General features: G+C 63.1%; 111 protein-coding genes, 1 tRNA gene and 1 pseudogene (2 of these 113 cut by a window edge). 27 read left to right on the top strand and 86 right to left on the bottom strand.

Annotation, left to right across the window (positions count from 1 at the left end):
• The 8 genes from ACSQ3E_RS12025 to ACSQ3E_RS11990 form a co-directional block, all read right to left on the bottom strand.
• A protein-coding gene (locus tag ACSQ3E_RS12025) for a MaoC family dehydratase (protein WP_436122868.1) crosses the window boundary here: on the bottom strand, positions 1–398 show its 5' portion. It extends 61 nt beyond the left edge of the window; 398 of the gene's 459 nt are visible here — the first part of the coding sequence; the start codon lies at positions 396–398; its stop codon lies off the left edge, out of view.
• Between the two features lie 2 nt (positions 399–400).
• Positions 401–1,201, bottom strand: a complete 801-nt coding sequence (locus tag ACSQ3E_RS12020) for an SDR family oxidoreductase (protein ID WP_436122867.1) — start codon at positions 1,199–1,201, stop codon at positions 401–403.
• A 20-nt stretch (positions 1,202–1,221) separates the two neighbouring features.
• Entirely contained in the window at positions 1,222–1,980 is a 759-nt protein-coding gene (locus ACSQ3E_RS12015; RefSeq protein ID WP_436122866.1) for an enoyl-CoA hydratase family protein, read from the bottom strand.
• A 12-nt stretch (positions 1,981–1,992) separates the two neighbouring features.
• Positions 1,993–3,060: an NAD(P)H-dependent flavin oxidoreductase gene (locus tag ACSQ3E_RS12010; protein WP_436122865.1), complete on the bottom strand. Its 1,068-nt coding sequence runs from the start codon at positions 3,058–3,060 to the stop codon at positions 1,993–1,995.
• Between the two features lie 126 nt (positions 3,061–3,186).
• Positions 3,187–3,951: an SDR family NAD(P)-dependent oxidoreductase gene (locus ACSQ3E_RS12005; protein ID WP_310318860.1), complete on the bottom strand. Its 765-nt coding sequence runs from the start codon at positions 3,949–3,951 to the stop codon at positions 3,187–3,189.
• 44 nt (positions 3,952–3,995) lie between these two features.
• Positions 3,996–4,529, bottom strand: coding sequence for a nuclear transport factor 2 family protein (locus tag ACSQ3E_RS12000; RefSeq protein ID WP_436122864.1), 534 nt, complete (start codon positions 4,527–4,529; stop codon positions 3,996–3,998).
• A gap of 38 nt (positions 4,530–4,567) precedes the next feature.
• The gene (locus ACSQ3E_RS11995; RefSeq protein ID WP_310318855.1) at positions 4,568–5,743 is read right to left on the bottom strand and encodes an acyl-CoA dehydrogenase family protein; all 1,176 of its coding nucleotides are present in this window, start codon (positions 5,741–5,743) and stop codon (positions 4,568–4,570) included.
• Complete coding sequence (locus ACSQ3E_RS11990) at positions 5,740–6,873, bottom strand: acyl-CoA dehydrogenase family protein (protein WP_436122863.1); 1,134 nt, start codon at positions 6,871–6,873, stop codon at positions 5,740–5,742. Before ACSQ3E_RS11990 ends, ACSQ3E_RS11995 begins: the two co-directional genes overlap by 4 nt.
• Positions 6,874–7,063: 190 nt before the next feature.
• On the opposite strand from ACSQ3E_RS11990, the gene ACSQ3E_RS11985 reads away from it, so the two are divergent.
• Complete coding sequence (locus ACSQ3E_RS11985; protein ID WP_436122862.1) at positions 7,064–7,831, top strand: SDR family NAD(P)-dependent oxidoreductase; 768 nt, start codon at positions 7,064–7,066, stop codon at positions 7,829–7,831.
• A gap of 43 nt (positions 7,832–7,874) precedes the next feature.
• Here the strand turns inward: ACSQ3E_RS11985 and ACSQ3E_RS11980 are convergent, their stop codons facing one another.
• Both ACSQ3E_RS11980 and ACSQ3E_RS11975 read right to left on the bottom strand, forming a co-directional pair.
• A complete protein-coding gene (locus tag ACSQ3E_RS11980; RefSeq protein ID WP_436122861.1) occupies positions 7,875–8,735 on the bottom strand; it encodes an SDR family NAD(P)-dependent oxidoreductase in 861 nt (286 codons plus the stop codon).
• A gap of 38 nt (positions 8,736–8,773) precedes the next feature.
• A complete protein-coding gene (locus ACSQ3E_RS11975) occupies positions 8,774–9,187 on the bottom strand; it encodes a nuclear transport factor 2 family protein (RefSeq protein ID WP_436122860.1) in 414 nt (137 codons plus the stop codon).
• Between the two features lie 126 nt (positions 9,188–9,313).
• On the opposite strand from ACSQ3E_RS11975, the gene ACSQ3E_RS11970 reads away from it, so the two are divergent.
• The 4 genes from ACSQ3E_RS11970 to ACSQ3E_RS11955 all read left to right on the top strand — a co-directional run bounded on the left by ACSQ3E_RS11970 (position 9,314) and on the right by ACSQ3E_RS11955 (position 12,589).
• The gene (locus ACSQ3E_RS11970; protein WP_436122859.1) at positions 9,314–9,802 is read left to right on the top strand and encodes a nuclear transport factor 2 family protein; all 489 of its coding nucleotides are present in this window, start codon (positions 9,314–9,316) and stop codon (positions 9,800–9,802) included.
• Positions 9,803–9,913: 111 nt separating this feature from the next.
• A complete protein-coding gene (locus ACSQ3E_RS11965; RefSeq protein ID WP_436122858.1) occupies positions 9,914–10,792 on the top strand; it encodes an SDR family NAD(P)-dependent oxidoreductase in 879 nt (292 codons plus the stop codon).
• A complete protein-coding gene (locus ACSQ3E_RS11960) occupies positions 10,789–11,679 on the top strand; it encodes an SDR family NAD(P)-dependent oxidoreductase (protein WP_436122857.1) in 891 nt (296 codons plus the stop codon). The genes ACSQ3E_RS11965 and ACSQ3E_RS11960 overlap by 4 nt, the downstream gene beginning before the upstream one ends.
• A gap of 172 nt (positions 11,680–11,851) precedes the next feature.
• Positions 11,852–12,589 (top strand): TetR/AcrR family transcriptional regulator, encoded by a 738-nt coding sequence (locus tag ACSQ3E_RS11955; RefSeq protein WP_310318831.1) that lies wholly within the window; start codon positions 11,852–11,854, stop codon positions 12,587–12,589.
• Between the two features lie 55 nt (positions 12,590–12,644).
• On the opposite strand, the gene ACSQ3E_RS11950 is transcribed toward ACSQ3E_RS11955, so the two are convergent.
• From ACSQ3E_RS11950 to ACSQ3E_RS11910, 9 genes are all read right to left on the bottom strand, one after another.
• Positions 12,645–13,250: a VOC family protein gene (locus ACSQ3E_RS11950; protein WP_436122856.1), complete on the bottom strand. Its 606-nt coding sequence runs from the start codon at positions 13,248–13,250 to the stop codon at positions 12,645–12,647.
• Between the two features lie 70 nt (positions 13,251–13,320).
• Positions 13,321–14,526: an acetyl-CoA C-acyltransferase gene (locus tag ACSQ3E_RS11945; RefSeq protein ID WP_436122855.1), complete on the bottom strand. Its 1,206-nt coding sequence runs from the start codon at positions 14,524–14,526 to the stop codon at positions 13,321–13,323.
• Positions 14,527–14,757: 231 nt separating this feature from the next.
• Entirely contained in the window at positions 14,758–15,528 is a 771-nt protein-coding gene (locus ACSQ3E_RS11940; protein WP_436122854.1) for an SDR family NAD(P)-dependent oxidoreductase, read from the bottom strand.
• 12 nt (positions 15,529–15,540) lie between these two features.
• Positions 15,541–16,611: a phosphotransferase family protein gene (locus ACSQ3E_RS11935; RefSeq protein WP_436122853.1), complete on the bottom strand. Its 1,071-nt coding sequence runs from the start codon at positions 16,609–16,611 to the stop codon at positions 15,541–15,543.
• 15 nt (positions 16,612–16,626) lie between these two features.
• On the bottom strand, positions 16,627–17,829 hold the full coding sequence (locus ACSQ3E_RS11930; protein WP_436122852.1) for an acyl-CoA dehydrogenase family protein: 1,203 nt from the start codon (positions 17,827–17,829) through the stop codon (positions 16,627–16,629).
• Between the two features lie 64 nt (positions 17,830–17,893).
• The gene (locus ACSQ3E_RS11925; RefSeq protein ID WP_436122851.1) at positions 17,894–18,694 is read right to left on the bottom strand and encodes a CoA-transferase subunit beta; all 801 of its coding nucleotides are present in this window, start codon (positions 18,692–18,694) and stop codon (positions 17,894–17,896) included.
• 11 nt (positions 18,695–18,705) lie between these two features.
• On the bottom strand, positions 18,706–19,584 hold the full coding sequence (locus ACSQ3E_RS11920) for a CoA transferase subunit A (RefSeq protein WP_436122850.1): 879 nt from the start codon (positions 19,582–19,584) through the stop codon (positions 18,706–18,708).
• Positions 19,585–19,632: 48 nt separating this feature from the next.
• On the bottom strand, positions 19,633–21,726 hold the full coding sequence (locus tag ACSQ3E_RS11915) for a 3-hydroxyacyl-CoA dehydrogenase NAD-binding domain-containing protein (protein WP_436122849.1): 2,094 nt from the start codon (positions 21,724–21,726) through the stop codon (positions 19,633–19,635).
• Positions 21,723–22,733, bottom strand: a complete 1,011-nt coding sequence (locus ACSQ3E_RS11910; RefSeq protein ID WP_436122848.1) for an NADPH:quinone oxidoreductase family protein — start codon at positions 22,731–22,733, stop codon at positions 21,723–21,725. Before ACSQ3E_RS11910 ends, ACSQ3E_RS11915 begins: the two co-directional genes overlap by 4 nt.
• Positions 22,734–22,959: 226 nt before the next feature.
• Between ACSQ3E_RS11910 and ACSQ3E_RS11905 the strand changes: the two genes are divergently transcribed.
• Together ACSQ3E_RS11905 and ACSQ3E_RS11900 are read left to right on the top strand one after the other, a co-directional pair.
• Complete coding sequence (locus ACSQ3E_RS11905) at positions 22,960–23,715, top strand: SDR family NAD(P)-dependent oxidoreductase (protein ID WP_436122847.1); 756 nt, start codon at positions 22,960–22,962, stop codon at positions 23,713–23,715.
• Positions 23,716–23,819: 104 nt separating this feature from the next.
• Positions 23,820–25,358, top strand: coding sequence for a class I adenylate-forming enzyme family protein (locus ACSQ3E_RS11900; protein WP_436122846.1), 1,539 nt, complete (start codon positions 23,820–23,822; stop codon positions 25,356–25,358).
• Between the two features lie 88 nt (positions 25,359–25,446).
• On the opposite strand, the gene ACSQ3E_RS11895 is transcribed toward ACSQ3E_RS11900, so the two are convergent.
• From ACSQ3E_RS11895 to ACSQ3E_RS11860, 8 genes and pseudogenes are all read right to left on the bottom strand, one after another.
• A complete protein-coding gene (locus ACSQ3E_RS11895) occupies positions 25,447–26,232 on the bottom strand; it encodes an SDR family NAD(P)-dependent oxidoreductase (protein WP_436122845.1) in 786 nt (261 codons plus the stop codon).
• A complete protein-coding gene (locus tag ACSQ3E_RS11890) occupies positions 26,229–26,984 on the bottom strand; it encodes an SDR family NAD(P)-dependent oxidoreductase (protein WP_436122844.1) in 756 nt (251 codons plus the stop codon). The genes ACSQ3E_RS11895 and ACSQ3E_RS11890 overlap by 4 nt, the downstream gene beginning before the upstream one ends.
• Positions 26,981–27,877, bottom strand: coding sequence for a branched-chain amino acid ABC transporter permease (locus ACSQ3E_RS11885; RefSeq protein WP_436122977.1), 897 nt, complete (start codon positions 27,875–27,877; stop codon positions 26,981–26,983). The genes ACSQ3E_RS11890 and ACSQ3E_RS11885 overlap by 4 nt, the downstream gene beginning before the upstream one ends.
• Before the next feature lie 132 nt (positions 27,878–28,009).
• A pseudogene (locus ACSQ3E_RS11880) lies at positions 28,010–28,918 on the bottom strand (branched-chain amino acid ABC transporter permease); the annotation flags it as partial.
• Positions 28,919–28,923: 5 nt separating this feature from the next.
• The gene (locus tag ACSQ3E_RS11875; protein ID WP_436122843.1) at positions 28,924–29,637 is read right to left on the bottom strand and encodes an ABC transporter ATP-binding protein; all 714 of its coding nucleotides are present in this window, start codon (positions 29,635–29,637) and stop codon (positions 28,924–28,926) included.
• On the bottom strand, positions 29,630–30,397 hold the full coding sequence (locus tag ACSQ3E_RS11870) for an ABC transporter ATP-binding protein (protein WP_310318788.1): 768 nt from the start codon (positions 30,395–30,397) through the stop codon (positions 29,630–29,632). Before ACSQ3E_RS11870 ends, ACSQ3E_RS11875 begins: the two co-directional genes overlap by 8 nt.
• A gap of 45 nt (positions 30,398–30,442) precedes the next feature.
• Entirely contained in the window at positions 30,443–30,772 is a 330-nt protein-coding gene (locus ACSQ3E_RS11865) for a DUF1330 domain-containing protein (RefSeq protein ID WP_436122842.1), read from the bottom strand.
• A 14-nt stretch (positions 30,773–30,786) separates the two neighbouring features.
• Positions 30,787–31,983 carry an ABC transporter substrate-binding protein gene (locus ACSQ3E_RS11860; RefSeq protein ID WP_310318782.1) on the bottom strand — a complete coding sequence of 399 codons (1,197 nt, stop codon included), beginning with the start codon at positions 31,981–31,983 and terminating at the stop codon, positions 30,787–30,789.
• 242 nt (positions 31,984–32,225) lie between these two features.
• Here ACSQ3E_RS11860 and ACSQ3E_RS11855 point away from each other — a divergent pair, with 242 nt between their 5' ends.
• Complete coding sequence (locus ACSQ3E_RS11855; protein ID WP_436122841.1) at positions 32,226–33,830, top strand: GMC family oxidoreductase; 1,605 nt, start codon at positions 32,226–32,228, stop codon at positions 33,828–33,830.
• A gap of 3 nt (positions 33,831–33,833) precedes the next feature.
• Here the strand turns inward: ACSQ3E_RS11855 and ACSQ3E_RS11850 are convergent, their stop codons facing one another.
• From ACSQ3E_RS11850 to ACSQ3E_RS11840, 3 genes are all read right to left on the bottom strand, one after another.
• A complete protein-coding gene (locus tag ACSQ3E_RS11850) occupies positions 33,834–34,289 on the bottom strand; it encodes a nuclear transport factor 2 family protein (protein ID WP_436122840.1) in 456 nt (151 codons plus the stop codon).
• 1 nt (position 34,290) lies between these two features.
• Positions 34,291–35,232 (bottom strand): alpha/beta hydrolase, encoded by a 942-nt coding sequence (locus tag ACSQ3E_RS11845; protein ID WP_436122839.1) that lies wholly within the window; start codon positions 35,230–35,232, stop codon positions 34,291–34,293.
• 140 nt (positions 35,233–35,372) lie between these two features.
• A complete protein-coding gene (locus tag ACSQ3E_RS11840) occupies positions 35,373–36,581 on the bottom strand; it encodes an ABC transporter substrate-binding protein (protein ID WP_436122838.1) in 1,209 nt (402 codons plus the stop codon).
• Positions 36,582–36,803: 222 nt separating this feature from the next.
• Between ACSQ3E_RS11840 and ACSQ3E_RS11835 the strand changes: the two genes are divergently transcribed.
• Positions 36,804–37,952: an LLM class flavin-dependent oxidoreductase gene (locus ACSQ3E_RS11835; protein ID WP_436122837.1), complete on the top strand. Its 1,149-nt coding sequence runs from the start codon at positions 36,804–36,806 to the stop codon at positions 37,950–37,952.
• A gap of 106 nt (positions 37,953–38,058) precedes the next feature.
• On the opposite strand, the gene ACSQ3E_RS11830 is transcribed toward ACSQ3E_RS11835, so the two are convergent.
• From ACSQ3E_RS11830 to ACSQ3E_RS11820, 3 genes are all read right to left on the bottom strand, one after another.
• A complete protein-coding gene (locus ACSQ3E_RS11830; protein ID WP_310318762.1) occupies positions 38,059–38,556 on the bottom strand; it encodes a flavin reductase family protein in 498 nt (165 codons plus the stop codon).
• Between the two features lie 105 nt (positions 38,557–38,661).
• Entirely contained in the window at positions 38,662–39,795 is a 1,134-nt protein-coding gene (locus ACSQ3E_RS11825; RefSeq protein ID WP_436122836.1) for a helix-turn-helix transcriptional regulator, read from the bottom strand.
• Between the two features lie 2 nt (positions 39,796–39,797).
• On the bottom strand, positions 39,798–40,595 hold the full coding sequence (locus ACSQ3E_RS11820) for an SDR family oxidoreductase (protein WP_436122835.1): 798 nt from the start codon (positions 40,593–40,595) through the stop codon (positions 39,798–39,800).
• Positions 40,596–40,794: 199 nt separating this feature from the next.
• On the opposite strand from ACSQ3E_RS11820, the gene ACSQ3E_RS11815 reads away from it, so the two are divergent.
• Positions 40,795–42,381 (top strand): FadD3 family acyl-CoA ligase, encoded by a 1,587-nt coding sequence (locus ACSQ3E_RS11815; RefSeq protein WP_436122834.1) that lies wholly within the window; start codon positions 40,795–40,797, stop codon positions 42,379–42,381.
• 204 nt (positions 42,382–42,585) lie between these two features.
• On the opposite strand, the gene ACSQ3E_RS11810 is transcribed toward ACSQ3E_RS11815, so the two are convergent.
• The 19 genes from ACSQ3E_RS11810 to pcsA form a co-directional block, all read right to left on the bottom strand.
• Positions 42,586–43,491, bottom strand: coding sequence for an SDR family oxidoreductase (locus ACSQ3E_RS11810; RefSeq protein WP_436122833.1), 906 nt, complete (start codon positions 43,489–43,491; stop codon positions 42,586–42,588).
• Positions 43,492–43,502: 11 nt separating this feature from the next.
• Positions 43,503–44,105: a gamma carbonic anhydrase family protein gene (locus tag ACSQ3E_RS11805; protein WP_436122832.1), complete on the bottom strand. Its 603-nt coding sequence runs from the start codon at positions 44,103–44,105 to the stop codon at positions 43,503–43,505.
• A 2-nt stretch (positions 44,106–44,107) separates the two neighbouring features.
• Positions 44,108–45,259, bottom strand: a complete 1,152-nt coding sequence (locus ACSQ3E_RS11800) for an acetyl-CoA C-acetyltransferase (protein WP_436122831.1) — start codon at positions 45,257–45,259, stop codon at positions 44,108–44,110.
• A complete protein-coding gene (locus ACSQ3E_RS11795; protein WP_436122830.1) occupies positions 45,252–46,316 on the bottom strand; it encodes an acyl-CoA dehydrogenase family protein in 1,065 nt (354 codons plus the stop codon). The genes ACSQ3E_RS11800 and ACSQ3E_RS11795 overlap by 8 nt, the downstream gene beginning before the upstream one ends.
• A 14-nt stretch (positions 46,317–46,330) precedes the next feature.
• The gene (locus tag ACSQ3E_RS11790) at positions 46,331–47,494 is read right to left on the bottom strand and encodes an acyl-CoA dehydrogenase family protein (protein WP_436122829.1); all 1,164 of its coding nucleotides are present in this window, start codon (positions 47,492–47,494) and stop codon (positions 46,331–46,333) included.
• A 34-nt stretch (positions 47,495–47,528) separates the two neighbouring features.
• On the bottom strand, positions 47,529–48,425 hold the full coding sequence (locus ACSQ3E_RS11785) for an enoyl-CoA hydratase (protein WP_436122828.1): 897 nt from the start codon (positions 48,423–48,425) through the stop codon (positions 47,529–47,531).
• Positions 48,426–48,555: 130 nt separating this feature from the next.
• On the bottom strand, positions 48,556–49,500 hold the full coding sequence (locus ACSQ3E_RS11780; RefSeq protein ID WP_436122827.1) for an aldo/keto reductase: 945 nt from the start codon (positions 49,498–49,500) through the stop codon (positions 48,556–48,558).
• A gap of 55 nt (positions 49,501–49,555) precedes the next feature.
• A complete protein-coding gene (locus ACSQ3E_RS11775; RefSeq protein ID WP_436122826.1) occupies positions 49,556–51,211 on the bottom strand; it encodes a GMC family oxidoreductase in 1,656 nt (551 codons plus the stop codon).
• Positions 51,166–51,708 carry a thioesterase family protein gene (locus tag ACSQ3E_RS11770; protein ID WP_436122825.1) on the bottom strand — a complete coding sequence of 181 codons (543 nt, stop codon included), beginning with the start codon at positions 51,706–51,708 and terminating at the stop codon, positions 51,166–51,168. The genes ACSQ3E_RS11775 and ACSQ3E_RS11770 overlap by 46 nt, the downstream gene beginning before the upstream one ends.
• Before the next feature lie 6 nt (positions 51,709–51,714).
• The gene (locus ACSQ3E_RS11765) at positions 51,715–52,419 is read right to left on the bottom strand and encodes an ABC transporter ATP-binding protein (RefSeq protein ID WP_436122824.1); all 705 of its coding nucleotides are present in this window, start codon (positions 52,417–52,419) and stop codon (positions 51,715–51,717) included.
• Positions 52,412–54,175: a branched-chain amino acid ABC transporter ATP-binding protein/permease gene (locus ACSQ3E_RS11760; protein ID WP_436122823.1), complete on the bottom strand. Its 1,764-nt coding sequence runs from the start codon at positions 54,173–54,175 to the stop codon at positions 52,412–52,414. Before ACSQ3E_RS11760 ends, ACSQ3E_RS11765 begins: the two co-directional genes overlap by 8 nt.
• 41 nt (positions 54,176–54,216) lie before the next feature.
• Complete coding sequence (locus tag ACSQ3E_RS11755; protein WP_310318721.1) at positions 54,217–55,095, bottom strand: branched-chain amino acid ABC transporter permease; 879 nt, start codon at positions 55,093–55,095, stop codon at positions 54,217–54,219.
• 252 nt (positions 55,096–55,347) lie between these two features.
• The gene (locus ACSQ3E_RS11750; RefSeq protein WP_310318718.1) at positions 55,348–56,184 is read right to left on the bottom strand and encodes a sugar phosphate isomerase/epimerase family protein; all 837 of its coding nucleotides are present in this window, start codon (positions 56,182–56,184) and stop codon (positions 55,348–55,350) included.
• 171 nt (positions 56,185–56,355) lie between these two features.
• Positions 56,356–57,426, bottom strand: a complete 1,071-nt coding sequence (locus tag ACSQ3E_RS11745) for a BMP family ABC transporter substrate-binding protein (RefSeq protein ID WP_436122822.1) — start codon at positions 57,424–57,426, stop codon at positions 56,356–56,358.
• 109 nt (positions 57,427–57,535) lie between these two features.
• The gene (locus tag ACSQ3E_RS11740; protein WP_436122821.1) at positions 57,536–58,450 is read right to left on the bottom strand and encodes an ABC transporter permease; all 915 of its coding nucleotides are present in this window, start codon (positions 58,448–58,450) and stop codon (positions 57,536–57,538) included.
• Complete coding sequence (locus ACSQ3E_RS11735; protein ID WP_310319145.1) at positions 58,443–59,543, bottom strand: ABC transporter permease; 1,101 nt, start codon at positions 59,541–59,543, stop codon at positions 58,443–58,445. The genes ACSQ3E_RS11740 and ACSQ3E_RS11735 overlap by 8 nt, the downstream gene beginning before the upstream one ends.
• Positions 59,543–61,120 (bottom strand): ABC transporter ATP-binding protein, encoded by a 1,578-nt coding sequence (locus ACSQ3E_RS11730; RefSeq protein WP_436122820.1) that lies wholly within the window; start codon positions 61,118–61,120, stop codon positions 59,543–59,545. Before ACSQ3E_RS11730 ends, ACSQ3E_RS11735 begins: the two co-directional genes overlap by 1 nt.
• Before the next feature lie 101 nt (positions 61,121–61,221).
• Complete coding sequence (locus ACSQ3E_RS11725; RefSeq protein WP_436122819.1) at positions 61,222–62,199, bottom strand: quinone oxidoreductase family protein; 978 nt, start codon at positions 62,197–62,199, stop codon at positions 61,222–61,224.
• 4 nt (positions 62,200–62,203) lie between these two features.
• On the bottom strand, positions 62,204–62,944 hold the full coding sequence (pcsA, locus tag ACSQ3E_RS11720) for a phosphatidylcholine synthase (protein ID WP_436122818.1): 741 nt from the start codon (positions 62,942–62,944) through the stop codon (positions 62,204–62,206).
• 34 nt (positions 62,945–62,978) lie between these two features.
• Here pcsA and ACSQ3E_RS11715 point away from each other — a divergent pair, with 34 nt between their 5' ends.
• Complete coding sequence (locus ACSQ3E_RS11715) at positions 62,979–63,263, top strand: hypothetical protein (protein ID WP_436122817.1); 285 nt, start codon at positions 62,979–62,981, stop codon at positions 63,261–63,263.
• A 73-nt stretch (positions 63,264–63,336) separates the two neighbouring features.
• Positions 63,337–64,566: a UbiH/UbiF family hydroxylase gene (locus tag ACSQ3E_RS11710; RefSeq protein WP_436122816.1), complete on the top strand. Its 1,230-nt coding sequence runs from the start codon at positions 63,337–63,339 to the stop codon at positions 64,564–64,566.
• A gap of 3 nt (positions 64,567–64,569) precedes the next feature.
• Here the strand turns inward: ACSQ3E_RS11710 and ACSQ3E_RS11705 are convergent, their stop codons facing one another.
• Positions 64,570–65,532, bottom strand: a complete 963-nt coding sequence (locus ACSQ3E_RS11705) for an AEC family transporter (RefSeq protein ID WP_436122815.1) — start codon at positions 65,530–65,532, stop codon at positions 64,570–64,572.
• A 266-nt stretch (positions 65,533–65,798) separates the two neighbouring features.
• Between ACSQ3E_RS11705 and hspQ the strand changes: the two genes are divergently transcribed.
• Positions 65,799–66,122: a heat shock protein HspQ gene (hspQ, locus tag ACSQ3E_RS11700; RefSeq protein WP_184767712.1), complete on the top strand. Its 324-nt coding sequence runs from the start codon at positions 65,799–65,801 to the stop codon at positions 66,120–66,122.
• Positions 66,123–66,197: 75 nt separating this feature from the next.
• Here the strand turns inward: hspQ and ACSQ3E_RS11695 are convergent, their stop codons facing one another.
• Complete coding sequence (locus ACSQ3E_RS11695; RefSeq protein ID WP_067966575.1) at positions 66,198–66,824, bottom strand: invasion associated locus B family protein; 627 nt, start codon at positions 66,822–66,824, stop codon at positions 66,198–66,200.
• A gap of 234 nt (positions 66,825–67,058) precedes the next feature.
• On the opposite strand from ACSQ3E_RS11695, the gene ACSQ3E_RS11690 reads away from it, so the two are divergent.
• The 3 genes from ACSQ3E_RS11690 (at position 67,059) to ACSQ3E_RS11680 (ending at position 70,636) form a co-directional block, all read left to right on the top strand.
• Entirely contained in the window at positions 67,059–68,879 is a 1,821-nt protein-coding gene (locus tag ACSQ3E_RS11690) for an extracellular solute-binding protein (protein ID WP_436122814.1), read from the top strand.
• A gap of 29 nt (positions 68,880–68,908) precedes the next feature.
• Positions 68,909–69,586, top strand: a complete 678-nt coding sequence (locus ACSQ3E_RS11685) for a DsbA family oxidoreductase (protein ID WP_436122813.1) — start codon at positions 68,909–68,911, stop codon at positions 69,584–69,586.
• Between the two features lie 582 nt (positions 69,587–70,168).
• Positions 70,169–70,636 (top strand): GNAT family N-acetyltransferase, encoded by a 468-nt coding sequence (locus ACSQ3E_RS11680; RefSeq protein ID WP_436122812.1) that lies wholly within the window; start codon positions 70,169–70,171, stop codon positions 70,634–70,636.
• 115 nt (positions 70,637–70,751) lie between these two features.
• On the opposite strand, the gene mfd is transcribed toward ACSQ3E_RS11680, so the two are convergent.
• Positions 70,752–74,252, bottom strand: a complete 3,501-nt coding sequence (gene mfd, locus ACSQ3E_RS11675; RefSeq protein ID WP_436122811.1) for a transcription-repair coupling factor — start codon at positions 74,250–74,252, stop codon at positions 70,752–70,754.
• An 8-nt stretch (positions 74,253–74,260) separates the two neighbouring features.
• The gene (locus ACSQ3E_RS11670) at positions 74,261–74,548 is read right to left on the bottom strand and encodes a succinate dehydrogenase assembly factor 2 (RefSeq protein WP_310318685.1); all 288 of its coding nucleotides are present in this window, start codon (positions 74,546–74,548) and stop codon (positions 74,261–74,263) included.
• 92 nt (positions 74,549–74,640) lie between these two features.
• Between ACSQ3E_RS11670 and recG the strand changes: the two genes are divergently transcribed.
• On the top strand, positions 74,641–76,749 hold the full coding sequence (gene recG / locus ACSQ3E_RS11665) for an ATP-dependent DNA helicase RecG (protein ID WP_436122810.1): 2,109 nt from the start codon (positions 74,641–74,643) through the stop codon (positions 76,747–76,749).
• Here recG and ACSQ3E_RS11660 read toward each other — a convergent pair.
• From ACSQ3E_RS11660 to ACSQ3E_RS11640, 5 genes are all read right to left on the bottom strand, one after another.
• Positions 76,701–77,453 carry a DUF502 domain-containing protein gene (locus tag ACSQ3E_RS11660; protein ID WP_310319135.1) on the bottom strand — a complete coding sequence of 251 codons (753 nt, stop codon included), beginning with the start codon at positions 77,451–77,453 and terminating at the stop codon, positions 76,701–76,703. The two genes, recG and ACSQ3E_RS11660, sit on opposite strands and share 49 nt — an antisense overlap.
• An 84-nt stretch (positions 77,454–77,537) precedes the next feature.
• On the bottom strand, positions 77,538–79,361 hold the full coding sequence (glmS, locus tag ACSQ3E_RS11655; RefSeq protein ID WP_436122809.1) for a glutamine--fructose-6-phosphate transaminase (isomerizing): 1,824 nt from the start codon (positions 79,359–79,361) through the stop codon (positions 77,538–77,540).
• Between the two features lie 146 nt (positions 79,362–79,507).
• Complete coding sequence (gene glmU, locus ACSQ3E_RS11650) at positions 79,508–80,875, bottom strand: bifunctional UDP-N-acetylglucosamine diphosphorylase/glucosamine-1-phosphate N-acetyltransferase GlmU (RefSeq protein ID WP_436122808.1); 1,368 nt, start codon at positions 80,873–80,875, stop codon at positions 79,508–79,510.
• 99 nt (positions 80,876–80,974) lie between these two features.
• Positions 80,975–81,721, bottom strand: coding sequence for a cytochrome c biogenesis CcdA family protein (locus ACSQ3E_RS11645; RefSeq protein ID WP_310318673.1), 747 nt, complete (start codon positions 81,719–81,721; stop codon positions 80,975–80,977).
• A gap of 211 nt (positions 81,722–81,932) precedes the next feature.
• Positions 81,933–82,271, bottom strand: coding sequence for a hypothetical protein (locus tag ACSQ3E_RS11640; protein WP_436122807.1), 339 nt, complete (start codon positions 82,269–82,271; stop codon positions 81,933–81,935).
• 262 nt (positions 82,272–82,533) lie between these two features.
• Between ACSQ3E_RS11640 and ACSQ3E_RS11635 the strand changes: the two genes are divergently transcribed.
• Positions 82,534–82,609 (top strand) — tRNA-Lys (locus ACSQ3E_RS11635).
• A 213-nt stretch (positions 82,610–82,822) separates the two neighbouring features.
• On the opposite strand, the gene ACSQ3E_RS11630 is transcribed toward ACSQ3E_RS11635, so the two are convergent.
• Together ACSQ3E_RS11630 and ACSQ3E_RS11625 are read right to left on the bottom strand one after the other, a co-directional pair.
• Positions 82,823–83,038, bottom strand: coding sequence for a hypothetical protein (locus tag ACSQ3E_RS11630; RefSeq protein WP_182574195.1), 216 nt, complete (start codon positions 83,036–83,038; stop codon positions 82,823–82,825).
• Positions 83,038–84,357, bottom strand: a complete 1,320-nt coding sequence (locus ACSQ3E_RS11625) for a S24 family peptidase (RefSeq protein WP_436122806.1) — start codon at positions 84,355–84,357, stop codon at positions 83,038–83,040. Before ACSQ3E_RS11625 ends, ACSQ3E_RS11630 begins: the two co-directional genes overlap by 1 nt.
• Before the next feature lie 516 nt (positions 84,358–84,873).
• On the opposite strand from ACSQ3E_RS11625, the gene ACSQ3E_RS11620 reads away from it, so the two are divergent.
• From ACSQ3E_RS11620 to ACSQ3E_RS11595, 6 genes are all read left to right on the top strand, one after another.
• Entirely contained in the window at positions 84,874–85,917 is a 1,044-nt protein-coding gene (locus ACSQ3E_RS11620) for a YeiH family protein (protein WP_246340698.1), read from the top strand.
• Between the two features lie 41 nt (positions 85,918–85,958).
• Entirely contained in the window at positions 85,959–86,732 is a 774-nt protein-coding gene (locus ACSQ3E_RS11615) for a 5-oxoprolinase subunit PxpA (RefSeq protein ID WP_436122805.1), read from the top strand.
• A 17-nt stretch (positions 86,733–86,749) separates the two neighbouring features.
• Positions 86,750–87,709 carry an ABC transporter substrate-binding protein gene (locus ACSQ3E_RS11610; RefSeq protein WP_182574198.1) on the top strand — a complete coding sequence of 320 codons (960 nt, stop codon included), beginning with the start codon at positions 86,750–86,752 and terminating at the stop codon, positions 87,707–87,709.
• Positions 87,710–87,848: 139 nt separating this feature from the next.
• On the top strand, positions 87,849–88,607 hold the full coding sequence (locus ACSQ3E_RS11605) for an ABC transporter ATP-binding protein (protein WP_182574199.1): 759 nt from the start codon (positions 87,849–87,851) through the stop codon (positions 88,605–88,607).
• 1 nt (position 88,608) lies between these two features.
• The gene (locus tag ACSQ3E_RS11600; protein WP_182574200.1) at positions 88,609–89,364 is read left to right on the top strand and encodes an ABC transporter permease; all 756 of its coding nucleotides are present in this window, start codon (positions 88,609–88,611) and stop codon (positions 89,362–89,364) included.
• Positions 89,364–90,122, top strand: a complete 759-nt coding sequence (locus ACSQ3E_RS11595; RefSeq protein WP_182574201.1) for an ABC transporter permease — start codon at positions 89,364–89,366, stop codon at positions 90,120–90,122. Before ACSQ3E_RS11600 ends, ACSQ3E_RS11595 begins: the two co-directional genes overlap by 1 nt.
• 98 nt (positions 90,123–90,220) lie before the next feature.
• On the opposite strand, the gene ACSQ3E_RS11590 is transcribed toward ACSQ3E_RS11595, so the two are convergent.
• A complete protein-coding gene (locus tag ACSQ3E_RS11590) occupies positions 90,221–91,195 on the bottom strand; it encodes a GlxA family transcriptional regulator (RefSeq protein WP_182574245.1) in 975 nt (324 codons plus the stop codon).
• 127 nt (positions 91,196–91,322) lie between these two features.
• Here ACSQ3E_RS11590 and ACSQ3E_RS11585 point away from each other — a divergent pair, with 127 nt between their 5' ends.
• Entirely contained in the window at positions 91,323–92,141 is an 819-nt protein-coding gene (locus ACSQ3E_RS11585; RefSeq protein ID WP_436122804.1) for a dienelactone hydrolase family protein, read from the top strand.
• 313 nt (positions 92,142–92,454) lie between these two features.
• On the opposite strand, the gene ACSQ3E_RS11580 is transcribed toward ACSQ3E_RS11585, so the two are convergent.
• Genes ACSQ3E_RS11580 through ACSQ3E_RS11555 form a run of 6 tightly spaced genes read right to left on the bottom strand, consistent with a single transcriptional unit; the run spans position 92,455 to position 94,554 of the window.
• Entirely contained in the window at positions 92,455–92,754 is a 300-nt protein-coding gene (locus tag ACSQ3E_RS11580; protein ID WP_182574203.1) for a hypothetical protein, read from the bottom strand.
• Positions 92,751–92,966 carry a hypothetical protein gene (locus tag ACSQ3E_RS11575; RefSeq protein WP_182574204.1) on the bottom strand — a complete coding sequence of 72 codons (216 nt, stop codon included), beginning with the start codon at positions 92,964–92,966 and terminating at the stop codon, positions 92,751–92,753. The genes ACSQ3E_RS11580 and ACSQ3E_RS11575 overlap by 4 nt, the downstream gene beginning before the upstream one ends.
• Entirely contained in the window at positions 92,963–93,202 is a 240-nt protein-coding gene (locus ACSQ3E_RS11570) for a hypothetical protein (RefSeq protein WP_436122803.1), read from the bottom strand. The genes ACSQ3E_RS11575 and ACSQ3E_RS11570 overlap by 4 nt, the downstream gene beginning before the upstream one ends.
• 1 nt (position 93,203) lies before the next feature.
• On the bottom strand, positions 93,204–93,377 hold the full coding sequence (locus ACSQ3E_RS11565) for a hypothetical protein (RefSeq protein WP_436122802.1): 174 nt from the start codon (positions 93,375–93,377) through the stop codon (positions 93,204–93,206).
• A 2-nt stretch (positions 93,378–93,379) separates the two neighbouring features.
• Positions 93,380–94,048 (bottom strand): glycoside hydrolase family 108 protein, encoded by a 669-nt coding sequence (locus tag ACSQ3E_RS11560; protein ID WP_436122801.1) that lies wholly within the window; start codon positions 94,046–94,048, stop codon positions 93,380–93,382.
• Complete coding sequence (locus tag ACSQ3E_RS11555) at positions 94,048–94,554, bottom strand: DUF7338 family protein (protein WP_182574209.1); 507 nt, start codon at positions 94,552–94,554, stop codon at positions 94,048–94,050. Before ACSQ3E_RS11555 ends, ACSQ3E_RS11560 begins: the two co-directional genes overlap by 1 nt.
• A 124-nt stretch (positions 94,555–94,678) precedes the next feature.
• Here ACSQ3E_RS11555 and ACSQ3E_RS11550 point away from each other — a divergent pair, with 124 nt between their 5' ends.
• Entirely contained in the window at positions 94,679–95,353 is a 675-nt protein-coding gene (locus ACSQ3E_RS11550) for an FkbM family methyltransferase (protein WP_182574210.1), read from the top strand.
• Here the strand turns inward: ACSQ3E_RS11550 and ACSQ3E_RS11545 are convergent.
• From ACSQ3E_RS11545 to ACSQ3E_RS11535, 3 genes are read right to left on the bottom strand one after another with little or no spacing between them, the layout of a single operon-like run.
• Positions 95,350–95,652, bottom strand: coding sequence for a hypothetical protein (locus tag ACSQ3E_RS11545; protein ID WP_182574211.1), 303 nt, complete (start codon positions 95,650–95,652; stop codon positions 95,350–95,352). The genes ACSQ3E_RS11550 and ACSQ3E_RS11545 overlap by 4 nt on opposite strands.
• Positions 95,649–95,903: a hypothetical protein gene (locus ACSQ3E_RS11540; protein ID WP_182574212.1), complete on the bottom strand. Its 255-nt coding sequence runs from the start codon at positions 95,901–95,903 to the stop codon at positions 95,649–95,651. The genes ACSQ3E_RS11545 and ACSQ3E_RS11540 overlap by 4 nt, the downstream gene beginning before the upstream one ends.
• A gap of 3 nt (positions 95,904–95,906) precedes the next feature.
• Entirely contained in the window at positions 95,907–96,971 is a 1,065-nt protein-coding gene (locus tag ACSQ3E_RS11535; protein ID WP_436122800.1) for a hypothetical protein, read from the bottom strand.
• A gap of 78 nt (positions 96,972–97,049) precedes the next feature.
• On the opposite strand from ACSQ3E_RS11535, the gene ACSQ3E_RS11530 reads away from it, so the two are divergent.
• Positions 97,050–97,295 (top strand): hypothetical protein, encoded by a 246-nt coding sequence (locus ACSQ3E_RS11530; RefSeq protein WP_182574214.1) that lies wholly within the window; start codon positions 97,050–97,052, stop codon positions 97,293–97,295.
• Here the strand turns inward: ACSQ3E_RS11530 and ACSQ3E_RS11525 are convergent.
• The 13 genes from ACSQ3E_RS11525 to ACSQ3E_RS11465 all read right to left on the bottom strand — a co-directional run.
• Positions 97,233–99,278: a hypothetical protein gene (locus ACSQ3E_RS11525; protein WP_436122799.1), complete on the bottom strand. Its 2,046-nt coding sequence runs from the start codon at positions 99,276–99,278 to the stop codon at positions 97,233–97,235. The two genes, ACSQ3E_RS11530 and ACSQ3E_RS11525, sit on opposite strands and share 63 nt — an antisense overlap.
• Positions 99,278–101,632, bottom strand: coding sequence for a hypothetical protein (locus ACSQ3E_RS11520; protein ID WP_436122798.1), 2,355 nt, complete (start codon positions 101,630–101,632; stop codon positions 99,278–99,280). Before ACSQ3E_RS11520 ends, ACSQ3E_RS11525 begins: the two co-directional genes overlap by 1 nt.
• 3 nt (positions 101,633–101,635) lie before the next feature.
• A complete protein-coding gene (locus tag ACSQ3E_RS11515; protein ID WP_436122797.1) occupies positions 101,636–102,640 on the bottom strand; it encodes a tail fiber domain-containing protein in 1,005 nt (334 codons plus the stop codon).
• A complete protein-coding gene (locus tag ACSQ3E_RS11510; RefSeq protein WP_182574218.1) occupies positions 102,627–103,076 on the bottom strand; it encodes a GNAT family N-acetyltransferase in 450 nt (149 codons plus the stop codon). The genes ACSQ3E_RS11515 and ACSQ3E_RS11510 overlap by 14 nt, the downstream gene beginning before the upstream one ends.
• A gap of 2 nt (positions 103,077–103,078) precedes the next feature.
• Complete coding sequence (locus ACSQ3E_RS11505) at positions 103,079–104,665, bottom strand: hypothetical protein (RefSeq protein ID WP_436122796.1); 1,587 nt, start codon at positions 104,663–104,665, stop codon at positions 103,079–103,081.
• Positions 104,662–105,363: a hypothetical protein gene (locus ACSQ3E_RS11500; protein ID WP_182574220.1), complete on the bottom strand. Its 702-nt coding sequence runs from the start codon at positions 105,361–105,363 to the stop codon at positions 104,662–104,664. The genes ACSQ3E_RS11505 and ACSQ3E_RS11500 overlap by 4 nt, the downstream gene beginning before the upstream one ends.
• A 6-nt stretch (positions 105,364–105,369) precedes the next feature.
• Positions 105,370–106,149, bottom strand: a complete 780-nt coding sequence (locus tag ACSQ3E_RS11495; protein WP_436122795.1) for a hypothetical protein — start codon at positions 106,147–106,149, stop codon at positions 105,370–105,372.
• A gap of 81 nt (positions 106,150–106,230) precedes the next feature.
• Positions 106,231–106,743 carry a hypothetical protein gene (locus tag ACSQ3E_RS11490; RefSeq protein ID WP_436122794.1) on the bottom strand — a complete coding sequence of 171 codons (513 nt, stop codon included), beginning with the start codon at positions 106,741–106,743 and terminating at the stop codon, positions 106,231–106,233.
• Positions 106,744–106,753: 10 nt separating this feature from the next.
• Positions 106,754–107,770 (bottom strand): phage major capsid protein, encoded by a 1,017-nt coding sequence (locus ACSQ3E_RS11485; protein WP_436122793.1) that lies wholly within the window; start codon positions 107,768–107,770, stop codon positions 106,754–106,756.
• Between the two features lie 22 nt (positions 107,771–107,792).
• Entirely contained in the window at positions 107,793–108,902 is a 1,110-nt protein-coding gene (locus ACSQ3E_RS11480; protein ID WP_436122792.1) for a hypothetical protein, read from the bottom strand.
• Positions 108,903–108,935: 33 nt separating this feature from the next.
• Positions 108,936–109,262: a hypothetical protein gene (locus ACSQ3E_RS11475; RefSeq protein WP_436122791.1), complete on the bottom strand. Its 327-nt coding sequence runs from the start codon at positions 109,260–109,262 to the stop codon at positions 108,936–108,938.
• A gap of 2 nt (positions 109,263–109,264) precedes the next feature.
• Entirely contained in the window at positions 109,265–109,510 is a 246-nt protein-coding gene (locus tag ACSQ3E_RS11470; RefSeq protein WP_436122790.1) for a hypothetical protein, read from the bottom strand.
• On the bottom strand, positions 109,507–110,922 hold the 3' portion of the coding sequence (locus tag ACSQ3E_RS11465) for a hypothetical protein (protein WP_436122789.1). Its footprint extends 771 nt past the window's final position; the window shows 1,416 of its 2,187 coding nt (coding positions 772–2,187); its start codon lies beyond the right edge, outside the window — the gene reads right to left on this strand; it ends in the stop codon at positions 109,507–109,509. Before ACSQ3E_RS11465 ends, ACSQ3E_RS11470 begins: the two co-directional genes overlap by 4 nt.

The following is a 110,922-nucleotide window of genomic DNA, read 5'->3' as shown; positions in this document are numbered from 1 at the left end:
TCGATGGTCACGCGCACCGTCGTCTGCACGGCATTGCCGGGCAGGAACTCGGCGTTGACCAGCTCGCCAGTCGCACGAACGCGCGAATTCACCGGCACGGGTGCGGGAAAGCGCAGCCGGTCGCAGCCATAGTTGATGCCCATGTTCATGCCTTCGGCCATGAACAGGTCGGGCAGGAAGCCGTTGATCAGCGAAAATGTCAGGCAGCCATGCGCAACCGTGCCGCCGAACGGGCCGCCCTTGGCACGAACCGGATCGACATGGATCCACTGGTGGTCGCCGGTCGCCTCGGCGAACATGTCGATGCGCGCCTGGTCGATGGTGAGCCAGTCGGTCGCGCCGAGGTTTTGGCCGATGGCATCCACCGCCTCGTTGGGCGAGGAGAAGACGAGCCCCATCGTCAGGCCCTCTGGCTGGAGACGGAAACGATCTCGCCGACCATGTAGCCGGCATAGTCACTGGCGAGGAACATCATGACGTTGGCGATTTCCCACACTTCCGCCGCGCGGCCGAAGGCTTCGAGGCTGGTCAGCGCGTCGAGCTGTTCCTGTGGCGCCGACTTCTTGAGGAAGTCGTGCATGGCTATCGACGGCGACACCGCGTTGATGCGAATGCCGTATTCGGCTGCTTCCACAGCTGAGCAGCGGGTGAAGGCCATGACGCCGGCCTTGGCCGCGGCATAGTGCGACTGGCCCTTCTGGGCGCGCCAGCCGAGCACGGAGGCGTTGTTGACGATGGCGCCCTTGCCGCGCGGCTGCATCTTCTTGAGTGCTGCACGCGTCATGCGCATCGTGCCGGTCAGTGTCACGTCGAGCACCAGGTTCCATTCCTGGTCGGTCATCTCGACCACGGGCTTCAATCCGCCGAGGCCGGCATTGTTGATCAGCACGTCGATACCGCCGAGCTTGTCCTCGGCTGCATCCACCAGCGCCTGCACCTGCTCTTCGTCGGTGACGTTACAGAGCTGGCTGTAGATCTCGACGGTAGCCGAGAATTCACGCAGCTTCTCGGCCGCTTCCGCCAGGCGACGCTCATGGACGTCGGAGATCATGATGGCACGGCAGCCTTCCTCGATCGCCTTGCGGGCGGCGGCAAAGCCGATACCGACGCCGGCGGCCGCGGTGATGAGCACGGAGCGGCCCTTGAGCAGGCCATGGCCTTCGACATAGGGCGGAACGGGAAGGATCTTGGTGGCGGTCATGTCGGGGCGTCCTGGTCTGGTTACTTCTTGAAGTCGGCGTCGCGCTTGCCGACGAAGGCGTCGCGCGCCTCCTGCGATTCCTGGGTCAGGTAAGCCTGGGCCGTGAAACCCTGCTCCCATCGGTATTTCTTCTCGAGATCGCCGTCCTCGATGCCGTTCAGCGCTTCTTTGGCGAGGCGGATCATGATGCCGCTCTTGGCGGCAATGGTCCTGGCGAGCTTGATGGCCGCGTCGCGCAGCTCCTCGCGTGGCACGACCTTCTCGACCGCGCCGAGGCGATAGGCCTCTGCCGCGTCGATCGGCTCGCCGGTGAAATACATCTGGCGCACCTTCTGCACCGGAAACAGGCGCTGCAGATGCGCGCCAGCGCCAAGCGCGCCGCGGTCGACCTCGGGCACGCCGAAAGTCGCGTCAGGCGAGCACACGATGATGTCGGCCGAGCCGCAGATGCCGATGCCGCCGCCGAGAATGTAGCCGTGGGCGGCCACGATCACCGGCTTCAGGCCGCGATGGATGGCGCGGAACGTCTCCCAGTTGCCGGCATTCACTTCGGGGATGCGCTCGGGATGCTTCTGCAGTTCCTTGATGTCGACGCCGGCGCAAAAACCCCTGCCCTCGGCGCGAATGACGATCACGCGCACATCGGCATTGGCGTTGAGCGCGTCGATCTTCTGCGACAGCTTGCGCCAGCCGATGCTGTCGAGCGCGTTCACAGGCGCGTTCTCGATCACCAGTTCAGCGATGCCGTCCTCGATTTTGGTCCAGAATTGGTCGCTCATCGAATTCTCCAATCAGTTGGTGGCGACGAGCGCCGAGACGGCCCTGAGCCGCGCTTCCGCTTCGCTGACGATGCGGGCGATCAGCTCTTCGCAGCTTTCGAGCTTGTCGATGATGGCAGCGGCCTGGCCAGAAGGCAGCAGGCCGGTTTCGGTGTTGCCCTCGACCACGCCGCGCTGCACCAGCGTCGGCAAGTTCGGCGCCATCACTGTCTGGGCGAAGCTGTTTTCGCCGCTCGACAGCACCTTGAGGCCGAGCTTGGCCATGGCGATCGGGCCAAGCCCACTCTCCTTGCCCCACTGGCGGGCATATTTCATGCTCATCGCAAGCCGTGCCGGCAGGCTCATGCTCTCGAGGCGCCTGATCTCGGCGTTCTCGATGAAGCGCTGCGGCAGGCCGTCGACGGCAGTCGTGGTACGGATCAGCGTCGGGTCCTTGGTGGCGAGGTAGCGATCCAGCGCCGAGCGCGGAACCGGCGATTCCTTGGTCATCAGGAAGCGCGTGCCCATGGCGATACCGGCGGCACCGTAGCTGAGCGCTGCGGCAAGGCCGCGTCCGTCGAAGAAGCCGCCGGCAGCAACGACCGGCACCTTCACCGCGTCGAGCACCTGCGGCAACAGGATGGTCGTCGGCACGGCACCTGTGTGGCCGCCGCCCTCACCGCCCTGAACGGTGATGATGTCGGCGCCGAGTTCGACAGCCTTGATCGCGTGCTTGACCGCACCCACGGTCGGCATGCAGACAACGCCAGCATCTTTCAACCGCTTAATGGTCTTGGCGTCAGGTCCGCGGCCATAGCTGACGGCGCGCACCTTGTGCTTGATGACCACCGAGATGACTTCTTCGGCGTTGGGCTGGAACATGTGAAAGTTGACGCCGAACGGACGGTCGGTCTTCGACTTGATGGCGAGAATCTGGTTCTCGACGTCGCCCGGCTCGGTGGTGGCGCCGGCGAAGAAGCCGAAGCCGCCGGCATTGCAGGTCGCGGCCGTGAGGTTTGCGTCGGCAACCCAGCCCATGGCCGTCTGCACCACCGGGTAGCGGCTGCCGAGGCGTTCGCACAAAACGGTATGCAGGCTCATGGGCATTCTCTCTCGCTGGAAGTTCCGGCGACCGCCCCTGCAGAAGCCTTGGGCGATCGCACTGTCTTGTTTCAAATGATGCGCCGCACAAAGTGGAACATCGTCTGAATGAACTAACGAAAACGATCAGTAGAAGACGCGTCCGCCGTTGACCATCAGCGTCTGGCCGGTGATGAAGCGCGACTTTTCGCTCGACAGGAAAATCACTGCGTTTGCAATGTCTTCCGGCTCGCTGAGCTCGCCAAGCGGGATCATGTTCTTGGCCCGCTCGTAGGCATCTTTGGGGATGCGCTGCATGGCGCGCGTGTTGGTCGGACCGGGGCACACGGCGTTGACGTTGACCTTGAACGGCCCGAGCTCGCGGGCGAGCGCACGGGTGAAGCCGAGCACACCGGCCTTGGCCGAGGCGTAGTCGACGGTGCCGATGTCGCCATTCATCGCCGAGTCCGACGAGATCGACACGATCTTGCCCGAGCGGCGCTCACGCATGTCCTCGACGACCTGGCGCGTGCAGGTCAGCGTGGTCATCAGCGACACGCCAACCACGAACTGCAGCGTCTCAGGCTTGGCCTGCCAGAACTCCGAGTAGTTTTCCCGCGCAGTCTGGCCGATGTTGTTGAGCAGGATGTCGACCGGGCCAAGTTCGCGCTTGATGCGGGCGAAGCTGTCGACGACCACCTCCTGGTTCATCATGTCGCCCACCAGCGGCAGCGCCTTGACCTTGTGAGCGCGCACCAACTCGGCGGTTTCGGCCAGCGCTTCGGCCTCGCGGTCGAGGATCGCAACATCGGCGCCCTCCTGAGCGTAGGCAATGGCCGCCGCGCGACCGATGCCATTGCCGGCGCCGGTCACAACGGCGATCTTGCCGGCGAATTGTCTCTGGTCAGTCATGTTTTCCTCCCTCAGGAAATCCTGGTCTGTAAACTGGTTTGGGTTCAGCCGTGGCGGCCGAAAAGCGTCAGTGCCCGGTAGGACAGGTCGTCTGGTCCCGGGTGGCCGGGCGGGCTGCCGGCGGCGAAATCCTTGTAGGCGTCTGCATCGACGGCACGCCTGGTCGACCAGTCGAGCGTGATCGAGCGACCGAGGAATCGCCACTCGCCGTCGTCGCGCTGGTAGCGGTCGAGGCTGCGGCTGCCAGTAATCACTTCGTGGGCGTCAGGCCCGTGCGTGCGGTGATAGTTGATCTTGTAGACCTCGCCCTCGGCGCGATCGCCATCGACCTCGAAGCTGGTGTTGACCACGTAATGCGCGGTCGCGGCGTAGTTAGACAGCGCCTTCTCGACGAAGGCCATGTACTCGTCCGGCCCGCCCACGAACATGTCGCCGTGCTCCTCGTAGGCCTCGTCGTGATAGAGGCTGCGCAACAGCTTGAAATCGCGCCGATCGACGGCGCGCGAATAGGCCGTCACCAGCCGCCGCAGCGCCTCGCGCGCTGCGATCTCCTGAAGATCTGCCTCCCTGATGCCCATGCCAAATTTCCTCCCTGGCCCAGGCGCGTCCTTGCCTCTTACAGCTTGCCGCGCGGCTCCCTGGGCATGCCGAGCCCCTGCTCGGCAATGATGTTGAGCTGGATTTCGTTGGTACCGCCGTAGATCGTGTCGGCGCGCGCAAACAGGAACATCTGCTGCAGGCGTTCGCGGCGCGGATCGTCGGAGACGATGTTGGCGTCCATCTTCAGCACGTCCATGGCGAGGCGGCCGAGATCGCGGTGCCAGTTCGACCACTGGTACTTGTAGGTCAGGGCCTCGCGGCGCGTTTCCGCCGACTGGTCGTCGCTGAGCACGCGCATCGCGAGGTAGCGCATGGCGCGCAGGCCAGTCCAGGCATAGGCGATGCGCTGGCGGATGGCGGGCGAGCGGTCGGAGCCGTTCAACTTGGCGATTTCGACGATCAGGTCGAGCTCCTGCTGGAAGCTCATCTGCTGGCCGAGCGTCGAGATGCCGCGCTCGAAGCCAAGCAGAGCCATGGCGATCTTCCAGCCGTCGCCGGGCTGCCCGATCACGTCCTCGGCCTTGGCACGCGCGCTATCGAAGAACACCGAGTTGAACTCGGCGCCGCCGCCGATCTGCTTGATCGGATGGATTTCGACGCCCGGCTGGCCGAGCGGCATGAGCAGGAAGATCAGGCCGTTGCGGCCGAGCGATCCCTCCTCGCAGCGGGCCACGACGAAGATCCAGTCGGACAGGTGCGCAAGCGAGGTCCACACCTTCTGACCCGATACGATCCAATCGCCGGTCTCTGGATCGAGCTTGGCGCGGGTCTTGATGTTGCCGAAATCCGAACCGGCGCTCGGCTCGGAATAGCCTTGAGCCCAGAACTCCGTGCCGCTGCGGATGCCGGGCAAGAAGCGCTTTTTCTGCTCCTCGGTGCCAAAGGCGATCAGCGTCGGACCCATCAGGCCTTCGCCGATATGGCCCATGCGGCCGGGCCCGCCGGCGCGGCTGTATTCTTCCTGGAAGGCGATCTGCTCGGCGACAGACAGTCCGCGTCCGCCGTGTTCGGCAGGCCAGCCCGGGCAGGTCCAGCGGCCGGCAGCCAGCTCGCGTTCCCACTCCTTGCGCAGTTCCGGTAGGACATCGCCCTCGCCCGAGCCGCCGCGATATTTCAGTTCAGTGAACTTGCCGGTGAGATGGCTTGCCATCCACTCGCGCACTTCGCTGCGGAATGCGTTCAGGTCGCTCATTTCACGCCTCCGTCGCCGAAGACAGATGCGGCAATGCGGTCGAGTTGGGCTTCCCGCGAGCCGAGCAAGGCAGCACTCGCCTGCGCGCGCTTGAAATAGAGATGCGGCTCGTACTCCCAGGTGAAGCCGACGCCGCCATGCAGCTGGATCGCTTCTTCCGCGGCACGGAACTGGAGGTCGGAGGCAAGCACACGTGCTCCCGCGATCTCCAGCGCGCTCTCAGTTGCGTCGGAGGTGCCCAAACCCTGGGCGGCTCCGAAGACCAGCGACCGCGCCTCGGCAACGTCGACCACCAACTCGGCGCAGCGGTGCTTGATCGCCTGGAACGAAGCGATGGTTCGCCCAAACTGGACCCGCTCGGCGATATAGGCGAGCGTCACATCAAGCGCACCCTGCGCTGCGCCCAGCTGTTCTGCTGCAAGGCCGAGATTGGTAAAGGCCAGCGCCTGCTGGAATTGGTCGGCGCTGACGTGTGCGTCATCGATACGGCTTTCGGCGGTAACCTCGATCGCCAGTTCGAGCGTCGCAATCGGGCGCGTTCCATCGAGCACCTTCAGCGGCGTAAAGGTCTGACCTGTCTCGCGCGACAGCGCAAACAGCGCCGTTGCTCCTTCCAGCTCAGCCGGCACAAGCACGACATCTGCTACCTCTAGATCGATGACCTGCGCGACCTTGCCATCCAGCCTGTAACCGCCATCGGTCCTGGTAGCTTTGACCGCAACCGTCGCCGCCGGATCGGCCACAGAAAGATCGGCATAGGCGACGGTCACGGCCATTTCGCCCGCGGCAATGGCGCCAAGGTATGTCGCCTTGGCAGCCTCGCTTCCGGCCGACTGCAAAAGCGGTGCCGCCAGGCACACCGTCGACCAGAAGGGCACGCAGGCAAGGCGTGCACCTGTGAGTTCCATCAGGATCGACACTTCGGTGGCGCCGAGCCCCAGTCCGCCGAACTCTTCCGGGATCGCCATCGCGCACCAGCCGAGTTCCCGCGAAATGCTGGCCCACAGCGCGGCGTCATGGCTAACGCCCCTGTCGACGACCCGCCGGATCGCTTCGGAAGAAGATTGCTCACGCAAGAAGCGCTGGGCCTCCTCGCGGATCATCTGCTGGTCTGGTGTGAATTCTAGCATGCGGACCTGTCGGACACGGATTGAGCGGTGCTGCTGCACCTGAGGCGCTGACGAAAGCGCTTCATGCCGGATGCCACCGGCCAGCGCCAGCAACATCGTCCAAATGTGGGATGCTGGTGCTTGGCCCGCCCTAGTCTACTCGGCTGAGACGGCCGGCGCGAAGCGGTCGTGCATTGCACTGGAGGCGACTATGGGGCTCAAGCGTTTCGACAACAAGGTGGTGCTGGTCACCGGCGCGGCATCCGGAATCGGCCGCGCCACCGCGCTCCGCCTGGCATCGGAAGGTGCAACAGTGATCCTCGCCGACCGCAATGTCGAAGGCGCCAGGCAAGTCTGCGCCATAGCCAGCGAGCAATACGGCGTCCACGCCGACGCGCTTGCCTATGACGCTGCCGACAAGGCTTCGGCGCGCCGGATGGTCGATGACGCATTGGCGCTGCACAGCCGCCTCGACAGCCTGATCAACAATGCCGGCATCTACCGGCGCGATCATTTCGCCAACCAGACCGGCGACGACTGGTCGCTGGTGTTCGGCATCAACCTCGAAAGCGTCTTCCATATCGTGCATCAGGCGCTGCCGGCGCTCATTGCCTCGCGTGGAAATGTCGTGTCGACGGCCTCGACCGCCGGCCTGCAGGGCATCGCCTATGCCGCAGCCTATGCCGCCTCCAAGGCCGGTATCATCGCCATGACCAAATCGCTGGCGACGGAGTATGCGCCCAAGGGCGTCCGCTTCAACGCCATCTGCCCCGGCCGTGTCCGCACCGAAATCGGCACCGGCCTGCAGCCGATCGAAGACCAGGACCCCGACATCATGGTCAAGCCGCCCAAGCTCGCCGGCAAGGAAAGCGGCGAGCCGGAGGACATCGCCAGCGCCTTCGCCTACCTCGCCTCCGACGAGGCCTGTTTCGTCACCGGCGCCGTGCTCGTGATCGACGGCGCCCAGACGGTGGGCTGAACGTTGTGAAGGACGTGCCGACCGCAATGTCGGCGCGCTGAGATCAACCCTTGTGGGCGTGTCCGGTGATGACGGGACGGTTCGTCCAAGTGCCATCCGCTGTCTGTCGCCATCCGCCCGCGGCGAGCGCACCGCCGTCGAGATTGATGGTCGTGCCGGTAATCCAGCTCGACAGCGGCGATGCCAGGAACAGCGCAGCACCCGCCGCATCATCAGGCTGGCCGTAACGTCCAAGCGGTATCCAACGCTTGACCATGTGCTGGTGCTCCTCGGGAATCCATTTCAGGATCTGGATCTGCTCGGTCTCCGTCGTCTCCGGTGCGATCGCGTTGACCCTGATGTTCTCGGGCGCGAGTTCGAGCGCCAGGCTCTTGGTGAAGCCCGTGATGGCGGTCTTGAAGGCGCTGTAGACGGCGAAATTGGGAATGCCGCGGAAGGCCTCAATGGTTGAGATGTTGATGATGCTGGCATTCTCGCCCTGGCGCAGCAAAGGCAGCGCCGCATGCGTCATCAGGAAGATGTGTTCGAGATTGACGCCGTAGAGCGCGCTCCACTCAGCTCGTGTCGTTTCGGCAAACGGCTTGTGGACCCCAAGGAAGTCGCCGACATTGTTGACCAGTACGTCGAGGCGGCCGAAGCCGTCCTTGACTCGCCCGATGACCTGATCGACGGCAGCCCCATCGGTCACGTCGGCGCAGACGACGACGTTGCAGACACCGGCGGCGTCGAGTTCGGCCCGCACCTTGTCGGCGCTGCCCTTGTCCTTCTCCGCCACCACGACTATGGCCCCACAGCGCCCGAAGGCCAGCGCGATGGCGCGTCCGATGCCGGCACCGCCGCCGCTGATCAGGGTGACCTTGCCGAGCAAGGAATTCGCCATGCCGGCGAGTGAGGTATCAGTCATGTCTGTCTCTTCATTTCAAATTAAGTGCACGGCCTTTTTCAGCCAGCGCGGAAGGTCATGTCGGTGCGCCGGTGGGCGAACTTCCAGCCATCAGGGGTGCGGACGAAGCGGTCGAAATAGCGCCCGACGACGCGCGGCAGCGTCGCCTTCGGATCGTCGCGGCTGATGCCATGGTAGGTGAAGGTCGCAACGCCGCTCGCATTGTCTTCATCGATCACGTCGATAACGATGTTGTGGGCCATGTGTATCGTGGTGTCGGTCTGCGCCTTGGCGTCGAGATAGGCGCGCATTTCGGCATGACCCTTGAGTGGCCCCTTCCAGGTTTCCCACAAGCCGTCGGGCGCCCACAGCGCGATCAGTTCCTCGTGCCTGTAGTCGTCGACAAGGATGCAGTACCGTTGCACCAGCTTGGCGCATTCGTGCTCGGCGGCGATCCGATCCAGAAAATCCATCCCATCCTCCCCTGACGTCGGGCCACCGTCGCGTCAGACGAAATTGCCTTCATCCTCCAAACGAACGATGGCGGGCACGTCGGGTGGAGCAGCTATGGACCGACAACGGCAGCCGGAGGACGGGAAATGTCTGACATCGAAGCGCGGTTTGCGGCGCTGGAAGCGCGCATCAAAGGGCTGGAAGATCAGCTTGCCATCTATCAGCTCATCGCCACCTACGGTCCTTCGGTCGACAGCCGCACCGGCGCTGCCACCGCTTCGCTCTGGGCCAAGGATGGTTCTTATGACTTTGGCGGCGACCCGCTGGTCGGCGCAGAAAAGGTCGGGTCTCTGGTTAACATCGAGCCACATATCCACTACGTCGCCGACGGCTGCGCCCACGTGCTGAGCATGCCTCATGTCACCGTTGACGGAGACAGGGCCGTGGCGACGGGCTACTCGCGCGTCTATCTCAACCAGGGCGACCACTGGCGTGTCGAACGCGCCAGCGCCAACCGCTGGGAACTCATCCGCACGTCCGGGGGCTGGCGCGTCCAGAACCGCATCAACCGCCTGCTCAACGGCCAGGCCGAGGCACGTGACCTTTTGTCGAGCGGCGTGAAAGGCGACGCCTGACCACGTTCCACTGGTGCCCAGCCCCAAGCAAGCGCCTGCGCTGGCATCGTCCGAACGTGGGATGCCCGTCTGAGCTGGCCCATCCATGGTGACCGGCCGGGAGGACACGAAATGAATACACTTCAGGGCAAGTCGGTGGTCATCACCGGCGCCGGATCTGGGCTGGGCGCAGCCTATGCGCGCCATGCCGCACGCTTGGGCGCCGCGGTCGTCATCAACGACATCAGCGCCGAGGCCGCGCAGTCGACGGTCAAATCGATCGTGGCATCCGGCGGCAAAGCTGTTGCGCATGCCGGCGACATCTCGTCTTGGAGCTACGCCCAGTCGCTTGTCGACGCCTGCATCGACGCTTTCGGCGCTGTTTCAGGCATCGTCAACAATGCCGGCATCCTCCGCATCGGCAAGATTCTCGACCTCACCGAGGCGGACATGCGTCGCATGGTCGAGATCAATCTCATCGGCACCGCGGCCTGCGCCAGCCATGCGGCGCGGCGCATGCTCGCCGCCGGCAAGGGTGGCTCGATCATCAATGTCGCCTCTGGCTCCCAGGCCGGCGACGTCGCGCTTGGCGGCTATGGCGCCACCAAGGGCGGGGTGGCGTCCCTCACCTACAGCTGGGCCATGGAACTGCGCGGCACCGGCGTGCGCGTCAACGCGCTGTCGCCGCTGGCAGAAACCGCAATGGCCGCCCAGAACAAGGCGCTGATGGCCGAGCAGGCGGCAAGCCGCGAGGTGCACTATGCCGCCCTGCCCGACGCCGACGTCAATGCGCCTGTCGTCAGCTTCCTGCTCTCCGATGCCGCCGAAAAGATCAACGGCCAGGTCGTCCGCATCGCCGGCAAGCAACTGTCCTTCGTCACCCATCCGCTGATCGCCGACCCGGTACTGGAAGGCGACTGGAGCTACGAGGCGGTCGCCGCTGCCTTCGGCGAAACGTTGGCCGGCAACCAGCAGCCGCTCGGCCTCGGCTACCAGAGGAAGCCCAATTGAGTAGCACCCAAAACAGGCCGGTCGCCGTCATCACCGGCGCCAGCCGGGGCCTCGGCCGCGGCATCGCCATTGCGCTCGGTGAAGCGGGTTTCACCGTCTATTGCACCGGCCGTAGCGACAGAAAAGCAATCGGCCCGTGGGGCGGGACAGTCCGCGATACAGCCGAGGCGATCGACAAGGTCGGTGGCCAGGGCATCGTCGCCATTTGCGACCACCTAGATGACAGCCAGACCGAAGCCCTGTTCAAGCGCGTCGACGCCGAACGGGGGCGTCTCGACCTGCTCGTCAACAACGCCTTCGCCATGCCCGACTGGGCCGTGCCCGACGGCAATTTCTGGGAGCGTCCGCTGTCGCTCTGGCGCGACATGATCGATGTCGGCCTGCGCTCGAGTTATGCGGCAAGCCACTTCGCCGCCCCCATCATGGTCCGCCAGCGCTCCGGCCTGATCGCCAACACCTCCGGCCCCGGTGGCAAGATCTACCGCCACGCCTTGCCCTATGGCGTCGGCAAGGCCGGCCAGGACAAGCTGGCCCATGACATGGCGCATGAGCTGCGCCCCTTCGACGTCGCCGCGATTTCACTGTGGCCGGGCTTGATCGGCACCGAGCGCACACTGGCCGGCATCGCTGCCGGTGGCGTGGTCGGCGACAGTGCCGGCAACCTGCCACATATCGAGACGCCGTTCTTCATCGGTCGCGTTCTGGCGGCGATCCATGCCGCCGGTGACGCCATGACACTCAGCGGCGGTACCTTCTATTCGACCGAACTCGCGAGCCGTTACGGCATCACCGATGCCGATGGGCGCCTACCCGAGTCGCGCCGTCCGCTGTTCGGCGCCCCGCTCTATCAGCCGATCTCAGGCGAGGCCGGTGAAACCAGATCATGACACTGATGCCTGACGACAAAAATCCTGCATCGCGGCAGGCTTACAGAAACGCGAACCGTATTATATTCGATCCGGCCAGTAGCCAGGGCTTTGGGCGATTCGACCCCCGGTTGTCGAACGCGGCGTCGAGTATCCAAAGCGCGGAGTTGTGGCCTTGAGCAGGATAGCGCGTATGGCACAGATGGATGGCGGCGCAGGCGCAGAATATCTCGATCGCGACGGCTCGGCCCGCGCCTCGACAAATCCGCGCAAGGAGCTGGTGCGTGAACAGCTGATCGACATCGCCGCCGAGCTGTTCGACAGCAAGGGTTATGTCCAGACCAGCATCAACGACATCGCCCAGGCGCTCGGCCTCGGCCGTTCGGCCGTCTACCACTACTTCCGCAACAAGGAAGAGATGCTTGCGGCACTCGTTGAGTCGGAAGCGCTGACGCCGTCACACCGCCTGCAGGAACTGATGGCCGAACCGGGCCTGTCGCCTACCGAGAGGCTGCGCCGCGCCATCGTCGACGGCATCGTCCGCCGCCTGTCGTCCGGCTCGCGCTTCATCCTGTTGTCGCGGCTTGAAACCCAGATCCCCGAGGCGCTCGGCCCGCTCTACAACCAGGGTCGCCGCCACATCTACGACTTCTACGTCCGCTGCATCTCCGACGGCATCACGTCAGGCGAGTTCCGCACCGTCGATCCGAAGGTGACCGCCTTCGCGGTGATCGGCATGGCCAACTGGACCTCGCGCTGGTACTCGCCCGCGGGTGCCAAGACTCCCCAGGAGATCGGCGAGATCATTGCCGACATGGCGCTAGCCGGCCTGCGTGCCCACCACGACCAGCCGCGCGATGCCGAAGCCGTGCGCCAGACCATATCGGGCCTGCGCCAGCAAATCGACGAGCTGGAAAAGCTGGTCAAATAGCAAACGGCCGCCGGTTTGTTCCCGACGGCCGCGTCTGACAGCAGTTTCCTGGAAATCAGTCGAACTTCACGCCGGCGTGCTGGATGAAGGCGCTGTAGGTGTCGAAACGGATAATGGGATCGGTGCCGGCGTAGGCGCGGATGTGGTCGAGCACCGCCTGGCGCGACCGGCGCCACATCGGCGGCACGATCTCCAACATCGGCCCGTAGAGATCAGGCGAGCGATAATAGAGGATCGACTCGTCCTGGCCGGCGACGCGGATCTCGTAGTCGCGCTCGTAGCCGGCAGCCTCGACACGAGCGGTCGCCTCGGCATGGTCATGCACCCAGAAGCCCAGATGCTGCAAACCTTCGCGACCGGCCGCTAGGAAATCCGTATAGGGTGACGAAGCGTCGTTGGTCTGCTCGATCAGCTCGATCTGCACGTCGCCCATGTAGCCGAAGGCGAGCCGCAGTTCGACCTCGACGGGCTGGCCGCGATGCCAGGTGGTGCTGACCGGCTGGCTGACGCCGCGTTCCATGAAGATGAAGGGACCGACACCGAAGACGTCGATCCAGTGACGCATCGCCTTCTCGATGTCGCGGACGACGAAGCCGAGCTGGGTTGCCGGCCCCAGGATGGGCTTTACCCTCTGTGCAAGTCCGAGATCGGCTACGGTCATCGTCCCTCCCAAGAATCGCCGCGCGACCATTCGGACGCACAGGACGCTCCTGTCTCTTTACTCTGCTCGATCAGTTGAAGATTTCAAACAGGCCGGCAGCGCCCATGCCGCCACCGACGCACATGGTGACGACGCCGTATTTCACGCCGCGGCGGCGGCCTTCGATCAGCACGTGGCCGGCCGTGCGCGCGCCGGTCATGCCAAACGGGTGGCCGACGGCAATGGCGCCGCCATTGACGTTGAGTTTTTCCGGGTCGATGCCGAGCGTGTCGCGGCAATAGACGGCCTGGCTGGCGAAGGCTTCGTTGAGTTCCCACAGACCGATGTCGTCGACCTTGAGGCCGTGCTTCTGCAACAGCTTTGGCACCGCGAAGATCGGCCCGATACCCATCTCCTCCGGCGCGCAGCCGGCGACCGTCATGCCGCGATAGGCACCCAGCGGCTTGAGGCCGAGCTGTTCGGCACGCTTTGCGTCCATCACCACCAGTGCGGCCGCGCCGTCCGAGAGTTGCGACGAGTTGCCGGCGGTGACGTATTCGCCCAGCTTGATCACCTCGCCGTCGGCGAAGACCGGCTTCAGCTTGGCCAGGCCCTCGAGATTGGTGTCGGCGCGGAAACCCTCGTCCTGCGCCAGCGTCACGTCCTGGAAGCTGGTCTCGTTGGTGTCCTTGTTGACCACCATCTTGCGTGACGCCATAGGCACGATCTCGTCATCGAAGCGGCCGGCCTGGTGGGCGGCAGCGGTGCGCAGTTGGCTGGCGAGCGAGAACTCGTCCTGTGCCTCACGGCTGATGCCGTATTTCCTGGCGACGATCTCGGCGGTCTCGATCATCGTCATGTACATGTGCGGCCACTGCGAGGTCACCGCCTGCGAGCGCGAGCGGTAGCTGTTCTTGTGCTTGTTCTGGGTCAGGCTGATCGATTCGACACCGCCGGCAACGATCGTTTCCATGCCGTCGACGATGATCTGCTTGGCTGCGATCGACACGGCCATCAGGCCCGACGAGCACATGCGATCGATCGACATGCCGGGCACGCTGTCGGGCAGTCCCGCCGCCGCCGCGGTCAGGCGGCCGATATTGTAGCCCTGCGTGCCCTGCTGGGCCGAGCAGCCCATGATGACGTCTTCGACGGCATCGGGGGCGATGCCGGCGCGAACGACCGCCTCGCGCACCGCGTGGCCCGACAGCGCCGGCGCCTCGGTGTCGTTGAAGGCGCCACGAAAGGCCTTGCCGATGGGGGTACGGGCGACGGAAACGATGACGGCTTCGCGCAAAGGATTGCTCCAGAACAGTTGTTTTCGGCAGGGAACCAGGCAGGCAACGCGCAGGACATTTTCTGCTGCGCAGCGCCCGGAACCGAAGTTTTCCAACTACTTGCTAGGAGCGACGGGGCGGCCGAACATCGTCTGAAAAGACTAACGGCCGGTCCGTGACACACATCGATTGCGAAAGCCGATGCGTAGGAGGCGACGGCGCAGGCAATGGAGCCCGCGCCGCAGAAGCGGTCAGACGTGATAACCGCCGTCGACATTGATGACTTCACCAGAGATGAATCCGGCGCGGCTCGACGCCAGGAACGACACGGCCTCGGCGATGTCGATCGCCTTGCCGTTGCGGCGCAGCGGCGTGGCCATGGCCGCCGCCTGCATGTACTTGTCGTCGATGTAGCCGAGCTTGCTGAGCTCGGTGTGCTGGCCGGTCTCGATGATGCCGAGCGCCACGCCATTGGAGCGAATGCCATAGCGACCCTCTTCCTTGGCCACGCCTTTCATCAGCGCATGCACCGCCGATTTCGGCACGACGGACAGGCCGTCGGCGGCGGCAAAGCGATACTGCGCCGAGCTCTGGCAGGAGACGATCGAGCCGCGCGTCTTGCGCAGATGCGGGATGGCGAAATGAACGACGTTGAAGAAGCCGAAGGCGTCCTGCATCAGGTGCTTGCGCATCTGCTCGGGCTCGATCTTGCTGAGATGGATCAGCGGCACCAGCGGACCGGCTGCATAGACGACCGTATGGATGCCGCCATTGGCTTCAGCCACGCCGTCGATGAAGGCGCGGGTTGCCTCGACATCCTCGATGTTGAGCTTGTGGGTGGAGGCCTTGCGCCCCTCGCCGCGAACGGCCTCGGCTGCAGCTTCCGCCTTGGCCTGGTTGCTGTGATAGGTCAGCGCCACGTCGCAGCCATCACGCGCCAGCACCCGGCAGATCTCGGCGCCAACGCCGCCGCTGCCGCCGATGACGATGGCCGCTCCCTCGGCCGGATACAATCCGCTCATGTCCATCCTCCCTTATGATTTCATCGCCAGTTCGGCGTAGTGCCAGCCGAATTCGGCCACCGGCCGTGCCAGCGCGCCGGCTTCGCGGGCATGCGCGCTCGCCGCATTGCCGTCGACCACGCGTTTCATGATGCCCTGGCGAATACCGGCAACGCGGAACAGGCTGTAGGCGAGATAGGCGTACCAATGCCGATCCGACACGCCGTCCTGCCCGGTTGCCCTGAGATAGGCGTCGCGATAGCTGCGCTCGTCAGGAATGCCCAGAGCGCCGATGTCCAGGTCGCCCAGGCCACGATAGGGCTGGTTGGGCAGGCGCCAGGTCAGCATGTGATAGGCGAAATCGGCCATCGGTTCACCCAGCGTCGACAGCTCCCAATCAACGACAGCCAGCACCCGCGCCTCGGTCGGATGGAAGATCATGTTGTCAATGCGGAAATCGCCATGGATCAGCGATGTCCGTGTTTCAGGCGGGATGTTGCCGGGCAGCCATTCGATCAGCCGGTCCATCGCCTCGATGGTTTCGGTCTCGGACGCCCGATACTGCTTGGACCATCGCGCCACCTGGCGCGCCACATAATCTCCCGGCTTGCCGAAATCCTCGAGCCCGACCGCCTTGTAGTCCGTGGTGTGGAGAGCGGCTGCGACGCGGTTCATCTCGAGATAGATGGCCTTGCGTTCTTCAGGTGATTGCTCGGGCAAGGCCGGCGCCCAGAACGAGCGCCCCTCGACGAAATCCATGACGTAGAACATTGCACCGACGATGCTCTCGTCGTCGCAGAGCAGCCGCGCGCCGGCGACAGGCACGTCGCTGTCGCGCAGCGCACTGATCACAAGGAATTCACGGTCGACGGCGTGGGCCGACGGCAACAGCTTGCCATCAGGCTTCTTGCGCAGCACAAGCTTGCGCTTGCCGTCGAACGACAGCAGCATCGTCGGGTTGGACTGGCCGCCGCGGAAGCGCTCGACCGAGAGCTTGCCCTCGCAGCCGTCGATGCTGGCCTTGAGGTAGGCGTGCAGGCGCGCGACGTCGATCTTGCTGTCGGCGGCGAGCGGCTCGGTGCCGACAAAACGGCTGGCATCCATGGCGCGCCTCCCCGCTCAGTCCAGGTATTTGGCGAGTTCGATGCGCCCGATCTGGTTGCGGTGCACCTCGTCTGGACCATCGGCGAAGCGCAGCTTGCGGGCATGCGCATAGTAGTTGGCGAGCACGAAGTCCTGCGACACGCCGGCAGCCCCATGCGCCTGGATCGCCCAGTCGATGACCTTGCAGGCCATGTTCGGCGCCGCCACCTTGATCATGCCGATCTCGGCGCGCGCCGCCTTGTTGCCGACGGTGTCCATCATGTAGGCGGCCTTCAGCGTCAGAAGCCTGGCCTGGTCGATCATGATGCGGGATTCGGCGATCCGCTCGAGCGTCACCGACTGTTCGCCGATCGGCCGCCCGAAGGCGACGCGGCTCTTCACCCGCCGGCACATCAGTTCCAGGCAGCGTTCGGCCAGGCCGATCAGGCGCATGCAATGATGAATCCGGCCAGGCCCGAGGCGGCCTTGCGCGATCTCGAAGCCGCGGCCTTCGCCCAGAAGCATGTTGGTTGCCGGCACCCGAACGTTTTCGAACAGCATGTCCATGTGGCCGTGCGGCGCGTCGTCATAACCGAACACGGTCATCGGCCTCAGCACCTTGATGCCTGGCGTGTCCATCGGCACCAGGATCATCGACTGCTGCAGGTGCTTGGCGGCACTGGGATCGGTCTTGCCCATGAAGATCAGCAATTCGCAATGGCGGTCGCCGACGCCCGAGATCCACCACTTGCGACCATTGATGACGTAGCCGTCGCCGTCGCGGACGATCGAGCTCTGGATGTTGGTCGCGTCGCTCGATGCGACGTCGGGCTCGGTCATGGCGAAGGCAGAGCGGATCGAACCGTCGAGCATGCCGGGCAGCCAGCGCGCCTTCTGCGCCTCGGTGCCGTAGCGCTCGATGGTCTCGATATTGCCGGTGTCGGGCGCCGAGCAGTTGAATATCTGCGACGAGAAATGCACCCGGCCCATGACTTCGCACAGCGGTGCGTATTCGGTGTTGGTCAGCCCCGCGCCGTGCGCGGAATCCGGCAGGAACAGGTTCCACAACCCGGCCGCCTTGGCTTTGGCCTTCAGTTCTTCGAGGACAGGTGGATGGCCCCAGCGGTCGGCTTCGACCTCTTCGTGGTAGCGGCGTTCATTGGGATAGACATGCTCGTCCATGAAGGCATTGAGCCGCTCGAGCAGGCTTTTTGTCTTGTCACTGTATTCGAAGTCCATCTTGCGTCCGCCACTGCCATTCCAAGGAAGAGCCGCCGGCAAACAACTGCCGGCGGCGATGTCGTCACGCGGCGCGGACGCCGGGAGGATTACCCTTCAGCACGGTGGCGCGGACATTGTGCGGGTCGAGTCTAGCGATGATCGCCATCTGCTCCTCGGTCGGCGCTGCCGTGGTGGTCATGTCTTCGGCGCGCATCAGCGGGAAGCCGGTCGCGTCCTGCACCTGCTCGAAGGTAACGCCAGGATGCAGCGACAGCACCTGAGCGGCATGATCAGGACCGTTGAAGTCGAACACGCAGAGGTCAGTGATGACCACGCCGAGCTTGACGTCGGCAGGCTTGGCACCTTCCGGCCAGTTCTTGGCGTTGTAGCCAACGCTTGCCACCACATCGACCTCACCTTCGACGAAAGTGCGCTTGGAGTGGCTGGGCAGGAACATAGAGTTCTTGTGGCAGATCGAGTTGCCGGGGAAGCCGCGGACGCCGAGCATGGCGACCTTCGGCTTCTGGAACTCGCCGCCAAGTGCCGAGATGTTGCCCTGGCCGTAGCGATCGACCTGCACCGGCGTCACCATGGCATGCCTGCGGCCGCTCCAGACGCTGTCAAAGACACGGCTGTATGGCATCCAGCCGGAAAGCTTCGGCTTGTAGTCGCCGCGCGGTCCGAGGGGAATCGGGTCCTCGACGAGGTAAGCCTCGCCGTCCGTCATCATGATGCCGGGCGCGCAGGTCAGCTTGGCAAGGCCGGCCGCAAGCCGCGGCAGCGGGCCGATGCCGGTGGCAAGAACCTCGCCATCAGCGGCCCAGGCCTGTGCACCGACAGCTACGATCAGTTCGGCAAGAGTGAATTCTTTTGCAGTCGTCATGTCGTGTCCGATCAGAAAATGGGGAGCGGCAGGGTGCGGATCTTGGTTTCGCCGCCAACACTCGCGGCGTAGCTGGCCTCGTCGCCCTTCACATATTGGTCGAAATATCGCTGCCAGCCGCCCTCTTCGGTAGCCGACGCGGCGTAGTCCTTGAGGTGGCCCATGTCCCAGCCATAGGCATCATGCGCTGCCGTCGGGTGCGCGCCGAGCGGTGCCGAAACCACGCCCGTGACCAGGCAGCGCTCGAACAGGTTCGACTTGGCCTTGTCTGAGTATTCATCGCCGATACGGTCGACCAGAACTTCGGTGGTGACGAACACCTTGTCGGCGGCGCGGGCGAACAGGCCATCGAAGAACGGGTCCGGACCGTCGGTCTGGGTGTTGCCCAGGCGGTCGGCGCGGCTCGCATGGATCAGCGCCACGTCGAGCTTGATCGCCGGCATGGCGAGCAGCGCTTCGCCGTCGTCATAGGGCGACTTCACCGTCTTGAAGTGCGGGTTGTACTTCATGACGTCCGAGCCAAGGCCGACACGTGTCGCCGCGAACGGCAAATTGTGGCCGGCAGCCTGCAGGCCGAGCAGCAGCAGGCCCTCGTCGAGCTCAGAGACTTCGACCGCGCCTGCTTCGCGCGCCTTGCGGAAGTAGGGCTCGATCGGCATCGCATCGAGCGAGACGAAGCCGTAGATCAGCTTTTTGACCTTGCCCGCAGCGCACAGCATGCCGATTTCCGGTCCGCCATAGGCGACCAGCGTCAGGTCCTTGAGGTCCGAGCGCAGGATCTCGCGCACCAACGCCATCGGCTTGCGCCGCGGACCCCAACCGCCAAAGCCAATCGTCATGCCGTCGCGCAGCTGGGCGACGACCGCTTTCAGGTCCATTTCCTTGTTCATAGCATCCTAGTCCGTCTGTTCTTCATTTTGTTTCGGCGGGATACGGCCTCAGCCGTAGAAGCCCTTGCCCTCGGCAACCAGCCGCTCGATCAGCGCGGCTGGCTTGAAATATTGGTCGCCCACGAGGCCCGCATATTTGTCGAGCGCCGCCTTGACCTTCGGCAGGCCGACCTGGTCGGCATAAAACATCGGGCCGCCCAGATAGGTCGGGAAACCGAAGCCGTTGGTCCAGATGACGTCGATGTCGCCCGGCCGTGCCGCCGCACCCTCGTCGAGGATCCTGGCCGCCTCGTTGACCATGGCAAACAGGCAGCGTTCGAGGATTTCCTCGTCGGTGATGGCGCGCGCGGTGAAGCCGCGTTCCTTACGGTGTGCGTCGAGCAGCTCGTCGACGGCGGGATCGTGCGAAGCCTTGCCGTTTTCGTCATAGACGTAGTAGCCCGCGCCCGACTTCTGGCCGAGCCGGCCGGCTGCGACCAGCCTGTCTACGATGTTGCACTGCTGCTCGCGCGGCGACATGCGGGCGACCCGCGCCGCCCGCGCTGCGGCCATGATGTCCATGCCAGCGAGATCGGCCAGCGCGAACGGGCCGATCGGGAAGCCGAAGGCGGTTAGCACGCGGTCGACCTGTTGCGGCGTCGCACCGTCCTCGAGCAGGAACTGGGCCTCGCGCGTGCGCTTGGAAAGCATGCGATTGGCAACGAAACCTTCGGAGCGCCCGACCATCACGGGCGCCTTGCCGAGGCGCTTGCCCAGCGCAGTCGTCGTGGCGAGCACGTCGGGAGCCGTCTTGGCCGCCCGCACGTTCTCGAGCAGCTTCATGACATTGGCCGGGTTGAAGAAATGCATGCCGGCGACGCGCACCGGGTTCTTGGACGAGCCAGCCAGCTCCTCGATGTCGAGGAACGAAGTGTTGGTGGCGATGATGGCGTCGTCGCGCAGCACGGCGTCGAGCTTGGCGAACACCTCCTTCTTGACGTCGAGCTGTTCGGTCACCGCCTCGATCACCAGGTCGACATCGCCGATGCCGTCATAGGTCGTCGTGGTGGTCAGCAGCGCCAAACGGCGCTCCATCTCTTCGGTCGACAGGCTGCCGCGCTTGACGCTGCCTTCATAGATCTTGCCGATCGCCTTGACCGCGGAGGCCAGGCCTTCGTCAGTGAGGCCGATCAGCGTCACCGGAATGCCGATGTTGAGGAAGCAGGCGGCGATGCCGCGGCCCATCGTGCCCGGGCCGACGATGGCGACCTTGCTTACGTTACGCGGCTTCACAGTGGCATCGACGCCGTCGATCTTCAGCGCTTCGCGTTCGGCAGCGAAGATGTGGCGCAGCGCCTTGGACTGTGGCGAGACCAGCAGCTCCTTGCAGGTTTGATACTCGAGCGCGATGGCCTCGGCGACCGGTGTCTCGGTGACCATCTTGATCAGGTCCACCGCAACAAGAGGTGCCTTGAAGCCTTTGTATTTCTTGGCCAATGCCGCGCGGCTGGTTTCCAGGATGGCAGGGTCGAATGCCGGCACCGGCAGGTCGCTGGTGCGGCGCAGCCTGGCGCCGTCGGCAATCACCTTCTCGGCGAATGCGATGGCTGCGGCCTTCAGGTCGCCCGAGACAACCTCGTCGACAATGCCCTTTTCGCGGGCGTCGCGTGCCGAAATCTGGCCGCCTTCGCTGATCATCGCCAGCGCCTGCTCGACACCGGCAAGGCGCGGCAGGCGAACCGTGCCGCCCGAGCCCGGCAAGATGCCGAGCTTGACTTCCGGCAGGCCGACCTTCGAGCCTTCGAGCGCGATGCGGTAGCTGCAGGCGAGCGCCACTTCGAGACCGCCGCCAAGTGCCGTGCCGTGGATGGCGGCTATGATCGGCTTGGTTGCGCCGTCCAGCGTGTCAATCACCTCGCCCAGCAGCGGTGCCACCATCGGCTTCTTGAACTCGTGGATATCAGCACCTGCGATGAAGGTGCGACCTTCGCAGACGATGACCATGGCGCGCGCCTCGGCATCGTCTTCCAGTGTCCATACAGCCTCGATCAGCCCTGCCCGGACCGAATGCGACAGCGCATTGACCGGCGGATTGTTGACGGTCGCGACCAGAATGTTGCCTTGCTTGGCGACCGAAACGGTCTTTGCGAGCAGCTCGGTCATGCCGGCACTCCTTCCCTGCTATGTCCTGAATTGCCTGTCACCAGCACGACCTTACCCTTGACGGCGCGCTCCATGACGACGTCGAGCGCTTCAGCGAAACGATCGAGCGGATATTCGGCCGAGATATGCGGACTGAGCTTGCCCTGGGCGAACCAGTCCATCAGCTCGGCAATGTTCTCGGCATTCTTCTCCGGCGCCGAGCGTGCATAGGCGCCCCAGAACACGCCGATCAAAGCCGACTGCTTGAGCAGCAAAAGGTTGAGCGCGATCTTGGGGATGTCGCCGGCAGCAAAGCCGATCACCAGCAGGCGACCGAACAGCGCCAGCCCGCGCACCGCCGTCTCCGTCATGCCGCCGCCGACGGGATCATAGACCACGTCGACGCCCTGCCCGTTGGTCAGCTCCTTGAGCCGCTGGCGAAGGTCCTCGGTCGAATAGTTGATCGTCTCGTCGGCACCATGTTCACGGCATAGCGCCAACTTCTCGTCGCTGGAGGCGGCCGCAATGACACGCGCGCCCATCTGCTTGCCAAGCTCGACCGCCGTCAGGCCGACGCCGCCGGCAGCGCCGAGGACCAGAAGGGTCTCGCCCGGCTTGATCTGCGCACGATCCTTCAGCGCGTGGTGCGAGGTTGCATAGGTGATCAGGAAGCCGGCGGCCTCGACGAAGCTCATCTCGGCGGGGATCGGAAACACCTTCCAGGCGTCGACCGCGACCTGCTCGCCATAACCACCGATGCCGGCGAAGGCCAGGACGCGCATGCCGACCTTCAGGCGCTCGACGCCCTCGCCGACCGCAATGATGACGCCGGCGGCTTCGCTGCCTGGCGTGAACGGCAGTTCGGGCTTGGTCTGGTACTTGCCCTCGACCATCAGGCCGTCGAAGAAGTTGATGCCGCACGCCTCGATGCGGATCACCACCTGGCCCGGCTTTGCCACCGGTTCCGGGACCTCTTCGATCCTGAGTTCCGCCCTTGGGGCGAACTCCTTGCAGATCACTGCCTTCATTTCACTACGCCGCTTGTTGCTGCCGTTTCGGCACTGCCAAATTCTTCAATCGAAGCAAGGAATGGGACAGGGGCAGAGCGCTAACATCGTCTGATGGGACTAGTCGCCTGGCAGCAGGCATTTTGGCGGTCAAACCGCTGAAATGCCGAACAATCTTAGTCCCTTCGGACGATGTTGCCGGCACCCGCGCGCGCAGGTTCGCGGGTACAGTTTCGAGGAGATCATCATGGCCCGTCTGGCAGGCAAAGTTGCATTCATCACCGGCGCGACCGGCGGCATCGGCGAGGCCGCAGCAAGGCTGTTCGCACACGAAGGCGCCAAGGTGGCGGTTGCCGGCCGTAGCCGCGACAAGGGCGAAGCCATCGCCTCGTCCATCAATGCGTCAGGCGGCACGGCACTCTATGTCGAGACAGACGTCACCGAACCCGACAGCGTCGAAGCCTCGTTCAAGACCGTCATGGACGCCTGGGGCCGTCTCGACGTGCTCTACAACAACGCCGGCGGCTCGAGCTCTGCCGACGGTCCGGTGACGGTGGCGCCGTTCGAGGAGTTCTGGCGCTGTATCAAGCTCGACCTGTTCGGCACCTGGGTCTGCTGCCGCAATGCCATTCCCCTGATGCAGCAGTCCGGCGGCGGTTCGATCGTCAACTGCTCGTCCATCGTCGGCGCGATGGGCATTCCCAACCGCGACGCCTATTCGGCGGCCAAGGGCGGTATCATCTCGCTCACCCGCTCGATGGCAGTGGAGTTCGCCAAGGACAACATCCGCGTCAACGTGCTGGTGCCGGGAGCGGTCGCCACCGACCGTGTGCTCGGCTTCTTCGAGCGCGAGCCGCATCTGAAGGCGCAGTTCGACGCCTATCTGCTCGGCATCGCCGAACCCATCGATGTCGCCAACGCAGCGCTGTATCTGGCCTCGGACGAGTCGCGAAAAATGACCGGCCACCAGTTGCCCATCGACGGCGGCATCCTGATTTCGTGACCGGTACGCCTGTCCTGGCTTAGTCTGTGCAGACGATGCCTGCGTCGACCTCCGGGTCTTGAACTCGCCACGGAATCCCAATTTCGACTGCAGGAAATACGAGCATGGAAATCCTGAGCCAGGTGCTGGCGCGGAACGCACGGCTGATCGGCGAGCGCAACTTTATCGTCACCGACAAGGAGACGATTACCTATGCGCGCTTTTCCGAACTGACGGCACAGCTGGCAAACGTGCTCAAGGCACGCGGCGTGGCCAAGGGTGACCGCGTCGGGCTCTATCTGCCGAGCACGCCGATGATGGCGATCGGCTTCTGGGCCTGCCAGCGCCTCAGCGCGATCCCGGCCCCGCTCAGCGCCATGTTCCGCCACGCCGAACTGCGCAAGATCGTTGCCCAGACCGGCATGAAGGCGCTCGTCGCTGACAGCTCGACCTGGTCCTATTTTTCCGAGATCAGGGCCGAGTTTGCCGATCTCGCCCATTGCCTTGTGGCCTCCGGCGACGGCGGCACCGACGACCTCACCTCGTTGATGGCCGCAGCGCCCAAGACGTTCGAGGACGTTGCCTGCCACATCGATGACATCTGCGCCCTGTTCTTCACCTCCGGCACAACAGGCGCGCCCAAGGGTGCCGCGCAATCGCAGTTCAACCAGTGCTCGACGCTGCGCGACATGATGGTGTCCCACCGCACGCGCTTCGCTGAGGAGGTTTACCTCTGCGCCGTGCCGCTGTTCACCAATTTCGGCCTGACGGTGACGCTCAACCTCTGCCTCTATACCGGCGGTACCATCGTCCTGCACGAGCGCTGGGACACCCAGCGTGTGCTTTCCGACATCGGCAGGTACCAGGCGACCTATTTCGGCGGCACGCCGACAATGTATGTCTACATGGTCAACGAGGTCGATCCGGCCAAGCACGACCTGTCGTCGCTTCGCATCTGCACGACCGGCGGCTCGCCAGTGCCGCAGCCAGTCATCCGCCGCTTCGAGGAATTGTCGGGTGCGCGTGTCACCCAGGTCTACGGCTCGACCGAAACAAGCGGCCAGAACGTCATGGAGCCAACCGCTGGCATCCGCAAGCCGGGCTCGGCTGGCCTGCCCGTCGGCAGCTCGCGCATCGCAATCGTCGACGACGAAGGCAACGCCATGCCGCAGGGCGAGATCGGCGAGGTCATCATCTCGGGCGATTGCGTCGCCCAGGGCTACTGGATGGACGAAAAGGCATCAGCAGAAGCCTTCGGCAATGGCGGCTGGAAGTCGGGCGACCTCGGTTATGTTGACGAAGACGGCTATCTGTTCATCGTCGACCGCAAGAAGGACGTCATCATCGCCGGCGGCCACAATGTCTATCCGCTCGAGATCGAAGCGCTGCTCTACAAGCACCCCGCGGTCGCGATGTGCGCGGTGGTCGGCACGCCCGACGAGAGCAAGGGCGAAATCCCGGTCGCCGTGATCGTCAAGGTTGAGGGACAGGACGCGACGGCGGAAGAACTGATCCGCTACTGCCGCGAGAGCCTCGCCGCCTACAAGGCCCCTCGCGCCGTCCACTTCATCGACACCATGCCGGTCGAGGCAGCCAAGATCCGCAAGCGCGAGCTAGTGCTGGCGCTGCGCGAAAACCGACTGGACGATTTCAGGAACAAGTGAGCCCACAAACGCCAAAACGAAAGGCCGCGTAGTGCGCGGCCTTTTTCTTTTGCTGACAATACGTTGCCGCCAAGGGATTGGACTTCGATCAGGCGCTCGCCACGTCCCCCGCGCCACCGAATGCGCTCCAACCGCCATCGACCGGCAGCACCGTGCCCGTGATGTAGGACGCCCAGTCCGACAGCAGGAACACCGCTGCCCGCGCCATTTCCTCCGGCAGCGCCAGCCGACCGAGCGGCGTGCGCCGTTCCAGGATCGTCGGGTCGAATGCCTTGCGCTCGAGCAAAGCCTGAACCATCGGCGTCAGCGTATAGGCTGGCGCGATTGCGTTGACGCGGATGCCCGACGGACCCCATTCGCAGGCCAGCGTGTGCGTCAGGTGGTTGATGCCGGCCTTGGCCGCCGCATAGGCCGAGCGCCTTGGAAAACCGCCGAGCCCGACGATGGACGACACGTTCACGATGGCGCCGCGCTTCTGCGCCAGCATCGGCCGCGATGCGGCACGGCACATCAGGTAAGTGCCCTTGAGGTTGACGTCGATGACGCGCTGCCAGCGTTCCACCGACTGCTCGTGCACCGGCACCAGGTCGTCGCCGATACCAGCCGAGTTGAAAACGAGGTCGAGCCCGCCGAGAGCAGCTATCGCTTCCCTGACCATGCGTTCTGCATCGTCTTCACTTGCGACGTCGCCCTGGGTTGCGCCCACTGCTGAGGTGCGTTCCGCCGCCGGATCGAGCTGGTCACGGTTGAGGTCGGCAATGACCACGCGCGCGCCGAGATCGCTCAGCAATCTCGCAACCGTCTCACCAATGCCGCTGGCGCCGCCAGTCACCAGCACCCGCTTGCCGTCGAACCGGATCGACGGCGCGCTCATGCGTCGGGATCCCCGCCGTCATCGGCGTCCTGCTTGAAGTGGAAGTCCGGCTGCCATTCTGCGCGCGGCTGGACATGCAGCTTCCAGTAGGCCTCGGCGACCAGATCGTGGTCGTAGGGCGTGCCGGCCTGCATCGTGCCATGGATGGCGACGGTCGACACATGGATACCCGCAGGCGAAAGCTCTTTCTCCAGCGAGTGCCCGAGGCTGCGAAGGGCCGCCTTGCCGAGCGAGGTCACGCCCCATTCGATCCAGGGGCCAAAGGCGAGCACGCCGCCGGTGAGCAGGATCGTGCCGCGGCCGCGCTCAATCATGCCAGGCGCAACGGCCTGCGCCGCATGCAGCGCACCCGCAACGTTAGTTCTGAAGGCATCGACGACATAGTCGACGCTGGCTGGTTCGCCATGCGACGTCCAGCCGTCGGCGGTGCCGTATTTCACCTCGCCCAGCCGCGACGGCGTGACGAAGCGCGCCGGCTCGATGATGGCGGCGTTGTAGATCAGCGCTTCGGCATCGCCATGGCGGTCGCGGATCGTGGCATGGATGCAGCCCATCTCTTCCGGCTTGCCGGCATCGCCGACGAAACCGGCGACATCGAGCCCCTCGGCCCTTAGATCGTGTTCATAGCGCGCAATCGCTTCGGCGCGACGGCCGACGAAGGCAACACGATGTCCTTCGCGCGCGAACTTCTTCACCAAAGCCTGGCCAAGCCCGGGCCCCATCCCGATCACGATTGTAGAAGGCGCGCTCATTGCGCCACCTTGGTCGTGGCCTCGGTTCGGTCAGCCGTCTGCTGGGCCTTGCGCTCGGCGCGGTTCGCCAGGAATTCTTCCAGCGTGCCGATGATGCCCTTGCGCAGGAACAGCACGCACAGAACGAAGATGATGCCCTGCACCACCACCACCCAGGCGCCGAGGGTCGCCAGCTCGCGCTGCAGCGTCACCAGCACTGCCGCACCGACCACCGGTCCGAGCAGCGTGCCGACGCCGCCGATCAACGTCATCAACAGCACGTCGGCCGAGGTCATGAAGAACACGTCGGCCAGCGACGCCAGCTGGAAGATGATCGCCTTGAGGCCACCTGCGACGCCAGACAGCATCGCCGAAAGCGTGAACGCGATCAGTTTGAAGCGGTCGGTCGAATAGCCGAGCGAAATGGCGCGCGGTTCGTTCTCGCGGATCGACTTCAGTGTCTGGCCGAAAGGCGAGTGGATGATGCGGTAGACGAAGGCGAAGCCGACCAGGAACACGGCGAGCGTCACGTAATACATGTTCAACGTGTTGGAGAGATCGATGACGCCGAACAGCATGCCGCGCGGCACCGACTGGATGCCGTCCTCGCCATGGGTCCATGGCGCCTGCACTGCGTAGAAATAGATGATCTGCGCCAACGCCAGCGTGATCATGGCGAAGTAGAGCCCCTGCCGGCGGATCGCCAGCCAGCCGAACAGTGCGCCGATTGCGGTTGCCACCGCTACGCCCAGAAGGATGCAGAGCTCGGTCGGCAAACCCCAGGCGGCAGCGGCATGCGCCGTCACATAAGCCGACGCGCCGTAGAAGGCGGCATGGCCGAAGGCAAGCAGGCCGACGTAGCCGAAGATAAGATTGTAGGCGAGCGCGAACAGCGCCAACACGAGGATCTTCATGCCCATGACGGGATAGATCAGGAACGGCAAGATGCCGCCGCCGACCGTGAAGATCGCGAGCCACAGGCGACCGTTCTCGAGGAAGCTGCCGGAGCGGCCCGACGAGACGTCGGCGACCGAGTGGCTTGTCGTTTCCTTGCCGAACAGGCCGGCCGGGCGGAAGATCAGCACCAGCGCCATGATGATAAAGATCACGGTTGCCGAGGCCTGCGGATAGAAGACCTTGGTCAGGCCCTCGATCACGCCGAGCATCAGGCCGGAGACGATGGCGCCGAAGATCGAGCCCATGCCGCCGATGACCACGACAGCGAAGATGGTGATGATCATGCCCTGCCCCATCTGCGGGCTGACCTGGTAGATCGGGGCTGCCATGACGCCGGCGAAACCGGCAAGGCCGACGCCGAAGGCATAGGTCAGCATCAGCAGGCGCGGCACGTTGATGCCGAAGGCACGCACGAGGTCGGGGTTTTCGGTCGCAGCCCGGAGGTAGGAGCCGAGCTTGGTGCGTTCGACCATGTACCAGGTGCCGAAGCAGACAACGATTGCTGCGGCGATCACCCAGGCGCGGTAGATCGGCAGGAACATGAAGCCGAGATTGATGCCGCCCTTCAGAGACTCCGGCACGCCGTACATCTGGCCGGCGGCACCGTAATAGACGTTGAAGGCACCCTCGATCGCCATGGCGAGGCCGACGGTCAAAAGCAGGCCGTAGGCATGGTCGAGATCATAGACACGGCGGATGAAGATGCGCTCCATCAGTGCGCCGATGACAGCCACCACCAGCGGGACGATGACCAGCGCCCACCAGTAGCCGATGGATGGCAGGCCGAGCCCGGGGAACAGTTCGGGCAAGCGCATCAGGTACCACGCGCCAAACGCACCCAGCATGTATTGCGCGCCATGGACGAAGTTGCCGATGCGCAGCATGCCGAAGATGATCGCCACGCCGAGGCTCATCATGGCGTAGAACGAACCGTTGATGAGGCCGACGAGCAACTGGCCGAAAAGAAGGGTTGGCGGAACGCCAATCAGGTCCATCATGGCCATCACACCCCGAGATAAGCTTGGATTTTGGCTTCGTTGCCAGCGAGTTCATCGCGGCTGAAGCGCTCGACCACCTTGCCGTGGTCGACGACGAAATGCCGGTCGGCGAGCTTCGAGGCGAAGCGGAAGTTCTGCTCGACCAGAAGAATGGTGAAACCCCTCGCCTTCAGCTTTTCGAGCACCACCGCGATCTGCTTGACGATAACAGGCGCAAGGCCCTCGGTCGGCTCGTCGAAGATCAACAGCTTGGCGCCCGTGCGCAGGATGCGGCCGATGGCCAGCATCTGCTGCTCGCCGCCGGACAGCTTGGTGCCGGGGCTCTGCCAGCGTGCCTTGAGATTGGGAAACAGGTCGAGAATCTCGTCCACCGTCATGCCGCCCTTGGCGATGACCGGAGGCAGCTCCAAGTTCTCGGCGACGGAAAGGCTCGAGAAGATGCCACGCTCCTCAGGGCAATAGGCGATGCCGCGCCGGGCAATGATCTCGGGCGCACGCGCCGCGACGTTCTCGCCGCGATAGGTGATGGCACCCGTCTTCTTGCGCACCAGCCCCATGATGCAACGAAGCGCTGTCGTCTTGCCGGCACCGTTGCGGCCGAGCAGCGTGACGAGCTCGCCTTCGCGAATGTCGAAATTCATGCCGTGGAGCGCCTTGCTCTCGCCGTACCAGGCATGCAGGTCGGCGATGTCGAGCACCACCTTTGAAGTCTCAGTCATCTGCGCCACCGATATAGGCTTCGACAACGCGCGGATCGCGCGACACGGTCTCGTAGTTGCCTTCGGCCAGCACACGACCCTGGGCCAGCACGGTGATGGTGTCGGAAAGGGCTGAAACCACCGACAGATTGTGCTCGACCATCAGGACCGTGCGCTCGCTTGCTACCTTGCGGATCAGTTCGGCGATGCGGTCGACGTCCTCGTGCCCCATGCCCGAGGTCGGCTCGTCGAGCAAAAGCATCTCGGGATCGAGTGCCAGGGTCGTCGCAATCTCCAGTGCGCGCTTGCGCCCGTAAGGCAGATTGACCGCGACGTGGTTGCGATAGGACAGCATGCCGACGGCGTCGAGCAGCTCGTCGATGCGGTCGTTGAGCACGCCGAGCGTGCGTTCGCTCTGCCAGAAGCGATAGGACGTACCCGTCGGCCGCTGCAGCGCCATGCGCACGTTTTCGCGCACGCTCATGCGCGGAAACACCGCCGAGATCTGGAACGAGCGGACAATGCCCTTGCGCGCCACCTCTTCCGGCTTCAGCGCGGTGATGTCCTCGCCGTTGTATCGGATCGTGCCTTCGCTCGGCGAAAGGAACTTGGTGATCAGGTTGAAGGTCGTCGTCTTGCCGGCGCCGTTCGGGCCGATCAGGGCGTGGATGGTGTTGCGCCGGACCTTGAGGTCAACGTCCTTCACGGCGGCGAAGCCGTAGAAATACCGGCTCAGCCCGGACGCCTCGATGATGTAGTCGTCCGCAGTGCCTTGCTGCACCTTGTCCTCCACGTACTCTTAGAAATGTGCGGCCCACGCCGCCCGTCATGCGTCGACGAGAATGCCCTTGCCGCGGGATGCCAGCTGCCTGAGCGCCACCACCTTCTGGTAGTCTTCCGAATGGTAGAAACGCCTGGCGTGCTCTGCGCTCGGGAACTCGACCACCGATATCGATGCCGGCTGCCAGCCACCTTCGAGGCTTTCGATACGGTCGCTCGACAGGATGAAACGCCCGCCGCCGGCGGCCATGATCGGGCCTGCGACCTCGCGATAATGCTGCCAGGCGGCCTCGTCGGTGATTTCGATCTCGAAGATCAGATAGCCGGGCAAGTCGTCGCTCCCATAGGTGAAGGCGCCGGGCGACGAAGCCGCCACCCGGCGCTATCGGCTCAGCCCTTGGCCAGCTTGCAGGCGCTCTTGTCGATCGAGCGGAAGGCCTGCTCGGCAGGAACCGTCGTCACCACCTTGAACACGTCCTGCGCATCGGATGCTTCACCTGGCGCGCGCACTTCGAGCAGCTGCATGTCGTGCACGAGGCGGCCGTTGGGCAAAAGCGTCGCGTTCTTCGCGAACAGGTCGTTGATCTTGCCTTCGCGCAGCTTGGCGAGCACTGCGGTCGGCTCGTCGGTGCCGGCGGCCTTGACGGCGTTCAGGTAGTTGGTGGCAGCCGAATAGGCACCCGCCGCGACCCAGCCCGGCGCATTGCCGGTCTTCTTCTGCATCTCTTCCTTGAAATGCTTGGATGCGTCGTCAGTGTTCCAGTACCAGGCGGCGGCAAACTGGATGCCCTTCAGCGCTTCAAGGCCGATTGCGCGCGCGTCCGACTGATGCAGCACGGTCACCGCCACGCGCATGCCCTGGTCGATCAGCCCGAACTCCTGCACCTGCTTCAGCGCGTTGATCAGTTCGGGGCCGTTGACGGTCAGCGCCAGCACCTTGGCGCCCGATGCCTGCGCCTGCAGGATGTAGGACGAGAAATCGGTGGTGCCGAGCGGCGCGCGCACCTGCCCGAGGATCTTGCCGCCCTCGTCCTCGACAGCGGTCTTCACGCCCGCTTCCATCACCTTGCCGGCCTCGTAGTCGGGCGACAGGATGAACCAGGTTTCGCCGCCGGCCTTTAGCTGGGCGCTGACCGACGAACGCACCTGCGAATAGGCGTCGTAGGCCCAGGCCATGCCGTAGCCGTTGCAATCGGCTTCGGTCATCTTGTCGGTCATCGGCGAGACGAAGAAGCCGAGCTTCTTCTGTTCGCCCAAAAGGTTGTTGACGGACAGCGCGATCGCCGAATTGGCGACGTCGAACAGCGCGTCGACATTGTCGCGCTCCAGCCATTCGCGGGCGATCGACAGTGCGATTTCCGGCTTGTTCTGGTGATCGGCCGACACCAGTTCGATCGGCTTGCCCAGCACCTGGCCGCCGAAGTCGGAAATGGCGAGCTTGACCGCCTCGGTCACCTCGGTGCCGCCGAGCGCGGAGAAGGACGAGCTCTGGTCGTTGAGTACGCCGAGCTTGACGCTGGCGTCCTGTGCAGCGGCGGTCAGCGCGGTCGACAGCAGCAGAGCTGCCGCGAGAATGGATTTCTTCATGTCATTCCTCCCCAGGAACGTAGGCTTTGGTGCCGGTCTGGATGCGCGCCGGCATTGATGTGCGCGCAAGGCCGCCACGCTGCATGGCGTGACGACTCCTCAAGGAGAAATCACAGGATGCGGGAGAACCGAACATCGTCCATGCGGACTACCGCATATGTCGGCCTGGACCTGAGCAAAGCTTGCCTGGGTTAGTTCGTTTGCAGGATGCGAGCCGGCGCGCACGCGCAAGACATCGCGGCATGAGTGAATTCGATACGATCATCGTCGGCGCCGGCTCGGCCGGCTGCGTGCTGGCCAACAGGCTGAGCGAGGACTCGGGACACAGGGTGCTTGTCCTCGAGGCCGGACCATCGGACCTTCATCCCTTGGTCCGGATGCCCCGGGGATGGGTCAAGCTGACCAAGCATCCGAAACGCTCCTGGAACTTTCCAGTCGAGCATGAAGAAGGCCGGCCGGAAGCCGAGACATGGGCGCGCGGCCGCGGGCTTGGCGGCTCGAGCTCGATCAACGGCATGCTCTATTGCCGGGGCGCACCGGAGGATTACGACGGCTGGGCCGATTTCGGCGTGACGGGTTGGAACTGGTCCGACATGGCGCCCGTCTTCCACAAGATCGAGAACCACCAGTTGGGCGGCGATGCCATCAGGGGCGGCAATGGTCCTTTGCAGATCAGCGTCCGTCCGCTCGCCGATCCGCTCGGCAAGGCGATCCTCGACGCAGGCGCTTCGCTCGGCCTCGATCGTCTCGACGATCTCAACGGCATCAGGCGAGATGGCGTCGGCACCTACACCCATACGGTTGATCACAAGGGGCGGCGCATGAGCGCGGCTCGCGCTTTCCTCCGGCCGGCGATGCGGCGCAAGAACCTCGTCGTCCGCACCGGCGCGCAGGTCCTGCGCATCCTGTTCGACGGCCGTCGGGCGGTCGGCGTCGAATATGCCGTGGGCGGTCGGCAGCACACCGCGCGAGCAGCAAAAGAGGTCATCGTCGCCTGTGGCGCGATCCAGTCGCCGCAATTGCTGCAGGTATCAGGCATCGGCCGCCCTGATGCGCTTTCGGCTGCCGGCATCCGGACAGTGGCGGAATTGCCTGGCGTCGGCCGCAACTTCGCCGAACATCTTGTGGTAGCACTTCCCTATCGCCTCGCCGCAATGCACGGCCACAACCGCCGACTCAGCGGCCTACGCCTCGTCGGCGAGGTGCTGCGTTATTATTTCGCCGGCACCGGGCTGATGAGTTTCGGCGCTTCCGAAATGGGCGGCTTCGTCCGCTCTTCGCCTGACGTCGCCTATCCGGACCTGCAGCTGTCGTTGTCGCCCTACACCTTCGCCCGCGGGCTGCTGCAAGGCCGGCTGAAGCTGGAGGACCAGCCCGGCATCACCATCATTGGCTATGCCCTGCGGCTGGAAAGCCGCGGCGAGATCACGATGCGCTCGGCCGACATGCGCGACATGCCCTCGATCCGGCCGAACTGGCTGGCGACCGAAAACGACCGGCGGGCGGCGGTCGCGATGATGCGCATCATGCGTGACTTCGTCGCCCAGCCGGCCTTGCAGCCGTTCGTAAAGCAAGAGCTATGGCCCGGCCCAGCGGTGCAATCGAACGAAGACATGCTCGCCGCCTTCCGCTCGACCTTCGTATCTGGATTGCACGCGATCGGCACCTGCCGGATGGGCAACGACGCTGACGCTGTCGTCGACGAGCGGCTGCGCGTCCATGGCGTCGATGGCCTGCGCGTCGTCGATGCCTCGGTCATCCCGGCGCCGATCTCGGGTAACACCAACGGCCCGGTGATGGCCCTGGCCTGGCGCGCCGCCGATCTGATCCTCGAGGAAAGGCGTTAAAGCTCAGAAATCGAAGAATTCGCTACGCGCACTGCTGAACGCCTTTTCCAGCCGGTGGGCCATGCGCCAACCCTCATCGGTCCTGCGATAACGCACGTCATACTGGCCGCAGGCGGTACGGCTCATCGTGTGGTTCGGGGCAAGCCGGCCGATGGCGACGAACTGGAAATGCAGGTGACCGGTCGCCTTGTCGCTGTCAATGTCGAGCAGCGGCAGGCCGGGCACGTGAACGCCTGAGTATTTCGACGTGAAATCAAGGCAGAAAGCCGCCAGTTGGTCCCTCCCCTCGACCTTCTGCGCCGGGCGATCGCCGACGGCCGCGATCTCGAACACGCCGTCGGCGGTGAACACATCGGCCCACGCAGCGCCATCGCCGCTGTCCCACGCCCGGGCATAACGCGCTTCGAGCGCGATGATGTCGAGCATTGCCTCGGCGCGCGCCAGCCTTGCCTCCAGCATCTCACGCACTCCTGGCGAAGGCGGCGCGCAGCCTCGCGCCGCCATGGTCGATCGCCAGCCGCGCCTTGCCGATCAGACCGACCATGCTGGCAAAGCCGTGCGAGACGCCGTTGTAGCGTCGTGTATCGAGATCGACGCCCGCCTCGGTAAGCGCCGCGCAGAAGGCCTCGACCTCGCAGCGCAGCGGGTCGAATTCGGCTATGGCGACCGTCGTCTGGGGCAACCCCGCGAGATCGGGCGACCGCAGCAACGCGACGCGTGGATCGGCCAGATAGGCCGGCTCACTGACATATTGCTGCCAGTACCAGCGCATCATCTCGGCGCTGAGGAACGGTGTCTTTGGGAAGGTTTCGTAGCTGGTGCCGGAGGCCGTCGGATCCGAAGCGGGATAGAACAGCAACAGATGCCGAAGTCTCAGGCGGATCTCCGATGAAGCATGGAGCGCTGCGGCGGCTGCCAGGTTGCCCCCGGCGCTGTCGCCAGCCAGCGCTAGTCTCTCTGCGTCACAACCCAGCGCTGATGCGTTGGCGGCCGCCCATTCCAGTGCCGCCGAAGCATCCTCATAGGCCGCCGGAAACCGGTGTTCCGGCGCCAGCCGGTAGTCGACCGACAGCACCGCGCAATCGCCCGCCTTGGCCAGCGCCCGGCAGAAATTGTCATGCGTCTCCAGCGAACACAGCACGAACCCGCCGCCATGCAGGAAGACGAGCAGCGGCAGCAGATCGCCATGCCGGGGCTTATAGAGTCGCGCCGAGATGTCTCGCGCGCGCCCTGCAACGACGATGTCTTCGACCGAGGCCATCTCGGTGCGCTCGGTCGGCCATCCCGCCGCGTTCACTGCAGCGCGCAATGCCGGGATGTCGACATTGGTGAGATCGAGCGGTGGTCGCCTGGCGATGATCTCCGCCATCTCAGCAATATCCGCATCGAGCGCCAATTCCATAGCCAACCTCCCCCGGCATCTTCCTCAGCCGAAATGAAGGACGGCCCGGCGGTTCGCCGCATCGTTCGATCGGGTGAGCCAATGAAAAAGGCGCCGCCGGAAACCGGCGACGCCTTTCGCAAAATCAACCGTTCGGCTGCTTACTGGGCGCAGTCGGCGCGCTCGACGAGACCGTCCTCGCGCAGCTGGTAGGGATTCTTGACGACCTTGAGGCTCTCAACCGACGGCAGGAAGTGGTTGTCGGCGCTGGCCGCCAGCTTACCGGTCAGCGTCTTGATCTCGCCGGCATTGGCTTCGATCCAGGCAGCGACCGACTTGCCGTCGGTCTTGCCCGAGCCGTTCATGGCAGCGGCCAGGATGAAGGGCTGGATGTAATAGGGCACCAGCGCCGAAGGCCCGCCCATGCGGTCGAGGTCGGCGATGTCGGCCTTGGCCTTTTCGGCGAATTTGGCGAACGGCTTTTCGCCCAGCGCATCGCCCGGGCAGTAGGTCATGCCCTCGAACTGCACCGAATAGACACCCTCGAATGGCTCGGTGCCGATGGTTGCGGCGTTGCCGACGGCGTAGTTGGTCATGGTCAGGCTTGCCAGCACCGGCACGTCCCAGCCGATGTCATAGCGGTTTTCCAGCATCTTGCGGGCATCGTCGCCGATCGAGTTGATCAGCAGCACCGCTTCGGCGTCGGAGTTGCGCAGCGAAAACAGCTGCGGGGTCATGTCCTCGGTGCGGAAGGCGAATTCCTGGATGGCAACCGGCTCGACGCCCTTGCCCTTCATGTAGTTGACGATGTCGGACACCGCCGCCTTCGACATGCCGCCATTGTCCGAGATCAGCGCCAGCTTGGTCAGCTTCAGCGTGTCGAGCGCGTAGGCGATGTTGGGGATCATCTGGTTCTCGCCGATCGGCGAGGTCGAGAAATGGTACGGGCCGACCTTGGGCGTAAGCGCAGTCGAGGCCGCGCTCGAAATCTGGGCAATGTTGGCCTCGGTGCCGATCGGCATCAGCGGCGTCGTTTCCTGGCTGGTCGCCGGGCCGACCACTGCCGCAACCTTCTCGCTCTCGATCAGGCGGCGCATCTCGCTGACGCCATGCGTCGGGTCGGTCATCGTGTCGGCCAGCACCAGCTCGACCTTCTTGCCCAGAATGCCGCCGGCGGCATTGATGTCGTCGACTGCGCGCTTCCAGGCAACCTCCGCATTCTTGCCGATCGAGGCGCCCGCGCCGGTCAGTGACATGATGCCGCCGATCTTGATCGTCTCCTCGGCCCGAGCCGTGCCGGCAGCTGCCAGGGCGGTGAACGACGTCAAGGCGGCGACGAGCGCGCGCCGGCTCAGAATGCTGGAAGTCATAGTCTGGTCTCCAAGGAAATCGATGCCGCCGTTTCGGCCTAACGCGATTGACCGGCATCGTCCATAAGGACCATTGAATTGAACCAGAAGCTGCCTCGCCTGGCCCAATGGCATCAGCCGCAAAACGGCCCTCACCCGATCGAACGATGAATTTCGCGGCCTTCGCCCCGAGACTCCAGCCCATGCCGAAAGGGCAAATGTCTCAAGTGGAGGAGCCTGCCAGTGAAATTTTCCATGATCTACGAGGCGCAGATCGCCGAAACCCACCGGGAAGCCGAACAGCAGATGTTCCGCGAGATGGCGGAACAGTGCGTGCAGCTCGACAGGAGCGGCTTCGACGGCGTCTGGTGCGTTGAGCACCACGGCCTGACGCAATATTCGCACATGTCGGCGCCGGAAACTTTTTTGGCCTTCGTTGCCGGTCAGACGAAGAAACTCGAGATCGGCCACGGCGTCGTCTGCCTGCCGCCGGCGATGAACCATCCCATCAAGGTGGCCGAGCGCGTCGCCATGCTCGACATCCTGTCCAATGGCCGCGTCAATTTCGGCGTTGGCAAGGGCGGCAGCCAGCAGGAAGCCGGCGCGTTCGGCTACCAGCTGTCCGAACTGCAGCCGCTGATCGACGAGAGCATGTATTTGATCCCGCGCCTCTTTACCGAGGAGTTGGTCGAGCATGACGGCCAGTACATCAAATTCCCGGGCCGGCCCGTCCATCCCAAACCGCTGCAGCAACCGCACCCGCGCATGTACATGGCCTGCACCCGCTGGGAGGCGGTGCTGACAGCTGGTTCGCGCGGCCTCGGTGCGCTGGTCATGGGCTTCGGCGGCCCCGACGAGATCAAGACCAAGAGCGACGCCTACCGCAAGGCCTTTGCCGAGCGCAAAGCGGAGGACCAGGTCGGCTTCCGCCCGACCGAGCACCTCTCGGCGCTATGCCCGGCCATCGTCCTGCGCGACCGCGACAAAGCGCGGCGCATCGGCCTGCGCGGACAGCGCTTCTTTGCCGAGGCGCTGTCGCACTGGTACCAGGGCGGCCCAAAGCCTGAGGTCGACGACATGAGCCCGGAAGAGCATCTGGCCGCGCTCGACAAGGTGCGCGAGCACAAATTCGCCAAGCTCGGCGAGGACAAGATCGCCTACAATCCCCAGGCCTATGGTTATCTCGACGACATCAACGACGCCTACGGCACGCCTGAGGACTGCATCCGCTATGTCGAGCGCCTGTTCGAGGCCGGCGCCGACGAGATCATGTTCCTGTCGCAGATGGGCACCGTGCCGCATGAGGCGATCATGGAGACGATCGAACTGATCGGCAGCGAGGTCATCCCGCATTTCCGCGGCAAGAAGCTGCGCATAGCTGCCGCCGAATAGACAGCCAGCGGCCGGTGCCCCCGGCCGCCTCTTCTGCATCCGAAACGACAAAGGCCGGCATCAATATGCCGGCCTTCTTTGATTCCAGGAGCCGTCTTGGTCCTCGCTACATCGCCAGATGCGCGCCGACATAACGGGCATCGGCATAGATCAGCGGCTCGATGCTGCCGAACAGCGCGACTTCGGTGACCCGTCCGACGAACACGCCATGGGTGCCGTAGTAGAACTCGCCGTCATTGGCGCAGAAGATGTTGGCCTGGGCATCGCCGAGATATGGAATGCCATCGCGCTCGCGCCAGTCGCCCTCGGCAAAACGCGCCTCGCCCTTCACCTGACCGCCACAACGTTGCGCCAATGCTTCATGATTACGCGCCAATATATTGACACAGAACGGATTTTTCGCCTGGAAGGCAGCAAAGATCGAGGCGCTTCGGTTAACGCAGGCGAGCAGCGACGGTGGCTCCATGCTCAGGCTGTCGACCGCGGTCGCGGCCATGGCAAGCCTTTGGCCCTCGTGGCTCGTGGTCAGGATCACCACCGATTTCGCCAGCCGGCGCATCGCTGCCCGCGTATCCGTCACCAGTTCGTTGATCTCAAGGGACATTCCGCACTCCACGTCCTACAATGATCGCAGCATCGCGTAGGCAGTGGCTTGAGGCATCGTTCGAACGGGCGAGCCCGAGCAATTGCGTGAAGTGAGAAGGGACCTCTAACCCAGTTCGTCGACCGAGCGCAGCAACAGGCGCACGAGCTCGCTCTGCCTGTTCACGCCGGTCTTGGAAAACACCATGCGCAGATGCGCCTTGGCGGTGTTCTTGGTGATGCCGAGCGCAGCACTGGCATCGTCGAGGTCAAGGCCCTGCCCCATCAGCGCGGCGAGCTCGGCTTCGGCCGGCGTCAGGCCGAACAGCCTGACCAGCACCGCCGGCTGCGGCGCAACGCTGTTGCCGGCGTCGGCGATGATGACGAGTGCCGCCCCGCGCAGCGGCGCCTGCAGCTTGGTCGAATGTGGCGCCGGCCTGACAACGAGCCCGAGCGCCTCGCCGCTGGAGCGATGTATCGAGAACGCCCGCGAGCCGGCAAAGGAGGCATCGCGGGCGTCCGCAATTTCCGCCACCGCTGCGTTGAACGCACCGCTCGGCCCGGCCTCGTCGAGCAGGCGCAGCCGTCCTCGGTCGTTCTTCAGTACATCCTTTTCGGCCAGGATGGTCTCCGCCTGCGGCGTTGCCTGCAGGATGCGGCAATCACGGTCGACGATGATGGCACCCACCGCCAGCCGCCCGAGCGCGCCCGCAAACAACTCGCGTTCGGTCTCGAGCCCGTTCAGCCTGAGGAACAGGCCCATCGCTTGCGTCAAATGCGGCAGCAGGCGGCTGAACGTCTCCCGCTCGCCGTTGCCGAAATTGTCCCGGCCCAGCACCCGTGTGGCACGCATCCGCACCCTTGCGCCCGACGGCTCCACAATATCGGCACCCACGACATGCATCCAGCCGGAGCCGGTCATGAAGCTGGTCATGAATTCCGAGCGCGAGAACCCTTCCTCGCCGACGAGCTCGGCCAGCGTCGTCACCTTGCCGAGCGGCAGGTCGATGAAGGGGTCTTGCGCGTAGAGGTCGTTGTAGCGGGCGATGCGCTCTTCGGACGCAGCACCGGAATAGATCGCACCCGGTCGGTCGCGGCGCTGTCGCTCGATGATCAGCGTACTGCTTTCGGCATCAACTGAAGACCGCAGCCCTTTGAGAAAACTGTCGAAGGGCTTTGCTTCACTGATTCCGGCGTAGAGCAATTCGACCAACAGGTCGTGATCGGGCGTGGCACCTGCTCCTTCCGCCCGTTCAACCACGGTCAGTTCGCGTCCGGTGCGTAACGCTTGATCAGGTCGAGGAACAGCGGGGTCTCGCCGCCGCCATGAACCTCGAGCTGGGCGCCGGTGACGAAGGTCGCGGTCGGGCTGGCGAGGTAGAGGGCGGCACGCGCGATGTCGTCGCCACGTCCCATGCGCTTCATCGGCACCGAGGCAGCAATTGCCTGCTGGGCTTCGCGCGAGCCATAGGTCTCGTCCGCCTTCTCGGTCTCGATGAGGCCGACAATGATGGCGTTGACGCGCACCTTGGGCGCCCACTCCTGCGCCAAGCTGGTGGTCAGGCTGAGCAGACCGGCCTTGGCAGCGCCATAGACCGAGGTGCCCGGCGATGGCCGGCGGCCGGAAACGCTGGCGATATTGATGATGTTGCCGCCTTCCGGCAGCCTGGCCATCCAGTGGTAGACCGCTTGCGACAGGTAGACCGGCGCCATCAGGTTGAGATTGACGATGGCGTCGGAGAAGCGCGGCGATACCGTTGCGGCATCAACATGAGGCGAGCCGCCGGCATTGTTGACCAGCACGTCGATGCGGCCATGTTCCTCACCGACGCGATCGACAAGTTCCTTGCAGGCCTGGGCCGTGCGCACGTCGCATTGCATGAAGATCGCCCTGTTACCATTCGAATGCGGCAGGCTGTCGGGCTCGGTGCGTGCGCAGACGACGACGGTCGCGCCCGCGCCGAGAAAGCCTTCGGCAATCGCGCGGCCGATGCCCTTGGTGCCGCCGGTCACGATGACGACCCTGCCCTCGAAGGCAGCTGGTTGCGGGGCATTGCTCATGTCGTAACTCCAGGCGTGGTCCAGCGCGCGTGCGTCAACACGCAGTCCTACAGCCTTTATGTCGGTCGCCGTAAGGTTTATTCGTCTCTTCGGACGATGCTGGCCGCCCGCCGACGCCTATGTTCCCGCCACACTAGCCCGGCAACCGCGTCCGCGGCCGCCATACCTTCGAACAGGCCCAGTGCCTCCAGGTAGACAGATGATCTCAGAAGACGCCGACTGGAAGTTCACCACCATTCCTGCCCTCTGCGCACGCGCGGCCGAGGTCTATGGCACGCGCACGGCAGTCGAAGACAACGGCGTCGTGCTGAACTTCGTCGAGATCGACGCCATGCGCAAGCGCGTCGCCAAGGCGATGATCGCCGCCGGCGTCCAGAAGGGCGACCGCATCATGATCTGGGCGCCGAATACCTGGAAATGGTTTGCCACCGCACTCGGCCTCGTCACTGCAGGTGCGGTCTTGATCCCGGCCAGCACCCGCTTCAAGGGTGCTGAGATCGCCGAACTGGTCAAGCGCAGCGGCACTTCGGTGCTGTTTTCGGTCGGCGACTTCCTCAACACCTACTATCCTGACCAAATTCGTGCCGAGACGCGCGAGCTGCTGCGCGAAGTGGTCGTCATTGGCGACCCGCGCAACGGCGACCGCGACTGGGACAGCTTCGTCGCCGCCGGCGACACGGTCAGCGATGCCGAGCTCGCCGCGCGCGAGGCAACTGTCGGCCCCGACGACCTCTGCGACATGCTCTTCACCTCTGGCACCACGGGTTATCCCAAAGGTGTCATGTATGGCCACCAGCAGTGCCTGCAGGCGATCGACGCCTGGGCAACGCGCGTCGGCATCCGCGAGCATGACCGCATCCTGGTCATCCCGCCCTTCTTCCACGCCTTCGGCTACCGCTCAGGCGCCATCGTTTCGCTGATGCGCGGCGCGGTGCTGATGCCGCATCTCACCTATGATGCCGGCGAAATCCTCAAGCGCGTCGCCGAGGAGAAGATCTCCGTCATCCCCGGCCCGCCCGCCATCTTCCAGGGCATGCTCCAGCATCCCGAACTGGCAAAGTTCGACACCTCCAGCCTGCGCCTCGGTGTGACCGGCGGCGCCGTCGTGCCGTCCATCCTCATCCGCCGCATGCGCGAAGAGCTCGGTTTCGCCGGCGTGGTCAACGGCTATGGCCTGACCGAATGCGGCGGCTACGGCACAATGTGCCTGGCGACCGATCCGGACGAGGTGATCGCCAACACCGCCGGTAAGGCAGCCCCCGGCGTCGAAGTCCGCATCATGGGCGACGACGGCCATTTCCTGCCCGACGGCAAGCCCGGTGAAGTGGTGATCCGTGGCTACATCGTCATGAAGGGCTATTTCAACGACCCCAAGTCGACGGCCAAGACCATCGACCCTGAGGGCTGGCTGCACACCGGCGACATCGGTTACTTCGACACCGACGGCAACCTGCGCATCGAGGACCGTCTCAAGGACATGTACATCACCGGCGGCTTCAACTGCTATCCGGCCGAGATCGAGCGCATCCTGAGCCAGCACCCGGCCATCGGCATCGTCGCCGTCATCGGCGTGGCAGACGAGCGCCTCGGCGAGGTCGGCAAGGCCTATGTCGTGCTGCGTCCTGGCACCAACGCCACCGAGAAGGACATCATCGACTGGTCGCGCGCTAACATGGCCAACTACAAATGCCCGCGCAGCGTCGATATCCGCCCGTCCCTGCCCACCAGCCCGCAAGGCAAGGTGCTCAAGAACATCCTGCGCGAAGAGGTCCCCCAGGACGCCTGACCGCGCCCGCCTGCCCTCCGACGCGGGGTCCGGAGCGGCAGGTGAAAGATTGAATACATAGGGGCGGTGCGCAAGCGTCGCCCCTTTTTCGTGGCCGTCACTTGGTAGCCAGTGCCGTCTACCGATGCCTTTCCAGGAGAACTTGCCGGCAAAGAAAAAGGGCGCCGGTTGCCCGACGCCCTCTCGATAACGTTAGCAACTGACCTACGCGCCGTAGACGGCCTTGGGCGCTGGACGCGTTGCCACCAATTCCTTGATCCGGTCGCCGAGTTCGACCGCGTCCCAGCGGCTGCCTTTGTCGAACTCCGGACCGTCGTTCCAGCCGAGGCAGACGCGGATCTTGCCGCCAATCAGCTCGAAGATCTGGCCGGTGACATCGGCAGACGCCGAGCTGCACAGCCAGGCGACCAGAGGTGCTGTGTTCTCGGGCGCGAAAATGTCGAACTCGCCGTCTTTCGCCTGCATGGCCTCGGCAAAGGCCGTCTCGGTCATGCGCGTGCGGGCATTCGGCGCGAGGCCGTTGGCGGTGATGCCATAGCGGCGAAGCTCGGCTGCCTGCACCAGGGTCAGCGAGGCTATGCCGCCCTTGGCCGCCGAATAGGCACTCTGGCCGACGCTGCCCTGCAGACCGGCGCCCGACGAGGTGTTGATGATGCGCGCGTCGACGGTCTTGCCGGCCTTCTGCTGGGCGCGCCAGTAGTCGACGGCGTGGCGGCTGACGCAGAAATGACCGCGCAGATGCACGCGCAGCACCGCGTCCCACTCGTCCGGCGTGCACGACACGAACATGCGGTCGCGCACGAAGCCGGCATTGTTGACCACGGCATGCAGCTCGCCGAAGGCGTCGAGCGCTGCCTTGACGATGCGGCCGCCGGCCTCGAAATCGGTGACGTCGTCATAGTTGGCGACGGCTTGGCCGCCCATCGCCTTGATCTCGTCGACCACCTGCTGCGCCGGCGTCTCCGCCGTCGCGTCGCCATGAGTGCCGACGCCGAGATCGTTGACCACGACCTTCGCACCTTCGGCCGCGAGGCCCAGCGCATAGGCGCGGCCCAAGCCGCGGCCGGCGCCGGTGACGATCACAACCCTGTTTTCGCAGATCCCTGCCATGTCAGTCCTTCTCACTTTGCCTTGGTCGACAGCCGCACGGCGCGGGCCTGGCCGGCATTGCGCTTGCGGTCGGGCTCCACCGTGCGGAGCGGTTCGCATTCCACGAGATCGGCAAGCGACCGGTCTGCCAGCCGCTGGTATTCGCCGTCGCCATTGTTGCGCCAGATGATGGCGGCTTCCGGCATTTCCTTGATCACCTTGGCCGGATTGCCGGCGATCAGGCTGCGCTGTGGCGTCACCACCTCGTTCTTCACCAAGCTGAGAGCGGCCACCAGGCTGTCGTCGCCAATGACCGCACCATCGAGCACCACGGCATTCATGCCGATCAGCGCATTTTCGCCCACCGTGCAGCCATGCAGGATGGCGCCGTGGCCTACGGTAGCACCTCGGCCGACGATGCAGTCGGAGCCCGCACCTGTATGCAAGGTGCAATTGTCCTGCACGCTGGCGTCGCCCACCACAGTGATGCGGCCGAAATCACCCCGCAGCGACGCTCCAGGGCCGATGTAGCAGCGCGGCCCGATGGTCACGTCGCCGATCAGCACCGCCGTCGGGTGCAGGTAGGTCGACGGGTCGACCACTGGCACGATGCCCTCGAAGGCATAACACGGCATGGTCAGAGCCTTTCGATGATGGTCACGTTGGCCTGGCCGCCGCCTTCGCACATGGTCTGCAGCGCGTAGCGGCCGTTGCGGCGCTCCAGTTCGTTCAACATCGTCGTCATGATGCGCGCGCCGGTGGCGCCCAGCGGGTGGCCGAGCGCAATCGCGCCGCCGTTGACGTTGACCTTGTCGCGCGGCACGCCGAGATCCTTTATCCAGGCGAGCGGGATCGAGGCAAAGGCCTCGTTGCACTCGAACAGGTCGATATCCTCGATCTTGAGGCCGGTCTTCGCCAGCGCATGGTGTGTCGCCGGGATCGGCGCCGTCAGCATCCACACCGGGTCGTCGCCACGCACGCTGATGTGGTGGATACGAGCGCGCGGCTTGAGGTTGTGATCCTTCACAGCCTGTTCGGACGCGATCAGCAGGGCCGCCGACGCATCCGCATTCTGGCTGGCGACGCCGGCATGAACGCGGCCTCCCTCGATCAGCGTCTTCAGCGCCGCCATCTTGTCGAGCGAAGTGTCGCGGCGTGGCGTCTCGTCCACCGCGAAGTCGCCGACGGGCACGATCTCGCCGGCGAAGCGGCCGGCATCGATCGCGGCAATCGCGCGCTGATGGCTTTCGAGCGCAAACTGCTCCATCTCGTCGCGGCTGCACTGCCACTTCTCGGCGATCATCTCGGCCGAGCGGAACTGGCTGACCTCCTGGTCGCCATAGCGGGCGAGCCAGCCCGGCGAGGTGCTGAACGGATCAGGAATGCCGAACTGCGGCCCGACCAGCATGGCCGACGCCATCGGGATCATGTTCATGTTCTGCACGCCGCCGGCAATCACCAGGTCCTGCGTGCCGCTCATCACCGCTTGGGCGGCGAAGTGCACCGCCTGCTGGGCGGAACCGCACTGACGGTCGACGGTCACGCCGGGCACATGGTCGGGCAGGCCCGCCACCAGCCAGCAGGTCCGAGCAATGTCGCCGGCCTGCGAGCCGATCGTGTCGGTGCAGCCGTAGATGACGTCATCGACCGCGTTCGGGTCGATGCCGGTGCGAGCAATCAGAGCCTTGATCGGCTGAGCGCCGAGATCGGCCGAGTGGAGACCGGCAAGCGAGCCCTTCTTGCGGCCGACCGGCGTGCGGATGGCGTCGACGATATAGGCTTCAGGCATCTTCTGCCTCCCTGGCAAAGGTGTGTTCGGGTCCGAGCGGACGCGCAAAGACGCGGGCGGCGACGCGCTCGCGATGGAAGGCAGTGCCGCCCCACCAACTGGTCAGCGCAATGCCGCGTTTGAGGAAGAAGTGCACGTCCACCTCCCAGGAATAGCCCATGGCGCCATGCACCTGGATCGAGGTGCGGGCGGCCACATCGGCGGCATCGGCACAGGCAAGCTTGGCCTGCGAGATACGGGCGCGGCTGTAGAGGTCGCCGTTTTCCAGCTGGGCGGCTGCCGCATGCAGCACCGGCCGGGCGAACTCGATCTTCACCTGGGCGGTGGCGAGGTGATGCTTGACCGCCTGGTAGGCGCCGATCGGCTTGCCGAACTGCTGGCGTTCCTTGGCGTAGGCGACGCCGAGATCGACGCAGCGCTGGGCAACACCCTGCATCTGCGCGGCCGCAAACAGCGCGCCCCGGTCGAGCGCGGCAGCCAGTGGTGCCGCAGCCTCATCAGCGCTGGCGACCAGCGTTTCGGCGCTCGGCTCGAACTCGACCGTGAACAGCCGGCGAAACGGGTCGACGCTTGGCTGCGCTACGATCTTTGCCTTGGCGGCTTCGACCAGATGCACAGCGCCATCGTGGACGATCAGCACCGCCTCGGCCGTGTCAGCATCGGCGACGAAGGGATTTGCCGGATGCGCCACCGTGATCGTCACCTCGCCCGCCAGAGCCCGCTCAAGCAAAGCAGCGGCGCTGGGTTTGTCGGAGAAGGCAGCAAGCAGCGGCAGCGCCACGCCGGCATTTTCGACCAGCGGTTCCGGCAGTCCGACGTAGCCGCCAGCCTCGGCGATCTGCACGAAGTCGATCGCGGACAGGCCGAGCCCGCCCTTGTCTTCGGCCACCAGCGCGCCGGCGAGGCCCATCTCGACGATCTTGGCCCAGCGGGCCTCGTCGCGGGCAGCGCCCTCGCCCATCAGCCGGCGCAGGTCGGCCGGCTGGCAGACATCATTGAGCAGTTCCCGGACGACGTCAGCCGTCATCGTCTGTTCTTCGGAGAAACGGAAATCCATCTTTTCGCCTCCCCTTACGCGCGCGGCAGCCCGAGCATACGCTCGGCGATGATGTTGCGCTGGATCTCGTTCGAGCCGGCATAGATCGGCCCTGCCAGCGAGAAGAAGTAGCCGTCCAGCCAGCGGCCGATGTCACCGGCCTCGGGCGCCGTGCGCAGCAGTTCCGCGCGAGCGCCCAGGATCGACAATGCCGCCTTGTGCATGGCGATGTCCATTTCCGACCAGAAGATCTTGTTGGTGCTGGCCTCGGCACCGATATGGCCGCCGGCGGCAAGCCGCGATGCGGTGGCGTAGATCGACAACGCATAAGCTTCCGCGTCCATCCAGGACTGTAGAACCGCCGTACGCACCGTCGGCTCGACCTCGGCCTCATGCGCCTTGTAGAGCTCGACCAGCTTGCGCGCTGCCACCTGGAAGCGCGCCGGGCTGCGCAGCATCAGGCCGCGCTCGAAGCCGGCGGTTGCCATGCAGATGTTCCAGCCCTCGCCCTCACCGCCGAGACGGTTGAAGGCGGGCACGCGGACGTCGTCGAGGAAGATTTCGGCAAAGCCTGTTTCACCATCGATCTGCGGGATCGCCTGCACCCGCACGCCCGGAGCGTCGAGCGGGAAGAAGATCAGCGACAGGCCCTTGTGGCGCTGCGAGGCCGGATCGGTGCGGAACAGCCCAAAAGCCCAGTCGGCGAAGACGGCGCGCGACGACCAGATCTTGTGGCCCTTGAGCGCATAGTCGTCGCCTTCGAGCACGGCGGTCGCGCGTACAGACGCCAGGTCGGAACCGGCCTGCGGCTCGGACCAGGCCTGCGCCCAGACCTCTTCGCCCGAAGCCATCGCGGTCAGGAAGCGTGCTTTCTGCTCGTCGGTGCCATATTCCATCAGCGTCGGGCCGAGCAGGAAGATGCCGTTCTGGTTGACGCGCAGCGGCGCTCCGGCACGATAATACTCTTCCTCGAAGATCAGCCACTGGATCAGGTCGAGCCCGCGCCCGCCATAGCTCTCCGGCCAGGTCACCATGCCCCAGCGCCCCTCGGCCAGCACGCGCTCCCAGGCGCGATGCGCCTCGAAACCCTCGCGGCTGGCGTCGAAGGACGGCAGCGGCTTGCCGGGCACATGCTTTTCGAGCCAGGAGCGCACTTCCTGGCGGAAGGCCTTCTGCTCGTCGGTGTAATCAAGATCCACGCTTGGAAATTCCCGTTGGTCGTAAGCGGCGGGCTCAGGCCTCGCCGGCCTGCTTCTTGTTGGCCGCGGCCATGCTCCTGGCGTCCTGCCCGCCCAGCGTATTGCCGGTGGTCAGGTCGTTCTGGGCATGGGCGAAATGATGCATGTGGTAGTGCGCATCCATGGCGGTGCGCTTGCCGCGCAAATCCTCGACATGGTTGATCGCTTGTTTGGACAGCCACAGGCCGAGGCGCGGATACTGCGCCAGTTTTTCGGCCATGGCCCGGCCGGCACCTTCCAGTTCGTCACGGGTCACCACCTTGTTGACCATGCCGAACTGTTCGGCGCGTGCCGCCGGCATGCGCTCGCCCATCATCAAAAATTCCTTGGCGACGCGCGGCGGCAGTTCGAAGGCATGCGCGAAATATTCGACGCCGGGAATACCCATGCGCACCACCGGATCCTGGAAGAAGGCGTCGTCGGTGGCGACGATGAAGTCACAGACCCAGGCAAGCATCAGCCCGCCAGCAACGCAGGCGCCCTGCACCAGTGCGATCGTCGGCTTGGGGATGTCGCGCCAGCGCCGGCACATGCCGAGATAGACCTCGTGCTCCCGGGTGTAGAGCATTTCGGCCGCCGGTTTGTTGGTGTGGTCGGACCACATCAGGCGGCGGTCGAAGGTCTTGTTGACATCGCGGCCCGGCGTGCCGATGTCGTGACCGGCGGAAAAATGCTTGCCAGCGCCGCGCAGGATGATGACCTTCACCGCATCGTCGTCGACGGCGCGCTTGAAGGCGTCGTCGAGTGCATAGGTCATCTGCGAGTTCTGGGCGTTGTTGAACGTCGGGCGATTCATCGTCACCCAGGCGATCGGCCCATCGGTTTCGTAGAGAACCGGCTCGGTGGTCTCATAGGCGATGCCTGCCGTGCGCGGCTCAACCAGATCGCTCATATCAAGGGTTTCCGCTGACAATTCAACTTGGTAGCTCAAGGGAAACTACGTTCCCCGCCAACGGGTGCAATCGTCCAAAGGGACTAACGCGCGACCAACTTTGTGCGCCGCACAATCACCTGCCGCACGATCATTGGCAGATCGTGTCGATCTCGGCGAGCTCGACTGCCGTCAGTTTCCACGAGGCCGCTGCCGCATTGGCCACCACCTGCTCGGGACGGGTGGCACCCGCAATCACGCTGGACACGATCGGCTGGCAGGCCAGCCAGGAGAACGCCAGTTCCAGGATGGTGCGTCCGCGTGCCTCGCTGAAGGCGATCAGCTTTTCGACCTTGTCGAGATTGGTCTCGGTCAGGCCGGACTTGAAATAGGCCATGTTCATGCGCGTGTCCTCGGGCAGCGCCTGGCCCTTGCGGTACTTGCCGGTCAAAAGGCCGCTCGCCAGCGGGAAATAGGGCAACAGCGTCATGCCGGTGCGGCGCATCGCCGGGAACAGTTCGGTCTCGGCCGTGCGCGAGATGAGATTGTATTCGGCCTGGGTGGACTGCAGGCTGTGCAGATTGTGATGGCGCGACGTCCAGCTGGCATCGACCAGCATCCAGGCCGGCAGGTTCGAGCAGCCGAGATAGCGCACCTTGCCCTGCTTCAAGAGATCGTCGAGCGCCCTCAGCGTCTCCTCGACCGGCGTCTGCGGATCGGGGAAATGGTACTGGTAGAGGTCGATGTAGTCGGTCCTGAGCCGGCGCAGGCTGTCTTCGACGGCATTCATGATGTAGCCGCGCGAGCCGTTGTAGCGGCTGCTCTTCTCGCGGTTGAGCGGCGAGGCAAACTTGGTCGCAAGCACTACATCCTTGCGGCGGTCGCCGAGCACCTCGCCCAGCGTGATCTCCGATCCGCCATTGACGCCATAGGAATCCGAAGTATCGAGCAGCGTGATGCCGGCATCGAGCGCCGCATGCACCACCTTGCGGGCACCCTCGGTGTCGAGCGCTTTGATCATGCCGCCGAAATTGTTGCAGCCGAGACCGACCACCGAAACCTCAAGGCCCGTGCGGCCGAGAACGCGCTTTTCCATCTCGTCTACTCCATCATCTTCGTTCGCTAACTAAGGTATTTCGCCGGCAAACGGCTTAGGAAGCCGCCTTGATCATGTCCGCAGCCTTCTCCGCGATCATTACAGTGGCCGCGTAAGTGTTGCCGTTGACCAGCACGGGCATGATCGACGCATCCGCCACGCGCAGCCTTTCGACGCCACGCACCCGCAACTGCGGATCGACAACGGAGTCGGCGTCCGCGCCCATCCGGCACGTGCCGGCGGCATGGTAGTGCGTCACTGCCGTCGCCAGTATGTCCTCGGCTATATCGTCGAGCGAACGGATCGGCCGCGCCGGCAACAGTTCCTTGTCGAGCACGCCGCGCAGCGCCGGCTGGTTGACGATGGCGCGGGTCCGGTCGGCACCTTCCACCAGGATATGGAGATCGCGCGGATCGGCGAAATAGTTCGGCGAGATCGCGGCATGCGCCATCGGATCGGCCGACTTCAACGTCACCTGCCCGCGGCTGTAAGGCGAACCGTGGTTGAGCAGCAGCGTAAAACCGTGTTCCCTCGGCAGGATGCCGAGCACACCCGGACCACGGCGGATCACCGTCGCCGGCGCCATGCAGACCTGGATTTCGCTGCTGGGATCGCCCTCGATGGCATGGAAGTAGCCTGATGTCGGAAAGAGCCCGCGGCTCAGCACCCCGCGACGCTGCAGCACATACTGTGCCCCTGCCTTCAACGCACCCCACGGTTTGACGTGGCTGTAGGCGCTGACCGGCTTGGTCGTCGTGTACATCAGCCGGTACATCGGGTGGTTCTGCAAGTTCCGGCCAACCTCGTAGCGGTCGGCAGCTACCTTGATGCCAAGGCGCTGCAAGCTGGCCGCGTCGCCGACGCCCGACAGCATCAGCAGTTGCGGCGAGTTGACCGCGCCACCGCTGAGGATCACTTCCTTGACCGCCCGCGCTACGCAAGGCCGGCCCTCATGGGCAAACACCACTCCAGTCGCGATCCCCGCCTCGATCACCACCCGCTTGACCGGCGCGTTGACGATCAGCGTCAGGTTCGGCCGCTTCAGCGCCGGATGCAGGAAAGCCGCAGCGGTGCTCGAGCGCTTGCCTTTTCCGATTGTCAGGTCGACATGGCCGAACGCCTCAGGCGCATCCTTGTTGAGGTCGTCGGTAAGCGGCAGGCCTTCCCCCGCCGCCGCATCGAGGAACATGTCGCAGACAGGCGCCGTGCCTTGTCCCTTCGACACCTGCATCGGCCCGCTGCCGCCATGAATGTCGCTGGCGCCGCGCTCATTGGTCTCGGATTTCTTGAAATAGGGCAGGACGTCGTCATAGCCCCAGCCGTCGTTGCCCAGCGCCTTCCAGTTGTCGTAGTCCCGACGGTGGCCGCGCATGTACATCATGCCGTTGATCGAGCTCGACCCACCGACGATCTTGCCTTGCGCCCAATAGAGCTTGCGGCCGCCAAACGCTTCCACCGGCTCGCTTTCGTAGCTCCAGTTGTAGGCCGGATGCGTGCCGGTCACGACATTGGCGCCGGGAATGCGGAGCAGCATGCCCTTATCCGGCCCGCCGGCCTCGATGACAGCGACGCGCACATTGGGGTTCTCGGACAGACGTGCGGCAAGCACGCAGCCGGCAGCGCCCGCGCCGACGACGACATAGTCGAATTCGAGGTCGCTGAACGTCACGTCCTTGCCCTGAAGTCTCGCCGTGCCACACCCTTCGGCCATGACAGCCGCGCGTGCTCCTGGGCAAGTCGCGTCAACGGATCGGCAACCGCCGCCTCGACAATCCTGGCTGCCTTGCGCAGCCTGAGGTCGACATGGATCGACAAGCCTTCCACCGTCGCCGCGCGGTAATTCTGGTCGACGTTCCACAGTTCGTGGAAATGGTGGACGCGCTTGAGGTCGGTCCACAGCACGATGCTGCGCGCCTCGAGCTTTGCTTCCGGCATCAGCTCGCGTTCGTAGCGAACGCTCTTTTCCAGCCGGAAGAAGCTGTAGCTGGTGCGCCTGATGTAGTCGTCATGGATGCCGAAGACCTCGAACAGGTCGCTTTCGGCGATGTCGAAAACATGGTCGTACCAGGACACGTTCATGTGCCGGTTGACGTCGAGCCAGTGCGGCTCGACCTTGCCCCGGAAGCTGACGTAGGGGCGCGGCCCGTTTTCAGGGTCTCCGGCATTCGCGCCCGAGACCTCGTCCCTGATCGCGCCCTCGTCATTCATCAGCTCTTACTCCGCCGCGTCAGCCGGAGCGTTCAGCTTCTCGTCCAGTTCGGAGGCGAGGCAGGAGAACTTCACCTGCCCGCGCTCGATGATCATCGCACGGTCGGCATAGGGTGCGGTAACCGCCAGATGCTGCTCGACGATGACCACAGCCGTGCCCGTCTGCGCCCAGCGGCGCAGGAAGGCGAGGATCGGCGGCAACAGCGCCTGGGCGAGACCCATCGATGGCTCGTCGCAGAGAAGCACCTTGGGCTGGGCAATGAAGGCCTGGCCCAGCGCCAGCATCTGCTGCTGGCCGCCCGACAGATCGCGGGCGTAGAGCTTCTGCTTCTCCTTCAGGATCGGGAAGACCGAATAGATCTCTTCGACCGCGTTGTTGAAGCCGGCACGATCGCCGCGACGGGCGGCGGCCCCCATGCGCAGGTTGTCGAACACACTAAGCTCGGGAAACACCCGGTGCCCGTCGAGCACCAGGCGCAGGCCCGACTGCGCGATCTTTTCAGGGGCCTGCCCGCCGATCGGCTTGCCGTCGAGCAGGATATGGCCGCTGTCGGGCTTGTTGAAGCCGGCGATCGCCCGCATCAGCGTCGATTTGCCGGCGCCATTCTCGCCGCCGATGAGCAGGATCTCGCCCGCCTTGGCGGTCAGCGACACATCGCGCAGCACCGGGATGGTGCCATAGCCTGCAACCAGATTCTTGACCTCAAGCATGGCGCGACCCCACGAACATATGCTGCACCGCCGGGTCCTTGGCGACCACGTCCGGCTTGCCTGAAGAAACCACCCGGCCCTGCTCCAACACCGTGATGGTGTCGGCAATGCCCCACACCAGGTCGAGATCGTGCTCGACGAGGATGACGGTCTTGCCCATCTGGCGGCTCAGGAACTTGACGAGATTGGCGAAGTTGGTGCGCTCGCCCTGCGACAGGCCGGCGGCCGGTTCGTCGAACAACACGATTGTCGCTTCCTTCAGCACCGTGCGCATCACTTCGACCAGACGGCGCTGGCCATGCGAGAGAAGGTTGGCGCTGTCCTGGCCGAAGCTTTCCTCCATCGCCTTGGCGAGTGCGGTGACATCGGCACTGGCCGGTCCGACGCGGGCGTCCATGCCGATCTTCAGATTGTCCCACAGGGACAGCTGGGTGAAGATCCGCGGCGCCTGGAAGGTGCGGCCGAGGCTCATATTGGCGATGCGGTCGGCGGCCATGTTGGTGGCATCGATGCCGTTGATCATGAACGAGCCGGTGTTCAGGCGCGACAGGCCGCTCAGCACGTTGAGCAGGCTGGTCTTGCCCGAGCCGTTGGCGCCGATCAGGCCGTGCACCTCGCCCTTGCGGACCTTGAGGTCGACGGCACTGACGGCCACCACTTCGCCGAACTTCTTGGTGCCGTTGCGCACCTCGACAGCGATCTCCTCGCTCGGCTCGCGCAGCGTCTTGCCGGCCTGCAGGTCGGCCAGAAAACCGTCGATGCGGAAGGCCTGCTCACCACCACCTGATTGCTTGCGCTTGGCGCGCAGGCGCTCGACAGAGCCGACGATGCCATCGGGGAAAGCCATCACGGCGAGAAGCGTCAGGCAGCCATACATCAAGAGGCGGTATTCGACGAAACCGGCCAGCAGGATGTTCGGCAGGATGTATACGATCCAGATGCCGATGATGGGGCCGAGCATCTGCCCACGACCGCCGACGACCACCGCGAAGAAGAAGACGAAGGACAGCTCGATGTTGAAGCCCTGCGGGCTGACGAAGGCCACCGTCGGCAGATAGAGGATACCGCAGATGCCGGTGCCGATCGACGCGACGATGAAGGCAAGGAAACGCATCACGCCCGGCTTGATGCCGAGGGAACGCGCCGCTTCCGGGCTAAGTGCTGCCACGAACATGCTGCGGCCGAGCTTCGAGCGGCGGATGCCATAATGGACGAACAGCGCGATCATCGGGAACACGGCGACCGCGATGGCTAGCGGCGACATGCTGCCCACGATCGGATTGGTCAGCGCCGGAACGGTGACGCTGATGCCGTTGATGCCGTTGGTCCATTTGTCGAGCGTCACAAGCAGCTGCGGGAAAACGATCGCCGCGCTCATGGTAACGAAGCCGAGATGGAAGCCTTGGACACGCAGCGCTGGCAAGGCAAACAGCAGGCCACCGAGCATGGCAGCAACGATGCCGCCCATCGAAGCCGCGGCAAACGACCATTCATGCAGGCCGTAAAGGATCGCCGCGACATAGGCGGCAAGCCCGAGGATGGCGCCCTGGCCGAACGACTTCTGGCCGGCATCGACGAACAGCATGTTCTGGAAGATGGCGGCGGCGATGTAGATGTTCACCAGCTGGAAGGTGTGGATCCAGTAGGAGTTGCCGGCAATCACAGGACCGAAGCCGGTGATCGCGATCAGCGCCACACCGATCCAGACCTGCGTCAGGTCGGAGTTGAAGCGGCCTTTCGGCTTGGTTTGAGCCATGGAAACAGGTCCGGTTTGTACGTTTGCGGTCGCCTGCATGGTCACACCCGCCTTGCGCCGACGCGCCCGAACAGGCCCTGCGGCCGGAACATCAGGATCAGCACCAGCACCAGCAGCGACGCCAGGTCCTGGTACGCGCCGCCGACCTTGTAGGCGGTCAGCATGGCCACTACGCCCACCAGCGGCCCGCCGATCAGCGTGCCAGCGTTGGAGCCGATGCCGCCGACCACGGCAGCGACGAAGCCGTTGAGCACGTATTTCAGGCCGGCATCAGGGCTGACCGAGATGACCGGCGCCACCAGGAAGCCGACGGTTCCGACCATCAGGCCGCTGATCGCAAATGAGATGAGCTGAAGCCGGCGCACCGGCAGGCCTGCTGCGCGCGCGGCGTCGAAATCCTGCGACAGCGCGCTGATGGCAAGGCCGATGAAGGTCCGGCGCAGGAAGTAGCGCAGCGCAAAGAACCAGAAGAACATCGCGATGATCGCCAGAGCATAGGCGCCCGGCGTGCGCGTCCCAAGAATACGGAAGCTCGGCACGATGCTTTGCACCGAATAGGCGAACGGCCCCTGCGTGATCATCAAAAGTGCCGCCACGATCACCGAGACCGACACCGTCGAGATCAGCCAGCTGTCCTGCTCAACGGACGAGCGCAGCGGCAGAAGCGTGATGTAGCCCTGGAAGGCGACGATTGCGGCAATGCCCAGGCCAGTCAGCAGCAGCATCAGGCTCCACTGGCCGAGCCCGACCTGATTGGCCAGGAAATAGGCGGCGAAACCGCCGAGGATGAACATGTTGCCCTGGGCGAAGTTGAAGATGTTCGTCGCGCCGTGGACGATATTGAAGCTCATCGCGATGGTGGCGAAGATCGACCCGATGGCGATCCCGCGTATCACGATGATCAGTATTTCGCTGAGCATAAGCTCGCCTCCCTGACTTCACTTATGAGCCTGCCTTGCCTGCACCGCGGGCAAGCCCGGAACACCGACGAGGGAGGCGTATTTTGAGGTCAGCTTATGCGTGCCATCAGCAGCCGCAACATCGTTCGAACGGACTAACGGCAATTGCAGGCAAACGCAGCATTTGACTGCCCGCTGCGAGGCCTGGATTCGGTCGGTCTACGGCAACATCGCCGCCACCATCGATCACCAGATTCCGCGGCGACAGCATGGTCAGGAGAAGCAGGCACGTGCCGTGTCGAACGACGTTTTCGCCGCTTCATTCAGATCAAGAGCCGCGAGATCTGGCGAGATCACCTCGACGCTGAGAGGCACGGAGACGCCCAATGCATCAAGCGTTGCGGCGAAACCTGCAAGGTCGAAACCGCCCTGCCCGCACAGCCTGCGGTTCATGGTCTCCGTCGAGCGCTGACCGGTGGGTACTTTATCGGCGTCGTTCACCTGCACGCACAGGATCTTGTCGGCAGGTATCCGCCTGAGATCGGCCAGCGGCACATCGGCACGGAAGACGTGCCACGAATCGATCACCAGCCCGGCATTGGGAATATCGCCCATGATCGCCAGTGCCGTGTCCACATCCCGCACATTGCCCCAGGCCACCAGCTCCAGCGCGATCGTAAGTCCGTGTTCGGCCGCCCTGCCGCAGAGCTCGCGGAACTTCAGCTGCATCGTCTCGAGCGGAACGCTGCGCTCGCCAAGATCGGGCCCGACGTTGACCACCGTTGCGCCGAAGGCGGCGGCCGCCCGAAACGCCGTCTCCTCGTTGCGGCGCGAGATGAGCCCCGCCTCGCCATCCATGAACCAGTCCGTCAGGAACTCGACCGACACATGCTTCATGCCATGAGCATCGAGAATGGCGCGCAGCTCGCCGTCGCCAAACCCGCGTGCCCGCTGCTCGGCATAGTCGCGGAAATGCAGGCACATGCCGGTGTAGCCGGCCTCCGCACAGGCTTCGACACGCTCGGCAAAACCATGGCGCGAGGCAACGGGGCTGCCGGGTATGACGCCGCTGATCGTGTGCGAGCTGCAGATGTATTCGCGCGTCTTCATTGGTCGTCCCGGTGCTGGCTGCAATCGGCCCAAAATGTCCCTCAGGCATCAGGCATACAGGTCCATTCGGACTAGGCGCCAGCGGCATGCGGCGCCTGAAACGAAAAACCCCCGGCATGACCGGGGGCTTTCCTTGAGCCGCGAGATGTCCCGCGGCCGATATCGATCCGCTTACTGCGGCAGCTTGTCGTCCACGCCCTTGACATAGAAGTTCAGGCCGAGCAGCACCGAATCCTGGGCCACTTCGCCGGCCTTCAGCCATTCCGTGCCGTCCTGCTTGGTGACGGGACCGGTGAACGGGTTGAAGGCGCCCGACTTGATCTTGGCTTCGGTTTCCTCGGCCAGCTTCTTGGTCTCGTCCGACATGTTGGCGTAGCCCGCCATGACGACGTGGCCTTCCTTCATGCCGCCCCAGACGTCGCTCTGCTTCCAGGTGCCGTCGATGACTTCCTTGATGCGCTCGATGTAGTACGGACCCCAGTCGTCGACGATCGAGGTCAGCTGCGTGGTCGGGCCGAACTTGATCATGTCCGAAGCCTGGCCGAACGCCTTGATGCCGCGCTCGGTCGCAACCTGCATCGGCGCGGTCGAGTCAGTGTGCTGGGTGATGATGTCGACGCCCTGGTCGATCAGCGCCTTGGCAGCGTCGGCTTCCTTGCCGGCGTCGAACCAGGTGTTGGCCCACACCACCTTGACCTTGAAGTCAGGGTTGACCGACTGCGCACCGAGCATGAACGAGTTGATGCCCATCACCACTTCCGGAATCGGGAAGGAGGCGATGTAGCCGGCAACGCCGGTCTTGGATTCCTTGGCGGCGATCACGCCCTGGATGTAGCGGCCTTCATGGAACTTCGAGTTGAAGGTCGCGACGTTCGGATGCTCGCGCTTGTAGCCAGTGGCGTGCTCGAACTTCACGTCCGGGAACTTGCCAGCGACCTTGTTGAGCGGATCCATGTAGCCGAAGGACGTCGCGAAGATGATGTTGCAGCCCGAACGCGCGAAACGCTCGATGGCACGCTCGGCATCGGCACCTTCCGGCACGCTTTCGAGATAGGCAGTCTCGAGCTCGTCGCCGAACTTCGCCTTGGCTTCCAGCAGGCCCTGGTGGTGCTGGTAAGAGTAACCGAAGTCACCGATCGGGCCGACATAGATCCAGCACGCCTTGACCTTGGCCTCGGCAGCCACGGTGCCGAACGACATGACGGCGGCAGCCGCTGCCAACGACATAATTGTCTTCTTCATACTTTTGTTCCTCTAGTGGTTGCCCGGGGCACTATCCCATCCATTTATAGTCCCACAGACATGATCTTTACTTCAAACCACGATGTTGGTTCGAGTCGAAATCATGTCCTTAGCGATCTGGCACAAACGGCCGCCCCAATGAAGCCGGAGTGTTCACCATCGTCAGTCGCCTGTTGCGCGAAATCAGCACAAGGACAACGACGGTCGCCAGATAGGGTAGCGAAGAAAGCAGCTGCGATGGCACACCGATGCCCAGAGCCTGGGCATGCAGCTGACCGATCGAAACCGCCCCGAAAAGATAGGCGCCCGCAAGCACCCGCCACGGCCGCCAGGATGCGAAGACGACGAGCGCCAGCGCGATCCAGCCGCGCCCGGCCGTCATGTTCTCGTTCCACTGCGGCGTGTAGACCAGCGACAAATAGGCGCCGGCGAGACCGGCACAGGCGCCGCCGAACATCACCGCCATGTAACGGATGGCGATGACCTTGATGCCGAGCGCATGCGCCGAGGTGTGGTTGTCGCCGATCGAGCGCAAGGTAAGGCCAGCGCGGGTGCGAAACAGGAAGTAGGCCACGCCTGCGGTCAGCGCGATCGAGACGTAGAACAGCGGGTCCTGGCCAAACAAGAGCTTGCCCACCACGGGCAGGTCGCTGAGGCCCGGGATGTAGAGGTAGCTCATCTTGACGCCGGGCAGGCCGACGAAGCTCTCGCCCAGCATGCCGGCAAGGCCGAGGCCGAGCAGCGTCAGCGCAAGGCCCGTCGCCACCTGGTTGGTCACCAGCGTCAGTGTCAGGAAGCCGAACAGCAGCGAAAACAGCGCGCCGACGATGATCGCGGCAACAACGCCGAGCCAAGGCGAGCCGGTCGTCAGCGCAACGCCGAAGCCGGTCACTGCGCCCATCACCATCATGCCTTCGACGCCGAGATTGAGCACGCCAGAGCGCTCGACCACCACTTCGCCGACGGCCGCGATCAACAGCGGAGTTGCCGCCGTCGCAATCGTTATCAGGATATCTTCAAACATTTTGCGTGGCCTCCACGGTCTTTGCAGCGGAGGCGCCAACAAAGCGGATGCGGTAAAGAATGAGCGTGTCGCAAGCGAGCACGAAGAACAGCAGCATGCCCTGGAAGGCGCGCACCACCTTGTCCGAGACGCCGATCGAGATCTGCGCCGCTTCGCCGCCGAGATAAGACAGCGCCAGCACCAGGCCCGCAGCGATGATGCCGAGCGGGTTCAGGCGTCCGAGGAAAGCAACGATGATCGCGGCAAAGCCGTAGCCGGGCGAAATCGTCGGCCTCAGCTGGCCGATTGCACCTGAGACTTCCGAAATGCCGGCAAGACCGGCAAGGCCGCCCGACACCAGAAAGGCGAAGAACACCATGCGCGACTGCGAGAAGCCGGCAAAGCGCCCTGCTCGCGGGCTCTGCCCCAGCACCAGCACCTCAAAACCTTTCAAGGTACGCGACAGCATGAACCAGAGCGCAACCGCCGCGACGATGGCGAAGACAAAGCCCCAGTTGGCGCGGCCCGAAGCCGACCAGATTTCGGGCAGCACAGCACTCGGGCTGAAGGTACGCGTCTCCGGGAAGTTCATGCCTGCCGGGTTGCGCCATGGACCGCGCACCATCCAGTCAAGGAACAGCTGCGCGACATAGACCAGCATCAGGCTGGTCAGGATCTCGTTGGTGTTGAAGCGCACCTTGAGATAGGCTGGAATGGCGCCATAGGCGGCACCTCCGGCAATGCCCATCAACAGCATCAGCGGCAGCACGATCCACGACTGGAAGTCGGGGAACATCACCGGCAGGATCGAGCCGACGATCGCGCCGACAATGAACTGGCCTTCGGCGCCGATGTTCCAGTTGTTGGAGAGGTAGCAGATCGACAGGCCGACCGCGATCAGGATCAGCGGCGCTGCCTTGACCGCCAGCTCATGCAGCGACCAGACCTCGCGCAGCGGATCAATGAAGTAATAATAGAGCGCTTCGACCGGGTTCTTGCCGAGCACGCTGAACATGATCGCGCCAGCGATCAGAGTCAGCCCGAGTGCGATGAAGGGCGACAGTGCCGCAAAAAGCTTGGAGCGTTCGGGACGTTTGACGAGTTCGATACGCATCATGCCACCTCCTTCGCATGGTCGAGGTGACCGGGTTCGGCACCGCCCATCAACAGGCCGATGCGTTCGAGCGTGGCGTCGGCGATCGGGATCGGCTTGGACAGTTCGCCATTGTGCATGACCGCGATCGAGTCGGAGATTTCAAACAGCTCGTCGAGATCCTGGCTGATCACCAGCACCGCCGAGCCGTTGCGGGCGAGTTCGATCAGCGCCTGACGGATACGCGCGGCGGCACCGGCGTCGACGCCCCAGGTTGGCTGGTTGACCACCATCACGGCCGGGTTGCGGTCAAGCTCGCGGCCGATGATGAACTTCTGCAAGTTGCCACCCGAAAGGGCTGCGGCTTCCGGATCGGGCGCGCTCTTGCGAACGTCCATCACCTCGATGATGCGCTGCGCCGCCTTCTGGATCGCGCCCGACTTGACCATGCCGGCTGTGCCGACAAAGGCCTTGCCGTCAGTGGCGTGGCGCGACAGCAGGAGATTGTCCGACAGCCGCATGCGCGGGGCCGCACCGTGACCCAGGCGTTCTTCCGGCACGAAGGCCGCGCCCAGCAGGCGGCGCGCCGAAATGCCCATGCGCCCGGCCGACTTGCCGCGAATGCGGACGGCGTCGGCACTTTCCTGCAGCGCCTCACCCGAAATCGCCTCGAACAGCTCGCCCTGGCCGTTGCCGGCGACACCGGCAATGCCGATGACTTCGCCGCCGGCGACGCTCAGCCAGATGTTCTTGAGCGGCATCGAGAACGGCCCTGCCGGCTTGCGGCTCATGCCGCAGATGCTGAGCAGTTCCTCGCCGCGCACGGATGCCGTGGTGCGCTCGGCGTTCTTGACCTCGGTGCCGACCATCATGCGGGCCAGCGAGGATGGCGTCTCGAGCCGGGGATTGCAGTGCCCCACAACCTTGCCGTGTCGCATGATCGTGGCGCTGTCGCAGAGCCGGCGGACTTCGTCGAGGCGATGCGAGATGTAGAGGATCGATTTGCCCTCGGAGCGCAGGCGCTCCAGCGTCTCGAACAGCTTGTCGGCTTCCTGCGGCGTCAGCACCGAAGTCGGCTCGTCGAGAATGATCAGATCAGGCGTCTGCAGCAGGCAGCGGATGATCTCGATGCGCTGGCGTTCGCCCACCGAAAGATCGCCGACAAGCGAGTCCGGATCGAGCGGCAGGCCGTAGCTGTAGGAGAGTGCACGCGCCTTGGCGGCAATGGTGCCGATCGGTGTGTCGTCGGCCAGGGAAAGGGCGATATTTTCGGCCGCGGTCAGCGCCTCGAACAGCGAAAAATGCTGGAAAACCATGCCGATGCCGAGTTTCTTGGCAACGCCCGGGCTGGTGATCCTGACGGGCTGGCCGTTCCAGCTGATTTCGCCGGCATTGGGCTCCAGCGAGCCGAACAGCATCTTCACCAGCGTCGATTTGCCGGCGCCGTTTTCACCAAGCAGGGCATGGATTTCGCCCTTCGCGATGGTCAGGTCGACCTGGTCGCACGCCTTTAGAGTGCCGAATATCTTCGTCAGGCCGCGAACCTCAAGCAGGTTCCGACCATTGGCTAAAGGGGTTGTGTCCACAACGCCTCCCATGTCAGTTCTTTATTATGTTCCCGGGAGCATGGTAGGCGCGTCCTGCTCCCGGCGCAAAGCATGTCAGAAGTTGAAAGAGCTTCAAGAATTCTAGCGAAAACTCAAGGGATAAGTACGGTCGTCCCCGTCGTCTTGCGGCCTTCCAGATCGGCATGAGCCTGAGCCACGTCGCGTAGCGCATAACGCTGGTTGATCCTGATTTCGACGGCGCCGTTCAGCACCACATCGAACAATGCGTCAGCCGACTTTACCATATCTTCGCGCCGCGCATTGTAGACAAACAGCGTCGGCCGGGTGGCAAACAGCGAGCCCTTCTGCGCCAGCAGCGAGATGCTGAACGGCGGGATCGGTCCAGAGGACTGGCCGAAGCTGACGAAGGTTCCCAACGGCCTAAGGCAGTCGAGCGAACCGGGAAACGTATCGTTGCCGACGGAATCGTAGACGACGTCGCATTTCCTGCCGCCGGTGATGGCAGCCACCTCGGCGACGAAATCCTGACTGCGATAGTTGATGACGTGGTCGAAGCCATGCGCCCTGGCGAGCTCGCCCTTGTCGTCCGAGCCCACCGTGCCGATGACGGTCGCCCCGAGATGCTTGGCCCACTGCCCCAGGATCAGTCCGACGCCGCCGGCAGCGGCATGGTAGAGAACAACATCGCCGGCCTTCACCTTGAAGGTGCGCAGCAGCAGATACTCGGCGGTCATACCTTTCAGCATCATCGCCGCCGCCTGCTCATCGCTGATGCCGTCAGGCAGCTTCACCAGCTTGTCAGCGGCAATCACCCGTTGCTCGCAATAGGCGCCTGTCGGAACGGAATAGGCAACGCGGTCGCCGACGGAAACCCAGTCGACGCCCTCGCCCAGTTCCAGCACCACGCCGGCCGCCTCGCCGCCGGGTGTTACCGGCATGCCGGCCGGCGCCGGGTAGAGCCCAGTGCGGAAATAGACGTCGATGAAGTTGAGACCGATGGCCGTATGGCGGATAAGCGCCTGGCCGGGACCCGGGCGGCCGACGTCGGCGTCTTCGTAAGTCAGCGCTTCGGGGCCGCCGTGGGCATGAACGCGTATGGCTTTGGGCACGTCTTCAGTCTTTCTCTGTCTCGCTTGCCGGCTTGCCGCCGAGATTGGGGAAGAACTGCATCACGCCGCCGATGAAGAACAGGTAGAGGCCGCTGATGGCGATGCCGATCTTGACCCATTCGCTGGCATCCATGTGCTGCCACAACGCAACGCCGCCAAACGCACACCAGATCAGCGTCACCGGCAGGTTGATGTTCCTCAGCCTGACGACCCGCACCGGGTGCAGGAAATTCATCGGCACAAACGTCAGTATGCCGGCGATGACAACCACCGCGAACGACACCCATTGTCCCGGCTCGATGACGAACAGCGTGAACACCACCATGTTCCAGACGACGGGAAAACCCTTGAAGAAGTTCTCCTTCGTCTTCATGCCGGTGTCGGCATAGTAGATGGCGCTCGACACCACGATGATCGCCCCCGACAGGAACGACAGCCCCTCGCCCATGAAGCCGCTCTGGTAGAGCGCAAAGGCGGGGATCAGCACGTAGGTGACGTAGTCGATGATGTTGTCAAGCAACTCGCCCGACCATGTCGGCAGGATTTCCTTGACCTCGAGCTTGCGCGCGATCGGCCCGTCGATGCCGTCGACGAACAGGGCCAGCCCCAGCCACCAGAACATTGCCGTCCAGCGCTCTTCACTCGCCGCAACCAGCGACAGGAAGGCCAGGAACGAACCCGATGCGGTGAGAAGATGGACCGAAAAGGCCCGCGCCTGCGGCCATGTGACTTTCTTAGGCTTCACGTTTCCCGCCAATCATTTTGCAGAATTGAGCCGAATGGACGAACATGACCAAGCATATGGAGCAAATCTGTTGCAGCACGATTGCACGAATTCTCTAGTCATCGTGCCCTCCTGCTTGCCATCGATAGTCTCCCTGCCATTCCGGCACTTAATAGCAGCACCGCTTTCCAGACAAGACGAAAGCCAAGCTGAAAATGTCCCGTTGCTGCACCAGCCCTGCTTCATCCACATCGGCGTCGATGGCCGACTGCATGCCAAGCCGGCTGAAATTCTGCCGGGATGGACGATTGCGACCGAATGGGATGAATCGCCGCGTTGATCAATGGCTTAGCTCTGCAATATACCGGGATAACTGAGGTGCCTCGATAGCACCGGGACAGCATGGGCGGCCGATGAGCGTCGACACGGGAAACCGCATTCTGGTGGCAGGCACGGGCCCTGTCGGGCTGATCTCCGCCCTCGCCTTTGCCGAGGCCGGATTCGGTGTCGTTCTTGCCGGACCGCCGGCGCGTGCCGACGATGGCCGCACTACGGCGCTGATGGTGCCGGCGCTGAAATTCCTGGCCAGGCTCGGCGTGCTCGATTCGCTCGAACCTGATGCATCCCCGCTCAAGGTGATGCGCATCATCGACGGCACGGCGCGGCTCATCCGCAGCCCCATCGTCACCTTCCGCGCCAGCGAGATCGGCGAAGAGCATTTTGGGCTCAATTTCCAGAATCGCGTTTTCAATGCGATCCTCGAAAAGGCGGTAGAAGCCCATTCAGACATCGAATGGCGCCGGGCCATGGTCGACAACTGGGCCCTTGAGCCCAGCAGGGTGACTGCCACCTTGTCGGACGGCACTTCGGCCGAAGCACCTTTGGCGGTCGCCGCCGACGGCCGGAATTCGCCAGCCCGCCAGGCAGCTGGCATCTCGGCATCTGCTCAGTCGCTGCCGCAGGCCGCTTTGGTGCTGAATTTCGCCCACAGCCGCGACCATGCCTTCACCTCGACCGAGTTCCACACCGAAACCGGGCCGTTCACCCAGGTCCCGCTGCCCGGCCGCCGCTCCAGCCTCGTCTGGGTGCTCAGGCCCGAAACGGCGAAGGAATTCGCCAGCCTCGACGATGAGGCACTGTCGCAACGCGTCGAACAGCAGATGCAGTCGATGCTCGGCCGCGTCACCGTCGAGGGCGGTCGCCAGATCTACCCGCTGTCGACATCCTTGCCGCAACGTTTCGCCCAGAACCGCGTTGCCCTTGTCGGCGAAGCAGCGCATGTGTTCCCACCGATCGGTGCACAAGGTCTCAATCTCGGCATCAGGGATGTCGACCAACTCGTTGAAATCGCATCGAAACACCGCGAAGATGCCGGCGCTGCCGAAACGCTGGCAGCCTATGATTCCGCGCGGCGCCCCGACATTCTCGCCCGCACCAGCGCGGTCAACCTGCTCAACCGGTCGCTCTTGTCGGACATGCTGCCCGCCCAGCTTGCACGCAGCGCAGGCCTCAATGTGCTCGGCGGCTTCTCGCCGCTCCGCGCCTTCTTCATGCGCGAGGGCCTGCGCCCCGGCAGTGGCTTTTCATCAGTCGTCGCCGGACTGCGTTCGCCGCGCCGCACGCGCGACGCCTCCACCGACTGAGCCTTACGGGAAGAGATCCGGCGGTAAGATGCCGTGCTGGATCATGTACAGCAGGCCGGTCACCGTCAGCACCGAGGCGCAGGTGGTGACCAGCACGCTCGCCGACGCGCGCTCGACCCACACACCATATTGCTGGGCGATGACGAAGACATTGGTCGCCGTCGGCAGCGCCGCCATCAGCATGGCCGAGAACAGCCAGACCGGCGAGAAATTGCCGACCCAGCTCAAAACGACGTAGCACAGCAGCGGATGCACGATCAGCTTGAGCAGCGCGATCGGCACCATCTCGTGCGGCACCCGCTTCAGTGGCCGCAGCGCCAGCGTCACGCCCATGGCGAACAGTGCGCAGGGTGCCGCCGCGCGCGACAGATACTCGAGAAACCGCTCAACCGGCAGCGGCGGCCGAAACTCCGCATAGGCCGCCAGCACGCCGACTGCTGTCGCGATGATGAAGGGGTGGAAGGCGATCTTCTTGACCACATCGAGTGCCACGCTCATCGGCGAGCGCGGCTCGTCGCCTGCCAGAGCCATCATCATCGGCGCTATGGTGAAATGCATGATGTTTTCGAAGCAGAAGATCAGCGCCACCGGCACTGCGGCCTCTTCGCCAAAGGCGAGCAGCGCCAGGCCCGGGCCCATGTAGCCGATATTGCCATAGGCCGAGGCCAGACCTTTGATCGTCGATTCGGCGATCTCACCGCGCGCCCTGATGCAGGAAGCCGTAAACATCAGCGCGAAGATAACGAAGGTCGAGAACACCGCGCCCAGGATGTATCCCCACTCGGTCAGCCGCTCGAACGGCGTCTTGGCCAACAGCTGGAAAAACAGCGCCGGCAGCGCGACATAGACGATGAAGGTCGTCATCCAGCCGAGTGCTTCCAGCGGCTGCCTGGTGATGCGGGCAACGACGAAACCCATGAAGATCAGCCCGAAGAAGGGCAAGACCAGACCGATCACCTCAGACATCGGCACTTTCCCGCGTTGCGTGCTGGAAAAGGCGCGTTCGCCGCCTGACGGCGACGGATGCGCGATGGAACATGACTACCAGCCGGTATCGTGCTGCCGGACCGGCCGTCAAGCCGCTATGCCATTGAAATAGCTGCCTTGCTGCGCCAAATAGGAAGTTGGAAGGGCGCGATTGGCGGGGCTGGACGGCAATGTCGACCCCAAATGTGTCCTAAGCGATTGAAAGCGCGTGTGATTTGGCAAATCTCCCGCGGCGCAGGTGATCCATGAAGACGGCAAAGTTCTCGATCGGACAGGTGGTGCGCCACCGGGTCTTCCCGTTTCGGGGCGTGATCTTCGATGTCGACCCCGAATTCGCCAACACTGAAGAGTGGTACGACGCGATCCCCGCAGCCGTGCGGCCGCGGCGCGACCAGCCTTTCTACCACCTGCTGGCGGAGAATTCGGAGACCGAATACGTCGCCTATGTCTCCGAGCAGAACCTGCTGGAGGATAGCTCCGGCGAGCCGGTCCGGCATCCGCAGGTCGGCGAGTATTTCGACAAGACCGCAGACGGTCACTACGCCCCCAAGGCGCGCAGCAGCCACTAGACGCAAACACTTGATGCGCAACAAAAAAGCGGGGCTGAAGCCCCGCTTTTTTTCATTTCAGTCCGATCAGGTTGATCAGTTGGCCGTCTTGGCCTTGTCCTGCTCTTCCTTGAGCTTCTTGGCGAAGTCCTCGTTGTTCTTCGACACGAACTCCTGAAGCTTCTTCTGGCGGTCTTCCAGGTCCGACTGCTTCAGCGGCTCGCCATCAAAGGCGCCAGTGAAGCCCGACAGCGAAACCTTGATCGGGTTCGGCTGGTTCTGGAAGTTGATCGAGGTCAGCGTCAGGTCGGTGCCCTTCTTGAACGAGCCGACGAGCGCGTCGGTCAGGGCGATCTCGGCCACGCAACGGTCCGGGAAGCAGATCACATACTCCAGCTTCTGCGCCTTGGCGCCATCGACCTGCAGGCCGATTCCCGGAGGAATCAGGCGGCCGCTCGGCACGGTGACCTGGAACACCTTGCGGTTGACCTTGCCCTTGAGCTCGATCATCGAGATGCCGGTGACCAGCTGGCCATTGCTCGCGGTCAGGATGTTCTGCACGTTGCAGATGTCGACGTCAGCCTGCTTGGAGCAGGCCTTGAACCAGCCCTGCGGCACCTGCTGCTGCTGTGCAGCGGCCGGCGCAAGGCCCGACGCCAGCAGACCGGCAACGCCAGCCGCCAAGGCCGACAGGCGGAGACCGTCGAATTTCTGGCTCGTCATCTTCATGAATTCCTCTCAAACAATCCCGGAACCGGCCCAAGCCGTGTGTCGACGCTACCTGTTGGGCAAATGAGGCAACAGCATGACTTCGCCGCGCGTGTTACACTGCCGCGAGCCGTGAATCCAGCCTGTTTCCGTGCATTTCTTGTGCCTTGCACCAGCAATGGACGGGCCACATACGCGTGCGCTACGCTTCGAATCATCAAAGCTTCCCCGAATTCTTGGAGAATCGTCGTGAGACGCACTCTTTCGCTGCTGGTTGCCACCGCCGCCATTGCAATTCTGGCGCCGCGCGCCGCCCTGGCCGAGCCCGTTCATGGCCTTTCCATGCATGGCACACCCGCCCTGCCGGCCGATTTCAAGAACTTTCCCTACGCCAATCCCGATGCCCCCAAGGGCGGCAAGATCACCTATTGCGTCATCGGCAGCTTCGACAATCTCAACCCGTTCATCATCAAGAGCCTGCGCACCACCGCGCGCGGCATGATCGACACGATCTACGGCAATCTCGTCTTCGAATCGCTGATGCAGCGCAGCGCCGACGAGGCCTTCAGCATCTACGGCCTGACCGCCAAGTCGGTCGACATCGACCCCGAGCGCAAGTGGATCGAGTTCCACCTCGACCCCAATGCCAAATGGTCTGACGGCCAGCAGATCACTCCTGACGACGTCATCTTCACCTATGAGGTCTTCACCGAAAAGGGACGCCCGCCCTACAGCGACCGCATGGCCAAGATCGAGAAGATCGAAAAGACCGGCGACAACAGCGTCCGCTTCACCTTCAATGACAAGGCCGACCGCGAATTCCCACTGATCATCGCGCTGACGCCGATCGTGCCCAAGCACGCCTTTTCCAAGGATACCTTCGATCAGACCACGCTGAAGCCGCTCGTCGGCAGCGGCCCCTATACGGTTGCCGAGGTAAAGCCGGGCGAGCGCATCGTCTTCAAGCGCAATCCCGAATATTGGGCGCGCGACATCCCGTCCAAGCGCGGCTTCGACAATTACGACCAGATCACCATCGAGTATTTCCTCAACGCCGCGGCCCAGTTCGAGGCATTCAAGAAGGGCATCTGCGACACCTTCACCGAGGCCGATCCGGTCAAGCGCGAACGCGGCTTCGATTTCCCCGCGTTCAAGAACGGCGACATCGTCGCCGAGACGTTCAAGAGCGGCCTTCCGCCTGTCGTCACCGGCTTCATGTTCAACACCCGCCTGCCGAAATTCGCCAACCCTGAGGTTCGCCAGGCGCTCGGCATGCTCTACGATTTCGAGTGGGCCAACCGGAACCTGTTCGCCGGCAAATATGAGCGCACGGTCAGCTACTGGCAGGGCTCGGAGCTTTCCGCCTACGGCGTGCCGGCCAACGACAAGGAAAAGGCGCTGCTGGCGCCCTTCCCCGATGCGGTGCGCCCCGACATCATGGACGGCACCTGGCGCCCGCCGGTCACCGACGGTTCCGGCCAGGACCGCAAGGTGATGAAACAGGCATTCGAGCTGTTCAAGGCCGCCGGCTACACCTTGCAGGGCGGCAAGATGCTCGATGCCCAAGGCGCACCCTTCGCCTTCGAGATCCTGACCTCGTCCGAGGCCGAGCAGCGGCTCGCCGCCCTTTACCAGCGGACACTGGAAAAGCTCGGCATCGCGGTCACCATCCGCGCGCTCGAAGCTGACCAGATCCAGTCGCGCAAGCAGGCTTTCGAATTCGACGCGCTGATCGGCGTCACAGGCTTCACCGGCACCCTGTCGCCGGGCATCGAACAGATCGGGCGCTGGGGCTCGTCGTCGGCCCAGAAGCCCGGCTCGTTCAATCTTGCCGGTGTTTCCAGCCCCGCCGTCGACGCGATGATCGATGCCATGCTCAAGGCGCGCGAGAAGGAAGATTTCGTCGCTGCGGTGCGTGCCCTCGACCGTCTCTTGATCTCCGGCAACTACATGGTGCCGTTCCAGCACAATTCCGAGCAGTGGATCGCATTTGCGAAGAGACTAAAACATCCGGAAAAAACACCCATATTTGGCTATCAATTGCCGGTCTGGTGGAGTCAGGGCGGTTAAATCGAACTGCTTGAGCTAAGGACTTTTCCATGACTGAACAGAACCAGATCACCATCGACGTCGTCTCGGATGTCGTCTGCCCGTGGTGTTTTCTAGGCATGAAGCGCCTCGAAAACGCCCTTGCCAGCCTGCCCGACATCAAGGCCGAGGTGCATTGGCGCCCGTTCCAGCTCGACCCGACGATCCCGCCCGAGGGCAAGGAGCGCAAGGCCTACATGCTGGCGAAGTTCAGCGACGAAAACCGGCTGAAGCAGGTCCACGCCAACCTTGTTTCGCTGGGTGCCGTCGAAGGCATCGCCTTCGACTTCGACGCTATCACCGTTGCACCCAACACGCTCGACGCCCATCGCCTCATCCGCTGGGCGGCGGCATCGGGATACGGCGTGCAGGACAAGCTCGCCCGTTCGCTGTTCAGCCTCTATTTCGAACAAGGCAAGAACATCGGCGATCATGCCGTGCTGGTCGAGGCAGCGCGTGAAGCAGCTATGGATACAGCGGTCGTCGAATCGCTGCTCGCCACCGATGCCGACCGCGACGACGTCACCAACGAGATCGTCACCGCATCGCGCATGGGCATAACAGGTGTGCCGTGCTTCCTGCTCGACGGCAAATACGCCGTCATGGGCGCCCAGGATTCAGCAACCCTCGCCGACGCCATCCGCCAGGTCGCAGCCGAAAAGGCAGCCGGCGAACCGACGTTGAACTGAGCCTGACGGGGCGGTTGCGGCCCGAACGGTTGTGCACGACGTCCAAAGCCCCTTTCGTTTCGGCGATGGGGGCTTTTTCGTTATGGCGATAGGCCAGTGCCCGTATTGGGCGGCCCGCAGCGGATCCTATTGCTTTCATGAGCACCGGTGCCCGTTCAGAGCCGGCATTGGACCGTAACCGCCTTCACCGGCATCACGGCATGGATCCCCGGGTCTCCGCAGTTCGCTTCGCTCCTGCTCCGCCCGAGGATGACGAAACCGTGGAGGCTCGGGGCTAGTCTCCAAGGTTGGCGCTTGGCTGCACTAGATTTTTCTGCCAGTCACCGGCATCGACGATTAGCTGCGCATCCCCATGCCTTCGTCATCCTCGGGCGGAGCAGGAGCGAAGCGAACTGCGGAGCCCCGGGGATCCATGCCGTCCACCTCAACGAGGAGCGGTCATGCTCTGTGATGGAGCAGAGGGCCTTGCCGTGCTCGCAACGACGCAGAAGAACCACCTCAGCCGCCCGCCCAAGCCACCCTTGGCGTGAAGCAGCAATTGGGCTACGCAAACAACGTCGATTCCTCGAGTTAATTTCGGCAATGCAAGACATTGTATCCAGGCCCTACACTTCCGACGATCTTGCCGCCTGTCTTGCGATATTCGACAGCAACGTGCCGACGTACTTTGCCCCAGAAGAGCGCGCAGACTTTTGCCGGTTTCTGGAAAGCATCGCCTCAGAGGGCTGGCCCTATCTTGTGCTCACAACCAAGGGTTCGATCATTGGCTGTGGCGGGCTGGCTGTCGAGCCAGAACGGAAGCGCGCCAGTCTGGCATGGGGAATGGTCGACAAGGCGTCTCACGGACAGGGACTTGGAACCAATCTCACACTAGCCAGATTGGAACTGGCCCGTGCGATGCCTGATATCGCCGAACTGACGCTGGACACGAGCCAGCACACCCATGGCTTCTACGAAAAATTCGGGTTCACCGTCTCGAAAGTCACACCCGATGGCATCGCTCCGGGGCTGGATCGCTGGGACATGACGCTGCGGCTAACGAAAGCCTGATCGGTCAAGCCGGGCGCTTAGCCGGCTCCGATCGGGATTCCCCGCCACCAAGTGCGATGCCTCGACGCGGCCCCGGCACCTAACGATGCCGGTCACCAACCCGAGCAAACTCCCCTCAAGCCGCCTGTTCGGCGAGCTTGGCCAGTTGCGTCATGATGACGGCCGAGCCGGCAAGGCGCTTTTCCGGGTTCGGCCAGTCGCGGGCAAACACCACCGAATGGTCCGGCCTGATCTTGGCCAGCGAACCCTGCTCGGCAATGTAGCGCACCAGGCCTGCCGGATTGGCGAATTCCTTCTTGCGGAACTGCACCACCACGCCCTTCGGCCCGGCATCCAGCTTCTCGACATTGGCCTTGCGGCACAAAGCCTTGATGAAGACGATCTTGAGCAGGTGCTTGACCTCTTCCGGCAACGGGCCGAAGCGGTCGATGAGCTCGGCGCCGAAACCGTCGATCTCCTCGGTATTCTCGAGGTCGCCGAGACGGCGGTAGAGTGCCAGCCTCAGCTGCAGGTCCGGCACATAGCTTTCCGGGATCATGACCGCCGTGCCGACCGCGATCAGCGGCGACCAGCCGGTGTCGATGGCTTCGCCGCTGCCGCGCAGCTCGGCCACCGCCTCTTCCAGCATCTGCTGGTAGAGCTCAAAGCCGACTTCCTTGATGTGGCCCGACTGCTCCTCGCCCAAAAGGTTGCCGGCGCCGCGGATGTCGAGATCGTGGCTGGCGAGCTGGAAGCCGGCGCCCAGCGTGTCGAGCGACTGCAACACCTTGAGCCGGCGGTCGGCGGTCGTCGTCAGCGTCCGGTGGGCCGGCAGCGTGAATAGCGCATAGGCGCGCACCTTGGAACGGCCAACGCGCCCACGCAGCTGGTAGAGCTGGGCCAGGCCGAACATGTCGGCGCGGTGCACGATCAGCGTGTTGGCGGTCGGGATGTCGAGACCCGATTCGACGATCGTCGTCGACAGCAGCACGTCGTACTGGCCGTCATAGAAGGCGTTCATGATGTCGTCGAGCTCGCCGGGCGGCATCTGCCCATGCGCCACCGCCACCTTCAGCTCCGGCACCGATTCCTGCAGGAACTGGTGGATTTCGGCGAGATCGGCGATGCGCGGCACGACATAGAAGCTGTGGCCGCCGCGATAGCGTTCGCGCAGCAGCGTCTCGCGGATGACCAGCGGGTCGAACGGCGAAATGAAGCTGCGCACCGCCATGCGGTCGACCGGCGGTGTGGCGATCAGCGACAGCTCGCGCACGCCCGTCAGCGCCAGCTGCAGCGTACGCGGGATCGGCGTCGCCGACAGCGTCAGCACGTGCACGTCGCTCTTCAGCTCCTTGAGCCGTTCCTTGTGCTTGACGCCAAAATGCTGCTCCTCGTCGATGATCAGCAGGCCGAGGTTCTTGAACTGGATCGACGAGCCCAGCAACGCATGCGTGCCGACGACGATGTCGACGGTGCCGTCGGCGATGCCTTGTTTGGTCTCGGCCAGCTCCTTGGTGCCGACAAGCCTGGAGGCCTGCCGCACCTTGACCGGCAGGCCGGCGAAACGCTGCGTGAACGTCTTGAAATGCTGGCGCGACAACAGCGTCGTCGGCACCACCACCGCGACCTGAAAACCTTCCATGGCGGCGATGAAGGCCGCGCGGAGGGCTACCTCGGTTTTTCCAAAGCCGACGTCACCGCAGATCAGGCGGTCCATCGGTTTGCCGGCGCCAAGGTCCTCCATCACCGAATCGATGGCGCTCTGCTGGTCGTCGGTCTCCTCGTAGGGGAAGCGTGCCGCGAACTCGCCATAGACACCGTCAGGCGGGTTCATCGCCGGTGCTTCGCGCATGTGCCGTTCGGCGGCCAGCTTGATCAGCTGCCCGGCCATTTCGAGCAGGCGCCGCTTGAGCTTTGCCTTGCGCGACTGCCAGGCGCCTCCGCCGAGCTTGTCGAGTTGCGCCTCGGCCGAGTCAGAGCCGTAGCGCGACAGAAGCTCGATGTTTTCGACCGGCAGGAACAGGCGGCCGTCGGAAGCATAGTGGATTTCGAGGCAGTCATGCGGCGCACCCGCCGCCTCGATGGTCTTGAGGCCGACAAAGCGGCCGATGCCATGGTCGGCATGGACGACGATGTCGCCCGACGACAGCGACGAGGCCTCGGCGATGAAGTCTGCGGCACGCTTGCGCTTCTTCGAGCGCCGGATCAGCCGGTCGCCGAGAATGTCCTGCTCGGCAACGACGACGAGGTCGCCTGACTCGAAGCCGGCCTCGATCGGCAGCACCGCGAGTCCCGCTTCGCCCGGCTTCAGCGCTTCGACCTCGGCGAGATTCGCCACGCGCTTAAGATTGCCGAGTTCGTGCTCGTCGAGGATCTGCGTCAGCCGGTCCAGCGAGCCTTCGGTCCAGCCGGCGACGACGACGCGGCGCTTGGCGGCGCGCTGGTCGGCGATGTGCCTGGCCACCACGTCAAAGACATTGGCATTGGGGTCGGCGCGCTCCTCGGCGAAGCTGCGGCCGGCATGCGAACCGGCGTGCAGCACCTTGCGTCCGCTCGAAAACGGCGTGTCGAAGGGCGTCAGTTCCGCGTTGACCTGGTCGGCCAGCGCCGTGAACACCTCTTCGGGCGACAGATACATCTGATCAGGCGCCACAGGCTTGTAGGGCACAGCGTCCTTGAGGCCCTTGCCCTCGCCCTGCTTGCGGCGGGAGTCGTAGTGATCAAGGATCAGCGCATGGCGCTCGCCCAGCGCCTCGCGCGCCAGATGGTCGAACACCACGGGCGCGTCAGGCAGATAGTCGAAGATCGTTTCAAGATGCGAATAGTAGAACGGCAGCCAGTGCTCCATGCCGGCAAAGCGCCGGCCCTCGCTGACCGCAGCGTAAAGCGCATCGTCGCGTGACGGCGCGCCAAAGGCCTCGATGTAGCTGCGGCGGAACTTGCTGATCGACTCGGGCGTCAGCGCGACCTCGCTCATCGCCTGCAGCACCACCTGATTGCGGCTGCCTGTCGTGCGCTGGCTGGCGACGTCGAAGGCACGGATGGTCTCCAGCGTGTCGCCGAAGAAGTCGAGCCGCAGCGCGTCAGCTGCACCCGGCGCATAGAGGTCGAGGATGCCGCCGCGCACGGCAAACTCGCCGACGCCTCGCACCGTTGGCACCCGTTCGAATCCGGCGCGCTCCAGCCGCGCCACCAGCCCGTTCATCTCGACCTGGTTGCCCGGCTTGGCACGCAATTCCTGCGCTTCGATGGCCGCAGACGGAGGCACGCGCTGCAAAAGCGCATTCGCCGTGGTCAGCACGATCGCCCGGTGCGGTTCTTTCCTCAATGCGATCATCGCCGCCAGCGCATCGAGCCGGCGCGCCGCCGTGTCCGAACCCGGCGAAACGCGGTCGTAAGGCAGGCAGTCCCAGGCCGGCAGTTCCAGCACCGGCAGGTCGGGCGCAACGAAGGCCAGCGCTTCGACGATCTGCGGCAGCCGCTGGCCGTCGCGCGCGACAAACAGCAGCGGCCTGTCGGGTGCTGTCTCGGCCGCCGCAATGGCGAGCGCGAAGGCCTCATAGCCGTCGGCGACGCCGTCGACGATGAACTGTCCGGCGCGACCCTTGGGCAGGCCGATTGCTTTGGTCAGGCTCATGATTTCACTCAGGCTGTGAATGCGCCGCGCGACGCCACGATCTGGCGGTAGACGTCATGGTCGACTTCAGCCGGCACAGGATGCTCGCCGATGATCCACGACAGCAGTTCCTTGTCGGTAATGTCGAGCAACACCTCGTAGAGGTCGAGCTCGCTATCGCTCAGCCTGTCGATGTTGGCATCGGCGAAACTGCCGAGGATCAGGTCCATCTCGCGCATGCCGCGATGCCAGGAGCGGAACAGCAGCTTGCGCCTGCGCGTATCAAGCCCTTCGCTCGAGCGTGTCGATCCGGTCATGTCAGCAATCCTCTGATGTCGAGGCGCATATAGCGTGGATAGCCGGCCATGTCAGCCTTTGCCCGGGCTGCCGCAACGCATAAGCTGACACGATGCGTCCATCCCTGCTCGATCCCTTGTTCTCGCCCATCACCTCGCTTGCCGGCATCGGACCGAAGGTCGCCGTGCTGATAGAGAAGGTCGTGCCTGCTGATCTGGGTGACCGGTCCGCCCGCGTCGGCGACCTCGCATTCGTTTTGCCCAACAGCGTCATCGACCGGCGCAACCGTCCCGGCATCGCGCTCGCCGCCGAGGGCGCCATTGTCACGCTGGAGGTCCGCATCGACCGCCATCACCCGGCTCCGCGCGGCAATCGCGCGGCGCCCTACCGCGTCTTTGCCCATGACGACACCGGCGAGATTGCGCTTACCTTCTTCCATGCGCATGCCGCCTATCTCGAAAAGGCGATGCCCGAGGGCGAGAAGGTCATCGTTTCCGGCCGCATGGAGTGGTTCAACGGCCGGCCCTCGATGGTCCATCCCGACCACATCGCCCTTGCCAGCGAGGCCGACAAGCTGCCGCTGGTCGAGCCTGTCTATCCGCTGACGGCAGGCCTGTCCGCCAAGGTGCTGCGTCGCGCCATCGGCCAGTCGCTAGAACGCGTACCATCCTTGCCCGAATGGCTCGACGCCGACGTCATGCGCCGGCAGAGCTTTCCCGGCTTCGCGGCGTCACTGCAGCGCGTCCACAACCCAGTCGATCCGATCGACGCCTCGCCCGAAAACGCGGCCTGGCGCCGCCTCGCCTATGACGAGTTGCTTGCCGGCCAGGTGTCGCTGGCGCTCGTCCGCGCCCGCGTGCGCAAGCTGCATGGCCGACCGCTGACCGGCGACGGCCGCCTCGTCAACGCGCTGCGCGCGGCGCTGCCTTATCAACTGACCGGCTCGCAGCAGTCAGCGCTCGAAGAGATCGACGCCGACCTCGCCAAACCCGAGCGCATGCTGCGCCTGCTCCAGGGCGACGTCGGCTCGGGCAAGACGGTGGTGGCGCTCCTGGCCATGGCCCGCGCGGTCGAGGCCGGCGGCCAGGCGGCACTGATGGCGCCGACCGAAATCCTCGCCCGCCAGCATCTCGCAACAATCGCCCCCTTGGCCGAACGCGTCGGCATGCGCGTCGCGATCCTGACCGGCCGCGAAAAGGGCCGCGACCGCGCCCAGACCCTGGCCGGGCTCGAAGGCGGCGAGATCGACATCGTCATTGGCACACACGCTCTGTTCCAGGAAACGGTTACCTTCCGCGACATGGCGCTTGCCGTCATCGACGAGCAGCACCGCTTCGGCGTGCACCAGCGCCTCGCCATGAACGCCAAGGGCCAGGCGCCCGACATGTTGGTGATGACAGCGACGCCGATCCCGCGCACGCTGGTGCTCACAGCCTTCGGCGACATGGACGTGTCGCGCCTGACCGAAAAGCCCGCCGGCCGGCAGCCAATCCGCACCGTCACCATGCCGCTCGAACGCATCGACGAGCTCGTCGGCCGCATGCGCGACGCCGTCGCCGAAGGCCAGAAGGTCTACTGGATTTGCCCGCTCGTCGAGGAATCAGAAGAGATCAAGCTGATGTCGGCCGAGGACCGCTTCGCCTCGCTTCAACCGGTATTCGGCAGCAGGATCGGACTCGTCCACGGCCGCATGAAGGGCGCCGAGAAGGACGAGGCGATGCGCGCCTTCAAGGAGGGCGAAACGCGTGTGCTGATCGCCACCACCGTCATCGAGGTCGGCGTCGACGTGCCCGACGCCACCATCATCGTCATCGAGCACGCAGAGCGCTTCGGCCTCGCCCAGTTGCACCAGCTGCGCGGGCGCGTCGGTCGCGGTTCCAAGCCGTCGTCCTGCGTCCTGCTCTACAAGGATCCGCTCGGCGAAACCGCCAAGCGCCGCCTGTCGGTCATGCGCGACACCGAGGACGGCTTCCTCATCGCCGAGGAAGACCTCAAGCTGCGCGGCGAAGGCGAATTGCTGGGCACGCGCCAATCCGGCACACCGGGCTTCCAGATCGCCCGCATCGAGGCGCATGCCGACTTGCTGGAGATCGCCCGCGATGACGCGCGTCTGATCCTTGCGCGCGATCCCGAACTGGTGTCGCCGCGCGGCGAGGCGCTACGCCTGCTGCTTTACGTGTTCGGCAGGGACGAGGCCGTGCGCTTGCTGAGAGCCGGCTGAGGCAGGCTACCGGCAGGCGGATTGCCGATCGGGCCTTCGATCGCCTTGCCCTTCGCGCCCGCGCTCGGCAGTTCGGGCACCACAAGGCCAGCCGAGACGATCAGCTTGGCGCCGTCCTCGATGCTCATGTCGAGCAGCACGACCTCGGAGCGATGCACATACATCAGGAATCCGGTGGTCGGATTGGGCGTGCACGGCATGAACACCCCAATCAGCGGGTCGCCTTCCTTGTCGAGCTTGTCGTTGATCTCGGTCCGCTTTTCGTTGCCGACGAACACGATCGACCACACGCCCTTGCGCGGATATTCGACCATGCCGACAGTCCGGAACATGTCGCTCTTGTTCGATAGCGCCGTCTCGAACAGCTGCTTCAGCGTCTTGTACAGGCCGCGCACCAGCGGCGTCCTGTTCAACAGCCGCTCGCCAAACCCGACGATGGCGCGGCCGATGAAATTGGCGGTTAGAAAGCCGATCAGCGTGATCATCACCAGCGCCACGATCAGCCCGAATCCAGGCACCCGGATCGAAAGATAGTTGTCCGGATTGTAGGTCGCGGGAATGTAGGGTTTCACCCACGAATCGGCCCAGCCGATGAACGACCACACGATGTAGATGGTCAGCACCAGCGGCGCGCAAACGACAAAGCCGGTGAGGAAATAGTTCCTCAGCCGTGCAATCGCTGAAGGTCTGTGGCCGTCCGACATCATTCACCGCCGCATGTTTGCAGCGCAACATTAGTCAAGCGCGCGGCGCTTTGGAACACCGATCTTGGTAGGGGGGTGGAAGCCCTACTCCACCGTCACCGACTTTGCCAGGTTGCGTGGCTGGTCGACGTCGGTGCCCATGAACACGGCGGTGAAATAGGCCAGCATCTGGATCGGCAGCGCGTAGATGATCGGCGCGATGAACTCGGGAACGTCAGGCAGCACGATGGTCTCGAGCGTCTTCACCGTCGCCTGCGCAGCACCCTTCTGGTCGGTGATCAGGATGATCTTGCCGCCGCGCGCCGCCACTTCCTGCATGTTCGACACTGTCTTTTCGAAGATACGGTCATGCGGGGCGATGACGATGACAGGCATGTTCTCGTCGATAAGCGCGATCGGTCCGTGCTTCAGCTCGCCGGCGGCATAACCCTCGGCATGAATGTAGGAGATTTCCTTGAGCTTGAGCGCGCCTTCCATGGCGAGCGGGAAATTGGTGTCACGGCCGAGATAGAGCACGTGTTTGTACGAAGCGAGCTCACGCGAAACTTTCTCGATCTGCTTGTCGAGCTTAAGCACCTGGGCTGCGTAGCGCGGCGTTTCCGACAGGCTGCGCACCAGCGCCTTTTCTTCATCCGCCGTGATCGTGCCGCGCTGCGAGGCGGCCCGGATGGTCAGCGCCGCCAGCACCGAAAGCTGGCAGGTGAAGGCCTTGGTCGAGGCAACGCCGATTTCGGGCCCGGCAAGGGTCGGCATCACGACGTCGGATTCGCGCGCCATGGTCGATTCGCGCACGTTGACGATGGCGCCGATCGGCACGCCCTCCTTGCGGCAATAACGCAGCGACGCCAGCGTGTCGGCGGTTTCGCCCGACTGCGAGACGAAGAACGCGGCGCTCTTCTTCGAGATCGGCATCTCGCGGTAGCGGAACTCCGAGGCGACATCGATGTCAACCGGCAGCCGTGCATGGCGCTCGAACCAGTATTTGCCGACCAGCCCGGCAAGATAGGCCGTGCCGCAGGCCGAAACCGCCAAGCGGTCGATGTCGGCGAAATTAAATGGCAAGTCGAGCGGCTTCGAGGTGCCTTGCGTGAAGTCGAGATAATGCGCCAGCGTGTGCGAGATCACCTCCGGCTGCTCATGGATTTCCTTTTCCATGAAGTGGCGGTGATTGCCCTTGTCGACGAGATAGCTGGTGCCCACCGACTGACGCCGCTGGCGCTCCACCGGCGTGCGGTCCATCGTGTAGATCTGGAATTCGTTGCGGCGCACCACCGCCCAGTCGCCGTCTTCGAGATAGGTGACCGAATTGGTGAAGGGCGCCAGCGCTATCGCGTCCGAGCCAAGGAACATCTCGCCATCGCCATGGCCGACAGCCAGCGGCGGGCCGTTGCGCGCGCCGACGATCAGGTCTTCGTCACCCTTGAACATGATGGCGAGCGCGAAGGCGCCGTTGAGCCGCTTCAGCGCCGCATGCGCCGCGTCGACCGGCTGGGTGCCGCGGGCCAGTTCGCGCGCGATCAGATGCGCCACGACTTCGGTGTCGGTCTGCGACGTGAACTCGTAGCCGTCGGCCATAAGCTCTTGGCGCAGCTCGGCAAAATTCTCGATGATGCCGTTGTGGACGATCGCCACGCCGTTGGAAAAATGCGGATGCGCATTGGTTTCGTTGGGCACACCATGGGTTGCCCAGCGCGTGTGGCCGATGCCGATATTGCCGTCCAGCGGTTCGGCCTTGAGCCGGCGCTCGAGATTGACCAGCTTGCCCTCGGCGCGGCGGCGCGCCAATTCGCCGTTCTCGATGGTGGCGACACCGGCGGAATCATAACCGCGATATTCAAGCCGCTTCAGCGCATCCACGATCAGCGGCGCAACCGGCGCCTGGCCGACGATTCCAACGATTCCGCACATGATTTTGCCCCGTCCAATCCCTCAAAACCCTGTCGGCCTTTTAGGCAGCGCAGCAGCCAAGCGGAAGTCACATTCCGTTTCGCAACGTATCAGCCGCCCGGCCGGGCAAGACGGATCATCCATGGCACGGCAGGATTGAAATGCCGTTACTTTGCACCCGCCTTTTTCGCCGCGGCCGCAGAGGCGAAGCGTTCGCGCAATTCCTTGCCCTTGCCCGGCAGGGTCTTCTGCCTGGCACGGCCAAAGGCCAGCGCATCCCCGGGCACCTCCTCCGTAATGACGCTGCCCGAGGCGACATAGGCGCCGGGCCCGATGACGATCGGCGCCACCAGCGACGAATTCGAACCGATGAAGGCACCCTCGCCGATGTCGGTGAAGAATTTTGAGTAGCCGTCATAGTTGCAGGTGATGGTGCCCGCACCGATATTGGCGCCGGCGCCAACGCGCGCATCGCCGATATAGGTCAGGTGGTTGACCTTGGCGCCCTTCTCGACCGTCGCCTTCTTGACCTCGCAGAAATTGCCGACCTTGGCTTTCTCATGCAGCTCGGCACCCGGGCGCAGCCGCGCGTACGGCCCGACCTCGGCACGCGGCCCGACATCGGCGCCTTCGAGATGGCTGAACGCACGGATGACCGCGCCATCGGCAACCTTCACGCCGGGGCCGAACCAGACATTCGGCTCGACAAGCACGTCCGCACCGATCTCCGTATCATGCGAAAAATAGACAGTTTCGGGCGCAATCAGCGTCGCGCCGCCAAGCATAGACTGGCGGCGGCGGCGCTTCTGCCAGATCGCCTCGGCTTCAGCGAGTTCGGCCCGGTTGTTGATGCCGAGCACGCTTTCGAAACTCGCTTCGGTGGCAACGACCGTCAGGCCGGCTTTGTCGGCAATCTCGACGATGTCGGTGAGGTAGAATTCGCCCTTGGCATTGGCATTGCCGACCTTGTCGAGCAGCTTCAGCGCATCCTTGCCCGCAATCGCCATCAGCCCGGCATTGCAGAACCCGATCTTGCGCTCCTCGTCGGTGCAATCCTTGTCCTCGCGAATGGCGACCAGGCGCCCATCCTTCTCCAGCAGGCGGCCATAACCCGCCGGGTTCGGCGGCCGGAAACCGATGACGACGACGGCAGCACCTTCGGCAAGCTTCTGCCGCGCCAGGGCAAGCGAATCGGCCTCGACCAGCGGCGTGTCGCCGAACATCACAAGTATGTCGTCATGGCCTTTTGCAATCGCCTCCCGCGCCGCCAGCACCGCATGCGCGGTGCCCAAGCGTTCGGCCTGGATGAACACATCGGCCTTCGGCGCGAAGGTTTCGGCGGCCTTTCGCACCTTATCGCCGCCATGTCCGACGACCAGTGCCACGGCATCGGCACCGGCGCTCTCGGCAGCTCGGGCGACATGCGCAACCATTGGCAGGTTGGCGATCTGGTGCAGCACTTTGGGTGTCGCACTCTTCATCCGTGTACCCTCGCCGGCGGCAAGGATGATCGACAGGCAGGTTCTCGAGGTCATGGCGTCGTCCGGATTGGAAGAAGGCGGCTGGATTCGGCCACCTTTCTAGCATTGCTGGCAATTGCCTCCAATGCACACCGATTTCGACGGTTTGAAGGATCAGCCGAGCTGGCCGAGCACCGGGAATCGCTCAAGCAGCCAGTAGGATGCCGTCTGCACGCCGCCGGTCAGGAACAGCACGCCGGCGACCACCAGCAGAGCGCCGATGGCCTTTTCGACCTTGCCCAGATGGACACGGAACTTCTGCAGGAAGCGCATGAAGGCGCCGGAAAACAGCGCCGCGATCAGGAACGGAATGCCAAGGCCGAGCGAATAAACAGCCAGTAGTGCTGCGCCCTCGCCCACAGTCTCGCGTCCGCCGGCCAGCGTCAGGATCGGTCCCAGCACCGGCCCGATGCACGGCGTCCAGCCGAAAGCGAAGGCGAGGCCCATCAGATAGGCGGCGAGATTGCTCGCCGGCTTGCCTTGCGACTGGAACCGCGCCTCACGCGAAAACAGCGGAATGCGCAGGATCCCAAGGAAGTTGAGGCCCATCAGGATGATCAGCACGCCGGCTGCCATCGCCAAGGGCTCCTGCCAGGTGCGCAGCAGCTGGCCGATGGTCGATGCGCCGGCCCCTAGCGCCACGAAGACGGTGGAAAAGCCGAGCACGAAGCAGGCTGACGCGGTCAAGAGCGCGCCGCGGGCGCGGGAAACCGTCGCCGTCCCGCCTTCGGCCCTGAAATCGTCGACCGAAACGCCGGCCATGTAGCAGAGATAGGGTGGCACCAGCGGCAGCACGCAAGGCGACAGGAATGACAGGGCGCCTGCCCCCAAGGCGCTGAGATAACCGACGTCCAATGCCATTCAATGCCGCTCCACACTATGCAGGGCCGCTATAGCGGCAGCGGCAATCAGGTACCAATCACCATTTTGTGGCAGACGGGCCAGTTGCTTCCGGCCCGACGCGAATTTCTTCGGCGTTCCTGCGCCGGGTATTGCCTATATGCCACTCTATTCGGGGCCCGGTCGACGCCTAATCTGCCCGTGAAGTGATCAGGCTTACACGTGGCCAGCCTTATTCGTGGATCGTGTACTCGCCGAGTTCGCAGAGGTTCTGCTTGTCCTCGGTCGTGTCGAGGTCGGAGCCTTCCTCGAATTCGAAGCGCATGTCGTATTCGCAGACGCTGCGGCCGTCGGCGATGGTGATCTCCATGCTTTCACCCGCGCCCAGCGTGTCGCGGCCGAAGATGTCGTCTTCCCACTTGTCGACTCCGACCGGCGAGGCATAAAAATTCGTCAGCACCGACGACGTTCCATTCTTCAGGGTAAAGACAAGGTCTTCTGCCTGGGCAACGGCGGGAAGAACGGAAGCTGCGACAACGGAAGCAACGGCGAGTTTCAAAAGGATGCGCATCTATCAAATGTCCAAAACGATAAGCCCGATATTGGGCTCCCGATGTCTAGCAGCGCGGCCTGACGCCAGCAATATCACCAACAGGTAATATTACGCGTTTGAAGCGCTCCCAGAAAACGCGGAGCGAGTTGAACTGCGGCGTCAAGGCACCGTTGCCGACCGCTATTCGACAGCCTGTTTGCAACAGCGTTTTTCCGGTTGACCCGCCGAGGCACTCTCCCTATGTTCCGCCGGAATTTCGAGGCCGCCGCGCGGCCTTCGGGAGCGCGTAGCTCAGCCGGTAGAGCAACTGACTTTTAATCAGTAGGTCCAGGGTTCGAATCCCTGCGCGCTCACCACAAAAACCAAATAAAACCAGATGCTTACATCGCCGTCGCCACTGACCTGAATCGAGGAAGCAGGCCGATGGGTGCAGTATGGGTAACATATTTGAAGGCCCGGCTGCAGGTGCAACCGGGCCTCTCAAATGTCTCAGCCCAATATGAGCAAGTGACTCGCGTAGCCGGCGCCAACGGTCACCCAAAACAGCAGATCAAGGTAGCTCATGCCGCCTACCCCTGATCATCGCGCACCGCGTCCAGCAAATCATGCTGTTGCCCCGCCAAGCCAATGGCGAGCACCATGCAACTTGCTAGACCGCTGGCGACCTGCTGTGTCGTCATGCCGCTGACCTCATTGATGGTCGACGAAGCATGCGCACATACGGCCAATAGCCCCAACAGATGCAGGGAACGGTCGATGTCCTCAGATGTCACCGCCGCCTTCATCAGTGGATGACCTTGACGTCGTTGGAAGCCACGAAGGTGCGCATGATCGTTCCGTCGGGCATCCGGTGCGCACGCTCGGCATAGGTGAGCTTTTGAGCCTGCCGCCGCATTTCGGCCGCGCGTTTGGCCAACATCTCGCCATCTGTGACCACCGGCCCCGGAACATAGTCCGCCGGCGCCACTTCACAATGCCACACGGCCAGCACGTCCTTGCGCTGATAGGTAATGCGTGTTGGCGGGTTGAGCATTTCGACCACGTAAGCGTCTTCTGTCTGGGAGACGAGGCGTTTGACTTTCATGACATGGTCGCCGCTCGACACATTCGCCGGATCACGGAAAACCACGACGAACCCGCCTGGCTTCAAGGACTGTTGTCTATCGACGAAAAGACGTGAGCCATCTGCAATGAGGGGTTCACAGCAACTGCCGGCGCCTACCATTGAGAAGCGGTCTGGAAAGAACTCAGGCAGCACTGCTGGGTTGCGGACGTCGGAGCGTGCGCCGCGCTCGGAGAGCGTTTCCGAACTCATCCAATATAGTCCATCCTCATCCCCGACACCGCTTTCAGCAGGATCAGCCTCCAACTCATTGTCGCCAAGCTGGCAAGCCTCAGTGTCGTTATCGTCCTCGCCAGCGCGCCAACCTGTTCCTATGCCGACAAAGCCGAGGCTGGCCTCGTACTCATCCCTGGCCTGCAGGACCGCCTGCGAGCCATCACCCCAGCCTAGCGAATACTCGTCGTCTTGGTCCGGTTCGCGCTCGTCATCGTCTTCACGATCATCCCCAGATGCGTCACCTTTGGCCCATTGCTCCTGATTATGGCTCCGGTCATGGTAAACAGCGCCGCTCCGGGGCTGCTGAACGCCACAAGCAATGAACTCCCGCGACGAAGGATGGCTTTCGGCTGCGGCCAGGCACGGCTCATTCTCGCCATCGGCGACGACTGCAATCCCTGTCGACCATCCGTTTTGCGCCCCGTCCTTGGATCGTCCATGACCAAGGGGCCGCGGATGGTTTTCAGTCGCCCCGAGCGTTGGCTCGGCATCTGCCCAGTCGGCTTCACGGTCGCTGTCCTGGGACATGTCACCGCATGCCGGCTGAGCAGCATTCGGCCAGCCAAGCCAAGGTTCGTCGTCGGAGTTGTCTTCAAGGTCGGGGTCAGGCTCCATGGTGTCGAGCATATCTATCAAGCACTCGATGGTGGCCGATATGGAAAGCCGGTGGCCTTCCTTGCAGGTGACAAAGACGAACCCGCCGTCGACTTGGAGCTTCGGCATAAAATCGGGGGCGTCATGCCCCCCATTTGTGTGAAGGGTCATTTTTCAGTACTCGCGGTTTTAGACCGACCGTCACAGTCGGTGGAGGGACCTTCCCGTCACAGAAAGGCCTTCCGCGCTGGTGGCGGACCAGCAGCCGGGGGGTGACACCTGCCGCGAGACAGGTCGAACGATTTTAAGGGTCACCCCTCTGGACATAGCGTTCGCCCCCGGCCATATTCAGCCGAGTTGGAACGCCCGCCAAGGCGTATCCGGTGGCACATTACGGCCCGCCAAGGCCATGTGCGCCTCAGCAGCACCTACGACGCCAATCGTGGTTCCTGCTTATCGCGGTCAGGTTGTCACACCCGCGCCTACCTTCATCTGATTTGCTTAAGATTGCAAGAACGCCCTCCGGGGCGCCTCTTTGCGCATGGAAATTTAGCTCCCGCCACCTTTCGGCGCGCGGGGCCGTTTCGTGCTCCATTAATCGACCTGTCCGATTAATTTGACAAACACAATGCGTTGGAGCGGCTTTTGAAAAAATGATCTCCTCGATTTAATATCTGGAGAAAAAAATTGTCCGTCGACCTTGCCGATAACCGCTTGTCGCTTCCACAGGCGCCCATGAAAAAGGGCGACGAAACGCACAACGTGATCCGGCCTGGTATTGTGCTAGCCTGCACAATCGCAGGCGCTGGGTTCTCCCTAAAGCAGCTACCTGGCATGGCGTTGCTCAGCCCGCTGATACTGGCTGTGCTAGTTGGAATCGTATTCTCTAATACGGTCGGCGTGATGGCCAATGCCAAGGCGGGCATTGCCTTTTCACAGAAGACGTTGCTGCGTGCCGCTATCGTTGCGCTCGGCTTCCAACTCACGGCAACGCAGATTGTCTCGATTGGCGTGCAGGGAATTGTTGTCACAGTAATTGCTCTCGTCACAACTTTCGGGTTCACCATCCTGTTGGGCCGCTGGATGGGGGTCGATCAAAAGCTAACTGAACTGATTGCCGCAGGAACGTCTATCTGCGGCGCATCTGCAATCGTTGCCACCAATGCCGTGACGAATGCTCGAAGCGAGCAGGTCGCCTATGCAATCGCTTGCATCACTTTGTTCGGCACTGTCGCCATGCTATGCTACCCCCTGCTGATGGGTAGCTTCGGCCTTGATCAGCATGCTTTCGGGCTGTGGGCCGGCGCTTCCATTCATGAGGTAGCGCAAGTGGTTGGCGCAAGCTTCCAGGGCGGTCCCCAAGCGGGCGAGATCGGCACCGTCGTCAAGCTCGCACGTATCGCCATGCTCGCGCCCATGGTCATCGCTCTTGGCGCTATTGCCATGCACCGCAAGGGTACAGCGGAGGCCAAGCGCCCGCCGCTCCCTTGGTTCGTTTTCGCCTTCGTCGGGGTTGTTGGTCTGAACAGCCTGGTAACGATACCCGCTGAGGCGACGGTACTGTTGAAATCGGTCACCACATGCCTTCTGTCGGTCGGCTTGGCCGCGATGGGGCTGGGCACGAACGTTGCCGAAATCCGCAGGCATGGTTGGCGCCCGTTGGTTCTGGCGCTGTCGGCTTCCCTGTTCATCGCAGGACTCAGCCTCGCGTTGATCAAGATCGAGTACTAAGGGACACATTGGCGCAGGGTAAGTGGTGGAGGTATCAGGTCGTGGCGCTGGTTAATCTGAACGCAGATATGGGAGAATCGTTCGGTCGGTATAGGCTGGGCAACGACGAAGCGCTGATCAAGCATGTTCTTTCGGCCAATATTGCCTGCGGGTATCATGCTGCTGATCCAGGTACTATCCACGCCACTGTAAAGCTCGCAAAGGACCATGGGGTCGAAATAGGTGCGCATGTCGCTTATCCCGACCTGGCTGGTTTCGGCCGTCGCAAGATGGGGTTGAGCGAGCAGGAAGTGTTCGAGATAACCGTATATCAGATCGGCGCGGTGAAAGCATTTTGTGCAGCGGAGAATGTTCCGCTGAACCACGTCAAACCGCATGGCGAGCTTTATCTCGCGGCGGCTGTCGATCCGGAAGTGGCACGGGGCGTCGTGCGTGCTCTGAAGGCTGTCGATGACAGCCTTCTTCTTTTTCTTGTCGGTCCTATCGTTGATGCCGCATGCCGAGACTTGGGCATCATGATGGTCAATGAGGGATATGTTGACCTCGATTACAATCCGGACGGCTCGCTATACTTGGACAAGAAACGCGAGGCGCGGGACCCCGCCGAGGTTGCCCGTAACGCAATTTCGTTGGTCGAAGAGGGCGGTCGTCTCGCCCTCGATGGATCATCTTGGATAGTCCTGCCTACGCAGACCATCTGCATGCACGGAGACATGGCCAACGGTATCGAACTCGCCAAGAAGACGCGGGAAGAACTGCAGAACAGAGGACATAGAGTAGTCAAGTCGCGCCTTGTGGCGTTGGCTTCATTGTAAAACATCGGGAGGAGTCAATGAATTTTAGAACACTTTTGACGGCGCTGATTTTCGGCGCCGCTATTTTATCTACTGCCGCATCGGCGGAACCAGTTCGGATTTTCGCGGGCTCCAGCCCCACGTTCGCCCCGGTCTTTGTGGCCGACCAACAGGGCTACTTCAAGGAGGAAGGATTGGAGGCTGTGGTGAGGCCTTTCCCCTCTGGCGCTGAGGCTATTGAGGGTTTCCGATCTGGCGCGGCCGACTTCCTCGTCGCTGCCGATGTGCCTCTGTCGTATCTTCTTACGGGAGGCGACGTCGTTATGGTCGCGCAGTTCTCTCAGAGCTCGCACTTTATGGTTGTTGTCGGACCAAAGGAAAAGATGGAAGCTGCCGACATCAAAGGAAAGAAAATTGGCCTGGTCTCAAAATCGGCTGGGGAATACATGCTGAGCCGTTTCCTGGACAGCAAGGGACTGACATTGAACGACGTCGAGCGCATCAACCTCGCGCCCTTCGACCAAATCTCCGCCCTCGTTCAAGGCGACGTCTATGCCGTTTCCTCATGGAAGCCTTTCGACCAAAAGATGGTACAGCTAAGTCGCGGCGAAATGATACCAGCCGCCTGGAACGGCCAAGTCGGCTTCGACATTTACTCCGGAATAGTAGCCAAGCGCGAGCTGTTGGAGAAGCAGCCCGAGACGGTGGAGAAAGTGGTGCGCGCACTGCTTAAGGCCACCAAATATCTCGAGAAGTCCGGAGGCGTAGAAGCCAACGCCGCGGATTTGGCTGCTTATCTCAAGGCCCCGCCCGCCGATGTCCAAAGCGTGCTCGAGACTAATAAATGGGACATGCACGTTAGTAAGGACTTCCTGGACGGAATGAAGTCCGTTGGCCAATTCTTGGAAAGTCAGAAGCTGATCGCCGCGCCGATAGATTGGCAAAAGGCATTCGACTGGACTGCCTTGAAGGCAGTGGACGCCAGCCTAGTCCAATAGGAGGCGAATAGCCTCACATTGATGAGCCGCAACGATACCAGTTCCCCTGGTGGGATGGCAGGTAAGGCGGATCAGGACGCTGGGCGGGCATCTATGCTCCGCCCAGCGGACCGTACAGACAAAAAAAGGGGAACAAAAAATGCTAGCTAAGCTATGGACCAATTTCGGAATTTCAAACGTCTCGAAATCCTTCGGTAACTACCCGATCCTTGACCGGATCGACCTAGAATTTAACAGGGGCTCATTCATCTGTGTGCTCGGTCCCAGCGGATCTGGCAAAAGCACGCTACTCGATCTTATCGCGGGCTTCGAACGCCCGACTTCGGGCGCCATTCGCCTCGGATTAGAGGAAATCCGTTCGGCTGGCCCCGACCGAGTAGTTGTGTTCCAAGACGTGAGCAATGCACTCTTTCCCTGGCTGACCGTCCGAGAAAATGTCGAGTTCGGCATTTCCCGACTCCCGCGTGCTGAAAGACAGCAACGTGTCGCCCGGGTGCTCGAGATGGTCAACTTAGCCAATCATACAAACAAGTTCCCTTCGGAACTGTCCGGCGGCATGAAACAGCGCGTACAGATCGCACGCGGGCTCGCCATGGAGCCAGACATGCTTTTGATGGATGAACCGTTTGGGGCGCTGGATGCCATTACTCGCAAAAAGCTTCAGACTGACCTCAAATCTCTTTGGGAGGAGACAGGGAAGACCATTTTCTTCGTCACGCATGACATTGAGGAAGCTTTGCTTCTGGCGACCGAAATCGTCGTACTTTCGACCGGTCCTGGCGCACGCGTGAAGGAATGGATTCGGCGCGACCAAATTCCACAGGATCCCGCCACGGTCGAATATGTCGCAATGAAGACCCGCCTTGAGAGGGCACTCGACATCGATGAGGACCACTGAGATGCGTGTGCTCTATGCGGGGCTAGGCGTCGCCATCGTCATCGCGGTTTGGCAACTGATGGCAAATGCAATCGCCTTTGACATGCTCTTCCCACCTCCGAGGGTAGTTGGCGCTAGTGCATATGATATGATTGTGAGTGGCAGCATGACCGACGATGTCGGCGCGAGCCTGTGGCGACTGCTACTCGCCTTATTGATCGGCGTCCCGGCTGGCATTCTCATAGGCGTGGCTATCGGCTGGTGGCCTATCGCGAACGCTATTGTCCAGCCCTTTATTCGTATGTTCAACGCCATCCCGGCGATAGCGCTAGTGCCGTTTAGTCTGTTGTGGCTCGGAGTGACGGAACAGTCTCGTATCGCGTTGCTAGTCTATACGATCACCCTAACCGTGCTCATTAGCACGCGGGCCGGTGTGCGCAATGTAAGCCGCATCAAGTTGCGGGCGGGCGAATGCCTTGGCGTCCGCGGCCCCCAGGCGCTGTTCAAGATTGTGCTGCCGTCCTGCATACCCGCAATCATTATTGGCATACGTACGGCGATCGGCCTTGGCGTCATGGTCGTAGTGGCAGCCGAGATGCTGGGCGCTGAAAGCGGTGTCGGTTATCGACTTATGCAAGCCCGCTCGCAATTCGACACCGCCGCCCTGATGGCTAGTATCATTGGACTGGGATTGCTGGCGTTGCTACTGGACCGCGCCTTTGAGTTCGCAGTGGAGACCTTGTTGCCACGCTACTCGACCAAGCGGAGGATCAAGTAATGTCTGGCTTTCGTATGACGACCTTGTCGACGCTTTCACTGTGCTCCTTCGTCATTATGTGGGCGATTGCCGCCGGGTCTATTGGACGTCCAGACCTCGTGCCGAGCCCTCTGCAGGTGGTTGAGGCTCTCAAGGGCATGTTGTCTTCAGGTGAGATTGTGAAGGCTACTATTACGAGCCTGGGCCGCGTAGTCGTCGGCTATCTGCTGGGGGGTGTTGCCGGCGTAGTCACAGGTATCATCCTCGGGCGTATCACCATCATCCGCGAATCGTTCAGCATCATATTTGATGTTGCAAAGGGTATACCTCCCATCGCGCTAGTACCGGTCGTAATCATGTGGTTTGGCATCGGCGAAATGTCCAAATGGCTGGTTATCGCTTATGTAGTTTGGGTGGTGGTCACTATTAGCACGCTGGTTGGTGCCAAGGAGGTGCCGTTAATCCGTTTGCGCACTGCAGAGATCATCGGGTTGGGGCCACTCGAGCGACTCTACCGGGTTGTACTGCCATCGGTAGTGCCCTACGCCCTAATAGGTCTACGCAACGCGGTCGGCTTTGCTTTCGTGGCGTTGGTATCCGCTGAATTGATTGGTGCCAATTCAGGGTTGGGACAGATTATCATGGATTCACGGTTCGCGCTGCAAACCGACCGCATGGTCGTTGGCATCTTCGTGCTAGGCGGTGTTGGCGCGATTTGTCAGATTCTGTTCGAGTTGATGGAGCGCCTGATTCTAGCTCGGCGCTTCCAGACAGGTTAGCCCAAGACGACCGAAAGATTGCGCTACCCGGGCTGAAACCGGGTAGCGCCAATGCTAAATGCGGCCTAGCTGTTAGACATCTGGGCTCCAGCACCGGCTTATGCGTTTCGTTTGCCGCGAAACTGCCGCGGCGTTGCCTGCGTGACTTTTCGCATTAGCCGTCGCAGCGCAGTCGTATCAGCATAACCAACTTGTTCGGCTATTTTTTCTACGGAAATGTTGGTGCTCTCCAGCAGTATCCGCGCCCGATTGATCCTCACACTTTGAAGCAAGGCAGACACACTTTTCCCCGTTGTGGCCTTGATACGCCGCGAGAGAGTTCGGCTCGACATAGATAGTTCTGCAGCAAGTTCTTCCACCGATGGAGGGTTCGGCAGCCTCGCTTCAAAGCAGGCCACAAGCCTAGTTGCGACGTCGCTGCTGCTTGCCAGAATCGCAGGAACGATGAACGGCGCTTGCGATTGGCGGCCATCGATTACCATTGCGCGCGAAACTGACTCAGCAAGTGCCGGGCCAAAGCGGATGCGAAGTAGATGCAGCATTAGGTCGATGTGCGCGAAGGCCGCGCCACCTGTGATAATGTTTCCGTCGGCGACAACGATCTGATCGACGTCAACTTGGCAATCGGGTGCCATCTGTTGCAGGAGCCCCCCGAGCCACCATGTCGTGGTCACCCTCTTGCTGCTCAGAAGCCCCGCCGCATGCAACAAGAACACTGCAGAGCATGACGCCGCGATAATCCCTCCTGCGTCGGAATGCGCCTTCAACCCATTTGCTATAGTGACCGCATCCGGCTGCGCTAGGCGGTTTATGACAGCTTCGGCATCGTTAAGGCCAAGCCCGGGCAGCAGCCAGACCGATCCATCGGACTTCGGCTTTTCCGGCAGAATCGCAGCTTCAATCTGAAGGCCGCTACTGAGGAGCACTGACTTCTCGGTCGAACAAATGCGCCAGCGTGGCGGAGCGCAGCCAGCTTCATGAGCAATGGCAGTGGCACAGGCAAGCGTGTCGAGCGATACGCCGACGCCTGACGCAAAAGTGCCTGGAAGCACGACGAGTGTGAAATCGAACATTGGCTGATTTAGCACGAATAATGTCAGATAGGACACTCGAATAAAGCACTCCGTCACTGCAAATGGAAGTCGGCTACCCCCAGACGTCTGGGGAAAGGCCGGCAACCAAACAGGAAGGAAAAAGGCGATGAAGGCTAGGAAGCTCGACGAGTATGATCCTCTTGAGGATTTTGCTCCAAGGAAGATAACCCTGATGGGCGTAACCAAGATGGTGCATACCTCGGGCAAAGGGCCCGCGGTGATCGTGATTCCGGAAGTGCCCGGTATCAGTCCACACGTTGCCCGCTTCGCTCGCTGGGTTTTGGAGGCGGGGTTTACGGTCTACATGCCATCCCTCTATGGCCGAGACGGGGAGCCGGTTGACCTTGAGGTGGGCCAGGCAATCTTCAAACGAGTTTGCGTAAGCGCAGAGTTCCGTGCCTTCGGCGCTGGTGCTTCAAGTCCAGTCACAATATGGCTTCGGGCCTTGGCGAAACTTGCACATGAAGAGTGTGGAGGTCCCGGGGTGGGCGCTATTGGCATGTGCTTCTCGGGCAATTTCGCACTCAGCATGATGTTGGAGCCATCCATGCTTGCGCCAGTTCTCTCGCAACCAGCTCTGCCCCTCGACGATGATGCCGGCCTCGAAATCTCATCCGAAGACCTCGTCACGGTTAGGGAGCGACTAGTCAAAGAGGACCTGACCGTTCTTGCTTACCGTTTCGAGGGCGATCGGTTCTGTAAGGCGCAGCGTTTCGCAGCCTATCAGCAGGTCTTGGGGGACCGCTTTGTTGGTCGCGTTTTGCCGGATGCGTCGGCGAACCGCGATGTGCCGGAATTCTTTGAGAAGGTCGTGCAGACCCCCCACAACGTCGTTACTGTGCATCTGATTGATGAGGCTGGTCAGCCGACTATCAAGGCACGCGACGAGATACTCGATTTCTTCAAACGCAGGCTGACTTCGTAATCTCGGGCAGACGAGATGCCAAGGTCGCGCGACAGGTGCAGTGTGGGAGGCCGTCTATCGTCCCCTTGCGATAATGCGGGCGCGACGGTGAAACTCTCACAACGCCCCCCCCCGACTGAACGACAAAGTGCCGCCGGGTGAACCGGCGGCTTTTGCGGGAAGGACGATTACGTCTAGGCGGCCATGCGGGCAGTCCCCCCACGCAGCGAAGCTATAGAGCGAGGCGACGAGTGTTGGGAGCGCGTGAGCGCAAAAAACCCGCCAGCCGAAGCAAGTGGGGCGGTAATAGGTGGTAATGGACGTTAATGAACGGCTACGGCCTCGGCGTCGGAGAGTCCTTCTCGAGCAGCCTGACCGCGCGATCGATCTGCATGGACACGTTCTGAAGTGTGACCTCCATTCGTGTCAGCCGGTCCTTCATCTCGCCGCTCTGGATCTCCAGGCGCTCGATGCGGGTGGTGTTCGCCGCGGTGGCCAGCCTGTTGGCCTCAATGTCAGACCCAAATTTCGCCCAGCCGAAGATGATTGACGCCAGCAACGTGCCGATGACGATCATGTTGCCCAGGCTCATCTTCATATCGATATCCATGCCGAAGTGCTTTTGGTCGCTCACGGCTTCCTCCCGCACAGTTCCTCGCGTGTCTTCAGAATGGTGAGGTGCCGGGCTGCTTCCTCGGCGTTCATCGCGTCGTAGACCTGTTGCCGATAGCGGAGGTCTGGACCCAGGCAGATGCTGCCCCGGGCTGAGGTGCAGGCAGCAGCGCCGGTCAGGACCACGATCAGCAGCATGATCTTGACGACGAGGTCGAGCAGCCGGCGCTTCATGGTCGTGCCCTCTTGGCGAGCTCGGCGCGCACCTGATCGGCCGACATGGCGCCGACATCGGATTGCACGTCGTCGAGGACATCCCTCGCCTTCTGCTCGGCCTTGGCCTGCTTCTCGCGCTCCAGACGCGCACCGCGGCGGTTGCCCTTCATGAAGGCAACCAGCGCAGCCAGCAGGCCGCCCATGATCGCCACAAGCGTGGGTTTGCTGAGGATCGAAAGGACCAGCGCCGTCATCTCACTGATCCGCCGATTGGTTGGGGACCTGATAGACACCGCCGGCCACAAGAGCACCGACGATCAGATCGCGGACAATCGCGTCCAGACCGGGAATGTCGACCTCGAAGTGCCGTAGGCCGATGAGCGCACCGACACCGAACAGTGCGACAAAGAATTTCGAATACTTGCGCATGGTCAGTGTTCCTTTCGGCGGGAGAAGAGCGCAGCGAGCGCCTTACCGATGAGTTGCAGGAAGAAGGCCAGGCCCTTGGCGGGTTCGGCCGGGGTGGTGATCAGATCAGGCTTTTCCGGCTCGGAAGCCTTGGGAATGCTGGGTTTAGGCGTGCTGATCACCGCCACCATTTTCAGCGCATCCACCCGCACGCCAGACACGCGAGCCGTCCAGCCCTTGCCGAACGTCGCCCACGTCTTCAGGCCGCGCAGGAACTTCATGCGCTTGTCGCAAAGGTCATTGATGGCGGTTGCCCGCATCATCGCCTTGGTCGCGGCAATGGTGGCCGGCCCGATCCGCCCGTCTTGCACAACACCGACGACACCCTGCAGATACTTCGCCGCCCTGCCCGGCCCGCTGTTCACGGCGAAGTCGAAGACGGCATAGTCGACGCCGTCAGGCAGCTCGGCGCCATGCACCGCGTCCCAATAGAACCGCCGGTAAACCGTGGCCAACTGCGCGTCAGTGATCCTGCGCAGATCGTCCTTGGTGGCGCCCGGCTTCACGTAGCGGCGGAAGTTCGCCAGCGTCACGCCCTTCATGGTGGCGCCGCCAGGATCGGCCGGATGGTCCGACCAGCCGCCCTCATGTTTCAGGACGAGCGCAAGCGCCCGCTGGAAATTACGGTCCATCAGGAAACACTCCGAAAGGGGTTGAACATGATCTTGATCATGTGCCGGTGGCCATCGAGCGCAGACCAGTGCCAGCCGATCCAGATCTTGGCGAAGCGGTTGCCTGGCAGCATCTGGTCGCGACGATAGGAGAAATAGCGGTGGCCATTGGCAGCCTGCATGACGACGAGGCGTGAGACGGTCTTGCCTCGGTCAAAGTCGACAACGCCGCTGTCAGAGACGATCTGAACCCCGGCAGCGTCAAAGCCCAGCACATAGGCATCGAAGCCATAGCCAGGGTTTCGCCAGAGCCACCAGCACGCGACCTTGAAGCGTTCCAGCGCTGACAACGGCTTTAGAACAGGCCCGTAGATGTCGTCATCGTGGGTGTGGACGTAGGCAAAGACGCCTGGCAGCCGGTCAAGACTGGCGAGCGCAGCCCATGCAGCCCAGACCGGGACCGTCGCCATCACAAACAGATTGAAGGCGAGCGAAAGCGGCGCCATCAGAAGATAGCGTGAATACATGGCCAATTCCTTTGAGCGTGCGTCGTCATTCCCGCTGGATGCGGGTCAGGTGCGCGAATTCGAAGACGGTTGAAATGCACTTCGGATCGTCTAAAGCTGCCTAGGCAATCCTTCCGGGGCATCTATGCGACTAAGCAATCTGATCAGATCAGCGTTCCCGCCTGCGTTCATTCGCGGCCAGGGTGACCGCAAAAGTAGTTCGCAACTCCAGCAAGACCTTTGGGCGCTGTCGGAAGCTGGCAACAAGACGGACGGTTTCTTTGTCGAGGTCGGCGCTTACGACGGCGTTACCCATTCCAATACCTACCTGCTCGAGCAAGTCGGCTGGGCGGGTATCCTAGCGGAGCCAAACCCTGCCGCGGAACAGAGCATCGTTACACGAAGGAAGGCCCCGCTTTGCAGCCAGCCAGTCGGCAAGGTGTCAGGGGTCGAAGTGGACATGCTCTTTGTCCCCGACCACCCCGAGCTTTCCACTATGCAGCAATTCGCGGGCGGCGACCGCCATGCCTCCCGCCGTGCGGACCATACCAAGGTCACCCAAACGACGATCAGCCTGAACGACCTATTAGCCCGCTACGACGCGCCCAAAAAGATCGATTTCATCAGCATAGATACCGAAGGCAGCGAGCCGGAGATTCTTGAGGGTTTCGACTTCGGCAGATACGACGTCCGTCTCTTCGCCATCGAGCACAACTACACACAGGCAGAGAAACAGATTGATCGGTTGATGAAGCTACGCGGATATGAGCGGGTTCATCGCCTGTGGTCGCGTTGGGACGCTTGGTACCGGAAGCGTTAAGCGGGCCATTTGATCTGCGGTAGTTCTGCTAAGAAATCCGTGATCGATGGTTGCGGACGCAGTCCCGTCGTCACCCTCTCAAGCTCGGCATAGACATATGCCCAGACACAATCGCGCCAAGCGACAAAGGCGGCGGCCTCCGCAGCCCATGCGGCATTGGTGCTCCCCACATATGTCGCGAGGGACACCGCGCTGTCGTACCGACGGTCCTGCGCTCGCGCATCAATCAGCCGTTCAATTGCCGCCTTGTAATCATCCAAGGTAGGCAGCGGTGCCGGTCGGATCGTGATGACGCTCATTCTCCTGCCTCCTGTTCGGCAAACCAAGCGTCAGGGCCAATCCCGTGACCATCTGGGTTCGTGAAATCTGCCGACCAGAGACCACGCTCAGTCCTGTCGTCAGGAACATCGGTCGCTTCGATGATGCGGTAGGGCACGCCGGCAGGAACATCCTTGCGGGCAATCTCTTCGATTGGAATGCCGCTTTTCCCAGCAGGGATCAGGACACAGACCCCACCATCACCTGACGGGAAAATGATACGTTTGTTCATGGGTCAGTCTCCCATTACAATGATGCCGACATATGCGGTGTCGACGCCACCCACGTTTGATTCACCAACCACAATGGCTATGGCCGACGTCGTCTTAGTACCACCGCTGTAGTTGACATCCCTGAGGTTGCCGCTGGCCATACCGACAGCCGCATAATTGGCGTTGGCCAACGCTGACGCGAAGTTGACGGTGTAGTTACCGACGCCGTTGTCTGTAATTGAGGACACGTTGAAGCTGTCATTGATGGCGACAGTGCCAGTACCGTTGAAGCTTACCCAGGCCTTGGCCACGCCTTGATGACTTGCGATGGGGGCAGCCCACTCTGGCGCAGTCGCGCCAGAATTCATCTGAAGCACCTGCGCCGCAGTGCCTTTGGCAAGCCTTGCCTTGACCTTTGCAGCAGTGAAGTACTCGATGTCGCCGGCTGCCGTGCTCGCTGGGATGGGAACGAAAAGCTGGGTTGCAGCGCCGTCGCCGATTGCAAGTACGTTGTCATCGGTGTCCCACTCGACACCGCCCTCTGCGGTGGGGGTCGCAGTGGCCCCCTGCTTCAGTGTGAGCGTAGGTTGAACGAGTGTGTTGACCGTGAGTCCGCCTGTCGAGCGCTGATACCCAACACAGACCCAATTGCCCGCCCCCTTCGAGCGGAAAGTGGCAGTGTCGCCGGCTGCGGTGGTGATATTGGCACCGCCCGGCAGAATGAGGCTGGTCGCATTGTGGGTGAGCGTCAGCGCACCGGCAAAGATCAGCGTCCGGATCGCACCGGAGTTGACCGTGCCGAGCGCGGTAATAGGCGTGGTGCCAGTGACGTTGACGACGACACCCGTCGCGTTGGCCAGGTTGAGCGTCGCCGCCGAGGCCATGTCGGCACCGGTAGTATTGAGATTGTCATTGCCGGAAACGGCCGTGTTGCCACCAGTGCCGCCGGCGGTTATGGGCCGTGCAGCATTCAGATCCGCCAGAAGGTCGGCCAGGAATGCATTGTAGCGTGTGCTCGAAACAGTCGTATTGGGCACACCATTCGTATTTGGCGGCCACGACATCACACCTGAGCCGTTACGGGGCATCGGCAGTACTCCATGTGGGAAAGCCGCTCCAAAGGCGGCCTATTGTCGAAATGGCGGGCTGGGGTTACTTTCCGGCGCATGAGCTACCGGACCACAGTTCAGTTGATCGCTGCAGCAGTCACCGCCTGCGTAATGGTGGCGCTTGGCTTTGCGCTGGACGGCTTCCTTGGCGTCGTCTCATCAGACTTCAAAAACGGCTTGCTAACCGGCGTGATCGTGACGGGCCTGATCGTTTTCTTTGCTCTTCGCTATGATCAGCGATCAGCGGCCGACGCCGCCAACCGTCGTCAGCAGCAAGGCCCGCGAAACTCGATCGATCTGTGACGGATCAAGGTTCGAGCCTTTCGCCGCCTTCAGCAGAGCATCGACCACCTCAGCATTGTTGCTGGTCAACGTTTCGGCCATCTGCTTTCGCGCTGCTTCCGTCTTCACGCCCTGCAACGCCTCGACGACCTTCTCGACACCCTTAACGGCTGTTGCCCGCGTCGCGCCGCCGACGCCGCCAGCCTTGAAACTGTCGACCACGCCGAAGTCGCCGCCGGTCTGGCCTGTCAGGTCGTTGATCGCCTCGCGGCGCGCCAGGCTCTCGCTATTGCGCGTGACGATGCTCGAGGTGTCCGCGAAGGACCGTTCATTGTCGAGTAGCCGAATGATCCTGTCGGCACGGTCGTCGCCGAACAGCGTCGCGAGACGGTCGCGGTTCCAGTCGCCTTCACCCTTGATCAGCCGCTGAAGTGCTACCCGGTCGTTGGCATTGGTGCCAATGATGCGCTCGATTTCGGCCCGCGCACCTTCGCGCAATCGCACCGGCACCGCCGAGGGACCGATCTGTTCGCCCTGAGGCAACGCGCCTTGCCTGAATTCGTCCGCCAGTTCGACCGGCCGAGGTGCTTCGCGGCCATTGGCAAGAACCGTCTGACCGCGCTGCACCGCCGTATTCTGACGGGCCAGTTCGGCATATTGAGCGTCGACTTCCTTGATGCCCGGCACCGAAGCGCGAAGCTGATCGTCAACCGCCTGGCGGGCGGTGGTCAGGGCATTGCGGGCGTTCGTCTCCTGAACCGTCTCCAACATGCCGTCGATGGCCTTGCGGGTTTCCAGCAGGGTCACGGGATTGGTTTCAAGCTCTTCCGTTCCGACGCGATTGAGCATCCGTCGAACGGTCGACAGACCACGCTGCGCCTCGCCCCGTAGGGTCTGAATTTCCCGGTCCAGATATTGCGCGATTGGCCGCGTATCGACCGGCGAAGCGTTCTGGAACACTTCACGGTATCGCGGCGACAGGTGCCCCTGATTGACCTCGATGTCAGCCGACACCCTGCGCGGGACCGGAGCCGGCCCAAGCTGGGAATTGACCTCGTCGATGATCCGACGATTTGCAGCAGCATCGCGGGCGCCGATTGCACCGCGAACGATCTGCTGGCCTTCGCCCGGCATGGCAGCGAGCGCGGCGGCCTGGTGTTTGAGGTTTGGCCCCAGATCCAGAACCATGCCGTCAGGGCCCAATTCCTGAAGACGGGCGTGTACAGTCGCCGCGTCGAGCCCATCACGCTCCATGCCTTTGGCCAGGAGATTGAAAGCCTGCTTGTCGACGCCGGTTGCCTTGGCGAGGCGACCGGTTAGGAGGGCATCGGCGACCTTCTTGACGCCTTTGCCGACCAAAGGGGCGACGTAAGTGCCGGCGGCACCCAGACCACCACCCCAGAGCGCGCCGTCGCGCGTTTTTTCCAGATCGCCACCAGACCGCACAAAGGCGTCTGCACCTCCTAGGCCCCCGCCGCCAAGAGTCGCGCCGCCAATCTTCCCCAAGCGGGTTGCCTGCGTGACGCCAAAGGCGCTCGGAGCTGCTGCAATCATGGGGACCGTGCCAACGACCGCGCCGGTAACCTGCGCGGCCGTGTCCAGCTTCGGGTTCATCGACTTTTCAGCCTCGGTCCCCGACTGGATGGTCTGCAAGACCTCGTCGTAATCCTTGTCCGAGAACTGCGCCAAGGTGGCCGCGGCGGCACGATCAACGCCACCACGGATCAACGGGCCAACGACCGGGATGCCTTCCAGCACGCCGCCCGACGCCGTCCGGACCTTGCTCAGGGCGTCATCGCCCTCAATCACGCCGGTCTGACGGTTATAGCCAGGGATGCCGCCCGGGACGTTCGCCGGGTCGAACTCGAAATGCTGCGGCTGGCCGCCGGGCCGAGGGGCCCCGGGTTCGACCATTTGCCCGAGCGCACCGACAGCGGCATTCTCGTCGGGCGCATCGATCTCGTAGGTTTTGCCGTCCGGGCCCTGGATCTCGAAAACAGGCATTACTGTTTCACCCTGATTTTGACGCCGTTGCCCATGTCTTTCCAGCCGCCACCATCACCCGGAGGCGGCGCGCCAGGCGTCTGCCGTTCAACAGAGGCGTCGACAGAGGTCTTGATGTTGGCGAGCATGCGCTTGAGTTCTTCCACGCTGTTCTTCGCCCGCGCGCCGGCCACGCCCGTCACTCCGGTCCATATCTGATCGGGCAGATTGGCAATGCCGCCCTCTTTCAGGGGATCGACAACCGGGTCATAGATCATCCGCTCCATGAGCGAGAGATCAGGCCCGTTGAGCACGCCGAGGTTAAACAGCTCCTTCATCTGAAGCATGATGCCCTGGCGAACCGTGTTCAGGTTGTCCTTGGCCTCGCCAGGCTTCACCTGAATACCGGATTTGTCGACAAGCTCCGCGTAACGGTCCAATTCACTCGTGATCGTCGAAAAAGCCTGGTCGACGCTCGAAGACCGATTGCGCTGGGCTTCCGTCGGCTTCTGCGCCTTCGGGCTGGTGATCGGGATCATGCCAGGGCGCTGGCCCTCGACCGGTGCACTGATCGGCGCAGGGGTCGGGGCGGGCGTCGGGCTGACAGGCGCTGCCGGAACAGGAGCCGGGGAAGGTGCAGGCGTCGGCGCTGGCACAGAAGCGGGTGCGCCTTGCGGTGTGACCGGCATTGCAGGACCACCCGCAGCCGCCTGTCCAAATACGCCCTGTGGCGTCATGAACATGACGGACCCGTCTGCGGGATTGGTGATGGTCTTGCCGGCGCCGAGCTGCTGTGCCTGTTCCGGGGTCAGAGCGCCGCTGTCCATGAGGCCGTTGAGCGACTGTGCTTCGACCGAATTGCCCTCAAACCGGAATTTGCCATCTGACGGCTTGCCTACATGCTTGGTTTCGCCCGTGGCCGGATCGAACAACGTGCCGTCGTCGAGTTTCTGCCACTGCTTTTGGGGCGTCCCTAGCTCCTTCTGGAGCTTCTGAAGCTGAAGCTGCCGGATAGGGTCGTTCGATTGCATCTTCTGCTCGAGCATTGTGTTGACCATGGCGCGCTGCTGCTCGCTCAACCAAGGATCGGCTGCGGCCTGCATGATCTGCTGGACGGTCGGGCCAGCCTCGCCAGGCTGAAGCGGCGCATGTCCCGGCATGTCGCTATCAATGGCCGTGCCGCGATAGGCTTCCGCGCCCATTGCCTGAGCAACGCGCTGGGTGGCCGGGCTGGCCGCCTGTGCCGCCGGCTGATCGCCATTGGCCTTGGCCAACGCCCCAGTGACTTTCGAAAGCGGCTGCACTGCGCCGCCTATGGGCGCGCTGTCCATCATTGCCGCCGTGACGCGCTGAGACGGTGAGGGTGTGACTTTTGCCACTGGCTGAGGAACTGCGGGCTTCGGCGGGGCTCCGGGTGCCGTCGGCGCGTTCATTCGGGCCCAAGCCTCAGGCGACAGGCCGGTTTTGGCGTATTCCTCCGGCATCGGCGGCACCTGCGTCGCCTGCGCCACGCCAGCCGACGGGTCGAGAGATGCGACCTGAACAGGCTGTTCCTGTTGGGCCGCCTGCTGAGCCTGAGCGGGCGAAGCACCTGCATTGAGTGCGCGCTGATAGGTCGACACAAACCTGTCGGTGTTCGTGCCCTGCTCAATGCCGCCCGGCAAGCTGGTCCAGACCGGATTGAGCACCTTTCCCACGCTGGCAATTGCCGCCGGGTCGCCTGACTGCAGAACAGCGTCCAGTTTCTGACCCGTCTTGGCTTTGTAGGTTTCGGCTGCGAGGTTCCAAGCCGCCTTGTCCTGATTGATAGGCGAGAAGTCGCCCAGACCAAGCTTTCCAGCCTGATCATCCCACGTAGAGCCGAGAAACTGGTATTTGCCGGCGGCAGAAGAGGTGCGCCCCGCGTTCGGGCCAGTCTGGATGCGCACGGCTTGGTTTGGGTGTTTGGAGAAGTCGTCGAACTTCCCGCCGCCATAGATGACGTTGTACCGGCCGCCGCTTTCGGGCCCGGCAATCGTGTTCAGCAGCGCCTTTTGATACGGCTTGGCATCGGTCCATGCGAGTTCGTCGCCGTGAAAGTCGACGGGAGCCGATGACGTGGATGTGCTCTGCTTGGAAGTCGGCGCATCTGGGAACGTGCCGGCGCCAAACAGCGGTGCCATGGTCGACGCGGCATGATCGCGGCCCGCTTTTTCGGCAGCATCAGCACGGCTTCCGAGGACAGCCGAGACGATACCGTCGGCCAGGGCGCTGATGCCTTCGCCTACGTTCCGGGGAACCTGATTGCGGCTGGCGAGCGCATCCGCTACGGCCCGCTTCTTCGCGAGGCTGGCCGGCGTTTCCTTGGATGCGTCGAAAATGAAGGACAGAGCCATTGATTATGCTCCCAGCGCCAGCGCTTTGCGGTAATCCACGGCCTTGAAGCCGTGCGGGGTATCGAACACCGCGTCGGGGTGTTTCTTCTCGACATCCTGCGCCATCAGGCCAAGCTGCATGGGCCCGCCGGCCTTGTAGCGATAGGCATAGATGGGCTGGCCGTCGTTGGTTTTGCCGACCTTCTCGATATCGGTCTTGGCTCGCTTGTCCGACAGTGTGAGCAGCTTGCCGACGCCGCCGAACAGCCCGCCCAGCAGACTGCCGCTCTGGGCGACCTGCTGGTTATAGGCGTTCATGCGCTGATTGTAGTTCTCGTTGATCAGCCCGGCATTGTCGGTCGTCGGGATGGTGCTGCCGTTGTAACCCTGGGCCTGCGGTGCGGCCACCTGCGAGCCCGACAGAAGCGCAGTGATTTCGTTGATCGGCTGATTGCGGACGGCCTGGGCTTCGGAAAAAGCCTGGCCGCGACCAGTCAGCAGCAACTGATTGTAAGCATCGTTCGTCGTCTGGCCTTGCTGGGCCATGGCCCGGTCGTACGCCGCGGAACCCTGCATGATGCCTTGGTTCGCTAGACGGGTCTGCAGCGCGTCGTTCTGCTGCGCAATGAGCGGGTCGAGGCGCTTGCGACCCAGTTCCAGCAGCCGCGATTCAACCGCCTCGTTGGAGCCATCGAAGGGCTTAGCCATATAGTCGTTGAGGAAAGACGACTGGTTATTGGCAAGGGTGCCGAGGTTGAGCTGCGCCTTGTCGGTTTGATCCTTGATTGCCTGCTGCGCCGCTGACAGCTGCGTCGTGACAGTCGTTTTTGGGATCGTGTAGGTCTTCCCGGTGTATGGATCGGTGACCTTCTCTTCGCCAGTCTTCGTATAGGTGATCGTGCCGTCAGGCGTGACCTGGTTGGCATTGTTCAGCCACGAATTGGCAATCGCGGTCGAGATGTTGGTGCCGGTCGATGCCGCTGAAGTTTCCTTCGGGTCGGGAGGCGTCGGCGCTTTAGGCTTGCCCATGGTATTTCCTCGTGAACTTGCTGTTCCGCCAGGCGTCGTCAGTCAGCGTGAAGACGTAACCGTCCTCATTGCGACCGCGCATGCGCTCGATGAAATGCGGGGTGAAACCGAAGGCTTTCGCAATGCGCACCATGCGCTCGTTGGCGGCCGAGACTTGAAGAACCACCATCTGGCAGCCGACCTCGTCGAACGGGTACGAAAACATCTTGTGCCGCACCTCGGCAGTCAGCCACCGCGGCGTCGTCGATGCGCTCGATATCTGGATGAGGCCCGGCCCCGGCTGCCAGTCGTGGAAGACCATTCCGGCGACCAGTTCACCGGTATCGTCGTCGACAACACCGAGTGCCTTGCAATTGCCGAAACCCGCTTCACAGCCTGGAATGAGGCCGGCGACGAAGGCCGAAACCTGATCAGTGCACCCGTAGAGCAATCGCATGCTCAGACGACCACAGCACCGACTTCATAGGTGATGTCGATCGCTACCAGCTCGGCGTCGGGCGTTGGCGTCACGCCGCAAGTTACCTGGACTTGTGGTGCCGCAACGAAGCCAGATCGGCCAATTGAGCCCCAACGGGTCGAAATGCGCTTCTCTGAGCTGCCATCCCATTTCATGACGTCCCACAGACCACTGTCCCATTCGTCGAATAGGGTGTCATCTGGGGTCGACGCCGGAGCGGCTGGCAATGAAACCTGATAGTCGGTGGACATCGACAGCTTCGAAATGAACGCTCGAGCCGCAAGAAAGACAGACCGGCCCATATGGACGATCTTGTTCGCCGCCGGCACGCGTAGGTGGTCGAACAGGCCAACATAGGTGCAGACATAGGGGGAGCCGTCGTCGTTGCCGCCGACTTCGCACTGCATGACCTTGCCGTCGGAGGTGCCGAAATAGGCCCAATCGTCATGGATGGCGAGGCAACGGGTATCCCAGCCGGTATAATCGGCCCATGCGCCGGTTTCGAGGTTGACGACGAAACAGAGATTGTCCTGGCCGACGTCGGTAGGCAGGGAGACGATGCCCATATTCATCAGCGGCCATTTCACGATTTCCCAAGGCAACACTGCTGCGCGGCGAGCCACCTCACGGCGCCAGTCGGGTTCGATGTTCCGGCTTACGCTGCTCATGGATAGCGCTATGCGGTCCTTGGAAATCGCCTCGCTGATAGGGACGATGCCGTCTTCCATGGCGATCAGGAGGTCACCACCGGCCTGCATGAAGGCGCGACGGCCCATTGGCCGCGAGATGTCGTATCGGCCCACAAGCCGCCAATCTGCCGGATCGGCGGGGTTTGCGCCTTCATAGACCGCGACCTCGCCCTGATCGGAGACGATGACGCATTTGTCGTCGACGCCGTCGCCGGCATCAAGCGACCAGGTTGCCCCGAACTTGATTGCGCCACCCTTCTGGAAGACGCCGGCAAGGGACAAATCCTGCGCGGTACCCGAGATCTGATTGACCGGCAGGAACCAGACGACAAGGCTGTCTTTCTGGACGAAAAATTGCCGGTTTCGGTAGGCCCATATCTGCGCCAGCTTGTTCGTCGCGATAGGGCCCAGTGCCGCCACAGTTGACCAGACGCTGCCATTGAACTGGCGCATCGAATCCGTGCCGTTGACCGCAGACAGAAAGTCGCCGCCGGCCGTGGCGAACTGGATATAGCTGTAATACCCGCTGGTCTGCCCGCTGACAGCCGCTGCCGGCGGCACCAGAGGATCGGCGGGACTGGTGACGTCAAAGATGTTGGTCGTGTCCGCGGCAAACATGAAACGACCGCTCGAGCTGTCATAGGTGATCATGCTGACCACCGGCCCGGAACCAATCGTTGCCTTGCGACGAGTGCCGCCGCGCAGCCTGATACCGGTACTGGTCGGGAACCAGTTTTCCAGCACCCGGGCGCCCTGAGGCTGCGAGGCCGCCAGATTCTCATTCGAAATCTTGCCGCGGACCGGGGCCGGGAAAGTGTGCGTGCGGTGCTTCTGCTGGGCAGGGGCAGCGACCGGAACACGTCGGAAGGCGCGCCTCATGGGGTAATCACCCCTGGGAAGGCGCATTCGGCGCCGGCCGGCAGACGAGGCGTGCCGACGGTCAGGATGTTCGAGCCCTTGTCGTTGCCGCTGGCGACCGCAAGCGCGTCCTCGTAGGTCACCATGTCCTCGGCGTAGGCTTGGCCCTTGTTGGCCTTCCACTGCCAGATCATGCCGAGCTTCAGCACACGCTCATCGAGGCGGAAGACGTCATCGTCTGAGGTAAATTCCGCTTTCGGCGTCCCGTCCTCTGCCTTGATGATCAGATCGGAGATGTAGAAGAACGATGCGGTCGCCAGATTGGGCATCACCGGCTTGATGTGGACCTGCTCGCCAATCATCGTCCATGCGCCGGTTAGGCTCTGGTAGTTCTGGACTGCCATGGCGAGCCAGGTGTCGCTGTCGGGGTAGTGCGTCAGTGGCGAATAGGGCGTTGCTGATGGCCAGATGCGAGCCTTTTTCAGCATCCGCTTGTAGTCGGGGGGCAGATTGAAACCGGTGGCGATGCCGTCACCGGTCAGCGTTGCGAGCACCTTGAGGCGCGTCCAATCACGGCCGTCGAAGGCGATGCGCTGCGCCATTTCATTGGCGAGCGCTTGCAATTCGGCGTGTTCCCGATCCGTCGACGAGAAGACGGCATCAGGGACGGTGAGCCCGATGACCGGGCACACCTGCTTTATGACGCTCAAGATGCTCATGGGCGCTTAGCCGTTCGCCAGTTCGGCAGCAGCAGCGACAAGGGTGTTGTGGCTGGGGTTGCCGCGGGGGCGCGAGCCGTTGTGTTCGGCGATGTAGTCCTTCAGCTTGTCGTCATCCCACGTGTCGAAGTCGGTCGACGCATCCGGATCGGTTTCGCCTTCAGGCTTGTCAGCCGCTTCCTCTGGCTGCGACCCGGACTGCAGGGCCCCGACTTGATTGACGGGGGTGTTGCGCCCCGACATCTGGGCAAGCTGGTCCCTGAGATCGGCCATCTGCTCGAGCAGCGAAGCATTTTGCGCAGCCAGCGCCGTCACGTCTGCCGAGCCGGCCGCATTGTCCAGATAGGCCTGCGCCTGGTTCTTCAGATCGCGCCCGCCCATGCCGAGCTGCTTGAGCGGGTTGCCATCCAACCCGGCCAGAGCTTCCACCGTGTGGATGTTCAGCGCCTTGAGTTCGCGGCGCTTGGCTTCGGCCAGGAATGGCGCTTCCGACAAAGGCGTGCCGCTCGTCGGCTGGGAAACACCTGCCTTAAAGGCGCGATACTGCTCGTTGTAGAGCATGGCGTAGGTCACGACGCCGTTGCCGTCCTTGACGCTCTCGCGCGTCGCGTTGGGCTCGGCTTCATGGGCCGGAAAGGTCGCCCTGGTCTTCGTGTTGCCGGCGAATGCGATGTCGCAGACTTCCATGTCGGAGAAGATCGGTCGGCCTGCCTTCTGGCTGGCGGTGGCGTCGGGCATCGTGTGAATGCGGAACACGACAGTCGTCTGATTGTTGTTCGATGTCATTTTCTCGGTTTCCTGTCTGAGAGGGTGCAAAGGAAAACGGGGCCCGCCGAGGAGCCCCGCTTATTGCTTTGTCGTCAGGGATTAGACCGCGAGGCCGTCGTCGACGAACGGACGATCGATCTCGAATTCGGCCAGGCCGGCGGAAGGCGTACCGACCGCAGAGGCGCCCTTGGCGTTCTTGACGCGATCACCGGCAACGACAGCGTCGTCCACGGAACCAGCGGTCGCCGTGGCATAGACGTTGGCGTTGTCGAGGAAGCCCGCAAGCGTCTTGCCGATGGCCTTGCCCTTGATCTGATACCAGCCGTACTGGCTGGCCACGTTCGCCGACATGGCGACAGCGACCGAGCCAATAGCGTCGGCACCAAGCAGGACCGTCGACCAGTCGTCGGGGTTGTAGACGACCCACGAGCCAACTGCCGTCGAGGCTACGCCCTGAAGGTAGATGAACTCGCCGACGCCGTAGACCGGATCGACCGCGCGGATGACATCGCCCAGCTTCCAGGGAGTGCTGCGACCGGCCACGTTTGACGCGGGACCGGTGTAGGCAATCGGAGGGAAGCCGAGGTTCGGAGTTTCGGGAATGTAGGCCACTGGACCCTCCTTAGGCCGCCGGGTTGGAATCGATGAGCTTCCACATGAACAGCGGATTGGTCATCGTCAGCTCGCCCATGAAGCCGATGTACTGGACAACGGCGTCCTGGTTGATCGGCGTGAGCGCCTTGCCGATCTTGTTGAAGTTGCGTTCCGGGTGGTAGCGGAGCCACAGGTTGGCGAGGTCCAGACCATAGGTCGTATTCGCCGGCATGTTGGAGCCGATGCCACCTTCCTGCACGATGTCGGCAACGCGGCCGGCGCCGTAGTATTTCAGCGCCGAGAAGCCGAGCTTCCCGAGCTTGGTTTCGTCGTTGATGCGCTGAATGGCGACGGTTGCAGCGTCGTAGGCCGCGTAATGCTCCGGCGACATGAGCAGCAGGTTTGCAGCCTTCTTGCCGCGCGACCGCTGGGTCATGATCGAGTTGAGCATGGGGCGCACGGTGTCCTTGTTCACCTGCGTTCCGATGGCCGGAAATGCAGTGTGCGCGTCGAACACCGAAGTACGCCAGGCCGGCTGGGTGCCGCGGTCGATGCCGGCATAGGTACCGGAATTGACCATGGTCGGCACCGCAAGCTGAAGGCCGCCGAGTTCCTTGCCGCCGAAGCGCGTACCGTTGCCATGGAGCGAGATGTCGGCCTCATCGATAAGCTCGCTTTCGGCGGCTTCGATGTGGCTTTCCAGGATGTCCATCAGCTGGTTTTCGCCTTCGTTGTTGAGGATGTCCTCATTCGGAAGGGTGACGGCCACGGCGACCATCTTGGGGGTGTACTCGGCATCGCTGAACAGCTCGGCAGGAACCGGGTTCAGGAAGTCGAAGCCGTTGTACCAGATCGCCGAGCCCGTCTTGTTGTAGAGCAGGCGTTCGCGGATCTTCGGGCCCGAGTATTCCTTGAAGTTCCCCCTGTCCTTGAGCAGATAGAGGGTGGCCGACGAGTTGGAGACAAGGTCCTGGTAGCCTTCGGAACGATCCTCCAGCGCCAGAGACAGGATCTCCTGGTTCTTTTCAACATTAGTGAGGGCCAATTTGGCCTCCTATAGACGCGGGTTATCCGGCCTGCGCGACGGCGCGGGCGAGAGATTCCCTGATTGAGGTGGAGCGCTTCCGGGCATTCGGGTCTGAGCCGAGCGAGGGTGCGCCAGAGACGGATTTCGAACCTTTCCGGGTCTGAGCCTCAAGGTCTGCAGTAATGGCCGCCGGGGCGGCTGGGGCCGGGGCAGATGGGGCGGGGTTGAGCCGGTCCGCCATCTTGTATGCCTCGGCCAAATCCTTGGTTTTGCCGCTCTCGATGAAGAAAACGATGTCGTCGGCGAGTTCTTCAAAGCGAGGATTGTTTTTTGCGAATTCGTCGACCGATGCCTCGATCTTCGATTGATGCTGCTGCTGCATCGAGGTCGTGACGCCGCCGATCTGGTTCTTCAGGCCAGCGATTTCCTGCTGCAGTGCGCGAATGGTCGCGTCGTTCTGCGCCTGGGTCTGATCGGGCGTCTGGCCCATGACGGCAGCGGCGAGTTCACGCATCGAAACGCCGGCATACTCGCAAACCGCCTGAATTCCCTGCATCGGATTGGTCAGCAGGGTCTTTTCCAGGTCGGTGTAGCGGGTCATCGCATCGCGAATGGTCGTGCCGTTCTTCTTCGCGAGGTCGTCGAAATCCTTGATCTGACCAAACGCCTCGGCGTCGGCGCGATACTTCTCGTGTCCCTGCTCCAATTCGCGGATGGCGCGGTGCACCTCGGCCTTGACCGGCTCCGGTGCCGTTGCCCATGCCGCTTTCGCATCTGCAGAGAACCGGGCCGGCGCATCGGACTTCGACTGAGCCGCTTCAGCGGGCTTTTCGGTCGTTCGCGCGGCGTCAGCCGGCTTGGTCTGGGCCTGCTTGTCGCCTGCGCCTTCGGTCTTTGCCGCTCCGCCTGGCTTGTCGATCGGTTCCTGACTGGCCTGCGTCTTGGCGACCTTCTCGGCGGCACGCTTCAGCGCCTCTCGTGCGGTCGGTGCCTTCTTCGGCTCCTGTCCCTCATCCTTGGCCGCATTGGCAGGCTTCGGGTCTGGAAGCTGGGCTTCGGCCGGCTGGCGTTGCTGATTGACCTGCGTTTCCGGGGCAACTGTCGAGGGTTCGGAAGGCGCAGCAGCGCCGCCGTTCAATGCGTCGGTCATGGTTCTACCTGTCTGAGAGGTTGCGGTGGGTGGTTAGCGGGGCCGAACGCGCTCGCCGCGATCAAAGCGAGCCTTGGCCTTCTCAACGGTGGTTTTGATCGCTGCCCTGTCGGGTTTCGGGCGCTTCCGAGTGCGAAGCCTGGCGGGATCGTTGCCGACCTCGATCATGCCGGCCGCTCGATAGGTGCTGCGCAGCTTGGACTTGCTGTCGTACATCTTGCCGTCCAGCATGCTCTGGACTGGCTCCATGGTGTCTTGCGCGATCATGGGACAAGCAAGCGTCGAGCGTTTCGGCCGGCGCGTCTCTTCCTTGCGGTAGACAGAGCGGCCGTCTTCCAGTTCGAACCACCGGTAAGCCATGCTCAGCGCCCCTGAATGATGGCGAACAGCGCCCACAGCGCTGCGCCAAAAGCGGCGTAGGCGAGGAAGATCGACGGACGATACAGGCGCTGGTCCTGGCCGGCGAACTGCGACATGCAGGCGAAAAGCGCAGCGGTAAGCGCGATGTTCCGAGCGTGTCCACCGCCATAGACAATGATGCCGACAAGGAAAATTGCCGCGAAAAGGCACCCACTCAGCACAAAGCCGAGCCATTCAATACGGTTCATCCGATATGCCCTTCAATCATGGGCGCCATGCCCTTCTGTGCCTGCTGGGCGAGCTGGAGGCGGAGCCGCGCAAGCTCGAGCTCGCCTTTTTGCATGTCTTGCGCGTGCTTCTGCGCATCGGCCGCCGCTCGCGCCTCGATCTCGCGGATTCGAATGTCGGCCTCTCGCTGCTTCAGCGCGGCATCGGCATTGATCCGGGCGATATCGGCTTCGGACTTGGCCACAGTCGCCTGAGCCTTCGATTGCTCGACAGCGGCGCGCTCCGCACTGGCCTTCGCCTCGATCTCAGCCTGCGCGGCCCTTGGATCTGGCTGCGGTTGACCGGCAGACGCCTTCATCTTCTCGACGAACTCGTCAATGGACGCCTGCATCTGGCGGCCTGGCCTGAACGGCGCGATGGCAAATTTCAGGATCTCGCCGGCAAAGGGGGCCGTCTCAGGCCTTGCGGCGACCATCTGGGACAACTGCGCGAGCGCGCCGCCAAGAGCGGTCAAAAACTCGGCTGTTCGCTTCTTTGCCGCATCCTCGTCCGGCTGAATGGTACTGTCCGTCTCGATGTCCAGCGAGAACGGCCGGATTCGCTCATCGCGAAGGAATTTCATCACCTTGTCGATGGTGATGGTTTCTTCCAATCCCTGGACCTGCTGCGCGATCTGCTCGACCTGCTGCTGTGCCTGCTGGAATGCGGCTTGAGCTTGTTCTGGATTGGCCTGGGCCATCTGCTGAACCTGCGGATTCGCCTGTGCAGCCTTCAACGTGTCGACGACCTGCTTTGCCTGGGCTTCCAAAGCCTTGATCGCCTTCGATACCTCTGCGTCCGTCTCAAACTCCATCTGAGACATGTCCAACAGGGTCTTGGCCTGGAAGTTCTCCGCCTGAATTTCGGCAACGATGCGCGCAGTGTCGCGAGCGATACGCACCAACTCCGCCTGGCGGTCCCGAATGCGAACCGAACCATACTGCGACTTCAGCGTCTGGGCCCCAAGCGTCTCATTGGGGTTGGTTGCACCCCGCATGACGTCCGACAGGCCGCTGATCTGGTAGATGTCCTCAATCAGCTGCTTTCGCAGGGCGATAAGCTGGGTCAGGGTCGTAGCGACCATGTCCAGCGGCAGCCACACGATGGTGTCTTTCGCCGAGCCAGTTACGGCCCAATTGGAAACCGGAACGAGCACCTTGCGATCATCGACCGACTTGATTGCGGCTTCGATCGCATCGCTGAGCTCGCCGGCGCCGGATGGATAGAAACCACGCACCTTCAGCGCCTGGGTCAGCGCGGAAATGCGGTTGGTGAGTTCGTTTACCTCCTCGGCCTGATCCTTGTAGAACAGGAAGTCAGGCACCGGGATCAGGCTGTTCGGCTCTACCGTGCCATATGCAGGCTGCGGGCACGGGAAGAAGCCTTCCAGCGA

The organism is Aminobacter sp. LjRoot7 (assembly GCF_964252895.1).
Taxonomy (GTDB): Bacteria; Pseudomonadota; Alphaproteobacteria; order Rhizobiales; family Rhizobiaceae; genus Aminobacter; species Aminobacter aminovorans_B.
This window is presented reverse-complemented; position numbering and strand designations above follow the sequence as displayed.

Bases quoted from the DNA above. Each gene is read 5' to 3' on its own strand.
- glmS (WP_436122809.1), bottom strand. From the start codon at position 79,361: ATGTGCGGAATCGTTGGAATCGTCGGCCAGGCGCCGGTTGCGCCGCTG.
- ACSQ3E_RS11800 (WP_436122831.1), bottom strand. From the start codon at position 45,259: ATGCCTGAAGCCTATATCGTCGACGCCATCCGCACGCCGGTCGGCCGC.
- ACSQ3E_RS11530 (WP_182574214.1), top strand. From the start codon at position 97,050: ATGAGCTACCGGACCACAGTTCAGTTGATCGCTGCAGCAGTCACCGCC.
- ACSQ3E_RS11590 (WP_182574245.1), bottom strand. From the start codon at position 91,195: ATGTTCGATTTCACACTCGTCGTGCTTCCAGGCACTTTTGCGTCAGGC.
- ACSQ3E_RS11480 (WP_436122792.1), bottom strand. From the start codon at position 108,902: ATGACCGACGCATTGAACGGCGGCGCTGCTGCGCCTTCCGAACCCTCG.
- ACSQ3E_RS11550 (WP_182574210.1), top strand. From the start codon at position 94,679: ATGCGACTAAGCAATCTGATCAGATCAGCGTTCCCGCCTGCGTTCATT.
- ACSQ3E_RS11565 (WP_436122802.1), bottom strand. From the start codon at position 93,377: ATGCGCAAGTATTCGAAATTCTTTGTCGCACTGTTCGGTGTCGGTGCG.
- ACSQ3E_RS11520 (WP_436122798.1), bottom strand. From the start codon at position 101,632: ATGGCTCTGTCCTTCATTTTCGACGCATCCAAGGAAACGCCGGCCAGC.
- ACSQ3E_RS11695 (WP_067966575.1), bottom strand. From the start codon at position 66,824: ATGACGAGCCAGAAATTCGACGGTCTCCGCCTGTCGGCCTTGGCGGCT.
- ACSQ3E_RS11950 (WP_436122856.1), bottom strand. From the start codon at position 13,250: ATGACCGTAGCCGATCTCGGACTTGCACAGAGGGTAAAGCCCATCCTG.
- ACSQ3E_RS11995 (WP_310318855.1), bottom strand. From the start codon at position 5,743: ATGAGCGACCTGAACGCATTCCGCAGCGAAGTGCGCGAGTGGATGGCA.
- ACSQ3E_RS11640 (WP_436122807.1), bottom strand. From the start codon at position 82,271: ATGCGCATCCTTTTGAAACTCGCCGTTGCTTCCGTTGTCGCAGCTTCC.
- ACSQ3E_RS11760 (WP_436122823.1), bottom strand. From the start codon at position 54,175: ATGGCTCAAACCAAGCCGAAAGGCCGCTTCAACTCCGACCTGACGCAG.
- ACSQ3E_RS11940 (WP_436122854.1), bottom strand. From the start codon at position 15,528: ATGAGCGGATTGTATCCGGCCGAGGGAGCGGCCATCGTCATCGGCGGC.
- ACSQ3E_RS11930 (WP_436122852.1), bottom strand. From the start codon at position 17,829: ATGGACTTCGAATACAGTGACAAGACAAAAAGCCTGCTCGAGCGGCTC.
- glmU (WP_436122808.1), bottom strand. From the start codon at position 80,875: ATGACCTCGAGAACCTGCCTGTCGATCATCCTTGCCGCCGGCGAGGGT.
- ACSQ3E_RS11805 (WP_436122832.1), bottom strand. From the start codon at position 44,105: ATGCCGTGTTATGCCTTCGAGGGCATCGTGCCAGTGGTCGACCCGTCG.
- ACSQ3E_RS11840 (WP_436122838.1), bottom strand. From the start codon at position 36,581: ATGACTTCCAGCATTCTGAGCCGGCGCGCGCTCGTCGCCGCCTTGACG.
- ACSQ3E_RS11965 (WP_436122858.1), top strand. From the start codon at position 9,914: ATGAATACACTTCAGGGCAAGTCGGTGGTCATCACCGGCGCCGGATCT.
- ACSQ3E_RS11710 (WP_436122816.1), top strand. From the start codon at position 63,337: ATGAGCGTCGACACGGGAAACCGCATTCTGGTGGCAGGCACGGGCCCT.
- ACSQ3E_RS11765 (WP_436122824.1), bottom strand. From the start codon at position 52,419: ATGCTTGAGGTCAAGAATCTGGTTGCAGGCTATGGCACCATCCCGGTG.
- ACSQ3E_RS11605 (WP_182574199.1), top strand. From the start codon at position 87,849: ATGCTAGCTAAGCTATGGACCAATTTCGGAATTTCAAACGTCTCGAAA.
- ACSQ3E_RS11925 (WP_436122851.1), bottom strand. From the start codon at position 18,694: ATGACGACTGCAAAAGAATTCACTCTTGCCGAACTGATCGTAGCTGTC.
- hspQ (WP_184767712.1), top strand. From the start codon at position 65,799: ATGAAGACGGCAAAGTTCTCGATCGGACAGGTGGTGCGCCACCGGGTC.
- ACSQ3E_RS11755 (WP_310318721.1), bottom strand. From the start codon at position 55,095: ATGCTCAGCGAAATACTGATCATCGTGATACGCGGGATCGCCATCGGG.
- ACSQ3E_RS11525 (WP_436122799.1), bottom strand. From the start codon at position 99,278: ATGCCTGTTTTCGAGATCCAGGGCCCGGACGGCAAAACCTACGAGATC.
- ACSQ3E_RS11955 (WP_310318831.1), top strand. From the start codon at position 11,852: ATGGCACAGATGGATGGCGGCGCAGGCGCAGAATATCTCGATCGCGAC.
- ACSQ3E_RS11905 (WP_436122847.1), top strand. From the start codon at position 22,960: ATGGCCCGTCTGGCAGGCAAAGTTGCATTCATCACCGGCGCGACCGGC.
- ACSQ3E_RS11685 (WP_436122813.1), top strand. From the start codon at position 68,909: ATGACTGAACAGAACCAGATCACCATCGACGTCGTCTCGGATGTCGTC.
- ACSQ3E_RS11985 (WP_436122862.1), top strand. From the start codon at position 7,064: ATGGGGCTCAAGCGTTTCGACAACAAGGTGGTGCTGGTCACCGGCGCG.
- ACSQ3E_RS11680 (WP_436122812.1), top strand. From the start codon at position 70,169: ATGCAAGACATTGTATCCAGGCCCTACACTTCCGACGATCTTGCCGCC.
- ACSQ3E_RS11730 (WP_436122820.1), bottom strand. From the start codon at position 61,120: ATGGGAGGCGTTGTGGACACAACCCCTTTAGCCAATGGTCGGAACCTG.
- ACSQ3E_RS12020 (WP_436122867.1), bottom strand. From the start codon at position 1,201: ATGACCGCCACCAAGATCCTTCCCGTTCCGCCCTATGTCGAAGGCCAT.
- ACSQ3E_RS11475 (WP_436122791.1), bottom strand. From the start codon at position 109,262: ATGGCTTACCGGTGGTTCGAACTGGAAGACGGCCGCTCTGTCTACCGC.
- ACSQ3E_RS11935 (WP_436122853.1), bottom strand. From the start codon at position 16,611: ATGGATGCCAGCCGTTTTGTCGGCACCGAGCCGCTCGCCGCCGACAGC.
- ACSQ3E_RS11510 (WP_182574218.1), bottom strand. From the start codon at position 103,076: ATGCGATTGCTCTACGGGTGCACTGATCAGGTTTCGGCCTTCGTCGCC.
- ACSQ3E_RS11670 (WP_310318685.1), bottom strand. From the start codon at position 74,548: ATGACCGGATCGACACGCTCGAGCGAAGGGCTTGATACGCGCAGGCGC.
- ACSQ3E_RS11740 (WP_436122821.1), bottom strand. From the start codon at position 58,450: ATGTTTGAAGATATCCTGATAACGATTGCGACGGCGGCAACTCCGCTG.
- recG (WP_436122810.1), top strand. From the start codon at position 74,641: ATGCGTCCATCCCTGCTCGATCCCTTGTTCTCGCCCATCACCTCGCTT.
- ACSQ3E_RS11505 (WP_436122796.1), bottom strand. From the start codon at position 104,665: ATGAGGCGCGCCTTCCGACGTGTTCCGGTCGCTGCCCCTGCCCAGCAG.
- ACSQ3E_RS11895 (WP_436122845.1), bottom strand. From the start codon at position 26,232: ATGAGCGCGCCGTCGATCCGGTTCGACGGCAAGCGGGTGCTGGTGACT.
- ACSQ3E_RS11885 (WP_436122977.1), bottom strand. From the start codon at position 27,877: ATGAAGATCCTCGTGTTGGCGCTGTTCGCGCTCGCCTACAATCTTATC.
- ACSQ3E_RS11515 (WP_436122797.1), bottom strand. From the start codon at position 102,640: ATGGGCAAGCCTAAAGCGCCGACGCCTCCCGACCCGAAGGAAACTTCA.
- ACSQ3E_RS11555 (WP_182574209.1), bottom strand. From the start codon at position 94,554: ATGTATTCACGCTATCTTCTGATGGCGCCGCTTTCGCTCGCCTTCAAT.
- ACSQ3E_RS11560 (WP_436122801.1), bottom strand. From the start codon at position 94,048: ATGGACCGTAATTTCCAGCGGGCGCTTGCGCTCGTCCTGAAACATGAG.
- ACSQ3E_RS11735 (WP_310319145.1), bottom strand. From the start codon at position 59,543: ATGCGTATCGAACTCGTCAAACGTCCCGAACGCTCCAAGCTTTTTGCG.
- ACSQ3E_RS11975 (WP_436122860.1), bottom strand. From the start codon at position 9,187: ATGGATTTTCTGGATCGGATCGCCGCCGAGCACGAATGCGCCAAGCTG.
- ACSQ3E_RS11575 (WP_182574204.1), bottom strand. From the start codon at position 92,966: ATGAAGCGCCGGCTGCTCGACCTCGTCGTCAAGATCATGCTGCTGATC.
- ACSQ3E_RS11470 (WP_436122790.1), bottom strand. From the start codon at position 109,510: ATGAACCGTATTGAATGGCTCGGCTTTGTGCTGAGTGGGTGCCTTTTC.
- ACSQ3E_RS11595 (WP_182574201.1), top strand. From the start codon at position 89,364: ATGTCTGGCTTTCGTATGACGACCTTGTCGACGCTTTCACTGTGCTCC.
- ACSQ3E_RS11980 (WP_436122861.1), bottom strand. From the start codon at position 8,735: ATGACTGATACCTCACTCGCCGGCATGGCGAATTCCTTGCTCGGCAAG.
- ACSQ3E_RS11860 (WP_310318782.1), bottom strand. From the start codon at position 31,983: ATGAAGAAATCCATTCTCGCGGCAGCTCTGCTGCTGTCGACCGCGCTG.
- ACSQ3E_RS11625 (WP_436122806.1), bottom strand. From the start codon at position 84,357: ATGACCCTTCACACAAATGGGGGGCATGACGCCCCCGATTTTATGCCG.
- ACSQ3E_RS11855 (WP_436122841.1), top strand. From the start codon at position 32,226: ATGAGTGAATTCGATACGATCATCGTCGGCGCCGGCTCGGCCGGCTGC.
- ACSQ3E_RS11970 (WP_436122859.1), top strand. From the start codon at position 9,314: ATGTCTGACATCGAAGCGCGGTTTGCGGCGCTGGAAGCGCGCATCAAA.
- ACSQ3E_RS11910 (WP_436122848.1), bottom strand. From the start codon at position 22,733: ATGAAGGCAGTGATCTGCAAGGAGTTCGCCCCAAGGGCGGAACTCAGG.
- ACSQ3E_RS11900 (WP_436122846.1), top strand. From the start codon at position 23,820: ATGGAAATCCTGAGCCAGGTGCTGGCGCGGAACGCACGGCTGATCGGC.
- ACSQ3E_RS11610 (WP_182574198.1), top strand. From the start codon at position 86,750: ATGAATTTTAGAACACTTTTGACGGCGCTGATTTTCGGCGCCGCTATT.
- ACSQ3E_RS11990 (WP_436122863.1), bottom strand. From the start codon at position 6,873: ATGCTAGAATTCACACCAGACCAGCAGATGATCCGCGAGGAGGCCCAG.
- ACSQ3E_RS11850 (WP_436122840.1), bottom strand. From the start codon at position 34,289: ATGCTGGAGGCAAGGCTGGCGCGCGCCGAGGCAATGCTCGACATCATC.
- ACSQ3E_RS11535 (WP_436122800.1), bottom strand. From the start codon at position 96,971: ATGCCCCGTAACGGCTCAGGTGTGATGTCGTGGCCGCCAAATACGAAT.
- ACSQ3E_RS12005 (WP_310318860.1), bottom strand. From the start codon at position 3,951: ATGACTGACCAGAGACAATTCGCCGGCAAGATCGCCGTTGTGACCGGC.
- ACSQ3E_RS11750 (WP_310318718.1), bottom strand. From the start codon at position 56,184: ATGAAGACGCGCGAATACATCTGCAGCTCGCACACGATCAGCGGCGTC.
- ACSQ3E_RS11845 (WP_436122839.1), bottom strand. From the start codon at position 35,232: ATGGAATTGGCGCTCGATGCGGATATTGCTGAGATGGCGGAGATCATC.
- ACSQ3E_RS11785 (WP_436122828.1), bottom strand. From the start codon at position 48,425: ATGAGCGATCTGGTTGAGCCGCGCACGGCAGGCATCGCCTATGAGACC.
- ACSQ3E_RS11815 (WP_436122834.1), top strand. From the start codon at position 40,795: ATGATCTCAGAAGACGCCGACTGGAAGTTCACCACCATTCCTGCCCTC.
- ACSQ3E_RS11630 (WP_182574195.1), bottom strand. From the start codon at position 83,038: ATGAAGGCGGCGGTGACATCTGAGGACATCGACCGTTCCCTGCATCTG.
- ACSQ3E_RS11715 (WP_436122817.1), top strand. From the start codon at position 62,979: ATGGACGAACATGACCAAGCATATGGAGCAAATCTGTTGCAGCACGAT.
- ACSQ3E_RS11830 (WP_310318762.1), bottom strand. From the start codon at position 38,556: ATGTCCCTTGAGATCAACGAACTGGTGACGGATACGCGGGCAGCGATG.
- ACSQ3E_RS11770 (WP_436122825.1), bottom strand. From the start codon at position 51,708: ATGAATGACGAGGGCGCGATCAGGGACGAGGTCTCGGGCGCGAATGCC.
- ACSQ3E_RS11890 (WP_436122844.1), bottom strand. From the start codon at position 26,984: ATGAGCGCGCCTTCTACAATCGTGATCGGGATGGGGCCCGGGCTTGGC.
- ACSQ3E_RS11775 (WP_436122826.1), bottom strand. From the start codon at position 51,211: ATGGCCGAAGGGTGTGGCACGGCGAGACTTCAGGGCAAGGACGTGACG.
- ACSQ3E_RS11600 (WP_182574200.1), top strand. From the start codon at position 88,609: ATGCGTGTGCTCTATGCGGGGCTAGGCGTCGCCATCGTCATCGCGGTT.
- ACSQ3E_RS11780 (WP_436122827.1), bottom strand. From the start codon at position 49,500: ATGGAAAAGCGCGTTCTCGGCCGCACGGGCCTTGAGGTTTCGGTGGTC.
- ACSQ3E_RS11570 (WP_436122803.1), bottom strand. From the start codon at position 93,202: ATGACGGCGCTGGTCCTTTCGATCCTCAGCAAACCCACGCTTGTGGCG.
- ACSQ3E_RS11745 (WP_436122822.1), bottom strand. From the start codon at position 57,426: ATGAAGAAGACAATTATGTCGTTGGCAGCGGCTGCCGCCGTCATGTCG.
- ACSQ3E_RS11820 (WP_436122835.1), bottom strand. From the start codon at position 40,595: ATGAGCAATGCCCCGCAACCAGCTGCCTTCGAGGGCAGGGTCGTCATC.
- ACSQ3E_RS11915 (WP_436122849.1), bottom strand. From the start codon at position 21,726: ATGACCGAGCTGCTCGCAAAGACCGTTTCGGTCGCCAAGCAAGGCAAC.
- ACSQ3E_RS11585 (WP_436122804.1), top strand. From the start codon at position 91,323: ATGAAGGCTAGGAAGCTCGACGAGTATGATCCTCTTGAGGATTTTGCT.
- ACSQ3E_RS11705 (WP_436122815.1), bottom strand. From the start codon at position 65,532: ATGTCTGAGGTGATCGGTCTGGTCTTGCCCTTCTTCGGGCTGATCTTC.
- ACSQ3E_RS11810 (WP_436122833.1), bottom strand. From the start codon at position 43,491: ATGGCAGGGATCTGCGAAAACAGGGTTGTGATCGTCACCGGCGCCGGC.
- ACSQ3E_RS11540 (WP_182574212.1), bottom strand. From the start codon at position 95,903: ATGAACAAACGTATCATTTTCCCGTCAGGTGATGGTGGGGTCTGTGTC.
- mfd (WP_436122811.1), bottom strand. From the start codon at position 74,252: ATGAGCCTGACCAAAGCAATCGGCCTGCCCAAGGGTCGCGCCGGACAG.
- ACSQ3E_RS11545 (WP_182574211.1), bottom strand. From the start codon at position 95,652: ATGAGCGTCATCACGATCCGACCGGCACCGCTGCCTACCTTGGATGAT.
- ACSQ3E_RS11500 (WP_182574220.1), bottom strand. From the start codon at position 105,363: ATGAGCATCTTGAGCGTCATAAAGCAGGTGTGCCCGGTCATCGGGCTC.
- ACSQ3E_RS11660 (WP_310319135.1), bottom strand. From the start codon at position 77,453: ATGTCGGACGGCCACAGACCTTCAGCGATTGCACGGCTGAGGAACTAT.
- ACSQ3E_RS11875 (WP_436122843.1), bottom strand. From the start codon at position 29,637: ATGACTGAGACTTCAAAGGTGGTGCTCGACATCGCCGACCTGCATGCC.
- ACSQ3E_RS11920 (WP_436122850.1), bottom strand. From the start codon at position 19,584: ATGAACAAGGAAATGGACCTGAAAGCGGTCGTCGCCCAGCTGCGCGAC.
- ACSQ3E_RS11645 (WP_310318673.1), bottom strand. From the start codon at position 81,721: ATGGCATTGGACGTCGGTTATCTCAGCGCCTTGGGGGCAGGCGCCCTG.
- ACSQ3E_RS12000 (WP_436122864.1), bottom strand. From the start codon at position 4,529: ATGGGCATCAGGGAGGCAGATCTTCAGGAGATCGCAGCGCGCGAGGCG.
- ACSQ3E_RS12015 (WP_436122866.1), bottom strand. From the start codon at position 1,980: ATGAGCGACCAATTCTGGACCAAAATCGAGGACGGCATCGCTGAACTG.
- ACSQ3E_RS12010 (WP_436122865.1), bottom strand. From the start codon at position 3,060: ATGAGCCTGCATACCGTTTTGTGCGAACGCCTCGGCAGCCGCTACCCG.
- ACSQ3E_RS11495 (WP_436122795.1), bottom strand. From the start codon at position 106,149: ATGACATCGAACAACAATCAGACGACTGTCGTGTTCCGCATTCACACG.
- ACSQ3E_RS11795 (WP_436122830.1), bottom strand. From the start codon at position 46,316: ATGGATTTCCGTTTCTCCGAAGAACAGACGATGACGGCTGACGTCGTC.